The organism is Microcoleus sp. B4-D4 (assembly GCF_036705185.1).
Classification (GTDB): domain Bacteria; phylum Cyanobacteriota; class Cyanobacteriia; order Cyanobacteriales; family Microcoleaceae; genus Microcoleus.
The window spans coordinates 1-115,343 of record NZ_JAUBTX010000009.1 but is presented as its reverse complement, the minus strand read 5'-3'; the positions used below and the strand labels follow the sequence as shown (position 1 = coordinate 115,343).

99 protein-coding genes (1 of these 99 running past the window's edge) are annotated in these 115,343 nt (G+C 45.6%); 63 read left to right on the top strand and 36 right to left on the bottom strand.

The annotated features are described in order from the left end of the window. Positions 1–1,559, bottom strand: the 5' portion of a protein-coding gene (dnaG, locus tag QUB13_RS10705) for a DNA primase (RefSeq protein WP_194066857.1). The gene continues 442 nt to the left of window position 1, outside the view; the window shows 1,559 of its 2,001 coding nt (coding positions 1–1,559); it begins with the start codon at positions 1,557–1,559; its stop codon lies off the left edge, out of view. 230 nt (positions 1,560–1,789) lie between these two features. On the opposite strand from dnaG, the gene QUB13_RS10700 reads away from it, so the two are divergent. From QUB13_RS10700 to QUB13_RS10690, 3 genes are all read left to right on the top strand, one after another. Then, complete coding sequence (locus QUB13_RS10700) at positions 1,790–2,725, top strand: NAD-dependent epimerase/dehydratase family protein (protein WP_333380479.1); 936 nt, start codon at positions 1,790–1,792, stop codon at positions 2,723–2,725. Between the two features lie 150 nt (positions 2,726–2,875). Then, positions 2,876–3,826, top strand: coding sequence for an Rpn family recombination-promoting nuclease/putative transposase (locus tag QUB13_RS10695; RefSeq protein WP_333380477.1), 951 nt, complete (start codon positions 2,876–2,878; stop codon positions 3,824–3,826). Between the two features lie 75 nt (positions 3,827–3,901). Next, positions 3,902–5,995 (top strand): tetratricopeptide repeat protein, encoded by a 2,094-nt coding sequence (locus QUB13_RS10690; RefSeq protein ID WP_333380474.1) that lies wholly within the window; start codon positions 3,902–3,904, stop codon positions 5,993–5,995. Positions 5,996–6,171: 176 nt separating this feature from the next. Here QUB13_RS10690 and QUB13_RS10685 read toward each other — a convergent pair whose 3' ends face one another. Then, complete coding sequence (locus QUB13_RS10685; RefSeq protein ID WP_333380472.1) at positions 6,172–6,909, bottom strand: hypothetical protein; 738 nt, start codon at positions 6,907–6,909, stop codon at positions 6,172–6,174. Further along, a complete protein-coding gene (locus QUB13_RS10680; RefSeq protein WP_333380470.1) occupies positions 6,906–7,232 on the bottom strand; it encodes an MgPME-cyclase complex family protein in 327 nt (108 codons plus the stop codon). Before QUB13_RS10680 ends, QUB13_RS10685 begins: the two co-directional genes overlap by 4 nt. 330 nt (positions 7,233–7,562) lie before the next feature. Here QUB13_RS10680 and cas10 point away from each other — a divergent pair, with 330 nt between their 5' ends. The 15 genes from cas10 (at position 7,563) to QUB13_RS10605 (ending at position 21,189) form a co-directional block, all read left to right on the top strand. Continuing rightward, entirely contained in the window at positions 7,563–9,971 is a 2,409-nt protein-coding gene (cas10, locus tag QUB13_RS10675) for a type III-B CRISPR-associated protein Cas10/Cmr2 (protein WP_333380468.1), read from the top strand. Then, on the top strand, positions 9,968–10,693 hold the full coding sequence (locus tag QUB13_RS10670; RefSeq protein ID WP_333380466.1) for an RAMP superfamily CRISPR-associated protein: 726 nt from the start codon (positions 9,968–9,970) through the stop codon (positions 10,691–10,693). Before cas10 ends, QUB13_RS10670 begins: the two co-directional genes overlap by 4 nt. After that, positions 10,680–11,927, top strand: coding sequence for a type III-D CRISPR-associated RAMP protein Csx10 (gene csx10, locus QUB13_RS10665; protein WP_333380465.1), 1,248 nt, complete (start codon positions 10,680–10,682; stop codon positions 11,925–11,927). The genes QUB13_RS10670 and csx10 overlap by 14 nt, the downstream gene beginning before the upstream one ends. After that, positions 11,924–12,343 carry a hypothetical protein gene (locus tag QUB13_RS10660; protein WP_333380464.1) on the top strand — a complete coding sequence of 140 codons (420 nt, stop codon included), beginning with the start codon at positions 11,924–11,926 and terminating at the stop codon, positions 12,341–12,343. Before csx10 ends, QUB13_RS10660 begins: the two co-directional genes overlap by 4 nt. Positions 12,344–12,377: 34 nt before the next feature. After that, on the top strand, positions 12,378–13,514 hold the full coding sequence (locus QUB13_RS10655; protein WP_333380463.1) for a putative CRISPR-associated protein: 1,137 nt from the start codon (positions 12,378–12,380) through the stop codon (positions 13,512–13,514). Then, positions 13,495–14,373, top strand: a complete 879-nt coding sequence (gene csx7, locus QUB13_RS10650; protein ID WP_333380462.1) for a type III CRISPR-associated RAMP protein Csx7 — start codon at positions 13,495–13,497, stop codon at positions 14,371–14,373. The genes QUB13_RS10655 and csx7 overlap by 20 nt, the downstream gene beginning before the upstream one ends. Positions 14,374–14,401: 28 nt before the next feature. Then, positions 14,402–15,022 carry a hypothetical protein gene (locus QUB13_RS10645; RefSeq protein ID WP_333380460.1) on the top strand — a complete coding sequence of 207 codons (621 nt, stop codon included), beginning with the start codon at positions 14,402–14,404 and terminating at the stop codon, positions 15,020–15,022. 31 nt (positions 15,023–15,053) lie between these two features. Further along, positions 15,054–16,013, top strand: a complete 960-nt coding sequence (locus QUB13_RS10640; protein WP_333380459.1) for an RAMP superfamily CRISPR-associated protein — start codon at positions 15,054–15,056, stop codon at positions 16,011–16,013. Further along, positions 16,010–16,486 carry a hypothetical protein gene (locus tag QUB13_RS10635; protein ID WP_333380458.1) on the top strand — a complete coding sequence of 159 codons (477 nt, stop codon included), beginning with the start codon at positions 16,010–16,012 and terminating at the stop codon, positions 16,484–16,486. The genes QUB13_RS10640 and QUB13_RS10635 overlap by 4 nt, the downstream gene beginning before the upstream one ends. After that, positions 16,483–17,565, top strand: a complete 1,083-nt coding sequence (locus tag QUB13_RS10630) for an RAMP superfamily CRISPR-associated protein (protein WP_333380457.1) — start codon at positions 16,483–16,485, stop codon at positions 17,563–17,565. Before QUB13_RS10635 ends, QUB13_RS10630 begins: the two co-directional genes overlap by 4 nt. Positions 17,566–17,567: 2 nt before the next feature. Next, positions 17,568–18,203: a hypothetical protein gene (locus QUB13_RS10625; RefSeq protein WP_333380456.1), complete on the top strand. Its 636-nt coding sequence runs from the start codon at positions 17,568–17,570 to the stop codon at positions 18,201–18,203. A gap of 245 nt (positions 18,204–18,448) precedes the next feature. Continuing rightward, positions 18,449–18,889: a hypothetical protein gene (locus QUB13_RS10620; protein WP_333380455.1), complete on the top strand. Its 441-nt coding sequence runs from the start codon at positions 18,449–18,451 to the stop codon at positions 18,887–18,889. Between the two features lie 762 nt (positions 18,890–19,651). Then, entirely contained in the window at positions 19,652–19,786 is a 135-nt protein-coding gene (locus QUB13_RS10615; RefSeq protein WP_333380454.1) for a hypothetical protein, read from the top strand. 45 nt (positions 19,787–19,831) lie between these two features. After that, positions 19,832–21,037 carry a glycosyltransferase gene (locus QUB13_RS10610; RefSeq protein ID WP_333380453.1) on the top strand — a complete coding sequence of 402 codons (1,206 nt, stop codon included), beginning with the start codon at positions 19,832–19,834 and terminating at the stop codon, positions 21,035–21,037. Between the two features lie 26 nt (positions 21,038–21,063). Beyond that, the gene (locus QUB13_RS10605; protein WP_333380452.1) at positions 21,064–21,189 is read left to right on the top strand and encodes a hypothetical protein; all 126 of its coding nucleotides are present in this window, start codon (positions 21,064–21,066) and stop codon (positions 21,187–21,189) included. 62 nt (positions 21,190–21,251) lie between these two features. On the opposite strand, the gene QUB13_RS10600 is transcribed toward QUB13_RS10605, so the two are convergent. From QUB13_RS10600 to QUB13_RS10590, 3 genes are all read right to left on the bottom strand, one after another. Next, entirely contained in the window at positions 21,252–22,160 is a 909-nt protein-coding gene (locus QUB13_RS10600; protein ID WP_333380451.1) for an AAA family ATPase, read from the bottom strand. A gap of 570 nt (positions 22,161–22,730) precedes the next feature. Further along, positions 22,731–23,948: a bifunctional riboflavin kinase/FAD synthetase gene (locus tag QUB13_RS10595; protein WP_333380450.1), complete on the bottom strand. Its 1,218-nt coding sequence runs from the start codon at positions 23,946–23,948 to the stop codon at positions 22,731–22,733. 202 nt (positions 23,949–24,150) lie between these two features. After that, a complete protein-coding gene (locus tag QUB13_RS10590) occupies positions 24,151–25,038 on the bottom strand; it encodes an MBL fold metallo-hydrolase (RefSeq protein ID WP_333090488.1) in 888 nt (295 codons plus the stop codon). A gap of 279 nt (positions 25,039–25,317) precedes the next feature. On the opposite strand from QUB13_RS10590, the gene QUB13_RS10585 reads away from it, so the two are divergent. After that, positions 25,318–25,533 (top strand): hypothetical protein, encoded by a 216-nt coding sequence (locus QUB13_RS10585; protein ID WP_333380449.1) that lies wholly within the window; start codon positions 25,318–25,320, stop codon positions 25,531–25,533. A 773-nt stretch (positions 25,534–26,306) separates the two neighbouring features. Next, on the top strand, positions 26,307–27,248 hold the full coding sequence (locus tag QUB13_RS10580) for a hypothetical protein (protein ID WP_333380448.1): 942 nt from the start codon (positions 26,307–26,309) through the stop codon (positions 27,246–27,248). Here QUB13_RS10580 and QUB13_RS10575 read toward each other — a convergent pair. Continuing rightward, complete coding sequence (locus QUB13_RS10575) at positions 27,216–27,830, bottom strand: hypothetical protein (protein WP_333380447.1); 615 nt, start codon at positions 27,828–27,830, stop codon at positions 27,216–27,218. The genes QUB13_RS10580 and QUB13_RS10575 overlap by 33 nt on opposite strands. Positions 27,831–28,343: 513 nt before the next feature. On the opposite strand from QUB13_RS10575, the gene QUB13_RS10570 reads away from it, so the two are divergent. Both QUB13_RS10570 and QUB13_RS10565 read left to right on the top strand, forming a co-directional pair. After that, a complete protein-coding gene (locus QUB13_RS10570; protein WP_333380446.1) occupies positions 28,344–29,249 on the top strand; it encodes an alpha/beta fold hydrolase in 906 nt (301 codons plus the stop codon). Further along, a complete protein-coding gene (locus tag QUB13_RS10565; RefSeq protein WP_333380445.1) occupies positions 29,246–29,473 on the top strand; it encodes a hypothetical protein in 228 nt (75 codons plus the stop codon). The genes QUB13_RS10570 and QUB13_RS10565 overlap by 4 nt, the downstream gene beginning before the upstream one ends. 38 nt (positions 29,474–29,511) lie before the next feature. On the opposite strand, the gene QUB13_RS10560 is transcribed toward QUB13_RS10565, so the two are convergent. Beyond that, positions 29,512–30,039, bottom strand: a complete 528-nt coding sequence (locus QUB13_RS10560) for a DUF4330 domain-containing protein (RefSeq protein WP_333380444.1) — start codon at positions 30,037–30,039, stop codon at positions 29,512–29,514. Positions 30,040–30,359: 320 nt separating this feature from the next. Continuing rightward, positions 30,360–30,524, bottom strand: coding sequence for a hypothetical protein (locus QUB13_RS10555; RefSeq protein ID WP_333380443.1), 165 nt, complete (start codon positions 30,522–30,524; stop codon positions 30,360–30,362). Between the two features lie 33 nt (positions 30,525–30,557). On the opposite strand from QUB13_RS10555, the gene QUB13_RS10550 reads away from it, so the two are divergent. Beyond that, the gene (locus tag QUB13_RS10550; RefSeq protein ID WP_333090476.1) at positions 30,558–31,412 is read left to right on the top strand and encodes a M48 family metallopeptidase; all 855 of its coding nucleotides are present in this window, start codon (positions 30,558–30,560) and stop codon (positions 31,410–31,412) included. Between the two features lie 193 nt (positions 31,413–31,605). On the opposite strand, the gene QUB13_RS10545 is transcribed toward QUB13_RS10550, so the two are convergent. The 5 genes from QUB13_RS10545 to rfbF all read right to left on the bottom strand — a co-directional run bounded on the left by QUB13_RS10545 (position 31,606) and on the right by rfbF (position 36,693). Next, positions 31,606–32,373, bottom strand: a complete 768-nt coding sequence (locus tag QUB13_RS10545; RefSeq protein WP_194069461.1) for a metallophosphoesterase family protein — start codon at positions 32,371–32,373, stop codon at positions 31,606–31,608. Between the two features lie 454 nt (positions 32,374–32,827). Continuing rightward, positions 32,828–33,574, bottom strand: a complete 747-nt coding sequence (locus QUB13_RS10540; RefSeq protein ID WP_333380442.1) for a DUF1995 family protein — start codon at positions 33,572–33,574, stop codon at positions 32,828–32,830. A 149-nt stretch (positions 33,575–33,723) separates the two neighbouring features. Beyond that, positions 33,724–34,455, bottom strand: a complete 732-nt coding sequence (locus QUB13_RS10535) for a cyclase family protein (RefSeq protein ID WP_333380441.1) — start codon at positions 34,453–34,455, stop codon at positions 33,724–33,726. Positions 34,456–34,566: 111 nt separating this feature from the next. Continuing rightward, positions 34,567–35,652 (bottom strand): acyl-CoA dehydrogenase family protein, encoded by a 1,086-nt coding sequence (locus QUB13_RS10530; RefSeq protein ID WP_333380440.1) that lies wholly within the window; start codon positions 35,650–35,652, stop codon positions 34,567–34,569. Positions 35,653–35,916: 264 nt separating this feature from the next. Continuing rightward, positions 35,917–36,693 (bottom strand): glucose-1-phosphate cytidylyltransferase, encoded by a 777-nt coding sequence (gene rfbF, locus QUB13_RS10525; protein WP_333380439.1) that lies wholly within the window; start codon positions 36,691–36,693, stop codon positions 35,917–35,919. Between the two features lie 310 nt (positions 36,694–37,003). Here rfbF and QUB13_RS10520 point away from each other — a divergent pair, with 310 nt between their 5' ends. After that, entirely contained in the window at positions 37,004–37,543 is a 540-nt protein-coding gene (locus tag QUB13_RS10520) for an RNase A-like domain-containing protein (RefSeq protein ID WP_333380438.1), read from the top strand. Continuing rightward, positions 37,540–37,851, top strand: a complete 312-nt coding sequence (locus QUB13_RS10515) for a contact-dependent growth inhibition system immunity protein (protein ID WP_333380437.1) — start codon at positions 37,540–37,542, stop codon at positions 37,849–37,851. The genes QUB13_RS10520 and QUB13_RS10515 overlap by 4 nt, the downstream gene beginning before the upstream one ends. Before the next feature lie 99 nt (positions 37,852–37,950). Here the strand turns inward: QUB13_RS10515 and QUB13_RS10510 are convergent, their stop codons facing one another. Together QUB13_RS10510 and QUB13_RS10505 are read right to left on the bottom strand one after the other, a co-directional pair. Continuing rightward, positions 37,951–39,276: a GH39 family glycosyl hydrolase gene (locus QUB13_RS10510; protein WP_333380436.1), complete on the bottom strand. Its 1,326-nt coding sequence runs from the start codon at positions 39,274–39,276 to the stop codon at positions 37,951–37,953. Between the two features lie 213 nt (positions 39,277–39,489). Further along, positions 39,490–42,996 carry a glycosyltransferase gene (locus tag QUB13_RS10505; RefSeq protein ID WP_333380435.1) on the bottom strand — a complete coding sequence of 1,169 codons (3,507 nt, stop codon included), beginning with the start codon at positions 42,994–42,996 and terminating at the stop codon, positions 39,490–39,492. Positions 42,997–43,434: 438 nt separating this feature from the next. Between QUB13_RS10505 and QUB13_RS10500 the strand changes: the two genes are divergently transcribed. The 4 genes from QUB13_RS10500 to QUB13_RS10485 all read left to right on the top strand — a co-directional run bounded on the left by QUB13_RS10500 (position 43,435) and on the right by QUB13_RS10485 (position 55,105). After that, positions 43,435–45,753 carry a tetratricopeptide repeat protein gene (locus QUB13_RS10500; protein ID WP_333380434.1) on the top strand — a complete coding sequence of 773 codons (2,319 nt, stop codon included), beginning with the start codon at positions 43,435–43,437 and terminating at the stop codon, positions 45,751–45,753. A gap of 633 nt (positions 45,754–46,386) precedes the next feature. Next, on the top strand, positions 46,387–47,679 hold the full coding sequence (locus QUB13_RS10495; RefSeq protein ID WP_333380433.1) for a response regulator: 1,293 nt from the start codon (positions 46,387–46,389) through the stop codon (positions 47,677–47,679). A gap of 435 nt (positions 47,680–48,114) precedes the next feature. Next, on the top strand, positions 48,115–53,310 hold the full coding sequence (locus QUB13_RS10490) for a PAS domain S-box protein (RefSeq protein ID WP_333380432.1): 5,196 nt from the start codon (positions 48,115–48,117) through the stop codon (positions 53,308–53,310). Between the two features lie 421 nt (positions 53,311–53,731). Then, the gene (locus tag QUB13_RS10485) at positions 53,732–55,105 is read left to right on the top strand and encodes a lipid-A-disaccharide synthase-related protein (RefSeq protein WP_333380431.1); all 1,374 of its coding nucleotides are present in this window, start codon (positions 53,732–53,734) and stop codon (positions 55,103–55,105) included. 441 nt (positions 55,106–55,546) lie between these two features. On the opposite strand, the gene QUB13_RS10480 is transcribed toward QUB13_RS10485, so the two are convergent. After that, the gene (locus QUB13_RS10480) at positions 55,547–56,296 is read right to left on the bottom strand and encodes a 2-phosphosulfolactate phosphatase family protein (RefSeq protein WP_333380430.1); all 750 of its coding nucleotides are present in this window, start codon (positions 56,294–56,296) and stop codon (positions 55,547–55,549) included. 93 nt (positions 56,297–56,389) lie between these two features. Here QUB13_RS10480 and QUB13_RS10475 point away from each other — a divergent pair, with 93 nt between their 5' ends. After that, positions 56,390–57,283 carry an EI24 domain-containing protein gene (locus QUB13_RS10475; protein WP_333255610.1) on the top strand — a complete coding sequence of 298 codons (894 nt, stop codon included), beginning with the start codon at positions 56,390–56,392 and terminating at the stop codon, positions 57,281–57,283. Between the two features lie 3 nt (positions 57,284–57,286). Here QUB13_RS10475 and QUB13_RS10470 read toward each other — a convergent pair whose 3' ends face one another. After that, complete coding sequence (locus tag QUB13_RS10470; protein ID WP_333255612.1) at positions 57,287–57,541, bottom strand: hypothetical protein; 255 nt, start codon at positions 57,539–57,541, stop codon at positions 57,287–57,289. 475 nt (positions 57,542–58,016) lie between these two features. On the opposite strand from QUB13_RS10470, the gene QUB13_RS10465 reads away from it, so the two are divergent. Together QUB13_RS10465 and QUB13_RS10460 are read left to right on the top strand one after the other, a co-directional pair. Then, the gene (locus QUB13_RS10465; protein ID WP_190732936.1) at positions 58,017–58,748 is read left to right on the top strand and encodes a DUF7873 family protein; all 732 of its coding nucleotides are present in this window, start codon (positions 58,017–58,019) and stop codon (positions 58,746–58,748) included. Between the two features lie 525 nt (positions 58,749–59,273). Continuing rightward, complete coding sequence (locus tag QUB13_RS10460) at positions 59,274–60,191, top strand: serine/threonine-protein kinase (RefSeq protein ID WP_333380429.1); 918 nt, start codon at positions 59,274–59,276, stop codon at positions 60,189–60,191. Between the two features lie 39 nt (positions 60,192–60,230). Here QUB13_RS10460 and QUB13_RS10455 read toward each other — a convergent pair whose 3' ends face one another. The 3 genes from QUB13_RS10455 to QUB13_RS10445 form a co-directional block, all read right to left on the bottom strand. Continuing rightward, complete coding sequence (locus tag QUB13_RS10455) at positions 60,231–60,857, bottom strand: J domain-containing protein (RefSeq protein ID WP_333380428.1); 627 nt, start codon at positions 60,855–60,857, stop codon at positions 60,231–60,233. A gap of 130 nt (positions 60,858–60,987) precedes the next feature. Then, complete coding sequence (locus QUB13_RS10450) at positions 60,988–61,581, bottom strand: ATP-dependent Clp protease proteolytic subunit (protein ID WP_194069733.1); 594 nt, start codon at positions 61,579–61,581, stop codon at positions 60,988–60,990. Positions 61,582–61,790: 209 nt separating this feature from the next. Further along, a complete protein-coding gene (locus QUB13_RS10445) occupies positions 61,791–62,450 on the bottom strand; it encodes an ATP-dependent Clp protease proteolytic subunit (protein WP_333090456.1) in 660 nt (219 codons plus the stop codon). A gap of 71 nt (positions 62,451–62,521) precedes the next feature. Between QUB13_RS10445 and QUB13_RS10440 the strand changes: the two genes are divergently transcribed. The 19 genes from QUB13_RS10440 (at position 62,522) to QUB13_RS10350 (ending at position 84,863) form a co-directional block, all read left to right on the top strand. Further along, on the top strand, positions 62,522–63,757 hold the full coding sequence (locus QUB13_RS10440) for a vWA domain-containing protein (protein ID WP_333380427.1): 1,236 nt from the start codon (positions 62,522–62,524) through the stop codon (positions 63,755–63,757). Positions 63,758–63,899: 142 nt separating this feature from the next. Then, positions 63,900–64,466, top strand: coding sequence for a Uma2 family endonuclease (locus QUB13_RS10435; RefSeq protein ID WP_333380426.1), 567 nt, complete (start codon positions 63,900–63,902; stop codon positions 64,464–64,466). A 4-nt stretch (positions 64,467–64,470) separates the two neighbouring features. After that, positions 64,471–64,947, top strand: a complete 477-nt coding sequence (locus QUB13_RS10430) for a tetratricopeptide repeat protein (RefSeq protein WP_333380425.1) — start codon at positions 64,471–64,473, stop codon at positions 64,945–64,947. Positions 64,948–65,047: 100 nt separating this feature from the next. Beyond that, entirely contained in the window at positions 65,048–66,109 is a 1,062-nt protein-coding gene (thrB, locus tag QUB13_RS10425) for a homoserine kinase (protein WP_333380424.1), read from the top strand. A gap of 165 nt (positions 66,110–66,274) precedes the next feature. Further along, positions 66,275–69,715, top strand: coding sequence for an AAA domain-containing protein (locus QUB13_RS10420; RefSeq protein WP_333380423.1), 3,441 nt, complete (start codon positions 66,275–66,277; stop codon positions 69,713–69,715). Next, complete coding sequence (locus QUB13_RS10415) at positions 69,712–71,244, top strand: phospholipase D-like domain-containing protein (protein ID WP_333380422.1); 1,533 nt, start codon at positions 69,712–69,714, stop codon at positions 71,242–71,244. The genes QUB13_RS10420 and QUB13_RS10415 overlap by 4 nt, the downstream gene beginning before the upstream one ends. 284 nt (positions 71,245–71,528) lie before the next feature. Beyond that, entirely contained in the window at positions 71,529–72,602 is a 1,074-nt protein-coding gene (gene fbp / locus QUB13_RS10410; protein ID WP_333380530.1) for a class 1 fructose-bisphosphatase, read from the top strand. Between the two features lie 167 nt (positions 72,603–72,769). Further along, complete coding sequence (tal, locus tag QUB13_RS10405; protein ID WP_333380421.1) at positions 72,770–73,924, top strand: transaldolase; 1,155 nt, start codon at positions 72,770–72,772, stop codon at positions 73,922–73,924. 212 nt (positions 73,925–74,136) lie between these two features. Beyond that, positions 74,137–74,967 (top strand): hypothetical protein, encoded by an 831-nt coding sequence (locus QUB13_RS10400; protein ID WP_333380420.1) that lies wholly within the window; start codon positions 74,137–74,139, stop codon positions 74,965–74,967. A gap of 3 nt (positions 74,968–74,970) precedes the next feature. After that, a complete protein-coding gene (gene zwf / locus QUB13_RS10395) occupies positions 74,971–76,500 on the top strand; it encodes a glucose-6-phosphate dehydrogenase (RefSeq protein ID WP_333380419.1) in 1,530 nt (509 codons plus the stop codon). A gap of 216 nt (positions 76,501–76,716) precedes the next feature. Further along, the gene (gene opcA / locus QUB13_RS10390) at positions 76,717–78,081 is read left to right on the top strand and encodes a glucose-6-phosphate dehydrogenase assembly protein OpcA (RefSeq protein ID WP_333380418.1); all 1,365 of its coding nucleotides are present in this window, start codon (positions 76,717–76,719) and stop codon (positions 78,079–78,081) included. 599 nt (positions 78,082–78,680) lie between these two features. Then, on the top strand, positions 78,681–80,213 hold the full coding sequence (locus QUB13_RS10385) for a cobyrinate a,c-diamide synthase (protein ID WP_333380417.1): 1,533 nt from the start codon (positions 78,681–78,683) through the stop codon (positions 80,211–80,213). Positions 80,214–80,434: 221 nt separating this feature from the next. Further along, the gene (locus tag QUB13_RS10380) at positions 80,435–80,926 is read left to right on the top strand and encodes an ureidoglycolate lyase (RefSeq protein WP_333380416.1); all 492 of its coding nucleotides are present in this window, start codon (positions 80,435–80,437) and stop codon (positions 80,924–80,926) included. A gap of 94 nt (positions 80,927–81,020) precedes the next feature. Continuing rightward, positions 81,021–81,188, top strand: a complete 168-nt coding sequence (locus QUB13_RS10375) for a hypothetical protein (protein WP_333380415.1) — start codon at positions 81,021–81,023, stop codon at positions 81,186–81,188. A 632-nt stretch (positions 81,189–81,820) separates the two neighbouring features. Next, positions 81,821–82,129: a hypothetical protein gene (locus tag QUB13_RS10370; protein WP_333380414.1), complete on the top strand. Its 309-nt coding sequence runs from the start codon at positions 81,821–81,823 to the stop codon at positions 82,127–82,129. An 11-nt stretch (positions 82,130–82,140) separates the two neighbouring features. Beyond that, on the top strand, positions 82,141–82,593 hold the full coding sequence (locus tag QUB13_RS10365; RefSeq protein ID WP_333380413.1) for a hypothetical protein: 453 nt from the start codon (positions 82,141–82,143) through the stop codon (positions 82,591–82,593). A gap of 99 nt (positions 82,594–82,692) precedes the next feature. After that, positions 82,693–83,145, top strand: a complete 453-nt coding sequence (locus tag QUB13_RS10360; protein ID WP_333380412.1) for a KGK domain-containing protein — start codon at positions 82,693–82,695, stop codon at positions 83,143–83,145. Positions 83,146–83,212: 67 nt separating this feature from the next. Next, a complete protein-coding gene (locus tag QUB13_RS10355) occupies positions 83,213–83,389 on the top strand; it encodes a DUF4089 domain-containing protein (RefSeq protein WP_333380411.1) in 177 nt (58 codons plus the stop codon). A gap of 13 nt (positions 83,390–83,402) precedes the next feature. Next, positions 83,403–84,863: an AtzE family amidohydrolase gene (locus QUB13_RS10350; RefSeq protein WP_333380410.1), complete on the top strand. Its 1,461-nt coding sequence runs from the start codon at positions 83,403–83,405 to the stop codon at positions 84,861–84,863. A gap of 8 nt (positions 84,864–84,871) precedes the next feature. Here QUB13_RS10350 and rpsU read toward each other — a convergent pair whose 3' ends face one another. From rpsU to QUB13_RS10335, 3 genes are all read right to left on the bottom strand, one after another. After that, positions 84,872–85,066, bottom strand: coding sequence for a 30S ribosomal protein S21 (gene rpsU, locus QUB13_RS10345; protein WP_006632476.1), 195 nt, complete (start codon positions 85,064–85,066; stop codon positions 84,872–84,874). Between the two features lie 194 nt (positions 85,067–85,260). Beyond that, positions 85,261–86,377 (bottom strand): peptide chain release factor 2 gene (prfB, locus tag QUB13_RS10340; RefSeq protein ID WP_333380409.1). Its coding sequence is split into 2 segments (ribosomal slippage): positions 85,261–86,304 and positions 86,306–86,377, totalling 1,116 coding nucleotides; the frame shifts between segments, so codons are not numbered across the junction. Between the two features lie 118 nt (positions 86,378–86,495). Then, positions 86,496–88,079, bottom strand: a complete 1,584-nt coding sequence (locus QUB13_RS10335) for a tetratricopeptide repeat protein (protein WP_333380408.1) — start codon at positions 88,077–88,079, stop codon at positions 86,496–86,498. Between the two features lie 20 nt (positions 88,080–88,099). On the opposite strand from QUB13_RS10335, the gene QUB13_RS10330 reads away from it, so the two are divergent. Then, the gene (locus QUB13_RS10330; protein ID WP_333380407.1) at positions 88,100–88,258 is read left to right on the top strand and encodes a hypothetical protein; all 159 of its coding nucleotides are present in this window, start codon (positions 88,100–88,102) and stop codon (positions 88,256–88,258) included. Here QUB13_RS10330 and QUB13_RS10325 read toward each other — a convergent pair whose 3' ends face one another. Next, on the bottom strand, positions 88,259–88,987 hold the full coding sequence (locus QUB13_RS10325; protein ID WP_106333830.1) for a Bax inhibitor-1/YccA family protein: 729 nt from the start codon (positions 88,985–88,987) through the stop codon (positions 88,259–88,261). It abuts the gene before it with no gap. Between the two features lie 642 nt (positions 88,988–89,629). Here QUB13_RS10325 and QUB13_RS10320 point away from each other — a divergent pair. After that, positions 89,630–89,959: a PEP-CTERM sorting domain-containing protein gene (locus QUB13_RS10320; protein WP_333380406.1), complete on the top strand. Its 330-nt coding sequence runs from the start codon at positions 89,630–89,632 to the stop codon at positions 89,957–89,959. 380 nt (positions 89,960–90,339) lie between these two features. Here the strand turns inward: QUB13_RS10320 and bchD are convergent, their stop codons facing one another. Continuing rightward, positions 90,340–92,418, bottom strand: a complete 2,079-nt coding sequence (bchD, locus tag QUB13_RS10315; RefSeq protein ID WP_333380405.1) for a magnesium chelatase ATPase subunit D — start codon at positions 92,416–92,418, stop codon at positions 90,340–90,342. A 42-nt stretch (positions 92,419–92,460) separates the two neighbouring features. Then, a complete protein-coding gene (locus tag QUB13_RS10310) occupies positions 92,461–93,744 on the bottom strand; it encodes a sensor histidine kinase (protein WP_333380404.1) in 1,284 nt (427 codons plus the stop codon). A gap of 204 nt (positions 93,745–93,948) precedes the next feature. On the opposite strand from QUB13_RS10310, the gene QUB13_RS10305 reads away from it, so the two are divergent. Beyond that, a complete protein-coding gene (locus tag QUB13_RS10305; RefSeq protein WP_333380403.1) occupies positions 93,949–95,286 on the top strand; it encodes an ArsB/NhaD family transporter in 1,338 nt (445 codons plus the stop codon). 78 nt (positions 95,287–95,364) lie between these two features. After that, positions 95,365–95,526, top strand: a complete 162-nt coding sequence (locus QUB13_RS10300; protein ID WP_333380533.1) for a hypothetical protein — start codon at positions 95,365–95,367, stop codon at positions 95,524–95,526. 225 nt (positions 95,527–95,751) lie between these two features. Here QUB13_RS10300 and QUB13_RS10295 read toward each other — a convergent pair whose 3' ends face one another. The 6 genes from QUB13_RS10295 to QUB13_RS10270 form a co-directional block, all read right to left on the bottom strand. Continuing rightward, the gene (locus QUB13_RS10295) at positions 95,752–95,970 is read right to left on the bottom strand and encodes a hypothetical protein (protein ID WP_333380402.1); all 219 of its coding nucleotides are present in this window, start codon (positions 95,968–95,970) and stop codon (positions 95,752–95,754) included. Between the two features lie 238 nt (positions 95,971–96,208). Continuing rightward, positions 96,209–98,149 (bottom strand): S9 family peptidase, encoded by a 1,941-nt coding sequence (locus QUB13_RS10290; protein WP_333380401.1) that lies wholly within the window; start codon positions 98,147–98,149, stop codon positions 96,209–96,211. A gap of 372 nt (positions 98,150–98,521) precedes the next feature. Beyond that, positions 98,522–99,031 (bottom strand): tetratricopeptide repeat protein, encoded by a 510-nt coding sequence (locus tag QUB13_RS10285; RefSeq protein WP_333380400.1) that lies wholly within the window; start codon positions 99,029–99,031, stop codon positions 98,522–98,524. Between the two features lie 47 nt (positions 99,032–99,078). After that, positions 99,079–100,656 carry a DUF4335 domain-containing protein gene (locus QUB13_RS10280; protein WP_333380399.1) on the bottom strand — a complete coding sequence of 526 codons (1,578 nt, stop codon included), beginning with the start codon at positions 100,654–100,656 and terminating at the stop codon, positions 99,079–99,081. 94 nt (positions 100,657–100,750) lie between these two features. Further along, a complete protein-coding gene (locus tag QUB13_RS10275) occupies positions 100,751–101,356 on the bottom strand; it encodes a DUF3038 domain-containing protein (RefSeq protein WP_333380398.1) in 606 nt (201 codons plus the stop codon). A gap of 252 nt (positions 101,357–101,608) precedes the next feature. Next, positions 101,609–104,299 (bottom strand): endonuclease MutS2, encoded by a 2,691-nt coding sequence (locus QUB13_RS10270; RefSeq protein ID WP_333380528.1) that lies wholly within the window; start codon positions 104,297–104,299, stop codon positions 101,609–101,611. 54 nt (positions 104,300–104,353) lie between these two features. Here QUB13_RS10270 and QUB13_RS10265 point away from each other — a divergent pair, with 54 nt between their 5' ends. Next, positions 104,354–104,731, top strand: a complete 378-nt coding sequence (locus tag QUB13_RS10265) for a hypothetical protein (protein ID WP_333380397.1) — start codon at positions 104,354–104,356, stop codon at positions 104,729–104,731. Between the two features lie 310 nt (positions 104,732–105,041). Further along, complete coding sequence (locus QUB13_RS10260; protein WP_333380396.1) at positions 105,042–106,103, top strand: mannose-1-phosphate guanylyltransferase; 1,062 nt, start codon at positions 105,042–105,044, stop codon at positions 106,101–106,103. A 135-nt stretch (positions 106,104–106,238) separates the two neighbouring features. On the opposite strand, the gene QUB13_RS10255 is transcribed toward QUB13_RS10260, so the two are convergent. Next, the gene (locus QUB13_RS10255) at positions 106,239–106,823 is read right to left on the bottom strand and encodes a Uma2 family endonuclease (RefSeq protein ID WP_333380395.1); all 585 of its coding nucleotides are present in this window, start codon (positions 106,821–106,823) and stop codon (positions 106,239–106,241) included. Positions 106,824–107,154: 331 nt separating this feature from the next. Between QUB13_RS10255 and QUB13_RS10250 the strand changes: the two genes are divergently transcribed. The 4 genes from QUB13_RS10250 (at position 107,155) to QUB13_RS10235 (ending at position 111,184) form a co-directional block, all read left to right on the top strand. Next, positions 107,155–108,807 (top strand): ABC1 kinase family protein, encoded by a 1,653-nt coding sequence (locus tag QUB13_RS10250; RefSeq protein WP_333380394.1) that lies wholly within the window; start codon positions 107,155–107,157, stop codon positions 108,805–108,807. A 144-nt stretch (positions 108,808–108,951) separates the two neighbouring features. After that, positions 108,952–109,896, top strand: coding sequence for a UV DNA damage repair endonuclease UvsE (uvsE, locus tag QUB13_RS10245; protein WP_333380393.1), 945 nt, complete (start codon positions 108,952–108,954; stop codon positions 109,894–109,896). A gap of 80 nt (positions 109,897–109,976) precedes the next feature. Then, positions 109,977–110,648, top strand: a complete 672-nt coding sequence (locus QUB13_RS10240) for an SOS response-associated peptidase (protein ID WP_333380392.1) — start codon at positions 109,977–109,979, stop codon at positions 110,646–110,648. 149 nt (positions 110,649–110,797) lie between these two features. Further along, positions 110,798–111,184, top strand: coding sequence for a VOC family protein (locus tag QUB13_RS10235; RefSeq protein WP_333380391.1), 387 nt, complete (start codon positions 110,798–110,800; stop codon positions 111,182–111,184). A 213-nt stretch (positions 111,185–111,397) separates the two neighbouring features. On the opposite strand, the gene QUB13_RS10230 is transcribed toward QUB13_RS10235, so the two are convergent. Both QUB13_RS10230 and QUB13_RS10225 read right to left on the bottom strand, forming a co-directional pair. Next, positions 111,398–112,015, bottom strand: coding sequence for a CP12 domain-containing protein (locus tag QUB13_RS10230; RefSeq protein ID WP_194012391.1), 618 nt, complete (start codon positions 112,013–112,015; stop codon positions 111,398–111,400). A gap of 175 nt (positions 112,016–112,190) precedes the next feature. Continuing rightward, entirely contained in the window at positions 112,191–112,382 is a 192-nt protein-coding gene (locus QUB13_RS10225) for a hypothetical protein (protein ID WP_333380390.1), read from the bottom strand. Between the two features lie 153 nt (positions 112,383–112,535). Here QUB13_RS10225 and glpX point away from each other — a divergent pair, with 153 nt between their 5' ends. Further along, complete coding sequence (gene glpX / locus QUB13_RS10220; protein ID WP_333380389.1) at positions 112,536–113,573, top strand: class II fructose-bisphosphatase; 1,038 nt, start codon at positions 112,536–112,538, stop codon at positions 113,571–113,573. 159 nt (positions 113,574–113,732) lie between these two features. Further along, positions 113,733–115,025 carry a glutamyl-tRNA reductase gene (locus QUB13_RS10215; protein WP_333380388.1) on the top strand — a complete coding sequence of 431 codons (1,293 nt, stop codon included), beginning with the start codon at positions 113,733–113,735 and terminating at the stop codon, positions 115,023–115,025. Positions 115,026–115,343: the final 318 nt, after the last annotated feature.

The following is a 115,343-nucleotide window of genomic DNA, read 5'->3' as shown; positions in this document are numbered from 1 at the left end:
CGGTATTCGGGACAGTGCAAATAAATCTGCAATAATTGCGCTTCTGCTTCTTCTAACAGACTGCGGGCTGCTGCTGAAAAGCCTGGTTTTGAGCTTTGGTTTTGGTCGGTGGCGCGCTGCTTTTTATATTGTTTGTTCGGCCTCAGCTTGTTTCTAATCAATAGAGGCATTGTCAAAGATTCGTCTTGATTTTGCCGCTTTGCCCAATCGCTTACTACTTGATTGAGCAAGTTTTCGGTTAGCATTTTGGTGAGTCGAGAATCTCCTTTACTGAGGATTTCCGCGCCTTTTTGTAAATAATGCGTTAGCTGATTGTCGTCGGTAATATTGGTTAGTAATTTGATGATTTTCGAGGTAATTTGCTGGTAAGTATCTGCTTGTTTCAAGTCTCGATCTACTAGCATTTGTTGTAGTTGCCAGTCGAGCCATAATGGTGCATTTTCAAGCAATTCTCGATACTGTTGCGGGGAGTATGTTTTGAGGTATTCGTCGGCATCTTTGCCGTCGGGAATGTTGAGCACTCGCAGTTGTACTTCTCCTTGGTAGGCGAGTTTTTCTATTTCTCCAATGGCGCGCGCCGCTGCTTGATTTCCTGCTTTGTCTGCGTCGAAGTTGAGGATAATTTGTTTGGAGTCTGTGTACCGCAATAACTGCCGCACTTGGTTTAAACTCAGGGCGGTGCCGAGGGATGCTACGGCGTTGGAGATGCCTGCAGCGTGCAGTGCGATCGCATCAAAGTACCCTTCTACGACGATCGCGCGATCGGCTTTACTAATGGCTGTTTTGGCTGTATCTAGAGCATATAAAGTTTTGCCTTTGTCGAACAGTTCTGTTTCGGGAGAGTTGAGGTATTTCGGTTGTTCGTCGCCGAGAGCTCGGCCCCCGAAACCGATGACTCTGCCTTGGGTGTCGCGAATGGGAATCATGATGCGGTTGCGGAAGCGATCGTAATAGCCGCTACCGCCTGATTTGCGCGGTACAATTAATCCAGCTTGTTCTACTAATTGCGCTGGATAGTTTTTTTGTTCTACTAAATAACTGTAAAGTGCTTCCCAACCTTGGGGCGCATAACCTAGTTGAAATTGTTGGATAGTTTCTTCACTGAGTTGGCGATCGGATTTGAGATATGCTAAGGGTTCTTCTCCTTGAGTTTGCCGCAAGGCGTGTTCGTAAAAGTTGGCTGTTAGTGCTGAGATTTCATAGAGTTGTTCGCGCAGGGAAATTTGGCGCTGCAATTCTTGTCGGTGTTCTGGTTCGACTGTTTTGACTGGTACTTGATAATTTTTAGCTAGTTCTAATACGACTTCGCTGAAGGATCTTTTCTCTAATTCCATAAGAAATTTAAAGGCATTTCCTCCTGCGCCACAGCCGAAACAATAGTACATTTGTTTGGCTTGGTTGACGGTAAAACTGGGAGATTTTTCGTCGTGAAAGGGACATAATCCGACGAATTCTTTGCCGCGTTTTCGCAGAATGACGCGACCGGAAATAACGTCTACTATGTCGGCTCTTTGTTTGACTTCTTCGATGGTTTCTGGGTGCAGCCGGGGGATTTGCATAGAGCTTTTTTAGGGGGTTTGAAAGTATGTTTATTTCGGGCGATCGCACAATCGGAGTTAGTCGCAGGCGCAGAAACCGGATTTTTCGGGAAAATATAGAGGTGGCGGCCCGGATATTCGGTTTAAAAACCGGGTTTCTTTGGCTTTGATGCGATCGCGAACTGTTAGTAAAGCAAGATACTGATTTTATTGTAAAATATTTGAACTAACTGTAAGGAGCATCGGAAATAATGCGAATTTTGATGATGGGCGGTACTCGGTTTATTGGGGTTTATCTTACTAAGATTTTAGCAGCACAAGGGCATGAGGTGGTGTTGTTTAACCGGGGTAATAAGCCTGTGCCGGTTGCGGGCGTACAACAGATTTTGGGCGATCGCACCAATGTCGAACAATTGAAAGAAAAGTTATCGGCGCTTGAGTTTGATGCGGTTTTTGACAACAATGGTCGGGAACTGAGCGATACAAAGCCTTTAGCTGAGATATTTAAAGGGCGGGTGCAGCACTTTGTTTACATGAGCTCTGCGGGGGTTTATTTGAAGTCGGATCAAATGCCTCATGTGGAAGGGGACGCTACCGATCCCAAAAGCCGACATTTGGGTAAGTGCGAAACGGAAAATTACTTGGCCGAGTCCGGTTTGCCTTGGACTTCGATTCGCCCGACTTACATTTATGGACCTCAAAATTATAACGATTTGGAGGCTTGGTTTTTCGATCGCATTGCGCGCGATCGCCCGATTCCGATTCCGGGTAACGGTATGCACTTCACGCAGTTGGGGCACTGTCAGGATTTGGCGAGGGCGATGGCTGCGGTTTTGGGGAATGAAAGGGCGATCGGGCAAATTTACAACGTTTCGGGCGATCGATTTGTCACCTTTGACGGTTTAGCCCGCGCCTGCATTCAAGCCGCCGGCAAATCGCCCGATGCTATCAAAATTGTACACTACGATCCGAAACAATTTGACTTCGGTAAAAAGAAAGCCTTTCCGATGCGAGTGCAGCACTTTTTTGCCTCAGTTAATAAAGCTGTTACCGAGCTTAACTGGCAACCAGAATTTGACTTAGTTTCGGGATTGAAAGATTCTTTTCAGAATGATTATGTAGTTTCGGGAAGGGACAAAGCCGAGATAGATTTTTCGGTTGATGACGAGATTTTGAAAGCTGTTTAAAGTTAAGTTATAGTGGGAGCATCCCAATGCCCAAAAAAATCTAGAACCCCACCCTAACCCTCCCCTTAGTAAGGGGAGGGAACAATAAATATAGCAAAAGACTGTCACAATCAGGTTGGTCACTTACAAATATTTAGGGAGAAACATAACATGAGATTTATCAATCCAAAAATTGATTTTGCATTCAAGAAAATATTTGGCTCCGATCAGAGTACCGATATTCTGATTAGTTTCTTGAATGCCCTACTCTATGAAGGCAGATCCATCATTGAAAGCTTAGAAATCCTTGACCCTTATCTTGCCCCTCAAATAGCCGGAGTTAAAAATAGCTACTTAGATGTCAAAGCGCTACTTAACGATGGCACATTTGTGATTATCGAAATGCAAGTTTTGAAGGTGCAGGCATTTGGCAAGCGAGTTTTGTACAATGCAGCCAAAACTTATGCACTGCAACTAACAAGGGGAGAATTATACCAGCAATTGCGACCTGTTATTGCTTTGACTATCACAGATTTTGAAATGTTTAGCGGGCCTCAAGATGTAATTTCGCATTTTGTCTTCAAAGAAAGAACTCGCCTATCTGATTATCTACAAAATGACATGGAGTTAGTATTTGTAGAGTTGCCCAAATTTCAGAAGGAATTGGAGCAACTAGAAAATATTACGGACAAGTGGATTTACTTTATCAAAACCACTGGCACTTTGGATGAAGTACCTCAAACAATGGCCAAAGTTCCGCAAATTCAGAAAGCTTTTGAAATTGCCAACGAAGTTAGTTTGACACAGGATGAATTGAACACGTTACAGCAGCAAGAGTTTTTTGCTCAAGATCAGGAGAGTTCAGTGGCTGTTGGCCGGGAAGAAGGCAGACAAGAAGGCAGACAAGAAGGCAGACAAGAAGGCAGACAAGAAGGCAGACAAGAAGCACAAATAGAACTGATTACGCTTTCGCTGAATCGCCTTTTAGGTCAACTAAACCCCGATATTGAAAACCGCATTCAGCAGTTGTCGATTGACCAATTAGATGATTTAGTAACAGCCTTATGGGATTTCTCAAGCTTGGAAGATTTGACAACTTGGTTGGAAGCTAATTCTCAATAAGTTGATAACGCACCCTACCAGTTAAATAAAAGTAAGGTGCGTAGTTCACAGACTAAGAAATATTAGGTAAATTTCATGCTTGGAATCACACTCAGCACGCGCTACAGCATTATCCGTCACTTGGGAGGCGGCGGATTTGCTCAAACTTATTTAGCTGAAGATAAACAGCTACCAGGCAATCACCTCTGTGTCGTCAAGCAGCTTAAACCTCAAGCAACCGATCCGGAAACTCTACAGATAGCCCGACGTTTGTTCGATACTGAAGCACAGGTTTTGTACAAGTTGGGAAATCACGATCGCATTCCCCAACTTTTTGCTTATTTTGAAGAAAATCAAGAGTTTTATCTCGTTCAAGAATTTATCGAAGGTCACGATTTAAGTCAAGAAATTACGCCCGCTTCTCCGGGAAATGCCGGAGGGATGAAGGAAGATCGAGTTATTTGTATATTGGAGGAACTTCTCGAAATCTTAGATTTTGTACACCAGCAAAATGTGATTCACCGCGATGTAAATCCTCGCAATATCCTGCGCCGAGATCGAGATAATAAGTTAGTGTTAATCGACTTTGGAGCAGTCAAAGAAATCACTACTCAAATTACTAATCCTCAGCCGAAGAATAGCTTAAGTGTGAGCATCGGAACTCCCGGTTATATGCCCAGCGAACAAGCTCACGGCAACCCGAAACTCAGCAGCGATATTTATGCTGCAGGTGCGATCGCCATTCAATGCCTCACGGGCATAACTCCGCACCAAATGACCAAAGATCCGAATACAGAGGAAATTATTTGGCAAGATAAAGCATCGGTCAGTTCGGAATTTGCTAAGATTTTAGATAAGATGGTGCGGTACGATTTTCGGCAGCGCTATTCTAGTGCGGGCGAAACGCTGGAAGCTATTAAAGAATTGAAAAATTCTTTCAGCGGTACGGTGCCGGTATTGCCTCCGGTTGCTGCTGCGAAAAAGTCGCCTAAACCAGGTAAAAAACTATATTTAAAAATTGGGGCGATCGCCGGTGTGATTGGCATCATGATTCTCGCATCAATTTATGGTGTACATACTTTTAATTCTGCCAATGCAACTGATTTGTACAACCGAGGAAATACCCTTTACAATTTAAGCCGATTTGAAGAAGCTCTGGCAGCTTACGATCGAGCAATAACTCTCAGGTCAGACTACGCGGAAGTTTGGCAGGAAAAAGCTAAAACTTTATATGAATTGAAAAAATATCGGGAATCGCAGTTAGCTTACGATCGAGCAATAGAATTAAATCCGGAATATTTGGAAGCTTGGACGGGACGCGGTTATGCTTTGGATAAGTTGCAACAGTCTGAAGGGGCGATCGCATCTTTTGACAACGCTTTAAAAATCCAGCCCGACTATGCCGCAGCGTGGGAAGGAAAAGGCGATACTCTGTTAGATTCGCAGCGCTACGAAGAGGCGATCGCATCCTACGAAAAAGCCGTACAATTTCAGCCGAATTCGTACCGTGCGCGGTACAATATGGGGCAAGCTTACCAAAAATTAAAACAGTACGATCGCGCCGTAGAATCCTATCAACAAGCAGTTGAAATCAAATTTGACAATTCTGAAGCTTGGTACAATTTAGGCAATGTTTTTCTAGAATTGAACAAAAATCAAGAAGCTTTGGAAGCCTACGAAAAAGCCGTGCGGTTTCAGCCAAATTTTTATCAAGCCTGGTACAGTAAAGGCATCGCTTTGCTGAAAATGCGGAGGCATGAAGAAGCGGTAGAAGCTTACGAAAAAGCTGTCAAATTAAAACCTGATTCTTATCAAGCATGGTATAATTTAGGCTGGTCGTACCATGAATTGCGTCGGTACGAACAAGCAATTGAGTGTTACAGCAAAGCCTTAGATTTGAATCCGAAAGAATTTCAAGCGTGGTACAATAGAGGCAATGCTCAGTACAATTTGCAGCGGTACGAAGATGCGATCGTCTCTTACAACGAAGCCGTCTATGTCAAGCCGGACTATTCGGAAGCTTGGTACAGCCGCGGCAATGCGCTGGTAGCGGTAAAAAGATACGGAGATGCGATCGCCTCCTATGACAAAGCAATTCGCTACAAACCGGATTATGGAGCCGCAATCGAAGCAAAAAAGCGGGCCGAAAGTCAGCTAGGAAACGATGGGCAACAGCTCAAACAACAATAATTAATTCTTAACTAAATTTGCTATTACTTCTTAGTCGGCGAAGGCGGACTTTGTGTAATAAAAAGCAATTTTAATCGCCGAATGATCGTGGTATTACTCTTAGTCTCGCGTTGCGCGGACTTTGTGCGACAAGAAGCGATTTCAATCGCCGAATAATAATGGACATAGGTGAACTTTCACCTAACAGCAGGACTAATTACCGTAACGCGGCGGCTGTCTACCAACATCGGCCAAAAACCTCGATCGCTCAATGCTTTTACCGCAGCAGTAGCGGCATTTTGATCCGTGGTATAAGCGACGAATAAAAAAGGACGCTGGCCGTAGGAAGCCAAGCCTACTTGCGTGCCCAATGCTTGCTTGACTTGGGTGGCTAATTCCGGTTGATTGAAGTAATCCACTAACACTGCATAACCGGGGCCTAGGGCTTGGGGATTGAACCCAATATTGCCAGTTTGAGGATTGGCGATTGCTTCAGAACCTGTTGCTGGTTCAGGGTTGTAGACGGGCAAATTTTGAGGAAGTGCCGCTGCGGGCGATCGTACTACATAAGCTTGCAATCCGACAACATCTTCGATATATTTAACCCAATCGCTAGCAATTTGGGAGTCGCGAAAGCCACCAACTCGCGTCACCGTATCGTTGATGTACCGACAAACTGTATTGTCAGTATTTCCGGGAAAAGAGCGTTTTGCTTTTTCTTGCTGTTCGGGTGTTCTGGTGACAATTAACAGTAGATATTCGTCGGACAGCGGCGGTTCGCAGCTCGACTGAGCTTTAACAGAACTAGATAAAATTGTCAAGGTCAAAAGAGCGATCGTCGTAGCAGAAAATAGGGGAAAAAAGACAAAAAAATTGTACAATTTCCCCGTTAATTTTCCTAGCTTCTCTGTAGATTTTTTTGCTAGTTGATTCATGCTGTCTGTAGCGATGCGAGGGCATCGGGAATATTGGCTGACGGTGCTTGAAACTCACCTGTCAGTACATATTCTAATCGGAGTTTCAACCAGGTAATGAAAACAGGATCGATGGAAATAATGGCTGCTGCAGGTTGAGGGCATTTTGCTTTAACTTCTTTCATTGTCGGATCTTCTAGAAAAGCTGGCTGTTTGACCAACCAGAAGTCTATTTGTTTTTCTTGTTCGTTGTAGTTACGAATTCTTTCTTTAAACACTTCATCAAGGGCTTCTTCTTCTAGCAAAAAGCGTTGGCTGGCTAAAACGTAGTAGTAGGTTTGCATTTTTGTCGGTTGTTAGGGGTTAGCAGTTAGCGGTTAATGTCGCCTCTACTGGCGATTTTTGCCTGGGCAGGGGCGGTTTGCCGAGTTGCGGCAGTTTGAGAGTTCTAAACTCTTGTGCCGTTTACTTTACCTTATTTGCTGTCATCTTGGGTAGGTGCAGAGCAAGTTGTGTCTGAAAAATGATTGGTGTGAGGGGTTGCGGGAGTTGAGGCGATTTTTTTTTCGGCGGTTGATTTTGTTTAAAATTTAGGTGACAATAGAAAGCTATATAGAATTGTACGTCGAATTATTGCCAATTATTGAGGCAATCTGGGGCTGTAACACCGGATTTTGAGTGGTTTGCATATGGAAAGTATTGCGATCGGTATTGCTTGGTGTCTGGCTTGGGGTGAGGGGCGCGAACCTCAATTCGATCCCAGCGTGTTGCAAGAAATGCGACGGGCTTTGAATTCTGGGGAGGAAGTGCCGCCACAGGTGAGGGAAATTGTCGATCGGGTGCGGGAACTTCTGGCTATTCCCGACAATATTTCCAGAGAAGAGTTTCCAGAAACAATTACCGATTTGCAAAATAAATACCCGAATTTGTGGAATCAGCCGGGAAAAATTGGTTTAGTGTACGGCGGTGTCACTAAGGTTAAGCAGTATGTATTTGAAGATGCAAAACTGCCAGACATTCGCGGTGCATCTGCACTACTCGATCGCATAAACTTAGTTGACTTGCCTGCTTTTTTTGAGAAACGTCCTGAATCTAACCGTTACAATATTCACTTTGCCAAAGTAAGAAAATGGCTGGATGAAAACTTTTCGGGCGAATCTAAGCTTTCAGAAGCTGTGATTCATGAACCTAAGCTTTCAGAAGCTTTGATTCATGAAATGATTGTCTATTCTACTGGCGGGAATATCTTAGCTTTCTGCCCAGCATTTTTTGTAAATGAGTTAACTGACGCCATTGAAAAACGCTATTCCTATGAAACCCTAACTGCTAATTCCTGCGCGGTTGGAGATACGTTTAAGCTTTTAGAAATTCGATTTGGCTTGCTGCGAGACCAGATAGAAGAAACTTTCTGGCTAGAGAAATACCGTCCAGAATATAAAAATTCCGTGGTTGAGGCTTATTTTGGCAAGCTGGATAAAGAGTCAAATCAACCTGTCGATTCATCTCATATTGAAGAGGCGTTTATAAATCGCAAGAGTTTTAATGAATTAACTACTAAATTAGCCGTGATGTTTAATCAGCGTCGCAGCGGGAATGACTTTGAAGGGAATGACGTTGAAAAGCGTCCCAGCCGTCGCTACCCGCCGATGTTGGAAACGCACCCTTATTTGCAAAGAGATCAGTCGGATCGGCGATCGGCTATCACTCGGGCTACCGACAATCCCGAAAATCCCAATCAAAAAGGTCTTCCGGGCAATCCTTGGTTTTCGGAGGTTTCTGCGCGCAAACGCAAAGCGGGCGATCGGGCTAAGAATGGAATAATCAAGAAAACTCATTGGTACACAGAATGGCATCCTGCTGTCATTGAAGGTTGGGTTGAGAAGTTTGAGGATTTCTTAAAAAAGCCTCCCGAAAAACTTAATAAATACTGGGGCGACAACAACCCTGAAGACGTTGAAATAGCTCAATCTTTAACTCAGCTTGGCAGTGTGAGTAATGGCTTTGTAGCCTACATCTATGCCGACGGTAATAACATGGGTGGCTATATTCAAAAAATTACCACTCCCCAAAAATATCAAGAATTTAGCGAAGATGTTGACAATGCTACTAGATATGCTGTTTTTCAAGCCTTAGCCGAGCATCTTCATCCTCGCCAACTTAAAGGAAATAACAAGTCAGAATCGACTCTTCCAGATGGCGCTTGGATTCATCCCTTTGAGATTATTACCATTGGTGGCGATGATATTATCTTGATTGTACCAGCAGATCGGGCATTGGCGATCGCCAAAACCATCGGAGAACAGTTTGAACAAATTTTGCTCAGACAAGTTCAGATACCCAATGTGGAAATCAAAGGTGACTATCAAACTCAGCCATCAGAAAAACCTATCGATCTCAGTAAGTGTCACCGCTACTTAAGTCAAAATGCAGGAACTACTAATTGTCAATTAAGTACATCTATCGGCGTGTTGATTGCCGACTATAAAACTCCGATTTACTATGCAAAAAAACTTTACGAACAATTGCTCAAATCAGCCAAAAAACGTGCTAAAGATTTAAAAAAACACGGATACTGTGGAGGTACAGTTGATTTTTTGGTAATGAAATCTGTAACTGCAATTTCATCTAGCATCGAGGACTTCCGCAAAGAAGCATTAACCAAAGATAGTCCTCAAAAGCTTAAACTGTACGCAGCACCTTACACTTTGCACGAAATTGGCGGATTGATTGAGTCTGTTAAAGCGCTGAAACAAGCTGATTTTCCCAAATCGCAACTCTACCAAATTCGCAGTTTCCTAGAACAAGGGAAAAACACAACAATTCTCAACTACCGCTATTTCCGAACCAGACTCAAAGATGGTAATTCAGAAATACTTAAAAAAGAGTTTGAAGAAGCTTGGTGCAAACCAAAAGATCCAGAAAATAATGGTAATCTAGCTCCCTGGATGTCTGTGATAGAGGAAAACAAACGAACCGTATATGAAACGATCTGGCGAGAAATTGTAGATATTTACGATTTCATTGAATTAGAAGATTCCCAATTAAGTTCAGAAATATCGGTAGAGGCGGAGGTTGAATCATGATTGTTCTCACGAATTTATCAAAGTCAATTGAGCCTTACACACTTACAGCAGTAATTGATACAGCTTTGTGTGTAGGCGCGGGCGGTTCCTCCGGTTCCCTTGCAGATAAACCAATTGTCCGCAATGCAGAAGGAAATCTGTTAATTCCTGGATCGCAAATCAAAGGTCGCCTCCGCCACGAATGCGAGAAAATTGCTAGAGGTTTGGGTTGGAAGATTTCCGAGTCTCCGAGTCCCGGAAACATGGTAATTCGCAGAAACAAAGAACCGAATATTTTTAGTCGCAGCGAATACGAAGTTTTAGGATATAATGAGACTTATCACTGTTTAATCAGTCAAATATTCGGCGATCCAGTCTTGCCGTCGCGGGTAATTTTTGAAGATTTGATTTGTACGGAAGACCCGGAAAATTTAGCTGAATTTATACGTCCGGGAGTGACAATGAATCGCCGCCGTCGCACCGCTGAAGAAAACAAACTTTACTTTTTAGAGACTTCTCCGCCGAATGTTTCACTGAAGTTTGAAGGTCAAATTCATCTGTTACCAAATTGTCCCAGTTATGCGAAACCTCTGATGTTGGCTGGTTTCAAGCACATTCACGCATTAGGTGGAAGTAAATCGGCAGGTTTGGGATGGCTGAGTTGGGAAACTTTACCGAATTTTGAAGTTACTGATGCAGATTGGGATTGTCTAGCGAAGGGAGGGGAAAATGCAGCGAATTGAACTGGAAATTAAGGTTTTGTCTCCTTTGGCGATCGCCCGTCAGAAAGCGGGAGGTTCGATTAGCGAAGCTGTAGACTATATTCCCGGTACGGTAATTCGGGGTGCTGTGGCTGCTAAAATCTTAAACGAATCCGGTCATCAATTCAGCGATTTGACCGAAAATGGCGGCGATTTTCAAGCTTTATTCTTGAGTGAAAATCCAGCAATTTTTCAAAATGCTTACCCAGCATTAGTAATTAATGGCAAGCTCATCGATAGAACGAGGCTTGAAGACAATGGAGTTTTACCCACTACCGCACTAAGTTCTAAAAATAAATCGGGTTTTACACCCAAAAATCATGGTGTTTTCGATACTTTAATCGATCGCTTTTGTGCCGAAGGTTACGGATATCCCTACGATCCGAATTGCCCGAAAAACGGAGGGAGAGTCGATGCGGCTGGCATTAGTTTTTACTGTAAATTCAAGAATAAGTACCACAGCCTAAGTGCTAACAAACGCCTGTTAACGAGAGTCGGCATCAATCGCCGCAGGGCTGCATCTGAAGAAGAAATACTTTATAGCGTTGAAGTTTTGAACGAATCTCAGGAGAAGAAACAGCAGCCTGTTTGCTATCGATGTGCAATTTTATTGGAGGACGATTTAGCAGAATCTTTGCGTAACTTCATTCAACTGCGAAATCAGAACTTCCGCTTGGGCGGTTCGACTTCCAGAGGATTAGGAAAAGTTGAAATTACCACCAAACAGCCTGTTAGTGCTAAAATAGATGTAGAGCAAAAAATCACTAACTTTACCAATTCCATACAAGACCGTTGGCAGAAATGGGAAATTTTTGGCGTTCCCTTAAAGGAGTTATCGGGCGATCGCACATATTTCACCCTCGACTTGCAATCTGACGCCATCCTCACCGAAAACTGGCGGCGCACCACTGTAATATCCGAAAAGATGTTGCAGCAATTTGCCAAAGTTGAAGATCCATCATTGAAACTGGAAACAGCTTACAGCAGTTACGATTATCTTTCCGGCTGGAATGCGGCTTGGGGATTGATGAAAGATGTAGAGTTAATAACCAACAAAGGCTCGGTTTATTTGTTCAGTACAAATCAACGGGAGATATGGGATAACGTGTTGGGAGATTTGGAAGTAAGGGGAGTGGGCGATCGAACTTGTGAAGGCTTCGGACAAATTCAAATTTGCAACCAGTTTCACCTTGTATTTCGGGAGAAGGCCGTATGAGCGAATCATTAGATCCACAAAAACAACTCAAAATTTTGCAAGGCATTCGCCGAGCTGAAGATAAGTTAGTGACTGACATTCAAACTGCCTTAGAAGATACAAGTTCTTACAATGACTTAGAAGAATCACAATTTCGTAATTTAGTAAGAGTTGCTGACACAACTGAAAGCACGCAAGTAATCAAAAACTTTTTGCTTTATCAAGTAGGTCGCGATAAAAAGTGGGGTAGAGGGCCAAACTCTTTAGCTCAAAAAATTATTCATGACATTGACAGAAATATCAAAACTACTGCTCAGGATATTGCCAGAAATGCCAAAGCCGAAGATTTTTTTAATCAGATTTGGATAGAGCTTACCCGTCGCTATTTAGGCTATGGCGCTCGCTATCTAGTGTACAAAAATAAAGGTCAATCTTAGTCATCTACTTGCAATTACTTAGGAGTACAAACTTATGGCTAGACTCGTAATTTCCACTGTTGGTACTAGCGTGTTAACTAACCAGATCGATCCAGAGATAGATGACAATTACTATAAAAGACTACAGCAAACAGCAAACTATACCGATAATGAAATCCAAGACGATCCAACAATTAAAGAAATTATTTCAGAATTGAAGGAAAGAGCAGAACAAGAACTGTCTAGTAATAATACTGATAAAATCCGAAAAGCTAGCGCAGAACTAAATGGTATTTATGGTTTGTACAATGAGCAAATAGAGCAGGGCATACCAGATATGCACTTATTAGTTACTACTGATACTGCACAAGGTAGAGTTTCGGCTGAAGTAGTTGAGTCTTTTTTAAAGAGCAAGGGATTAACTAATATAAGTACCCATGCTCAGCCGGGACTTTCTACTGCTAGCAGCGATATTTTTGTCGAAGGGATGGCAAAATTGATTCCTTCGATGCAAGAAATTATCAAAGACTGTAAAAATAGCCGCTACACAATTTGCTTTAATCTTGTCGGTGGATTCAAGGCTCTGCAAGGCTATTTCAATACAATCGGAATGTTTTATGCTGATGAAATTATTTACGTATTCGAGGGATCGAATCAACTAATCAAAATTCCCAAGCTGCCTGTAAAGGTTGATGTGTCAGAGATTGAACCCTATAAAGTTCAACTAGCAATGATGGAGGTGGGGGAAATACGTACATCTTGGGAAGAAGCTAAAAAAGTTCCTCAAGAATGGATCTTAGTTGATGGACAAGAAATGACTCTATCAGCATGGGGTGAGCTACTTTGGGAGCAATGTAAAAAAGAACTGCTTTCAAAAGAAAAACCGCTTCAATTTCCCAAGTTAGAATATCATCAGAGTTTTCTGGATGATTATGAAGCTAAACCAGCTCATGAAAAAATCATCCTGCAAGAATATCTAGCGAGGGCAGCTTGTCTGCTAAAAAATCATAGAGATGGTATCAGCGCTATGAGGCAAGATGGTATATTTCGGCTGCGACGCTATGTGGGCCAGCATCAAGATATTGACCATTTCGATCTACCCAAAGGTAGGCGTGTAAGTTGTATTGCTAGAGAAGGCACTCTATATTTACGCCACTACGGAGAGCATGATTATGTCAACAATAACCCCTAAGCCCTTTATGTTTGACACTTTCAAAAACCGACTAGAAATCACAGGAAAGCTGACAACAATCACAGCACTCCGCATTAGTGCCGGACGTTCCACCGAACCAATTGGCTCCGATTTACCCGTAATCAAAGATGCTTTGGGTCAACCTTTGATTCCCGGATCAAGTTTTAAAGGTGCGCTACGATCGCGCTTAGAGAGCTTCCTCCGAGGTATCGACCCAAATCTAGCCGAAGATCCGGCTAACTACACAAGTTCAACTAGAAACAATCAAGTCAAAGATTTAAAAGTAAAATACAAAAATGATGACTTGAATTTAACACAAGAACTGCTCGACCTAACAGACGATATTGGCAGTTTATTTGGCACTCCCTGGATAGCCAGCAAATTTCAAGTCCGCGATTTAACCGTACAACCCGATGCGTGGTTCGGACAATATCAAGAACGAGATGGAGTAGCCATTGACAGAGACACCGAAACCGCCGCCGACGGGAAGCTTTACGACTTTCAAGTTGTCCCCGCAGGTACTCCCTTTGATTTTAAAGCGGTTGTCGAAAATGCTAAACCTTGCGAATTGGGCTTGTTAACGATAGGTTTGCACCAATTCGAGACAGAACAAATTCCGCTGGGCGGCGGGCGATCGCGCGGCTTAGGAGTTGTTAAACTAGAAATTGATAAAATGCGCTGGGTTGATGTCGAAGATCATCCCGAATTCTTGTTGGAATACTTAAAAAAGTTAGTGATGGGAGATGAAACTGCTTATGAGGATGCAGCCGACTATAAAGATGAGTGGGTGCAAAAGTTGATAGAACATCTGAACAATAACATTTCTAAATCATCTCCAAATCAAATAGCTCAAGGCTAAAACCTAATATCGCACACAGGAGGTCAATATGGGTTTCAGTAATTACAAAGATATCGGTGAAGTTCTCCAAGAATTTCAGGTGACTTATACCCAAGCTAATTTTATCAGAGAAACTGAGTTTAGTATCCCTGACTATTTTCGGGAAGACTTAGAATTTATGATGCGGGAAGCAGTTGTGGACAATTCAGAGTTTGCTGTGTGCGAAAACTTGATATATCCAGTTCTCAAAGAAGTTTGGAAACGTTATCATAGTAAGTTTGTTTTATGGAGCCATAAATCTCTTACCTACGACCAAAATCTGTCCGGTTTTCCTGAATATATTTTAGCTCAACGCTCTCCTTTAGGAAAATTCGTTTTTGAAAAACCTTATTTTCTGTTGGTTGAGGCTAAACAAGACAAATTTGATGAAGGGTGGGCGCAATGCCTAGCTGAAATGATTGCAGCACAGCGACTGAATGATGAATTACATATCGTTATTTTAGGTATTGTTTCCAATGGCAAAAACTGGGAATTTGGCCAGCTAGAAGGGCAGCTATTTACCAAAAACATCAATTTTTACAGCCTTCAGGAGTTAGATAAACTTTTTGCTGCTGTCAATTATGTATTTCAACAGTGCGAATCGCAGCTAAATACTTTAGTAGCTGCTTAAATTTTACAACTTTTTTCAATTTAATTAAACTATGCACAAACGATTTGTCAACCACTGTACCATTGACTTAACTCTCATTCCCGACGGGCCAATTTTGATAAAATCCGGCAAAGAAGGGGCAGATCCAACTAAACCGGATATGGAGTTTGTCGAGACTTACCACGAAGGAGGAAAGTCAATTTATCTACCGGGAAGTTCCCTAAAAGGTGCTATTCGTGCTCATGCTGAGAGAATTGTCAGAACAATAGGTAGAGATAGCAATCCTAATAATCCAGACATTCTCTGGGCTAACGATCCGCTGAGTGACAACTACGATTACTTAAAGAAAAAATCATCCAGCGATATTTACAAATTATCTTCTTTTACAGACCAACTATTTGGTAATACTTCAATTGCTAGCAGACTGAGAATCCAAGATGCTTACCCAGTTGATAAAAAACAAGTCAAAATTCAAGAACGTAATGGAGTAGCGATCGATCGCGTTTTTGGTTCCGTAGCCGTGGGCCCGTTTAACTATCAAGTCTGCACAGCCGGAGAATTTCGCACTAAAATACATCTCAAAAACTTTTCATTAGCACAATTAGGTTTAATTGGCTTAGTTTTGCGAGACTTAAATGATGGCTGGTTTGGGATCGGTTTTGCTAAATCTCGCGGTTTGGGGACGGTGACAGTCAAGTATAACGAAGCCGCTGTTCAATATCCAGGTTGTAAATTAGATGAAAACAATCACCAAATTCAACAAATAGTAAAGCCAGGTCACTGGGGACACGCTTTCTTGCTGGGTGCGGGAGAGTTTTTAGAGGCTGATGAAGCCGAAAAATATGGCTTTTCCAAACCCGATCGCGAACAAACTCCTATGGCTGCAGAACCGATGGATTTAGGTTTTGGAGTGCAGCTAAAATGGCAAGGCGACGGTGAGACTGGTGTACCGAATTTATTTAAATGTGCAGTTTGTGCTTGGAGTAAGCTTTTAACAGGTGCCGCAGCATGAACAAAGGTTTTGTATACGTTCGATCGCGCTTATCATCAGATGAAGTCAAAAAGTTGCTAGAAAAGTTAGCAACTGAGGATAGTTACTATTTTGTGCGATCGCCCCACGCAGTCAGCGGCATTTGCATGAAATTACCCGATGAGTTTTTCCCCGGTTTTGAAGGGCAAATGTTTGATAGCGATCGAGAATTGCGCTGGAAAAAGCAGGGAAGTGCATATGAAGCGTTACTTTTAAGCAGCGTTGCAGCGGATTTAGAAGGATTTGAGGCGATTGGCAAAAATTGGGAATATTGCGATCGCGCTGCTTACTTTCACGACCTTAACGAACCAAAATTCCCTAAAACTTTTATGTATAAAGGAAAAAATGATGAAAAAATCGAGTCTAACGATATTAGCATAGGTCAGCGATACTTTCAAGACAAAAGAACTGCCACCGTTCAGTTTGTCGCCCTCACCGTCAGGAGTAAAAAATGACTAATAATCCCGTACCTAAACTCCGAGGTTCTACACCGCCGCCTCCAAGTAGCCCGGTTTCTAATAACTATGCTGGTGAAATGGGAGTACCTAAACCTTATGAATTAATTAGTTTTCCCAAGGAACGCCCGCCCAAAAAACCTCCGGCAGGACATCACAAATATTTGGGCGATCGCCTGCACGGAACTTTGTTTCTCACTTTGAAAGTTCAGACAACTTTGCACGTCTCTACAGGCGTAGTTGTCATGGGTAGCGACATAGGCAGTCGCGTGCCTTTAATCAAAACAATGGTTCAAAATATTGATCAAAAGTTATCAATTCAAGGTAGTTCTCTCAAAGGCTGCATCCGGTCAGCATACGAAGCCATTACTAACAGCACTTTAGCAGTAATTACATCAAGATACAGAGATAAAATTCCGCAAGAACGCTTGCCATGTAAAAATAAACAAGAACTCTGTCCGGCAAGTCAAGTATTCGGTGCCTTAGATTGGCAAGGGCTAATTGAATTCAGCGATGCTAAATGCGAAAATACGGGCTTTGCTACGGGATTTATGCCATCTTTATATCGTCCCCGTCCCGATCAAAGACGAGCATATTTTGACGCAAGAGGCAACGTAGCAGGGCGCAAGTTTTACTATCACACAATTCGGGCGATCGACAAAGGTCAAAATCAAGGAATTACTGTTCAGCAAGCGGCTAAAGAGTATACTTTCAAAACACAGATACAATTCAAAAACTTAACAGCAGCAGAGTTAGGAACGCTTTTGATTGTGTTGGGGCAAGATCCAAAGTATCCGATCGCCCTGAAGGTTGGCGGCGGGAAGCCGATCGGCATGGGAACAATGACTGTGGAGGTAACAGCAGCAAAAGTGTTGCAGAATAAGGGAGATTTGCGCGATCGCTATTCCTCCTACAAGCCTGCTGAATCTGACAGCATGACTGGCACAAAAATGCAACAGTTTATGCAGAAAAATATTCAAGCTGCTCATTCTAGTTTAGTGCAAGCAACTCAATTGCAAGAACTGGCTGAAGTGTTAAAATATCCGACCGATCGCGAACCGCCAACAGGAATGTATTAAAGATGTCAAATACTGAATTAGTGACAGAATCTTTGACCGAAAACCAGTGGGAAATTGCCCACGCGATCGCGCAAACTCTGGTCAAAGAACAAACCGATGTAAATGAATTGGGAAAGGCGATCGGCTATCTTCGTGCTTCAGTCAATGAGCCCAATGCGGGAACTAGATTTTTCAAATACTTAAAAACCTTAGTCAGTAATGGCAGACAAATCGGTCACAGCAAAAAAACATCTGACTATTACTGGAATATTGACGAAGCTTGCACCAAGTATCTTCAAAGCGAACAAACCAATCCTCAGAAGATGCTGGAAATTTTAGGTTGGTCAGCACGTCTGATGAGATATTACAGAGAAGCTGGGCCAATTGAGGAAATTTTTGCCCCAGTAGCCGAGTCAGCGCGGCAAGCGGAAATTGCTCAAGTTATGCAGTCTCAAGAGTTTGAAATTGGTCAAATCTTGGAAGCTACCGTTATTGCCGTAAAAGGAAATAAGGTAACTTATGAAATTCTGGGAACTATTAAGCTGACGGAAAAAGAGCCTAAAAAGGCACAATCTCTCTCTCAAGACCAAGTGGTTCAGGTTGAAATTTTAGACCTTAAGGAAGATGGCAGTCTTAGAAAAGTCAAATGCTGTGAATAAAAATATTGAGCGTTGCTGAAGGTCGGATGATTTTGGGTTAAGGGTCGTGTTTCCTGCTTACGCTATCACAGTTTTGGGAAACGAGGGGGTTGTCCCTGCGGATTTCATTCCCTCGCTTCAGCAATGCCAAATATCGATCGATATCCAGCTTGTTCTGACTGTAATATATAGTGTAATATGAAAAGTAAGGTTGAGAGTTTAATCTCAACCTTTTAAACTTTGATACTTTTTGGAGCGATCGACCTATGTATAGGCTCAAAGAACCGGATTTACCTGATAACAATAATCAGGTAGGCTCTACCAACATAACTTATGCACCTGTTAAGGCAATCAGTCAGACGTTTTTAGAAGACACACAAGACATGAAAAAAGATTCAGCAACGCCCGAATCTCACCTACCAGCAGATTCAGCCAAGTTAACTGTATCGGAAAGCTTGCCACCGGACGATCTCCATTTTCCTATACAAGGCGAAAAACCGGGTAAAAGTTTAAGCAAGCCTACCTCGAAGAACAAGTACATAAAATTTCGTGATTTACAGAAGCTCGCGGCAATAGTGACAATTTTAGCAGGCATCACCGGTGCTGCTAATCACTCTTTTCAACTTTGGCGAGATTACCACGCTTTCAAAAATTCCAGCGCCTCACCACCCGTACACGATATCAAGTTAGGATATCAAGTAAAGTAAGCTTCTTGCAAAAATTGATTTAAATCTTTGGAGATGAAGCATTTGCGCTTAGGTATAGGAGGATATCTAGAGTCTTTATACGTAAATGCTTCAACCTTCTAAAGATTCATGCAAGAAAATACAGATGGGTGAGGTAACGCTCACCCACAATTTTGCATTGTGCAATCAATAATATTTTTGACGTTTAAAATGTATGTTTTTATAATTTTTATAACAGTATTTAAAACCACGATTTTTTGGTAGCTGATACGCACTTGACTTTTGTATAAACTACGTATATTATCTAAGTTACTAGAGGCGACAAGTGTTCCTAAAACTTTTAGGATTTTATTTGATTACCCCGCAAGGGGATGGAAACACGCCTCTAGATTGACTGAACAGTTGCATAACTTATGTCAGTCGTTACGCCTTCCCCGCAAGGGGACTTTAATGAATCGATCGCTGGTATGAGGAAAATGTACTGACAGCCGATCGGCTCTATGACCAACTGTTACAAGAGCTTAGGGAAGAAGAGTTGATATCAGAATAAAGCATTTCTGTAAATTGGAAACTCCTCACCACCATAAGAATATGAAAGTGAACACAAGTTAAGATTAGATATGAGAACAAAGCCTTTTAGTGTATTACGAGAGCGGATGACACCAGAGCGAAGGGCAAAAAATGAAACGCGAGTTCAACTCGCTTTACTTCATCTTACTTTTTTGGAACAGCTAAAGTCATTGGGTTATACAGATGAGGATCTGAAAAAAGAACTCAGCAATTTTGATTCTGCTTTTTCTGACTTGGCTGGTGATTGAACAGTTGATTCAGTTTTCACCTCTTCCCCGCAAGGGGACTTTAATCGATCGCCCTCACCGCCCCGATCCCACCAAAAGCGATCGCCCCGCACATCCATAAAGCTAGACTAATCTAGAGCTTTATCACAAAAATTTCCCCCCCTTCATGAACATCGCCTATCTAGTCAACCAATACCCCAAAGTCAGCCACAGCTTTGTCCGCAGAGAACTCCTAGCCGTCGAAACTTGCGGCATCAAAGTCGGGCGTTACTCCATCAGATCCTGCGAGTCAGAACTCGTTGACAAGGGCGACAAAGAAGAGCAAGAATTGACCAAAGTTATCCTAGGAGTTGGCGTACAGGGGTTAGCGTGGGGTTTGCTCCGCACTGGCGCAACTAGACCAATTCGATTCCTCCAAGCTGTGCAGTTAATGTTCCAAGTTGGCTGGCACTCGGAACGCGGGATTTTGCTGCATCTAGCTTATTTAGCAGAAGCTTGCATTCTTTTAAATTGGTTTGCAGAATCCGGTACAGAACACGTTCACGCTCACTTCGGTACAAATTCCACAACAGTTGCCATGCTGTGCCGCGTGCTTGGCGGCCCGACTTACAGTTTCACCGTTCACGGCCCCGAAGAATTTGATAAAGCGACACTTCTTTCCTTAGACGAAAAAATTAAACGATCGACCTTTGTAGCCGCAGTTAGTTCCTTCGGCAAAAGTCAGCTTTTTCGGTGGTGCGATCGCACTTATTGGTCAAAAATCCACGTCATACACTGCGGAGTTGATGCAGCCTTTTTAGCTCACCCGCACGTCCCCATACCCGCAGCACCCCGCTTAGTTTGTGTCGGCAGGCTCAGCGAACAAAAAGGTCATTTGTTATTGCTAGAAGCCGCCAGCAAGCTAGCAGTTCAAGGCTTGGAGTTTAAATTGGTATTTGTCGGAGACGGGCCGCTGCGGGCTGAAATTGAACAGCAGATTGCACAACTCAATCTGCAAAACCATATAGAAATTACCGGCTGGGCCAGTGGCGATCGAGTTCAGCAAGAAATTTTAGCTTCCCGCGCAATGGTATTGCCAAGTTTTGCCGAAGGTTTACCCGTCGTAATTATGGAAGCCCTCGCTCTGAATCGGCCCGTAATTAGCACCTATGTTGCTGGCATCCCGGAACTCGTAGAACCCGGTGTTTGCGGTTGGTTAGTTCCTCCCGGTTCCGTAGAAACATTAGCTGTTGCCATGCGCGCGGCATTGGAAGCACCTTTAGAAAAGCTAGAAGAAATGGGGAAAATAGGGGCAGAACGGGTAGCTAAACAACACAATGTCGATTTAGAAGCCAAAAAATTAGTTGCACTATTTGAGAGTGCTATTGAGTGATTTAAAAAGGCAATTCGGACACGGCAATGCCGTTTCCCTACTCCAAAAGAATCAATCTTTCTCCCGATAAAACAAGCAACTCAGGACACGGCAATGCCGTTTCCCTACTCCAAAAGAATCACGAACTCCACTCGGATGTCACCATCGCCTGATTAATTGTAGGGACACGGCATTGCCGTGTCCTCACTGTGGATAATATTAATCCCAATGCTTTTTAAGGAATAGGAACAGATTTCAACAACTTATCAACAATCGCCTTAGCCTTCCTTCCGCCCGCCGGAATCAATCGGTGAGAAAGTACGTGCGGTGCCAAATCCTTCACATCATCCGGGGTAACATAATCCCGCCCGGAAATAAACGCCAAAGCCTGGGACGCCCGGTGTAAAGCTACCGCACCCCGGGGACTCACTCCCAGAGTAATCTCTTCATCCTCGCGGGTCGATCGCACCAAATCCACAATATACTGCTTCAAAGAGCCTTCTACCTTCACCGCAGCACACAAGCGGCGCAATTCCTGCACCTCAGATAAAGAAATACAAGGCTGCAAATCCTCAACTGCAAAAGTATCAGACAGCCGTTCCAACATTTGCAACTCTTCCAACGCTTCGGGATAGCCCAAAGTCAAAGACAAAGTAAACCGATCCATCTGCGCTTCCGGTAGCGGAAAAGTGCCTTGATATTCGATCGGGTTTTGAGTAGCAATCACAAAAAACGGTGCCGGAACACTCCGAGAAATTCCGTCTACTGTCACCTGCTTTTCTTCCATCACTTCCAGCAAAGCAGACTGAGTTCGCGGTGTCGCCCGGTTGATTTCATCAGCCAGCAAAACATTAGCAAAAACTGGCCCGGGCAAAAACTCAAACTCCCCGCTGCGGGGATTCCAAATATTAGTACCAGTGATATCTGTCGGTAACAAATCGGGAGTGCACTGAATCCGCTGAAACTTCCCATCGATCGATCGCGCCAAAGACTTCGCCAGCAGCGTTTTTCCTACACCAGGCACGTCTTCCAGCAGCGCGTGCCCGCCCGAAAGCACGGCTACCAGCACCAAGCGAATAGCATCCGCTTTTCCTACAATCGTCTTGCCTAGATTTTGTTTGAGCCGCTCAATGTGTTCTCTCATATCCCTGATTTTTAAGTAGAAGTCATTAGTTATTAGTCAGTAGTCAGTAGTCAGTAGTCAGTAGTCAGTAGTCAGTAGTCAGTAGTCATATCGTTTCCGCTTGCATCGGAATGATTTAACCTTATTAGTACGCAGAGTACACAGAGTCCGAGAATATATATCTGAATCATTCCGATGCTACCGGATTTGATATCAGTAGTCATTAGTCATTAGTCAGTAGTCCTTAGTCCTTAGTCCTTAGTCCTTAGTCCTTAGTCCTTAGTCCTTAGTCCTTAGACCGAAGGAACAAGGAAGAAGAAATACACAGCCAGCTTTTTAAGCGTTCCCCATTTTATGTTAATTACGTTGATTTACTTTGCTAATTGTTGATTTTTCATTGTTTTTGATTCCTAGTTCCTCTCAGCTAGGACTTCGTTTGTGTAGGCGCGATTTCAATCGCCCCAGTAAAACTGTACACAATGAATTCATGATTCGTCCGAGCTAGAAGCCCATCCCACAACAAAAAAAATGTGGGATGGGCTTCTAGCCCGTCCGAAATTTGGATTAACCAATATTTGTGCAATAGATATATTAACCATTAGCAGCTAAAACCTTTCTAGCAACATCGCAATCGGCTTGAATTTGAGTTTTGAGAGCATCCAGAGATGCGAATTTTTGTTCGGGTCGCAAAAACTCTACCAAACTTGCGCTCAAGGTTTTACCGTACAAATCCCCCGACCAATCTAACAAGTGAACTTCTACAGTGAGTTGTAAACCGTCTACCGTCGGGCGGCGGCCAATATTCATCACTCCATTTATGAATGATACATTTGACGATTTTTCGGCGATTAAAGATTGCGGATTTTCCCACTTATAGGAAGAATTTGGATCTTTGATATTTTCTACTCCATTTTTCACCGAGACTCGCACGGCGTACACGCCAAAACAAGGCAAAAATTTTTCTGGCGGCAGTTCGATATTAGCAGTAGGAAATCCGATCGTCCTGCCGAGTCGCTGTCCTCCAACCACAGTCCCGACTAAAGTGTAGGGTCTGCCCAGCAACTGATTGGCTTTTCTGAGGTCGCCGGATGCCAGACCTTCTCGGATGGCAGAACTGCTGATCCGATCGCCTTCATCGCAATTGTGCAGCGTTACCAGAGTCACATCAATACCGTAACCCGAGGCGATCGACTGCAAATCCACAGCCGTCCCCGCGCGTCCCCGCCCGAACCGAAAATCAACCCCCACGCTAATTCGACTCGCTTGCAGTTGTCGCACCAGAATTTTTTCGACAAACTCGTCAGCAGTCAAGGCCGCCAGTTCTCGATCGAACGGCAGCAGTACCAGTTGTTCAACACCCATTGCTGCGAGCAATTCTACCTTTTGGGCCAGAGGTGTCAGCAGTTTTCTGGGTTTACCTGTAAAAAATTCTTGCGGGTGCGGATCGAATGTCAGCACAGTGCTGTAAAGCCTATCGACCCCATCAGAATCGAGCCCAGAGAAGCTGTTACCCACAGCCTGACCGAGGGCGATCGAACCATTGAAATTAAGGCCGCTGTCGGCTGTATCGGGCGGTGCTGCTGAGTCGTTGTCCCAGCTTACCGGAGGTTTGCTTTCCAAATTTGCATCTTGGCCAGGGTTGGAGCGCGAGGATTGCGCCGACACCGAAACAGTCGCAGAATTTGATTTAGGCGATCGATTTAAAATTGGCTGCACGACTTGTCGGTGCCCTAGGTGCAAACCATCAAAGTTTCCCAAGGCAACGGCAGTTGGAGTCAGAGCAGCGGTACAGGAAGAAGTTAGCAACACGCTTTACATTTTGACATAATTAGCCCGCGTGCGATCGAAGCGTCGATTTGAGATTAAAGATTAAAGATTAAAGAATTGACTCTCGCGCTGCGAGAGTCTCGTAGCTCGTCTTTAGGTAAGTAAGGTCAGCCATAACTTTGAAATTTCCGACCTCAAGATTTCAGAACTTGCAGGCCAATCTCAAATCCCTCAGAGAAGCACTTTAGGCGCTTGCACCGACTTCTTCAGATATCTCACCCGGAGGCAGCAACTGTAACGACAAACCTTCCCGCGCCATCAAACTGTTCGGGAACCTTTGAGCCACCTGCTCTCCCACCTTGTCTAAAAACTCGTCATTGTGTAGCGGGTCGTGGTGAAAAATCACCAGCTTCTTGACATTAGCAGCCTTTGCCACCTTCACCGCTTCCTGCCAAGTCGAATGTCCCCAGCCAACCCTGCTAGACTTTTCCGCATAATACTCCTCATCAGTATAAGTAGCATCGTAGATCAGCACCTCAGCATCCCGAGCCAAATACAGCACATTTTCGTCTAAACGATCGGGAAAATGTTCGGTATCAGTCACGTAAGCCGCCGCATAGCCCCGCCAGTTCACCCGGTAGCCCATAGCTTCCCCCGGATGGTTCAACAAAGCAGTTTCCACCTTGATGTCTCCGATTTCCAGCGGTTTGCCCACTTCTATATCGTTAAATTTCAGGTCGGCCCCCATAATTTGCAGAGGCACGGGAAAATTGGGGTGAAGCATCTGGTCGTTTAGCCGCTGCTGGATCGTAGCCTTATTAGGAGCCACTGCCCCATAGATGTGAAAACAATTACCCTTAAGAAAAGCGGGGACAAAAAATGGGAATCCTTGAATGTGATCCCAGTGGGAGTGAGTAAAAAACATATGAGCTTCTACGGGCATCTGCGACAGGAGAGTTTGTCCCAAAACCCGCAATCCAGTACCGCCATCAAAAATTAGGCGGCTCTCACCCACTCGCATTTCTATACAGGGTGTGTTGCCCCCGTAACGTACTGTTTCGGCTCCGGGAGAGGCTATGCTACCTCTAACGCCCCAGAAGTGAACCGTGAATTGGTTTTGCATACTAGACATGGGTTTTCCTGCAAGATTACTCCGGCGAGCCATCGGTAAAATGTTTACATATTGGTAAGGGCTTTGCCGTCAAACCTCTGTTCTTTGACTGTCGAGTTTTGCACGATCGGTGTCAAGCATTTCGTTTGCCAGAGAATCTAAAACTGTTGAGCTTGACGACAGGATAAGAAATTACAACGTAGACTGATGAAGTCTCGATCGCAACTATTATTTTCTTTTCTTCACTAGCCTAACCCTTGCAGACACAATTTGAAGCAGAACTTGGGCCTGAGTCTGGTCTTGCAGTCTATATTTCTCCTGCTTCCGCCCTTGCCGGTACAAGCTGCTGCAGTCGGTTTTGGCGCTGCAGGTTTACGGGCTGGAACCACCGGAAGCGGCTTGGATGCTATCATTTCGGGTCGATCGACCGTAATATCGAGATATCTGGGTTGGTTGGCGATCGGGCGCGACGCTTCCTGCCCCATACTAGAATTACGGCTAATTTACCAGACTTGATTATTTCGGATTCTTATTCAAAAATCTTAGCAGTTTAGGAACGATCCTGCTATGGATTTTCCCACAATACTGTTGCAATTCTGGGGTTTCACCTGCGGCTGTCGATCCAAACGCTCAACCTGCGAACACAGCCCGATTGGACATCCGGGCACAGCGACGATTTCCCGGGCCCAGGCCCCAAAGGCTAAATTTGCGTCGCGTATTTTTTGGGGGACTGCTTGTCGGCCCGCGGCGCGGTGCGATCGCCCGCACTGTCTCAAAAGTGAGTCAGAAATATTCGCTGTTGACCTGTATTCGTACTTTTTTTAACAATCTGCAATTGCTGGATTTTTTGTAATGATGGCTGGGAATTCAGCGCAGTTGAGGTGTTCACCACGACGGGTTTTAATTTCCGATGATATCATAAAGGAGACCAAGATTGCATCAATATTCGATAGATCAGTTGACCCCACATTTCAAACGGAGCGACACCGACCGACGCAGATAATTGATACCATTTTTCCAAAATCCTGCAAAGCCGTAGCTGTAGGGTGCGTCGCAGGAGAACAATTCCTCGGATTTCATGCCAGATATCTCGTGCGACGCACCTTACACATTAGGTGGGCCAAACACACTCAAATATTCTCTTGTAGCAAGCTTTTTTCTAAATGGTATGAATATAGTCTGCGATGCAGAGTGCAACTCAAGTCTAGTATCAGAGTATTGTTTGCCTAGCATTTAAATCAGTGCTAAAAACGCCGGGATAACTTGAAGTTATTTATCCAAAAGTCACTATGAATCAAGTTAAAAAAACTACAACCAAGCTGAATAGATCGCCAGTGCAAATATCCGATCGCACTTGGCAACTCAGTAAGCTCCCCCCCCTCGACCTGTCTGAGGATATCACTGATGCGCGAGGTTTGAGAGAGCTCAGTCTGGACGATCGCTCTAGAGGATTCCCAGAGACTGCCCAAACAAGATATTTCCGGGCTGAGGCCAAGACTGATCGGGCCCGATCGCCTGTGGGTTCTATCGGCTTTGTCAAGTGGTTGCTAGATCGTTTGACTCGATCGAAAGGTTGGCTGACAGTTATCACCCTGGCAGCAATTTGGGCGTTGTGGAACAGTCAGTTACTGTTTTCGACAGGGTTCGGAATCGCAGCCATGATGCTGGTTTACCGAGGAGAGTCGCGGGAGTGGCAATTGCTGCGATCGCAAGTCGAGCAATTTTGGGATAGCCCGAACCGTCGGTTTATTTTAGCAGCGGGCACCGGCGGCATTGCTACCTTGGGCGCTTACATGAGTTTGGCGATTTGGGCGGACTCAAGCAGCCACTGGATGGCTGCGAGCCTGATTTTGCAAAACTTTGGCACGATCGCCATTGCAGGGCTGCTGCTGCGACAAGCGCTGAGTATGGGAGCCTCAAAAGATGAAGCCACGGTCGATCGCATCCTGGCAGATTTGACCGATGCTGACCCCGTGAAGCGTTTGATTGCAGTGCGGCAAATGACCGATTTGGTAAATAACGGTGGGTTTGGCCATCGGAGTTTTGTCAAAAATCAGCCCGCCAAGCCAAGGAACAGGATAGCCTTAACCCGCGCTGCCGAGTGCTTTCGCCTGATGCTGAGTCAAGAACCGGAAGCTTTAGTCCGCAATGCCCTTCTCGAAGGTTTGCAGACTTGGGATGATACCTATGGCACCAGTTCAAAATCCAAAAATAAAGTCATCGACTATTAGCTGACCGTCAAAAGCATAAAAAGTAATTCGATGAATATTCGGAGCTTTGACACGCAGGGGAGTGCTAGGGGCGATCGGAGAATTAGAGCCTACCAGATTCGGTGCAGGCATTTCATCCTGAACAATTGGGTGTCCGTCAATGTCGCAAGCCGATAAAACAGTTCGCCGCGAACTGGTGACAAGTCCTGACACGCTGCGAACAGGATGCTTGAAAGTTACTTCTATCAATCCGCTTTTTGGCGCTCCCATTAGCACTGTTCTCCCAAAACTGGTGAAAAATGCTGGGTTTGAAGGTTGGATGGCTACAGTATTGCTAAAAGTCACCCCCCAATGTGCAAACTGGTGTTCTACTACTTCAAAGCATTTCAAATCTTCTAAAGCTAGGCGGACGATCGCCGGTACCGTGGCGCGCGATCGCACGTCTGGCCCAGCGCCCGATCGTTCGGGAATGGCGACTAAAGACTTTTTGCCGTTTAAATCCATGCTTCGACAGGCTGTATCAAATTCTGCAAACCCGTCCGATCGAAGACTCTGTGCGTCAACCATAAAACCCTCGCGATCCCGTTTCCTGAGCAGTTGCATTTTTAGTAAATCTCCCTGAAATTGGTTGTTTCTGGTGTTTGGGAATTGATAGTGGCGAGGCGGGAAATTGCCAAACCTGCAACGCCGGAATCGAAAACCGATCGCCTCTAACAAGGACTTTCAACCTCAAAATCGACTGCTCCGCAAAATATGGTAATTAATTATTCGTGATTGGCTCACGGCAGCAAACCAGCGGTCGGTTTAAAAGCGAAATCGAATACTCCTGCTTTCGAGCTTGGCGAACCGACTCGGTGCTTTTGAGGGGTCTTACCCATCATTTTGCTATTATCTCCGATCGACGGTAGGCAAGCAAGGGTGAAGATAACTACAGGGCAAAAGTCCCCAAAATCGCAAAACTTAGTTGCTGTCCGTAGTTTCAGGCTTGATTTGTACTAAAATAGATTGAAATCAATACTTAATCTTTACAAAAACTCCGCTAGCTTTGCAACTTTTTTAAATTGAGGCCCGGCTGCGGAGGAAAATCTAAAATCTAATAGCGATTGAGGTTTACTTATGCTTATGCCCCTCGGCTTCGGTCAGCGATCGATAGTTACTTCTCTCGGCAGAATGGTATACTACACTGCTGAAAAAATGCCTTGGCTCGAATTGTCTGCCCCGGCATCTGAAAACAAACCGAATTTGGTATTTTTCCACGGTTTTGGGGGCGGGTCTAGTGCCTACGAATGGTCGAAAGTTTATCCGGCTTTTGCAGCGGAATATCGAATTTTAGCACCGGATTTAATCGGTTGGGGGCGATCGGAACATCCGCCGAGAAATTATCAAGTCGAAGATTATATCACAACTTTGATTGAATTTCTGGAAAAAACTTGCGACAGTCCGACGGATGCGATCGCTTCTTCGCTGACAGGGGCGATCGCGATTCGAGCGGCGATCGCCCGCCCGGATCTGTTCAAATCGCTTATTTTGACAACACCAAGCGGTTTGTCGGACTTCGGACAGGATTACGGCAGCAGTTTCTTCGCTAAGCTAGTCAACACACCAATTTTAGACCGTTTGCTCTACAGTACGGGCATCGCCACAGACGGCGGGATTCGCAGCTTCTTAGAACAGCGCCAATTTGCCGATTCGCGCCGCGTCTACCAAGAAATTGTCGATGCTTACCTCGAATCTGCCTTAGAACCAAATGCAGAATATGCCGCCCTGTCTTTTGTGCGGGGAGATTTGTGCTTTGATTTGTCGCTGTACATCACTCAGCTAACAACCCCGACTGCGATTATTTGGGGAGAAAAATCGCAGTTTACCAGCCCGGATATCGGCCAGCGATTGGCCAATCTCAACCCCGAAGCAATCAAAGTTTTTCAATCTTTGGAAAATGTGGGTTTGACTCCGCAGTTGGAAATTCCGGCTGTGACTGTTGGCTTAATTCGACAATATTTAAGGGTGCTTTCTCAAGGGTGAAGAAGGAAGGGGGAAGAAGGAAGAAGCAAGAAGGAAGTTCGGCAACGAGCAATGTACGGGATGTAACGGATGTAACGGATGTAACGGATGTAACGGATGTAAGTCCGTCGGAAGAAGGAAGAAGGAAGAAGGAAGAAGGAAGAAGGAAGGGGGAAAAAGGAAGGGGGAAGAAGGAATATGAATTCCCTCTTCCCCCTTCCCGATTAGCAATGACTGCTGACTAATGACCAATGACTAATGACCAATGACTAATGACTAATGACTATTCTTTGACTCGCACGTCGATGACGCTGGCATTGAAAATGTATTTTTTGCCTTCAAGTTCTAGGGTGGTGCCAATTTTAACCTTCGTATTTCCTAAAACCGGGCCGTTGTCAGTAATTTGACCTTTTCCTTCTAGGGTAAACATCATATTTCTGCTGAAGGATTCTTCTTCTCGGGGATCGGGGAGAGCTTTGAGGGTACCGTTGGGCTGGGGAACTGCGAGGGTTCTGGTGATAGTTTTGACGGATTTGATCGTAATCTGACCGGCGGGCTGGTTGCGGATAACTACGTTGATTTTATCGCCAGCTTTGAACAAATCTGGGAAGTTCGTGCCTTTGAGTCCGATCGCAATTGCATCAATCTCTACAGATTTAACACTAGCGCCGCCGACTTGGGCGACGGAACCGCCCGATGTGCCGGGAAAAAAGAAGATGCCGACTGCAACTAGCAGCACAATCATTGCGGCACATACGTCTAGAATGCTGAGTTTGCCGAACAGCCGGCCTTGAGAATCTAAAATTTTCATAAATCGCCTATAAACGGACAGCGACAGGAGTATCTGTACAAGCCAAAAGATATTACCACAACGATCGCCCAAAATCCGCAGGACTTACAGAGTCGGTGAGGGGTGATGGGGTGATGGGGAAGAGGGGGAGAGTGGGGAGATGGGGAGAGTGGTTAAAATTTGGCAACAAGTTAAAATAGCAACTAAACAGCGTTCTATTTCGTCTGCCGATTTAGTGACTTTTTGAATTTTTCCTAAAAAAAAAAGAATACCGGGCGGTTGAAACCGCCAGAAAGTCAAACAAAACCTGCCGACGCCGGTTGAAGAACGGACGGATGAAATTACATTATTTTATGCAGTCTCTTAGAGAGGGACTTTGTTGTTGTAGATCCGCTTTCAACCGCCGTCTGATCTCCATCTTCCATCTTTTCACCCTGAGCGAAGCCGTTATAGCCATCTTCCATCTTCCATCTTCCATCTTCCATCTTCCATCTTCCATCTTCCATCTTCCTTCTTCCTTCCTTTAACACTTATCAATTATGTTCAAAAGTTTTTGGTTGACTTGCCGGCATACTTGTGGCCGGGGAATTTATCTGTTTCTGTCGCTGATTGTGACTGCGGGTATCTGGGTGGTTTCCCCGGAACCAACACAGGCGTTTTCTTTGCCGGAACTGATTTTTCGGGGGATTCAAGTTATTCAACTGTCGAATATGTCCGATCGCCAGGAGGTGACTGTTGGCGGACAAATCAATCAGCAGTTGGCGGGGGGAGAAGTAAAAATTTACCGAGATCGCGCTGCTACAGCATATATCAACCGCATCGGTCAGCGGCTGGCAGAGCAAAGCACTCGCCCTAATATTCCTTATACTTTTCAGGTGATTGATGACGACAATATTAATGCTTTTGCGACTATGGGCGGTTTTGTTTATGTGAATAAGGGTTTGATGGCGGCGGCGGATAATGAAGCGGAATTAGCCAGTGTTATGGCCCACGAAATCGGGCATATTAGTGCTCGCCACTCGATTAAACAAATGCGTCAAATGGCGATCGCCTCTGGTGTAGCTTCGGCGACTGGGCTCGATCGCTCTGCGGCGGTGCAGATTGGCGTGGAGTTGGCTTTGCGCCGCCCCCACAGCCGCCAAGCTGAGTACGAGGCGGATCAGTTGGGATTGGAAACTATGGGGCGAGCGGGCTACGCTCAATCTGGGATGGTTGATTTTATGAAAAAGTTGCTCAATCAGTCTTCTCCACCGAGTATTTTGAGCACTCACCCGGCTACGAGCGATCGGATTGCTGCCATCAATGGGGCGATCGATCCGGATCTGGCTAGCGGTGAAGGTTTGAATAATGCGGCTTACAAGCTGGAAATTGACCGACTGTTGCGATCTTCCTAGCAATTCTCTAATTGTCAAAGGCGAACTCTTCTCTTTTCTTTTCTTTTCTTTTCTTTTCTTCTCTTTTCTTACTTAGCGATCTTTGCGTCTTCGCGGTTCGTTAAAAAACAAATCTATTTGGTAGAGTGCGTTAGAAACAAGTGAATTTCGATTTTGTCGATCGGACTCAAACTAACGCACCCTACAACTTAATTTAACCCTGCTGCTGAACAACAGGGTTAATCTGACTTTTCGGGAATGTAATCTGCGGCTTCAATTGTCGGACAACTTCGTCAAACGGCACAATTCGGACTTGATTGTTAAACACATTTACTTGATAAACTCTGCGGTAGTTGAGGTCAAATCCAGTCAGCCAGCCGCTTTTGGGATGATAAGCACCCGTGTCAATATCCAACCACCCTTGGCCCCTGACTAATTCTCCAGGCCTCACACCCTCAAAGGTAAAGGTGATCGTGTGACCGGTAATAATTAATTTGTTGGGAAAATACGGTTTCGATATCGTGTGAAATTCTTTGCGAATCCAGCACAGTTGTTCGCTAGACTGTTCGTTAATTGGCATAGCCGGATGCACGCCGGCGTGTACCAGCCAGATATCGCCTAAGTCAATGTACGTAGGGAGCGATCGCAGCCAATCTAAGTGTTTGTACGGCATCATCCCTGTCTCTTTGTAGCTGGCGACTGTCGCCTCCCCGCCACTGTACATCCAAAATTGCCACGCCCGCATATCCACCTGCGGCCCCGACAAAGCCTCCAGCATTAGTTGTTCGTGGTTTCCCAGCAGAGTTTGGTAGGGGCTGTGCTGCACAAAATCTAATACCTGAGCGCTTTTGGGCCCGCGATCGATTAAATCTCCCAAAAAATAAACGCGATCCTTCAAGCTCGGGGCAAGTGCCTCTAGCAAGAGCATTAAGCCGTCGTAATGCCCGTGTACGTCCCCGATAACAATGCGTCGGTACTCCACTGTGTTTATCCGCTTCCCTGACTCAAAACCCCAATTACTTGCTTATACCATCTGATTTTGATGCTATTTCCTTCATTCTTTAGGGAGGAGGGGTCTCACCCATTATAGTCCTTGCGATCGAGATTCAGTAATTTTCCCTAATATCTGTTTGCCTTGCTACAGATAGCAAAACTGGCAAGCTTTTCATTGCGTTTCTGCAACTGTTATTACTGAGTCAATCTATTTTAGATACTTCGACTTCGCTCAGTACGAGTTTTAGATTTTAGATACTTCGACTTCGCTCAGTACGAGTTTTAGATTTTAGATTTTAGATTTACTCGACAGTTATTTGTCGATCGATTGACTCGAAAATAACTCACTTCTGTAGGGTGCGTCAGTCAAGACCTATCTATATAAATCAAAAATAATCCTAGCTGACGCACCCTACAATACCACGATCGAGCGTTAACAAATCTCACTGAGTCAAAGCTCTGAGAAAAGTCTGAAGTTCTGCCAAAAAACTTTTCTTTTTTAGCGGTTTAACAGGTGCGTTGGAATTTGGATCGACGGTTCCCAAAGCTTTGTTTAAAATCCGCTCTAAATCGTCTCCGACGGGTTTTTGGGCGGTTTCAGAAATTAGTTCGTATTCGTCATTTGTTTCCAGCCAAACTTGCCAGGGTTGCGGGTAACAGCGGAATAAAGCCGCATTGTCTAGGGGCCTGATGTAGTAGGAGGATTCGATTTTGTTGAGGAATCGATCGCGCAATTGGCGGGCTGCATAGCCTATACCTATAGTAGCAACATCTTCGAGTCGCGGGTTGAGTATAATTACCGGACGCCCCCCCGTCGCTAAGTAGAGTTTTTCGACTTGCGCCACTTCTACCGCCGCCGGATTCACTAACAAAAACAGTTCGTCTTCCGGTGCTATTTTCTCTTCAATAGGGGTGCGGCTGCTACCCAAATCAGTCACTTTAAACAGTGTTTCTCCCCAGTCGCGACGGGCGAGGGCCGCCGCACCGGTATCGGGAAAAAAGACTTTGACTCCAGAGTGAATTTCCTCAAATTCTGGGAGAAATTGTTGGGCGATAGACTGTGCTTGCAGTGCTATTTCGGGAAATACTAATTCGACTTGCAGGAGATTTTTGCCGTCCGAGAGGGCGGCGGCTGTTGCAATGCGCGATTGGGCGATCGCCTCGTTGAGATCCTTTGGCAGTTCTGTCATCAATCTTAATTATTTTTACTCGACTTCTCTCACTTTAATTTTACCGCAATAAGCTAATCAACACTAACATTTTATATCAAACAATCATGCAACCATGAGTGAGGTGCGCTTCAGACCAGCCCCAACAAACACTTTAAATGTGCAAGCGTTTAAGCTACAAAAGCTAACACTGACACGGGTGAGCCTGAGCCTCCCAACAAACGTAATATTCCGATAACCAAAGTGATATCAGTAGCAGGTAACAAGTGGAGATTTGCTAGATTTTCCAGCACTATTCGCTGCTTTCCCAATACCATTTTGTTAACCGCAAAACTTTCATCTTGTCCTGGATCTACTCCGTGGGTATCGGTTCCTATTCCAGCGACTGAGCGTTCTTCCAGCAAAAATTGAGTTGCTGCTTTGCCAAATCCGGGAAAGTGGCAAATTCCGCCTGCATCTGGATTGAAAAATGCTTGCTTGTTATCCCATTTTTCTTGCCACCCAGTATACAATAAAACGATCTTTCCCGGTTCTATAAGTTTGTGCTGTTGTTCCCAATTTAATATATCACTTACAGTTAAAGTGTAGTCTGGATTGGCAACAGTTGCCTCGCGGATGTCGATCGCAATTGCGGGCGAAACTAGCGACTGTGGCGCATAACTATCAACACTCGCGCCTGCTGGATCGAAGCTGTTGGGTGCGTTGATGTGAGTGCCGCTGTGTTCTCCTATTGAAAATTTTCTCAGGAAATAGCCGTGTTTTTCTATTTGAGATACGGTTTCAAATGCGATCGCCGGATCTCCGGGCCAGATGGGAATATTTGGATGAATTGCATGGGTTAAGTCGATAATTTGCCTGTAGGCGATCGTTTTTAAATTGTTTGAGTTAAAGTTGTTTGTCATCGGCAAAAATGAAGAATTTCGGCGGTTGAAAGCGCTCCTTGTCAAGCACAAATGAATCGGCAGTTGAAACCGCTCCTTGTCAAGCGAAGTCCACTTCTAGCGGACTAAAAGCTAGCTGACAATTCGATCGAGCGCAGCTTCCATCACGTCCTTGGTTTGCCCGGAAACAGTATACACCAAAGCTTCTCGATAAACTCTCCCGGCGGGGTGCTGGATACCGTTAGCCGCACCGCCGGAAACTACAACTGCTGCGTGCCCGCAACGCACCGCTAAGTCAATGGCTGCGGCTCGGAGCGCTAATTGTTCTGCTTTTGAGCTATGTTGAGATTGTCGGAAATTCTGTTTTAGCCGATCGAGCTTTTGCTCCAATTTTTGGCAAGCCGTCGCTATCACAGGCGAATCTTTAGCAGTCGCCACTGTTGCAATTACATCCAATCCCGATCGAATACAGCCAAAAGTAGCCGGCACAGAATTCAGGATATTTTTGCTGTCGTTTTCGGCTATCCACCCGACAGGTTTAACCGAAATTATTTCCGATTCATGCAGCAACCAATTATCGAGAGTTGCTGTCACAGTATTAGTCGAGTTCATGGCGATTAACTGCATGATTTCGCTGACAGCTATTTTACCATATTCACGATCGATATTGGCAAAAGGTAGCACACCAAAAACCGCGCGATTGTCTGGAAGTAGCGCAGCCACAATAAACTTTTGAAACAAGCCAAAACCTGTAATCCAAGGAATATTCCCCGACAGTAAATAGCCATCCTTTGTGGGAGTTGCGGTGACTGCCGGTTTGCCCGTTAGCGAAGCCCTCGAAGAGGATCGCCTTAAATGCGAAAACCCAACACCTAAGCGTAACCCTTTTTGGGCGACGATCGCGCCCAAGTATCTACTTTTTAGCATTTCATTGTCGCTGCTGGCAATCATCGCAGTTGCGCTGTGGTGCTGAGTTTGCAGGAAAGACAAAGCGCCGGAATATCGAGCCGTCAATTCCTGATATTGGTAAAAAAGCTCCGGTGGAATGTCCGCGCCGCCCCATTTTTGCGGAACTCGCAACGCTAAGAGCGATCGACTTTCCAACCCAGCAACTGCTATTTTCAGCGCTTCCGAGTCGCCGTCGATAACTTCGGCGCGGGGTACAACACACTCTTTGAGATAACTTTTTGTGCTGTGGAGAATTTCTTCAAAATCCATTTTTCATGATTGTTTTAAAATTGGCCTTACTATTATTTCAGAAAGCCCCACAACTAATACAAAATCTGAGCCACCCCTTTTATGATTCGGCGGTTGAAACCGCCAGAAAGTCAAACGATGTCGGCGCCGACTGGTTCATAAAGGGGAGCCCAAACCCGGATTTGGTATATAGGGGTTCTCAAGCGTGGTGAGCTATGCCCTATGCCCTATGCCCTATGCCCTATGCCCACGAGAGCACCTCATCTTTCTGAGAAATTCTATAACTTATTTCCACACTTTCCAAGGAGCCTTCCCTTCATCCCAAAGTTCGTTTAAATACTTGTATTCTCGGTAAGTATCCATTGCAAAGAAAAAGCCCTCGTGACGGTAAGCCATCAACTGTCCCTCTGCCGCCAAACGCTGCATCGGCTCCTGTTCTAAAACACAATCATCCCCATCCAAATACTCAAATACCCGGCGGTTAAACACAATATATCCAACACTAATCCAGCCGTCTATTTGAGGTTTTTCAGTAAATTCTACTACGCGGCTATCGCTGTCTACATCCAAAATTCCAAAGCGCGAAATCGGGCGAAATGTAGTCACAGTTGCTAGCTTACCGTGAGACTTGTGAAACTCCATCAATTTATCAATATTGACATCAGCAACTCCATCACCATATGTCACCATGAAATTCTCGTCATCGATATATTTTTCGATCCGTTTCACCCGTCCTCCCGTCAAGCTTTCTGCGCCAGTGTCAGCCAGCGTTACATTAAAATCTTGTTCGTGATGTTCCTCATGATAGGTAATGCTATTTTTGCGTCCCAGACAGACAGTAAAGTCATTGTTCATAGCTTCATAATTGAGGAAATATTCCTTAATCATGTTCCCGCGATAGCCCAAGCACACAATGAAGTTTTGGAAGCCATAGTAGGCATAGATTTTCATGATGTGCCAAATAATCGGACGCCCGCCGACATCAACTAAAGGTTTTGGACGAAATTCTGTTTCTTCTCTGAGACGAGTACCGAGGCCGCCAGCGAGGATAACTACTTGCATTTTTCCACCTTTTGAAAGCTCATCAATTAATGTATCATCAATTATTTGTATTTTTTCTAAATAATTATTAACATTTTTTCGCGGTTAGTGAAGCTTTGTGAAGCGCAGAAATCATCCCCTATGCTCAATAATTCTAGGGTAAGTACCGCTAACCTTAAATTTATGAATAATCGCCATCGCAGTAATTCTAGGGCGATGCACCGCGCACCGTATATTAAAATGCTGCGCGCAATTCTTAACTAACTAATGGTAAAATATGAAGTAGAAAAAAAATAGTATATAACTCTGCAAATGAACATAATAAACAGCAATGAGAACTCAATTTGATCGTCTCAAACAGTTTTTAGGTATCCTAGGCGCGATCGCCTCAATAACAATCTTATTCCAATCGGCAATACCTGATGTTTACGCCACGGTTATTGGGTCGGAAATTTCCAGCATACCACAAACCACTCTAGCTTTTGTGCCTAGCATACCGGGCGGCGGATTGGATGTTCACGAAGCCGCAGGAGGACATACTTTAGAAAGACACGTTGGCAAAACAGAAGCACAACTAGCACAGCGACTCGCAAGCGAAACGAGAATTTCTGCCGCATCTTCCTTTACTGACCGTTCCGTCGCCGAAGCGGCCATTGCGGAAGCAATGAACAGAAACCAAAGTGCGATCGACTCCTGGGTTAAAAGTCGAGGAAATCGTTATACGATCGACTATAACGCCAACAGAATAATTGGCATTACTTTGCGTCGCCGCGCATCGAAAGCAACTTCAGCATCTCGCCTGAAAATCGTCCTCCAGCGCAGTGCCAAATTACCTCCCGGATACTTTATTCTCACAGCTTATCCCGAATGATCAATCAATTTCCTAATTTAACCCAATTTTTCAGTTCCTACTTTCACCAAGACTGGCCGCTAGAAGCTGACACTCCCAGCGATGTAGTGAACAACTACCTGAGCAGCGAACCTGCCGAAAGTGTTGAAGCCGCATCGCAAGAACTCAGAAAACTGCTAGAAATGCCGATCGCCCCAGCCGACTTAGAAACATTCATCCTCGATGAATTAGGCTGTTACTATGACCCACAATCGGAAAATCAAACAGTCAGAGAATGGCTGGAATCCGTGCAAAAATCTTTGACGAATCCACATAATTCGGCGGTTTAAACCGCCGAATTATACTCGTTCCCGGCTCTGCCTGGGAACGCATATCTGGAGGCTCTGCCGACCTTTTCGTTTAACTGTCTGGCGGTTTCAACCGCCATATTACCTAATCGTCAACACATAACCTTCATGAACCTTGAAATTAGAAATAACATAATTAAAGTTATTTCCCCCAACCGCAACAGTGTCTTCTTTGACAGTAATAAGTTTTGGCACAGCGCCTTCTAGATTGTTGGGAATTTTCTCTAATTTCAGAGTAATCTTTTGATTTTTTTCAATACCTAATTGCCGCAAATTTGCCAGCGTCAAGGTAACGGTTGTGGCCGAGGAATAATTGCGATCGAAATAACCTAAAAGTACCTGTGCTTTACCTTCAGGAGTTGACTTGCTGGCTAAAGCGACAAGGCGATCGTTATCCGATCGGCTCAGGACCCGCGAATTCACTCCGTCAGCATAAGCTTTGTATGTCCACCAAGCGGCTCTAGGCTCAAAAGTATTAGGCGTAACCATCCCGCTCAGCGTATTGTTGAAGCAATTGCTAACTTTTTGAACTCCGGTTGTATCCCAACAAGCCCTACAAGCACCATCAGCTTTTGCATACTCCAAGTTATACAAATAACCTAAAATTTCCCCCGGCTGATATTGAGCTAATTCCCCAACAATTTCGTTAACGTAAATTTTTTGCAATTTCAGTTCCCTGTAAAAAGGACTTTGTTGAAAATTGCGTTTGGCATCGATTACGTGGTCGTCCACAAATAAAATTATCGTATCGTTGAGTTCGTGCCAAGCTAGGAAATTTACTTCTAGTTTGTTGGCTTTGCAGTAATCCAAAAAGGCGGCGAGGTATTCTTTGTTGTAAGTGCTAATGCTCGGCCCGCCAATCACGGCTGTTGGCCCCAATTCTTCCCGCAAAATTTTGTAAGCTCTTTTGTAGGTTTCAAAGAATTGTTCTCTGCTACCATTCCAAAATGGATTTTTTAAATCGGGTTCATTCCATACATCCCAAATAATTTTTTTGCCTTTATTTTGCTGGGCTAACTGTCGGATGAATGCTTCCCACGCGGGGTAGTTTTGATAGGGCCACCCATTGGGATTGCTACCGTAGCCCCAGAGGTCGCTAACTAATAGTTGAAACTCGGCTCCGCTGGCAATTACTCGATCGTAAATGTCTAGTCTTCCCGCGCGCCACAGCTTCGGCTGCAAGGGTTTGATTAAGTTGTCTGGGGGCTTGCTGGGGTCGATGCCGTGCAAAATGCCGCTCATGGACGTTATACCGACGGCTGGTTGTCCAAAATCTACTGTGATGTTCGATCGCATTTGGGCGATCGCTCTTTGCTGCCCAAAATAGGCGATTAACAGCATAGTTACCACCGCCAAGCAAATTGGCAGCAGCTTGTTAATAGGTTTGAACTTGAAGGTGAATTGCATATTGTATTTGCTGGCGAAGTGAACAACAGGAAGCAATGACAAACCTTAGTAAGTTTGTAGTGAGGACTTCAGTCCTTCCTAAAAGATTTTAGATAAGAAAGACTTGCATTTTTTACCACAAGCCAAGAAAGAATGCAAGTTATTACTACCAACTAACAAGGACTTGCATTCTTTAATGCGAACCATTTTTTAGACATGGTAACGCACAAAGTCTTAACGAACAGACAAGGCAACTTCAAAACCCTGGATTGATGCTATCAATTCTTGCCAAGCTTCAGAATCAACTAGCGAGTAAGTATCGAGTTTAACACCCTTTTCTGAAGATAAGACCACAAAATTTGTAATCCAACTCAAAATAGTTTCCGTTGTAAACAGCGGCGTGCATTTCCATGATAACTGCAACTTCTCCACCATCCCGGACATATCTCCGCGATCGAAAGCTTGCCATGCCTGCCATACTAAATAATAGTAATTTAGCATACTGTCAACTTGCTGAATCTGCTTTTGGACTTTTGGAGCGAGCGCAAATTTATCTCGATTGCTGCTAGCAGATAAGACTTCTGCGATAACTTCTGCGTATTCCACAAGCATCCGTTCTTCCTTGAACATTTCTGCAGCCCGCAGTTTGCAAGCTTGTCCTGCAAGCCTCCGCAATTCGGGGTTTTGTGCCCAGAGTTCTATCGTTTCTGCTAACTCTCGCGCTGTCTGTTTCGGGTCAATTTTGGGATCGGCGATTAACTTTCCGGTGTCTCCCAACTCTTCGGGAATACCGCTGACTGCTGTAGCAATTACGGGCAGTTCTTTCGCCATTGCTTCCATAATTGCGAGCGGCATTCCTTCGGATTCGGAAGATAAAATAAAGATGTCGCTGGCGTCCAACCAATCGGCAATATCCCACCGCTGTCCTAAGAATTTAACTTGTTCGGTGACTCCTAATTCGCTAACAGTTGCTGTCAATTCCGGCTCCATATTGTCGTGAGTGGTAGAACCGGGGCCGGCCCACACAAAGTATAGCTGCGGCCAAATTGGCAGATTTTTCAGTTGGGCGATCGCCTGCAATTGATACTGATATCCTTTAATTGGAGTCAGTCTCGCCGCCGTGAAACAAACCACAGCTTCTTCGGGGATGCCTTGTTCTCGGCGCAAGCGCTGGCGGTTGGAAAGATTGGGCGGTTCAAAATAACTGTCCGGCCTGCCGTAATAAATAACTTTTCCCTGTTCCAGAGGTGTTTTAAACAAACTCTTGAACAAGTTTAAATTTTCGTGGGAAACAGCGATTACGGATTTGGCTAAATCGTACTGATAGGCGACTGCATCGAAATAGGGAACTTGATCGCCACGGTTGAAATGTTGATAAGTGCGATCGATATAACCGAGAGTAATTACATAAGGTATGTTTTGCTTGATCGCCACTTGTTTCGCAGCAAAATTTGCGATCGGCCAGCCATCGCTAAAGATAATTAAATCCGGTTGAGCTTCTGCATAAATTCTTTCAGCATCCGCACAATTGTAAGCAATTCGCAAAAACTCCTTCATCGTGTCGAACTCCAGCCAAATATGCTCGATACCTAGCTGCTGCTGTTCGGTAATTAAAGGATTAGAAGTTTTAGTTTGTACGCTAGTAACTCGGTAGCCGTCGGCTGCTAATTTGCAAAGCAGCGAGTGGTTGAATTGCGCTAAACCGCCGATTCCGTGGTCTTCTGCGTACAGGAGTACGTGCCTTCCCAATTGACGGGAACTTGAACTAGGGGCTGATTTAAATTGATAGGTATTGTTGACAGCCTCTACAACTATCTCTTGCCATTCTGGTAAATTGGTCAAGGCATAAGCATCAAAACTATTGCTGTATTCTTCCGAAGAAACTCTAAAAGTTTCCAACCATTTGAAAACAGTTTCCGAGCCAGTAAAAGGAGTATAGTACAGCGATTTTTGCAGACACTCGACCATCTCTGCCAAATATCCGTCGCGGTACATCCGCCACGCTATCCACACTAAACATTTGTAACGTTCTGCCTTTTTTAATTTGCGAATGCGATCGGGCAAATCGGGTCTGGCGAAAAATTGCTCCATCACAATTTCCATACTTTTCATCACTTTTTGCCCGCCGGACATCAAATTTTTATCGTGCTGGCGGTAGCAGGTTAATACCTCTTTCAACCAAGCACATTTGCAGCCTTTTAAAGTCAAACGCAAAGCAAAATCTAAATCTTCGGTTGGCGGAAAGCGAGGGTCAAAACCGCCCAGACGTTCCCACCACTCGCGTCGCAGCATCATCGCGCTGGGACGCACGCTTTTGTAAAGAACAAAGGTTTCTAAATCTAAGTTGGGCGAGTCTTCCCAAGGGACGGATGCGTAGATATCTTTTCCGGTTTCATCAACCATCAACCAGCCGTTTTGTACCATCCCTAAAGAGGGGTCAGCTTCAAAACAAGCAATTTGTTTTGCAAGTTTTTCTGGCAGAAAAAAGTCGTCAGCATCCAGAAAAGCTAAAAATTCGCCTCTGGCAATCTCGCAAGCGCGATTCCGAGCTATTGCTGCTCCTTGATTTTCCTGATAGACGTACTGAATTACATCGCGGTAAGCATCTAAAACTTGGCGAGTGTTGTCTGTAGAACCGTCGTCTACGACTATGATTTCCCAGTCTTGGTAAGTTTGATCGATCGCGCTTTCTAAGGCATTCACAATGTAGCGTTCGCAGTTGTATGCCGGGATAATGACGCTGACTCTGGGTGTTTTTGAGGAAAGTATGCTAGCCATTAACTTTTTCCAGTTCGATAAATTTCTTAATATTTCAAAGTCGATTGTACGTCGGTAAACTAGGGCAATAGAAGCCAGACGTTGGAGCCAATTTGTGACTGTTTTTTTTGCTGGATAGGGACTGTAGCGGAGAGATTTTTGAAAAAAATCAACCGCCTCAACTGGATAGTTACTATAGTACAATTGCCACGCCATCCAAGTCAATGCTTCGTAGAAAGCCGGATTTTCTAATTCGCGGATGTGCTGCGGTAAATCGGGGTTGGCGAAAAATTGCTGTTTTAAGGTAATAAAAAGATTTGCTTGTTTCAGGGCTTTTTTGATTGATACATTTTTGTCGTGCTGGCGGTAGGATACTGTGATTTGAGGGAGCCAAGCTGCTTCGCAACCCAGCACTGCTAAACGCAGCACTAAATCTGAATCGTCTACTGAATCAAACTCTGAGTTAAACCCGCCGGCAATTTCCAGCCACTGGCGCGAAAACATCATGGCGCTGGGAAGTACGGGCATTTGTACTATCCAAGTTTCTAAGTTTAATTTGGGGAAATACAGCCAAGGTGTGATGTCGGAAATTGCATCGCCTTGCTCGTTAACTAAACGCCAGCCACTGTTGACAATTCCTAATGATGGTGAGGAGCGAAACAGTGCTATTTGTGCGGCTAATTTATCGGGTAAAAAGAAGTCATCTTGATCTAAAAATGCTATAAATTCGCCTTTTGCTTCCTGAATTCCTCGGTTGCGGGCGGCTGCTACTCCTCGATTTTCTTGATATACATAGCGAATTTTGTCCAGATAAGGCTGCAATACCTGATGTGTCTCATCTGTGGAACCGTCGTCTACAACGATAATTTCCAAATTTGTAAAAGTTTGCCCGATCGCGCTTTCTACTGCTTGCGCGATGTAGCGATCGCCATTATATGCTGGTATAATTACGCTGACTAGCGGTGTTTGATTAACTGTTGACATTATTTGATTCGCTTTTAAGTATAAGGAAAAAGTCATTGGTCATTAGTCATTGGTCATTGGTCATTAGTCATTGGTCATTAGCGCGAACGTCCCCGCTCGCGAACTTTATTAGTCATTGGTGATTAGTCATTGGTGATTAGTTATTGGTTATTGGTCATCAGGAAGAGGCAAGCAGGAAGAAAAATACATCACAATATCGATCGCGATCCGTATTTGGCGTTTGATTAAGTGGATTTACTTAACTGGTTGCTATTTTAGTGTAATCTAAATTGGTTTTTCTTCTACTTTTGTGCAAATTCACTTAAAGTTCGATCGCACAAATGCCCAGCAGGCGCTCCGGTATTTACAGTAAAGCAGATGTCTGTGCACAATCTGGAAATTAGACAGGTTTTGCTCTACAATCATACAGGTCATTATTACTCAACAGGAACGCGGTAAGTGAATTCAGAAACAGCAGCGCTTGATTTGCAACAACAGGCAGAAATATATTTAGCTTTTGGGAAGTTGGAGGAGGCGATCGCACTTTGCCACCAAATTCTCGCATCGCACCCCGATTCTGCCGAGACTTGCAAAACCCTAGGGAAGGCGCTGCAAGCTCAGGGCAATCTAGAAGACGCAAAGTATTGGTATAAAGTTGCGATCGCCCACAAACCCGATTTTGCCGAAGCTTTTGCTAACCTCGGCACGCTCAGCGCTAGTTTGCAACAGTGGCAAGAGGCGATCGCCTTTTACCAAAAAGCTATCTCCCTGCAACCCGGATGTGCAGGATTTTACCGCAATTTGAGCCGCATATTTACCCAACTCGGTCAACCAGAAAAAGCAGCAGACTGCTCCTATCAAGCACTCATGGTGGAACCGATAGAAACAGCCTCAGAATATCTAGATTTAGGTAATATTTTATTGGCGCAAAATAAAATTCAAAAAGCCATAATTTGTTATCGTCGCACCATTTATTTAAACCCTAGTTTTTGCGAAGCTTACTGCCAATTAGCCGAAGCAGCCACCGAGCTAAAACATTGGGATGAAGCTATTTTAAGCTACCATCAAGCTATTAAAATTCAACCAGATATTTCGGAATTTCATTACAAACTCGGAAGAGTTTTTCAAGAGAAACAACTCTGGAACGAAGCCGAAAAAGCCTATCGCGAAAGTATTGAATTGAATCCGAATTCATTTTGGTGTTATTTTAATTTAGGCGCAGTTTTGCTAGAGCTAGAGCAATGGCAAGAAGCTTTAATTGTCTACCGCACGGCTGTTGAAATTAACCCTGATTTTTCCTGGTCTTACTACAGCATCGGCGAAGCTTGCGGCAAATTAGAAAAATGGTCGGAATCCGCCGCAGCCTACCAGCAGGCTGTTGACTTAGATCCGAATTGTTCTGGCTTTTTTCACAAGTTGGGAGAGGCGCTTTTTCAACTCGAAAAATGGTCGGAAGCTGCCACAGCCTACGAAAGCGCGATCGCCCTTAATTCCGATTTTTTTTGGTCTCATTATAACTTAGCTTTGACTTTAGTTAAACTCCAGGATTGGTTGGCTGCAACCTTCGCCTACCAGCGGGCGATCGAACTCAATCCAGATTTTTTTTGGACTTACCACAATTTAGGAGAAACGCTGTTGAAAACCCAGCAGTGGAAAGCAGCCGCTACCGCTTATGAGCGTGCCATTGAACTCAACCCAAATTTTGCTTGGTCTTATTACAATCTAGGCGATGCTTTGACTGAAATGCACGACTGGAATAAGGCTGTTTCCGCTTACCTTTGCGCCTTACAAATCGAGCCTTCTCTCCCAAAAATTTACGCCAAGTTAGCCGCCGCTTTGAGCGAAAGAACTCCAGCAAATTTAGACTCCGCAACCAGCTACTATCACCACGAATTGCAACCGCTGCACTCTCCAGAATTTTACTGCGAAACCGCCCAAAAGTTTGTTGATGGCGATCGGCTTGACGCAGCGATTGTTTTGTACTTGATGGCATTAGAAATTCGGCCGGAAGATGCAGCAATATCTGCAAAATTAGCGCAAATATTGGATCAAAAACATCAAAGTGGCGATCGCAGTCTATTATTAGAGTTGGAAATTGACGATATTCGCGATCGCTACATTGCCCGAGTCGTCAAAAATCAGACTTTTGCAGAAGTCGGCGGCTTGTGGGGAACCGTCAACGAAAAAGTATCTGTAGCAAGCAAATACGGTGCAGTTTCTCTAACAATGATTGATGTCACCCCCACATCACAAGAAATTTGGCAAGATTTTCGCGATCGCATGGCAAGTTTAAATATTGCTAATTATAATTGTATCAGTCGAGATATAACTCAGATTCAGCCCGCAGAAATTGGCGAACCTTACGGTGTAGTCCACTGTGCAGGAGTTTTGTACCATCACCCCCACCCTTTGCAAATTTTAATGAGCTTGCGTCAAATAACAGGGCAGTATTTAATCTTAACTTCAGCTATTACCCAAGAAGTTATAGAAAACGAGCGGGGGCGCTACGAAATTCCAGCTTCTGGGGTAATCTTCATTCCCGCTTTGAGCGAAGCAGAACGCTCTATATTAGCAGCTTACTGGCAGCAATACACCTACGGCACACCAATTCTTGGAGTAATTGAGAAAGCAGTTTTTGACATCAACGACTTTGGGCCGTGGTGGTGGTTGCCTACAGCTTCTGCTTTAGAATCTATGTGCAAAGTAGCTGGATTTAAGGTTTTAAATAAAGGATTGACTTGGTACAATAACGCTTTGACTCTGCTGCTGGAGGTTTGAAGATTGGTAAACGAAGACTCACAGTAATTGCACAAAGCAAACGGCTAAAAAACTGGTTTATGAGCGAATTATTCGTTTTATTTATCCAATCTTCTTACTAAGAAATTGTTTTTATATGAGTAAAAGTTAAGTTTAGCCACCCCAAGATGGTGAGGAATTTCTTAATTACTGAAAACATTCCTAAAAACTTAATTCTTCCTGCTTTCCTGTTCCTTTTATTTTTTTCTTGTTCCTTCTTCCTTCTTCCGACGGACATCGGACTTACATCGGACTTACATCCGTTACATCCGTTACATCCCGTACATTGCTCGTTGCCGAACTTCCTTCTTCCTTCTTCCTGATGACTAATGCCTGATCGCTCACCACAACAAAAACGGATCGCGCGTGCGATCCAATCTTATTGTTTTCAATCCATCGGACACGAGATTACCAATAACGAATAACCAATAACGAATAACGAATAACCAATAACGAATAACGAATAACCAATAACCAATAACCAATAACCAATAACCAATAACCAATAACCAATAACGAATAACCAATAACCAATAACCAATAACCAATAACCAATAACCAATAACCAATAACCAATAACCAATAACCAATAACTTTATAGTGAGGAAATAATCAATGAATAATCACCCACCAGAGATAAAATTAGGAAACATTTTAGTAGTAGACGATACGCCAGAAAACCTGCGCCTGTTGTCTACGATGTTGACTCATCGGGGGTACGCGCCCCGCTGCGTGATTAACGGGCAAATGGCTCTCAGAGCCTGCAATTCCAATCCTCCAGATTTGATTTTGCTCGACATCATGATGCCGGAAATGAACGGCTACGAAGTCTGTCAGCACCTGAAATCCGAAGAAAAAACTCGGGAAATTCCCGTAATTTTTATCAGTGCTAAAGATGAAGTATTCGACAAAGTAAACGCTTTTGCTGTGGGAGCAGTTGACTACATTAGCAAGCCGTTTCAGTTTGAAGAAGTGCTCGCACGCATCGAAAGTCATCTCACCTTGCGGAATTTACAAAAACAGCTAATACAACAAAATGTGCTGCTTCAAGAAGAAATCAGCAGCCGCTTGGAAGTCGAAAAAAATCTTTACGAAAAAAATCAAATTTTACAAGAAGAAATCAGCCACCGCCTCGCCGTTGAAAAAGCTCTACAAGAGCAAAATTTGTTGCTTCAAAAAGAGATTGCAAACCGCCAGCGCGCCGAATCTGCTCTATTAAAATCAAACCAAGAATTGGCGCGCTCAAATGCGGAACTAGAACAATTTGCTTATGTGGCTTCTCACGACTTGCAAGCGCCTTTAGGAACCATTGCTAGCTACGCTCAACTTTTAGAAAAGCGCTACAAAGACCAACTCGATGACCAAGCTAGTAAGTTTATCGGCAATATTGTTCAGGGCTGCACGAGAATGCAAACCTTAATTGACGATTTGCTGGAATATTCGCGAGTTGGCCGGAGTCAGAAACCTTTTGAACCGACAGATTGCGATCGCGCACTCCAGCAAGCAATCGCAAACCTGCAAGGGGCGATTCGCGACACTCAAGCAGTTGTTAGTTACAGCGAATTACCAACGGTAATGGGGGATTTTTCTCAGCTAGTACAGCTTTTTCAAAATTTAGTTAGCAATGCGATTAAATATCGCCACGATGCACCGCCTGCGGTTCATATTACTGCTAGTCAACAAGATGAAAATTGGTTATTTTCGGTCTCGGACAATGGAATTGGGATTGCTGTGAAGCATCAAGAACGCATCTTTCAAATTTTCCAGCGCTTGCACACTCAAAGAGAATACTCTGGTACAGGTATTGGTTTAGCAATTTGTCAAAAGATTGTGCAGCGTCACGGCGGATGTATTTGGGTGGAGTCTGAACCTAGTCAAGGTTCAAATTTTCATTTTACTATTGCTTAATCGAGACATGATGCAGGTATTTATGTGAAACTTAGAAGGCAGGCTAAACTTAATTGATTCCGCTATTTTAAGGCAAAAACTAGAATGTATAAGTTAAATTTTAGGTTGAGATTAAAAATGTTTTGCGTTGACAGCGGAGTAATTTTGTGATATGATTATAAATCTTCAAGACGTTTTTGTAGCGATCGCTTACAGCACAATCTCACACCGCCCAAAAACAGATACAAGCGCCAGACTTAAGTTGTGGAACGCCCCAACATTGAGATTCAAGTTCAAGTTCGCGGATTCATCTGCTGCAAGTAAATCTAAAATCTTCAATGCTCCAATCGAAAATCGACTGACTGCTAATGTATCTGTAGGTGGAATTCAATAACTGCCCTGGCAATAAAAGATCAAATCCAAGTTAGCTTGACAAATTTTTGATTAATAAATATTATGAAAGCAGTTTTTAACTTAGCTGTGCCTCCTACCTCCTTTAAAGTTTTGTTGGTAGAAGACAACTCTCAGGAAGCTGAGCTTATTGAAGATTTGCTGTCAGGAATGAGCGGCCGGCAGCAGATATTGCTGACGAAAGTAGAGCGTCTCAGCGAAGCGCTGCAGCGATTGAGTCAAGAAAGTTTTGACATAATTTTATTAGACCTTTCACTGCCTGACAGTCTGGGAATCGAGACGGTGGCTCGGGTGCAAGAGTACGCGGTAAATGTGCCGATCGTCGTTTTGACTGCCCAAAACGACGAAGAGCTTGCCCTGCGGTTAATTTCGGCGGGCGTACAGGATTATTTAGTCAAAAGAAAAATCGATGGCGAACTGTTAATTCGATCGCTCCGTTACGCCATAGAACGGCAGAACAGTCAAGATGCTTTGCGAAAAAGCGAAGAAAAATATCGCTCGGTGGTGGAAAATTCTTTGATCGGAATTGCTATTATCGCTCCAATTCTTGACCCCGCAATGGGTGAAAATTGCAATTGGATAGAAGTTAACGATGCGCTGTGCAATTTGCTGGGCTACGAGCGCGAAGAACTTTTGCAAAAAAACTGGATCGAGTTGACTCATCCAGATGATTTAAGCACTAACATAGAACAATTATCTCAGATTTTAGCAGGTACGAGCGACGGTTACATCTGTGATAAAAGATGGTTCAAAAAAGACGGCGACCTAGTTCACACGCGAATTTCGCTGCGCTGCATCCGCGGCCGAGATGGCTCGATCGACCGGATGATTAAAGTAGTGTTGGACGTGAGCGATCGCTACCGCTATGAAGCCAAATTGAAAGCGTCAGAAGAATTTTTAAACCATACCATAAATGCTACGCCAGACCCGATTTTTGTCAAAGACGAGCAGCACCGCTGGATTATATTAAATGATGCTTTTTGTCAGTTGCTCGGCAAATCGCGACAAGAACTGATCGGCAAATCAGACTATGATTTTTTTCCCAAATCAGAAGCGGATGTTTTTTGGCTCAAAGATGAAGAAGTATTGATTAGGGAAATTTGTGTGGAAAATGAAGAAAATTTCACAGACACCGCAGGCCAAGAACGCATCATTTCTACAAAAAAAAGTATTTTCAAAAGAGCCGACGGCAGTAAAGTAATAGTTGGTACAATTAGAGATTTTACCGAATACAGACGGCAGCAAATAGCATTGGAACAAAGCGAATTTCGATTTCAAAAACTGGTAGCTAACCTGCCGGGAGTAATTTATCAATTCCGAAGGTCAGTAACAGGAGAAATGTCTTTCCCCTACGTCTCTTCAGGTAGTCGCGAACTATACGAATTAGAGGCAGAAGTAATAGAGCAAAATGCAGAAATAATTTTCTCCGGTTTTCATCCACAGGATCGCTTGGATTTAGAAACATCTATAGCAGTTTCAGCCGCTACGCTGGAACCTTGGCAGCAGCAGTGGCGGCAGATTATGCCATCAGGAAAAGTTAAGTGGCTGCAAGGAGCCGCGAGACCGGAAAGGCTCAATAATGAGAGCAAATCTAGGAGCGAAGGCGATATTCTATGGGACGGTTTAGTGATCGATATTACTGAGTTAAAGCAGGCACAAACAGAGCGCGATCGCTTTTTTACGATTTCCTTAGACTTGCTTTGCATTATCGGTTTCGACGGCTATTTTAAACGTTTAAACCCTGCTTGGTCAACGGCACTGGGCTACAGCAATGCTGAACTTTTTGCCAAGCCGATGCTAGAATTTGTTCATCCCGACGATCGAAAAGCCACCGCAGCCGAAGGAGCCAAACTAATCGCCGGTACGCCCAGTATCTGCTTTGAAAACCGCTATATCTGCAAAGACGGTGCTTACAAATACCTGCTGTGGACGGCATCGCCATTTAGCGAAGAAGGTTTAATCTACTCAGTCGGTCACGACATTACTTCTCGCAAACAAGCTGAGTCAGAACTTCAGCGGCAAGCAGTAGCTATGGGCGCTGCTTATGACGGTATTGCTATTTTTAACGATCGCAAAGAATGTATTTATTCAAACGATGCTTATCTGAAAATGTACGGCTTGACTAGCGCTAGCGAACTGCACGGAAAGACATGGGAACTACTCTACAGCCCCGCAGAAATTCAATATCTTGAATGTGAAGTAATGCCGAATTTCCTAGAAAAAGGGTACTGCAATATAGAAGCGACTGGTCAGCGCCACGACGGTACTAAGTTCCCTCAAGAATTGTCGCTGACAATGCTTGCAGGCGGCGAAATAATTTCAATCGTCCGCGATATTACTAATAGAAAACAGGTAGAATCTGCACTCCGATCGAGCCAGCGCCGCTATCAAACTTTGGCAGAAGCATCGCCAGTTTGCATATTTCACAGCGATGCGTTTGGCAATTGCCTTTATGTGAATCAGCGGTGGAGCAAAATCACGGGATTAAACGCAGAATTGGCAGCAGAAACTGGCTGGATGAATGCCATTCATCCCGATGATGCGGAACGGGTGAAAAATGAATGGTATCGAGCAATTATTGACAAAATTCCTTTTAAATCAGAATACCGCTTTCAGCATCCAGACGGTCGTGTAGTTTGGGCGATCGGTCAGGCGATCGCAGAAATCGGAGAACAGCAGGACATTAAAGGCTATATCGGCACTATTACAGATATTACCGATCGCAAACAAGCCGAATTAAACCTGCTGCGGGTGACTCAAGCCGTAGAAAGCACCAGCGACGCGATCTGCATTGCTGACTTGAGAGGGCGATCGATCTATCACAATCAAGCCTTTGTTCGGCGGTACGGCTACACAGCAGAAGAATTGAACGCAGCAGGCGGAGCAACAGCAATATACTCCCAAAATCAAGTGTTGCTAGAGATGTTTAAAACGATCCGTAAAGGCAAATCTTGGCAAGGCGAAGTCAAAATCAAAACTAAAAGCAACGAACCACTGACAACTTTATTTCGCGCCGACTGTATTAAAGATGAAACTGGCAATTTAATCGGGTTAGTGGGAGTAATTACCGACATCACTGAACGCAAAAAAGCCGAGATGGCGCTGCTGCAACAATTAAGGCGAGAAAGGCTGGTAGTTGCCATGCTCGATCGCATTCGCTCCTCCCTCAATTTAGAAGAAATTCTCACCGCTGCTGTCGAACAAGTGCGACAATTCTTGCAAACAGACCGCACAGTTATTTACCGTTTTAATCCCGACTGGAGCGGTTGTGTCGTTGTGGAGTCCGTGGCAAACAATAGAATTTCACTGCAAAATTTTAACAATATTGACGGCTGTTTTAAAGAGAGATTTGTTGAGGTTTATCAGCAAGGCTATATTAGATCGATGGAAGATATTTACCGAGAAAATTTGACAGAATGCCATATGAAATTTCTCGAAGGATTTGAAGTAAAAGCTAACTTAATAGTACCGATTTTACAAGCACGAGAAAGCATTTCCCATAGCCAACCCACCGCTGAAAATAAGCTTTGGGGACTGCTGATCGCCCAGGATTGCAGCGGCCCCCGTTCCTGGGATTCCTCAGAAATAGAAGCGCTGCGACAACTGTGCGTGCAATTGGCGATCGCGATCCAGCAATCGACACTATTTCAACAAGCACAAACCGAAATTGCCGATCGCAAACAAGCAGAAGCCGCCCTCCAACAAGCAGCATTAGCCGCAGAAACCGCCAACCGCGCCAAAAGCGAATTTCTCGCTAACATGAGCCACGAACTCCGCACGCCTTTAAACGGAGTTTTAGGTTACGCTCAAATCCTCAAAACCGACAAAGACTTAAGCTCAGATCACCAAGAAAGTCTCACCAACATTCAACAGTGCGGCGAACACTTGCTGATGTTAATCGACGATGTTTTAGATCTTTCCAAAATAGAAGCTAGAAAAATGAAACTCTACCCAGAAGAGTTAAATTTTCTAAATTTTACAAAAAATATTGCCGATCTGTTTCAGATGCGGGCATCTCAAAAAGCAATTTTATTCAATTACGAACAAGTATCTCCTCTGCCTAGCTGCGTCAGTATCGACAGAAAAAGATTGCGTCAAATTTTGATCAACTTACTCAGCAATGCCGTAAAATTTACTAACAGCGGCGGAGTAACTTTAAAAGTCGGCTATGTCGGCACAGAAGCTTGGAATAGAGGCAGAGAAGAAAATTACGATTTCTCGATTTTGAGTTCGGAACTGAAAGAAAATTATCTGCGTTTCGCCCATAATGCGATTGCAGCCCAACACGCTTTAAAAATTCGCTTTCAAATAGAGGATACCGGGACTGGAATAGAGCAAGATAAATTAGAAGAAATATTTTTGCCATTCCACCAAGTAGGAGGAAATACCTTTGTTGAAGGCACGGGTTTAGGACTCTCAATCAGCCAGAAATTAGCGAAACTGATGGGCAGCGAAATTCGCGTCAACAGCATTTTGGGAAAAGGCAGCACTTTCTGGCTGGATGTAGAATTGCCCGCAGCCAAACGGTACTTGGAGGTGTCTCCTTTGCGTGACAAACACTGGCTTGTCGGTTTTGTCGGTAACAAACGGAAAGTGCTAATTCTGGAAGAAAATCAACTAAATCGCGATTTGTTGTGCAGGCTGCTGGGGCGTTTGGGGTTTGAAATTGCAGAGGCCGGGAACGCTCAAGAATGCCTCTACAAAGCAGTTGAATTTCACCCGGATCTGATTTTAATGGACTTGCGGATGCCTGTAATGGATGGCTTAGAAACTGCAAGCAGACTGCGGCAGTTGCCGGAATTAAAAGATGTGATATTAATCGCTATGTCAGCTAGCGTTTTCGAGTCTGTGCAGCAAGAGATCATCCTCTCCCGGTGCGATGGTTTTCTTCCCAAGCCGATCGAAGCAAATCACTTTTTGGAACAGTTGCGCGTTCATTTGGGACTAGAATGGATTTACGAAGCATCTTCGGGAAACAAAAAGCGCAAAACTTCCAGTTTGTCACCAGTATCTGATTTTCCTGTTTATTCTGCTCTGTTAGCTGCTGCTTCTGAGTCGGTAGCAAAACTTTTGAAACTCGCAGCTATGGGCGATATTGAAGATTTTTTTCAGGAAACGGCTAATCTGGAAATTCTGGAACCAAGATTAGTGCCGTTTGTCACGAACTTACGCCAACTTGCTAAGGGATTTCAGCTCAAACAAATTCGGAGGATTTTAAAGCAGTATATCGAGGGGCAGTAGCTCGTCGGTTTTTCGGGTTTGGGGATTTAAATCGTTACCAAGCAAAGGATGTCCGCGCCAAATCAAATCAATTCTGGTTGCACTCATACATGATGTTAACTGTTAACTGTTCACAGTGAATTTACTATTCCGATGAAGAGAGGATTTGATGTCAAATCAAAAATCAAGATATTTAAGCATGGTTTGGTATCTAATAGTATCGGCTCAATTACCTGACATAAAATGTGTTTGTAGTGAGGAAGAAAGTCCTCAACATAAATTTTGAGTCGCGCCGGATCTGGGTCAACTTTACGGTGTTTTATGCTATTTAAAATAAGAGTTTTCTGGTAAAATAACCTGTAAAGTAGCCTTTCATCGCTAGACTGAAGTCGCAGGGGTTTTAGGCTATTTGTTGACAGTAGAGTTTTTGAGAGAGTTGGGATTGAAATTACTTTGCCTCAGTAACGGCCACGGAGAAGACGCGATCGCCCTTCGCATCTTGCGGGAACTGCAACAGCACCCGCACCCCCCAGAATTAGCCGTGTTTCCGCTAGTGGGCGAAGGGCAAGCTTTCGCTCAACTAGAAAACGCCCGCATCATCGGCCCGGTGCAGCGAATGCCTTCGGGCGGATTTATCTACATGGATGGAAGGGAATTTTTGCGGGATGTCAAAGGCGGCCTGCTGCAGTTGACCGTAGCTCAGTTTAAAGCGATCCGCGCTTGGGTGCGATCGCAAACACAGTCGGGCAATCAAGACGCGGTGATCTTAGCCTGCGGCGATATCGTACCGCTGCTGTTTGCTTGGCTCGCTGGCGCGCCCTATGCTTTTGTCGGTACCGCCAAGTCCGACTATTATTTGCGGGACGAAAACGGGCCTCTGGCTCGCAAATCCGGCTTTTTTGCTTGGATTTCGTCGCCGCGATCGGTTTATTTCCTTTGGGAGCGCTGGTTGATGACGAGAAACCGCTGTCGCGCCGTTTTTGTCCGGGATGCGCTAACCGCCGAGACTTTAGAAAAGCTGGGAATTTCCGCCTACAATCTTGGCAATCCCATGATGGACGGACTCGAACCGGAAAACCCAGCCAGTTTTTACGGCCCTGATGCAGAGTTTCGGGAAAAGGAGCGATCGCTCGTCATCACCTTACTCCCCGGCTCTAGAGCGCCGGAAGCCTATGCTAATTGGCAGCTAATAGTAGAGGCTGCAGGCGGAATTTTGTCCTTGTTTGCCGATCGTAAACTGTTATTTTTCGGAGCCATTTCTCCCGAGTTAAACTTAGAAGCTTTGCGACCTATTTTAGAATTTTTCGGCTGGCGACAAGACGGCGAAACAAAAACGCAGCGGCGAGAAGGAAGTATTTTGCGGCCTCCCGTTTCTAGCCCTCAAGAAATTCGGCAAGAATTTCCTAATTTGCTATTGCCCTTGACCTTTGTGCAGAGAAACGCCACGATGATTTTAACTCAGCAAAGTTTTAACGATTGTTTGTACGAAGCCGATGTAGCAATAGCAATGGCCGGAACCGCTACAGAACAATTTGTCGGTTTAGGAAAACCCGCGATCGCCATTCCCGGAAACGGCCCGCAATTTACCCCCGCCTTTGCAGAAGCCCAAAGTCGCCTGTTAGGCCCGTCATTAATTTTAGTCAAACATCCCGCCGAAGTTGCCGGCGCAGTACAGTCTTTGTTCCGCGATCCCGACAGATTGCAGTTAATCGCTGAAAATGGCTTGCGCCGCATGGGAGAACCCGGTGCCGCCGCCAGAATTGCCGAGTGTTTAATTCAGCGGTTCGGTAATTCTAAATTGCCTCCAATACATTAGGGCATTGGCCAAACAGGGCATTGGCCAAACAGGGCATTGGCCAAACAGGGCATTGGCCAAACAGGGCATTGGCCAAACAGGGCATACCTTACCACGCTTGAAAACCGCTATATGTTGCTACGGAATATCTTTAATTCTACTTTCTATAAAAACAATCTTGTTCGCTAACTACTAATACTAAATCCACGTATCCGACCCATTTTTGTTATTGTTCGCGAACAATAACAAAAATGGGATAATAAACCCGAATTTAGTATAACTTCCGTTATTCGAGCCTTGGGAATTCAAGTCCTTGGTTTGTAGTGCGGACTTTAGTTCGCACTACAAACCAATTTTAGCGTCGTTTTTCAAGTAGGATTCTATAAGAGCACACCTACTAAAACTGCAATCGCAAAAAAATTAATTCCTAATTTTTTGCCAAGATGGAAACCTGAAATTAGCCTAAGAAATTTTAAAATCAGACTTCACCAAAACACCAGGTTCTCGCTGCATGGGAAGCACATCTAAAGTATCCAATTGCGCGCAATATTTTAAATCTTCAATCACGCCCATACGCAATAGGCGCTGGCCGTGACTGGCTTTTTCCAGCAATTCGTGCAGCCGATCTTCCCACTGCAAATAAAGAGCGATCGCCCCAAATACTTCATCGTTACCAGCAAAATCGATCGCCGGAATACCGCTTTCTGCTAGCAGGCTTTGGGCGATCGCACCAGCACAAACCGTATCTTCCAACGAATAACTCCCTTCCCAACCAGAACCCACAATCCAAATAGTTTCCGGCTGTTTATTCAACAAAAACTGCACCACAGATTTGCGGTTAATCAAAGCCGCCGTTAACACAGTTGCTGCAGCTTGCACTCTCTCCAAAGCCCGAGTACCGTTAGTTGTGCTGATAAAAATTCGCTTCTCAGTCACCTTTTCTGGCGTGCAGTCGAGGGGGGAATTCCCCATGTCAAATCCGTCAACTTTGCCGCCGCCGCGCTCTCCGGCGCGAATCCTCTTATCTGCAGGCCATTTTTCGCTCTCGGCCATTAGCTTATCTAAGTCGCTGAAAACTTGGACAGCTTCCGCCCCATTATTCAGGGCCGTTGCCATTGTCGTAGTCGCCCGCAGCACATCAACTGCGATCGCGCAAGCCGGCATTTTGTCGGTTGGCGTAAGTTCCGGGGTATGGTAAATAAAAAGCTTCACTTTTGGGGCTACCTGCAATAAATCCTCATCATTAATAATAATAATGGAAAGTGGATAATAGAAAATAGAGTCAAGTCCTCAAAAGCAGAAAATATGTCTAAACAGCTCAATTCAAACCCCGCCCACGCCGCCATTACCGCACCAATTGGACTCCTGGCAGGTTTCACCTATCCTTTGCGAGCTTTCACGCTGATTTTGCAAACTCCCAAGCTGTGGACTTATGTATTAGTTCCCGTGGTGCTAAATTTTATAATTGGTATTGGTCTTTATTTAAGCTTGCTATTTCCCAGTTTGGCAGGCATAGACGTTTTAGTTGCAGATTTGTCCGTCCGATTTAATGATTTAATTGCGAGTTTTCCAGCTTGGCTGAGCTTTCTTGGCGTGTTAACAGTCGCTTTCGGCTGGCTGCTGCGCGTCCTCCTAGTGTCAGGACTTTTGCTGATAATTGGATTTTTGTTAGTGCAGTTTGGCGTGATTTTAGGTTCGCCCTGGTACGGCAAACTTTCCGAACAATTGGAACTGCTGCGGAACGGTCAATTGCCCGCAGAAGCCCCAATGAATTTGGCGAGTATTTTTCGGGATATTCAATTGGCAATCGGCTTTGAACTGCGAAAACTACAAATTTTGTTCAGCATCGGTATACCGCTGCTGCTGCTGAATTTTATCCCTGGCGCAGGATCTATTCTGAGCAGTTTGGGTGGCGTTGCTTTAGGCGCGACTATTGTCTCTTTGGACTTTTTAAATGCACCTTTGGAGCGGCGGAAGCTGCCTTTTCAGGAGAAGTTTGAGCTAATTCGGGCGAGTTTGCCGGCGAGCGGGAGTTTTGGTTTAGTGTGTTTGGGTTTGGTGAGCATTCCGCTGTTGAATCTGTTGGCGATTCCGCTGTGCGTGACGGCGGGGACTTTGTTTTTTTGCGATCGCATTTGGCCGGCCCGCTTTGCCCCAGAAGAAACTCATAGCGATGGAGAAACTAACATTACAAATTAAAAACTAGGGAGATGCTTCTTCCTTCGGCTGAGTCTGGGAGTTAAGACCCAAAAACGGGCTTAACAACAGCCAGCTAATGAAGAAAAAGGATGCTGTAAATAGCTGGACAATATCTATCGCCGACAAATATCCGTCAGATAATAGTGCAATAGTTCTATCTGTCAGCCCGAATATCCAAGAGAGAATCCCAAACAGCCAAATGCCTTTTTGGAGCATGGGCAAAAATGCTGAAACTTCGGAGTTTTGCTGCTTGTTCATTGATTTAGCCCTTGTTTGCGAAAAGTCTGATTAACCGGGGCACCCCAAGGGCTTAAGGATTTTTGGTGTCTCCTCGGATTCCCTTTGTTATCTATATGTTAAGAAATGTTTCCCGATATGACAACGCGCCCTGGGAGGGATTTCCGCATCTATCTCAAGAGGTAGTTGGAGCGCTGACAAACAGTTATATTTGCTACACTTTGGCAGCGACGCTAGAGATTTTGCCGATTTTTTGAGAGATAAATTGCTGGGCACGGTAGCAGTGGGCTCTCTTGGCACCGCGCCTACAAAAAAAATCTTGTAATTTATATTGAAGTATGCAATACTACAAGTTGAGCAAGTCTGGTTAAAGAACGATCGTGAGGTTTGTACTGAGGAGGGAGAGTTATCCAAGCCCTAAAAGCCACAGGACAAACAATTTGATTATCAAAATCAACCGGACTTGATGTGAGTTCAGCGTCAATAACATCAAACAATGGCACGCTTAAATCAGATTATCGCGATCGAAAAAGGCATCAAAAGCCGCTCGGTCCAAGAACTGGCAGAAGCTCAAAAAGCACTTCAGAAGCCCGCTGTGCTTTCTGGAATATCGCGCACTTACCGTCCCAAAGACGAAGAAGGCGAACAACTGCCGCCCGAGTCCAAAAAAGTTGAAGTCAAAGCCGAAGAGATTATCCGCAAAACGACTGAAGTTTTGACCAAACTCTTCGACGTAACCGCAACCAAAGATTGGACAAATTGTAGCGCCCGCGCGGACGTGACTGTAGACGGAAACGTGCTTTTGAGCCAAGTTCCCGTCAGCTATTTGCTATTCATTGAAAAGCAGTTAGCAGATTTGCAAGCATTCATCAAAAAACTTCCCGTCTTAGATGCTTCCGAGACTTGGAACTTCGATGCTTCGGCAGACTGCTGGGCAACAGAACCGGTGCAAACTCTCAAGACTTTTAAAACTCCGCGCAATCACGTTAAAGCTGAAGCTACCGAACACCATCCGGCTCAAGTCGATGTTTATTACGAAGATATTACGATCGGCTATTGGCGGACTGTAAAATTTTCTGGAGCTTTGCCAGCACGGCGGATCAATGAGTTGCTGCAAAGGGTGGAAATATTGCAGCAAGCTGTTATGTTCGCCCGCGAAGAAGCTAACAATTCTGAAGTTGAGGAACAGAGAGTGGGAGAGCGAATTTTTCAGTTTATTTTTCGCTAATTGCTTGCTTTTTTGATAGTTATGGTTTAAGATATAAACAGAGTACAAGTTCAATCTAAAACTTCAACTTAAACCGTACAAATGTGACAGTACAGGTTCGACTCCTGTCCCTTATACCCAAAATAGGGGGGTAGCCCAATTGGCAGAGGCAGCATTGCGTACAAATTCAACAGCAAGTTATTACTCGAAACTCAGCATTCTCCGCCGATCGCTAAAACGAATGTCAGGAAAATCACATCATCGAGGTTGCTGGCTCATATCCAGCCCCCTCTACCAAACGCAGGGGGGTAGCTCAATCGGTAGAGCGCGATGCTATTAATCTTAAATCCTTGACTTAAATGTGATAGTGTGCCCAAATGGGCGGTAAATAGAAACCCAGTAGTAAGGTCAGAACTGCTGGGTTTTATGCTAATTTATCAATCAAAGTGATACGACTTCCCAAAAAAGAATGCAAAAGCAAACTCTAAACCGATACAGCGTCAGTCATTTCCAATCTAAAATATAAAATCTAAAATCTAAAATGGCATGATTTACTGCATCAACCCTCAATGCGAACAACGCGAAAATCCTGCTGCTGCTCAAAACTGTCAAGCTTGCGGCACGGCTTTATTAATTGCCGATCGCTATCGTATCCTTAAACCAGTGCGATCGCCCAATCCCGCCCGCCCCACAGACATCTTAGAAGTTGAAGATTTGGGAACAGGCGAAAACGAATGGGGCACAGTAAAAATTTTTAAAGTGTTCAAACACAGCCACAATCCCGATTTACTTCGCTTCTTCCAGCAAGAAGCGCGAGTGTTAATTTGGCTGGGGGGAAAAGCCAGAGTTCCCCAAGTCGAACCCGATGGTTATTTCCAAATTAAACTCGCCAAAAATTCCCAGAAATTGTGTTGTTTGGCGATGGAAAAAATAGACGGAATAAACTTGACAGAATTCTTAACTAAAAACCAACAGGTTTCTCAAACACTCGCCGTTAATTGGCTGCAACAATTGCTCCATATTTTGCAAAAAATCCACAAATATCATCTCGTACATCGGGATATTAAGCCATCCAACCTGATGCTAGAACCCGATGGGAAATTGAGATTAATTGACTTCGGCTGCGCCACCGAAGCAGGCACAGATACCGCACCCATCGGTTCTGCTGGGTACTCCGCGCCCGAACAAATTGCCGGAAAACTAGAAGTGCGATCGGACTTTTTTGCCCTAGGGCGTACTTTTGTACATTTATTAACAGGTTTAAACCCGATCGACTTTCCCGTCAATCAAAAAACTGGTAAAATCAATTGGAAAAACCAGGCCGTAGATGTTGACCAGTCCTTCCTAGACTCGATCGACGAATTGATGGAACCGCTACCAGAAAACCGACCGGAAAATACCCAAGCTATTTTAGAAAAACTCAAAAATATAGAGTTTTTGATGACCTCCACAGAACCAAAGTAATAATTCCCGATTCCCGATTCCCGGTTCCCGATTCCCCAATCAATAAATCTGTTCCAACTTGCGAAAATCTCGCTCAACTTCCGCCCACAAAGCCCGATTGTGAGGGTCAGTTTTTACAGCTTTTTTCAAATAAATTCTCGCCTTATCAACCTGCTTTTCCCCGATCAAATGCCTTCCCCAGCGCTGATAGGCGATCGCCTGCCACTGTCGCACTTCCCGATCTTCGGGCACCCGCTGCGCCAAACCTTCAATCAGGGCGATCGCCCGCGGGAACCTCTGATATTTCAGCAACTGCTGCAACTGAAAATAAGCATCTTGCTTTAACTTTTGTTCCGCCGCCGACAGATCCGGGCTATCTGGAGTCGGTTGCTGTTTCCGAGTCACCTTAACTGTCTGCGATCGATCTTTCACCGCTGCAGCGGGCGGTGTCGAAGTAGGCGGTACTGTTGAACTAGCAGTTGTTGACTCCGCAACATCGGCGGGGGCTATATTTACCAGGAACTTATAAGCCTCAGTAATAGCAATAAACTTATTCTTAGCCTGTTCGTTTCCCGGATTCACATCCGGGTGATACTGTCTGGCTAACTTTCGATAAGAACTCTTAACTTGCGATAAACTCGCACCAGATCTGAGTCCTAACTGTCGGTAATAATCTGCAATATCCATTTAGCATGAATCAAGTTTTATAATACCATTAAATATGGCAGAATCCTTAAATGTAAAGATTCTGCCATATTTTACTGCTAACTAGGTCGTAATGCGAGGTTTCCCCGCACTACTGAATCGAAAAAACAACTTACGGACGATCTTCGACTACTCTGTCAATCAAGCCGTATTCCTTGGCTTCCTCAGCGGACATGAAATAGTCGCGATCCATGTCTTTCTCGATTTTCTCGATCGGCTGTCCGGTATTTTTAGCATAAATACCGTTGAGTTGGTGGCGCAAGCGCAGAATCTCCTTCGCCTCAATCTGAATGTCCGTTGCTTGTCCCCGCGTGCCCCCAGAAGGTTGGTGAATCATAATCCGCGAGTGAGGCAAAGCCAACCGTTTCCCCTTCGTACCCGCAGCCAGCAGGAAAGAACCCATCGAAGCAGCCAAGCCCACACAAATCGTCACCACGTCCGATTTAATGTGCTGCATGGTATCAAAAATAGCCATGCCTGCCGACACCATCCCGCCGGGGGAATTGATGTACAAAATGATATCCTTACCCGAATCTTCCGAATCCAGATACAGCATCACGGCGATGATTTGATTGGCAATTTCATCGTCAATATCTTTACCTAAGAAAATAATCCGTTCCCGGTAAAGACGATCGTAGATATTAATCCACTGAGTATCATAACCACCAGGCATTTTGTAGGGGACTTTTGGCACACCTATAGGCATAATTCGGAACTCCTTTTAGTTGGTAATTGGTAATCGGGGATTTGGAATGGATTATTTGTTATTAGTTACTTGTTGTTAGTTACTTGTTATTAGTTACTTGTTATTAGTTACTTTCGAGTTTTTGGTGATAACAACCAATAACCAATAACCAATAACCAATAACCAATAACTAATAACCAATAACTAATAACCAATAACTAATAACCAAATTAGATGACTCCAGCCGGCAGTGGTTTAGCCAATTCTTCCGAACTTTCTAGAACGCGATCGATCAAACCGTATTCTTTAGCTTCCTGGGGCGTCATGTACAGCAACCTATCCATATCTTTAGTAATCTTTTCGATCGGTTGGCCAGTACAGCTTGCAAAAATATCGAGCATCGTCGCCTTATTTGCCAGCACTTCCTTCGCCCGAATTTGAATGTCGCTGGCTTGACCCCGCGTGTAAGCCTTGGGTTGGTGCAACACGATCGAAGCGTGCGGCAAACTAGCCCGAAAGCCCTTTGTACCGGCCGCTAGCAGCATCGCAGCCATGCCCATTGCCGAACCGAGGCAAATAGTGTGCACGGGCGGCTTAATGTACCTGATCGTGTCGCAGATAGCGAAGGCTTCGGTTTCAAAGCCGACGGGTTCCCCGCTGTAACCAGAAGTGCCTGTTGAGTTGATATAGATTTTGATCGGCTTATCCGGGTCTTCGTACTGCAAGAACAACAGTTCAGCAATAATCAGTTCTGTTACCGCAGGCACCAGAGGCATACCGAGATAAACGATCCGCTCCTTCAGCAACAGGGATGGCAAATCGGGTGGTGGCGTCCGAGAGTTGCCTTCCCCGTAGTATTGCGATTGCACAGCTTTAATTGGTGTGTTCATAAACCGAAATGTTGCCTGAACTGATGGAGCTATTCTTAAAGAAATAGTAACGCAATCTTTAGGTATCCCGCATGAAAGTTAGTTTGCTCCCGGTCTTAAACGACCCCAACCTTGACGCGATCGCGCCCTCAACCCAGCGCCAGCTAGCGATTTCAGTGTCTGCGACGGCAAGTTCGATCGACTCCAGCGTACCCTTAAATCTGTGCCTGATTCTCGACCACAGCGGCTCGATGGGCGGACGGCCCTTGGAAACCGTCAAACAAGCCGCCGGACAGTTGCTCGACAGGTTGAAGCCCGGGGATCGCTTTTGTGCGGTGGCTTTCGATCACAAAGCCAAAGTCCTCGTCCCCAACCAAGTTGTGGAAGACTCGGCTAGCATTAAACGCCAAATTGAGAGATTGCGACCGGCGGGCGGCACAGCAATTGATGAGGGCATTAAGTTAGGTATTGAAGAGTTGGGGAAAGGCAAAAAAGAAGCTATATCTCAGGCATTTCTACTTACTGACGGCGAAAACGAACACGGCGACGACAGCCGCTGTTTGAAGCTGGCAAAACTGGCAGCGGAGTACAACATGACTTTAAGTTCTCTGGGCTTTGGCGATAACTGGAATCAGGATATTTTGGAAAAGATTGCTGATGCTGGCGGCGGTGCTCTGGCTCACATTCAGCGGCCCGAAGATGCGGTTGATGAGTTTGGAAAATTATTTACTCGCATCCAAGGTGTAGGTTTGACTAATGCTTATTTGCTATTTTCGCTGATGCCAAAAGTGCGGTTAGCCGAACTTAAACCGATCGCCCAAGTTGCTCCTGATACGATCGAATTACCGGTACAGCAAGAGGGCGATCGCTTTATGGTGCGCCTGGGAGATTTAATGAAGGATGTAGAGCGAGTAGTTTTGGCTAATATTTATATTGGACAGTTACCTGAAGGCAAACAGGCGATCGGGCAATTACAAATTCGCTACGACGATCCGACTGTCGGTGAAGGTTTGCTTTCCGATCCCGTTGCAGTTTCTGCTAATGTCCTAAAAGTTTATCAACCGGCACTTAACCCGATGGTGCAGCAGCATATTTTAGCTTTGGCTAAGTACCGCCAAACTCAACTCGCCGAAACTAGATTACAACAGGGCGATCGCGCGGGTGCCGCCACGATGCTACAAACGGCGGCTAAAACTGCTCTGCAAATGGGCGATAAAAGTGCGGCCACAGTGCTGCAAACTTCTGCTACTCGCTTGCAGTCTGGTGAAGATTTGAGTGAGGCCGATCGCAAGAAAACTCGGATTGCTTCTAAAACTGTTCTTAAGTAGTGTAATGTGCGGTTAATTGCGATCGACCCCATAGTTTGTAGTAAGGACTTTAGTCCTAATTGACTAAAAGTCGCAGAGAGGACTGAAGTCCTTACTACGAACCGGTTTATAATGTTTGTACCACCTATTATAGAGTGCTTGTATGAGCCAGACAACATCTGATAAAGTACGCTGGACTACCGCTGATTTGGAACTATTGCCCGATAACGGCGATCGTTACGAACTTATTGATGGAGAGTTATTTGTGACTAGAGCACCGCATTGGGGGCATCAAGAAGCTTGTGGTAACTTTTACCTAGAGTTGAAAACCTGGTCGCGATCGACTGGTTTGGGAAGAGCCGCCATCAATCCAGGTCTGATTTTCACTGATGCCGATAACGTCATCCCCGATGTAGTTTGGGCTAGCAACGAACGCTTGGCTATCTTGCTAGACGAAGCCGGACATTTAACCGCCGCCCCCGAGTTAGTTGTTGAAGTATTATCTGCTGGTACAGACAATGAAAGACGGGATAGAGATTTGAAAGTCAGACTTTATTCAGTGCGGGGAGTACAGGAATACTGGATTGCGAATTGGCGGTTGCAACAAATTGAGGTTTATCGCAGGGAACAAGCAAGTTTAAGGCTTGTTGCTACACTGTTGAGGAATGATGAATTGACATCGCCTTTGTTACCCGGTTTTAGTTGTTCTGTCGCTCAGATTTTTGCTTAAAATTATGAAATACTTTTACAGGGCGATCGCCCTTTGGGGATTTGTGACAGTTTTTGGTGGCATATCTCCTGCCATTTCTATCAAACCCTCACCAATACTAATCGTTCAAAATACAGCAGAAGACCTATTCAACAGCGGTTTAGCCAAATCAGAAGCGGGAGACATCCCAGGGGCGATCGCAGATTACACCGCAGCCATTCGCCTCAATCCCAACTACGCCCAAGCCTACAACAAACGCGGCATCATTCACGGCCGCAACCTCAAAGACTATCCAGCAGCAAAAGCCGACTTCGATCGCGCAATTGAAATCAACCCCAACTACGGCGACGCCTACTACAACCGCGCCCGAGTCCGCGAGTTCTTAGAAGACAAACCGGGGGCGATCGGCGATTATCAAAAAGCCGCCGATATTTATCAAAAATCCGGCAATACCAACGATTATCAAGATGCTATCAAACATCTTAAAATACTGCAAAGATAGAGTTCTTCCAAAAACATAGTATAGTATTATTCCATCTGCGTTCATCCGCGCTCATCCGCCTTCATCTGCGGTTAAACACTCCAAATCCATTACTCAAAAAATGTCCGTAACTTCCACTATCACCGTTACCGTACCCGCCACAACCGCCAACCTAGGCCCAGGATTCGACTGCATCGGCGCTGCTTTAAGCCTCTACAACCGCTTCCAATTCTCCCGACTCGAACCCTCAGCAACCGAGAAACTAAAAATTACAGTTACGGGCCAAGAAGCCGCAAAAGTCAAGACAGACGAAAGCAATCTGGCTTATCAAGCTTTTCTCAAGTTATACGATCGCCTCGAACAATCGCCGCCGCCTGTAGCGATACATATAGATATGCAAGTGCCGCTGGCTAGAGGCTTGGGAAGTTCCGCTACAGCTATTGTCGGCGGGTTAGTCGGTGCAAATGAATTAGCCGATGCGCCTTTGAGTCAGGTGGAAGTGATGCAGTTGGCGATCGAACTTGAAGGACATCCCGACAACGTTGTCCCCGCTTTACTAGGAGGATGTCGCCTCGCTGCTAGCAATGCACCCCCCCAACCCCCCCTTAGTAAGGGGGGGCTAAGAGAAGAATTCCCCCTCGGTGAAGCGGGGCTAAGAGAACAATCACCCTTAGATGCGGAAATTCTACCATCACCCCCCCTTAGCAAGGGGGGGCAGGGGGGGGGTTCCTGGGAGATTTGCGATATTCCCTGGCATCCGAATATTGTGCCGGTGGTCGCCATCCCCGATTTTGAACTTTCTACAGCCGAAGCGCGCCGAGTTTTGCCCGCAGATTACAGCAGGGCTGACGCGATTTTTAATGCCGCACACCTCGGTTTGCTGTTGCGGGCTTTGGAAACGGGCAATGAAAACTGGCTGCAGTGCGCCCTCCAAGACAAAATTCACCAGCCTTACCGGCAATCTCTGATTAAGGGATATGAAGCGGTGCAACAAGCTGCCCTGAATGCAGGGGCCTGTGGAATGGTAATTAGCGGTGCGGGGCCGACGCTTTTGGCTTTAACAGATGCTACTAATGCTGGTGCGGTTGTGAGGGAAATGGCGGCTGCTTGGATGGAATTTGGGGTGAAGGCTGATGTAAGGGCGATCGACCTCGATACTCAAGGTGCACAAGTCTCCGTTTAATTAGTGGTAAGGTGCGTACCCGAGAGGGCAAACGCATCTTAAAAATTTGCCATCATCTAAAAATATTAAGACTACCTATGATTGACAGTCTATAAACCGCTGAAAAGCCTGTTTCATGGGATCTGTGTTACAAAAAGAACAGAAATCTTTTATGGGTAGCAAGTTATGCCACTTCGCTTGATCAACGATCGCTATGCTATATCCCCCAACCCGCGATCGGGTGGAATGGCAGATGTTTACCGCGCAAGAGATTACGATCGGGAAGAACGGCTGGTTGCAGTAAAAGAATTCAAACACGGGCAGATTGAAGCAGATATTCTAGCCGAGTCTTTCAGACGTGAAACCCAAGCCCTCGAAGAGTTAAAGCATCCTGGAATCATGGAACTTCTAGATTCTGGTAAGGATGAAACTACGGGTAACTATTTTCTTGTCTTGGAGTGGATGGACAAGGATTTGGCAACTCTTCTGAAAGAATCTCCTCCCGACGGTTGGGACTCATTTTGGAAAGCGGTAGCGTTACCAATGTTGGAGGCTCTGGCTTTTTCTCATAGTCGCAGAATAATACATCGGGATATCAAGCCCAGCAACATTTTAGTGGGGAGTGACGGTAAACTCAAACTTGCTGACTTTGGCATATCCAAGCTTAAGGGCTATTTGCAACCAAGCATTACTCTCAAAGACTTTGTATCGCGTACATTCACTCCGCCAGAAACCGACGATGGTTCCTATACCTACACCCGCGATATTTTCAGTTTTGGTGTATTGGTTTTGAAATGTCTGACCAATATTGAACTCACAGAACATAATGATATCCCCAGCGCACTGAAAGCGTTTAATGCACCACCTGAAATCCTTGAAATAATCGAGCGTGCTGTTTCCCTCGACCCCGCAGAACGTCAACCTAATGCAGAGGTACTGCTAGCTGAACTTAATGCTATTCAAGGGAAGCGATCGCAAATACCGACAGGCAAGAAACGCGATTGCTACCTGAAACTTACTCATACGGCTTTGAAAAATCTTGGGACTGTACTTGATGCGCCTCAAGATGAAATTCAAAAGATTCTCCTAGAGGATTTGAATAGTGGATGTGGAATCTCACCTTTAAAGAAATCCAATGCAGCCAATCCGGCTGACGAATCCTCTGAAGGTCATTACTCTATTTTTGGGTTTTCCTACAGGTACCATGTAGCAGTTGATCGAGATCGCCTAGTCATTATCAACGCCCAGGATTTTTCTAGTGCAATACTAGAACAGAATCGAGAACGTGCGTGGCTTCCCCCCTACGAATTCAAATTTGGTAATCCTCTGGTTAGATGGGAAGCAGAGGAAGTTATTAGGGAACTTCAACTGGCAGTAGGAGAACTTGAGGCAAACCTGCGACAGACAAGAGCAGAAGAAGAAAAACAACGCTTATTCCGAGTTTGGTGGGATATTCTCAGAGCCAAGACAGATTGGGAAAAAAACCGAGAGAAACCGATTAAATACACAAGCGTTACTCGTGAGGGAAACCGCGTTATCTTTGAACTATCAGAACTTCCAGAAAATGACATAGCTGGACAACCCCGCCATGTGACAAACTCAAAAGGATTTAGCATCTTGGGGGGAGATGTTGAGCAGGTCATCAGTGACAGATTGACTCTTTATGTTAAATATGGAGAACCAGACCAACTCCCACATTTGGGTGAGCTACGCTTTGATACCCGTGCGGCTGAAGTTGCCTTAAATCGACAAAAAACTGCCCTCGATGCCGTTCGATTTGACTGTGCAGTACGCTTAGACCTTCGCCATTTACTCGTCAATCCTGAAGAAGTCCGTACTCCTAAACTAGATGTGGATGTCCAGTTTGTTCAACCTCTCAATGAATCACAGCAGGAAGTTGTTAAAGCTGCACTCGCAACAGAAGATTTTCTAATTGTCCAAGGTCCACCAGGTACAGGAAAGACAACATTTATTACAGAAGTTGTTCTGCAAACTCTTAAAGCTAATCCTGATGCTCGAATTTTGCTCAGTTCACAAACTCATGTTGCGCTAGATAACGCCCTAGAACGGATTCAAGCTAAAAATCCTAACTTGAAGTTGGTGCGACTTGGCAACCATGAAAGGGTATCAGAGAATGTTCACTCACTCTTACTCGAAGAACAGATGGAACAGTGGCGAGATGGTGCGATCGCCAAGGGGCAAAAGTTTATTGCTGATTGGTCAGCACAGCGAGGTATGTCTCACAAGGACAGTGAAATGGCAACAATGTTTCAAGAATTGGGGACTCTAGTCGCAAAGAACGAAGGCTTGAGAACAGAGATTGCTATTTGGAAACAGGACTTAGACGAAATTTTAGCTATCAATTACGACCCAGAAAACCCAGAATCATTAGCAAAAGCTCACATACCCAAGGAGAGGTTAGAGGAAGTCCAAAGTATTGAAGCTGAAATTGTCAGTCTGCGTCAGCAGTCAAAAGAAGCGCGTGATGAGCAGAAGAAAACTGCAAAACGTCTAGAACAATTAAGTAGAATTGATACAGAAGAACTTTTGGGCTTATCGTCGGAAGATATAGGTGGTTATATCAGCATACTAATTGAGAAAAACAATCCAGATGTAAAAATGCTTCAACAATTGCTGAGTATCCAGACGGAGTGGTTCGATCGGTTTGGTCGAAATGAGAAATTCAATGCACCTCTAATTAAGCGATCGCAAGTAGTAGCCGGAACCTGTATCGGAATTCCTAGAGATATTCAAGACATAGAATTTGACCTGTGCATTGTTGATGAGGCTTCAAAAGCTACGGCGACAGAAGTATTAGTTCCAATGGCGCGATCGCATCGCTGGATACTCGTTGGCGACCCTAAACAACTCCCACCATTTCGAGATGAAGCCAGTAGAGATTCTGACTTTTTGGAAAAATACGAACTCACTCAGGATGATATTCGAGAAACCTTATTCGACCGACTGCTTAGAACACTCCCAGATGGGTGTCGCAAGATGTTAACAATCCAACATAGGATGGTAGCACCAATCGGCAATCTGGTCAGTGAGTGCTTCTATGATGGTCAGCTAAAAAGTGCCAGGACTGACTTAGATCGGCACCTTCGCACTGTTTTACCACAACCTGTGACTTGGTTAACAACAACGAAACTTCCGAATAGTAGCGAACAGTCTGCCAATTCTAGCTTTCACAACATTTGTGAGGTCAATGTCATAGTTCTGCTTCTCGAACAGCTAAACCAGACGGCAGTAAAGGCGCAGAAAAAATACAGTGTCGCTGTTTTGACTGGGTATGCAGCACAGCTCAAAATACTTAATCGTAACCTTGACTCAGAAGTAAACAATTGGCAAGCATTAACAGTTGAGTGTAATACAGTGGATGCCTTCCAAGGACGCGAAGCCGATATTGCAGTGTACTCTGTGACTCGTTCTAACAAAGAAGGTAAAGTGGGTTTCCTACGCGATGCAGAACGACTGAATGTGGCTTTATCCAGAGGTAAAGTTGGCTTAGTAATCGTGGGAGATCACCACTTCTGTCGAAACTCAAGTGACAACCCATTACACCGAGTTTTGGATTACGTTGAACGTCACCCTGAAAATTGCGCCCTAAAGGAGGCTAAATTATGAGTTCAGAAGAATCAGCTTCTCTTACTCCAGAAGAACTACGTCGCTACGACAATCGTACAGGCTTTGACCTGGTTAGTTGTAGAGAAGTCGGTTTGCCTGTTTATAAAATCACGGTTCAAGTTCTAACCCAACTCCGTAAACCGATTCCCCCCATAGAAGAATATGTCTTGAAAGCTATTAACGTTGGTCTATCCTCTGAAGAGGATATTGGTGGGTTTCTCGGTCTCGAACCGCCTATCATCAGGGATTCCATGATCAATTTAAGAATGAGTGAGGATATTGACCTCATAGCCCCTGATGACTCTCTGATGCAAGTTTGGAAGTTGACTAAGAAAGGTGAAGGAACGCTCCGCGATGCCAAAATTATTGTTCCAGAAGAGCGAACATTTGATATCAACTTTGATGGGCTTTTACGATATCCTCGCTATTACGGGCAATTGGAGTCACGTTTGCTCAAGCCAAAAGACTTGCGCAACAAGGATATTATAGAAATTGAACCCTTTCCGAAAAAACCTCCAGAATTGTCCGACCTCAAACTCAAAGATGTGGACGCAATTATTCGTCAGATTGAGGGGGAAAGCAAAGCCAAAGTCAAGCAATATCGAGACTTGCTAGCCTTGAAAGCTATTGAGCGCAGGCAGAGGTTTTTTCAACCTGCCTTAATACTAATCTATAAGGCAAAGGACAGTGATGATGTTCAGGTTGCCTTTGCTATCGATGCTGTCCTTTCTAATGAACATGAAGCTGCATTTGCTCGTGCTAAGGGGGTCAAGAAACTTCGCTTACTAGAGGCATTGAGGGAAAGCGCACCCCAAAAGTTAGCCGCAGAAGTTTTAGGGCATGAATTTGTTGCTCAAGCTCCTTTACAACAAGTTGAGGCTCTTAAGGAAGAAGTTTCTGCTGCTCAAGCTCAGATAGAAGCACAAATAGAAATAACTCGAAACACTCTCGAACGAACTGAAGATAAGGAAGAAAAACTCCTTCTTGAGCAACAACTTCAAGAGGCACAACAACAAATAGAGAAACTCCAAGTCAAACTAGATTCTCTCTTAGCGGCGGTTCCTATGCGTTGGCTAGAGATGTACGAACACCGCCCACTCCTAGAACAGGCTCTTCAAGATAGCCAAGAACGTTTGATGATTATCTCTCCTTGGATTCGGGCCAGTTCTGTGGATAAACGATTTATTCAACAGTTTGAAAATCTTCTCAAACGGGGAGTACAAGTTTTCATTGGGTACGGTTTGGGAGAGAACGATGATAAAAAGTACCAACCTGACATCCAAGCTGAGAAGAATATTCAAAAATTAGCGAGTCAGTATAAAGATAATTTCCGGCTCAAACGCCTTGGAGATACCCATGCAAAAATCCTCATCTCCGATCTGAAATTTGCTGTAACAACAAGTTTCAACTGGCTTTCTTTCAAGGGCGATCGCGATCGCACGTTCCGGGATGAGCGGGGGACGCTGGTCTCTGACCCCCAGAAAATCGATGAACTGTTCGATAGCTATAGGTCGCGATTTAAAGATTGAATGGTATCGCTTCCACAAAGTTAAAACCTTCTTCCCTCGGACTTCCTCTGCGGTTCCTCAAAAAATTTAGTGATTTTGGATACAATTCCCGACTCAACAGTCGATCGAACTCCTCAATTTTCGATGGGGATCTAAAATTCACCTAAAGTTCGACGCCCTTTCGCAAAACCCTCCCTAAGATAGAAGTTAGGGGACGATCGGTCTAATAGCCGATTCAGGAGCAAGTGTCAAGCACTCCATCGAACCCAAATCCAGAGCCGCAAGACAGGGAGGTTATCGAAATCATGGTACAAGCGCCGACAGGAGAAACCCGCCTGGGCCCGATCGATCAGGTGCAAGCCTTAGACCGCGATTGCACGACTCTATCTCGTCACGTACTCCAGCAACTCCACAGCTTTTCAGCAGATGCTCAGGATCTCAGCGCGCTGATGAATCGCATCGGGCTCGCTGCCAAGCTGATCGCGAGGCGGCTCAGCAGAGCCGGATTAATGGAAGATGCTTTAGGGTTTACAGGGGCTGTGAACGTGCAGGGAGAATCCGTCAAAAAGATGGATATCTATGCCAATGAAGTGTTTATCTCGGTATTCCAGCAAAGCGGACTGGTCTGCCGCTTGGCTTCGGAGGAAATGGAAAAACCCTATTACATTCCCGAAAATTGTCCGATCGGGCGCTACAGTCTGCTCTACGACCCCATAGACGGTTCTTCCAATCTTGACACCAATCTCAATGTCGGTTCCATATTCAGCATCCGCAAGCAAGAGGGAGATGATGCAGACGGATCGGCCTCAGACTTGCTGCAACACGGACACAAACAAATCGCCGCGGGCTACGTGCTCTACGGCCCGAGTACCATGCTGGTTTATTCGATCGGGCAAGGCGTTCATTCCTTTACCCTCGATCCCAGTTTGGGCGAGTTTATTCTAGCAACCGAAAACATTCAGGTGCCAGACAGCGGCCCGATTTACAGCGTTAATGAAGGTAACTTCTGGCAGTGGGAGGAATCTTTGAGGGACTACATTCGCTACGTACACCGCAGCGAAGGCTACACCGCCCGGTACGGCGGGGCTTTGGTGGGAGATTTCCACCGGATTTTATTTCAAGGCGGCGTGTTTTTGTACCCCGGAACGGTCAAACAACCGGAGGGCAAATTGCGTTTGCTCTACGAATCGGCTCCTTTGGCGTTTTTGATGGAGCAAGCCGGCGGGCGTGCCAGTACGGGCATTCAAGACATCTTAGACGTAGTGCCGACCAAACTGCACGAGCGATCGCCCTTGATAATCGGCAGTAAAGAAAATGTAGCGATGGTGGAGTCTTTTATTCAAGATCGATCGCGCAATCCTAGAACAGTCCAAGAGTGAAGGACGTTCGGCAACGGATTGTGTAACGGAGGTAACCGATGTAACGCCGGGAAGGAAGCAAGAATGTTTTAATTCCCAGTTGCCAATTCTCAATTTCCAATTGCCAATTCTCAATTTCCAATTTCTAATTCCCAATTATCAAATATCAAATTGTAGGAGTTACAGTAATGACGGAAACAACAACGAATCACCTGTTAGAAATCAAAGACATTGGCCAAAGTATCTGGATGGACAATTTGACTCGCGATCTGATCGAGTCCGGCGAACTCAAACAGATGATTGAAAGTCGGGGACTGCGCGGGATTACATCTAATCCGGCGATTTTCGAGAAAGCGATCGCGGGTAATGTGATTTACGACGCGGATATCGAAGCGGGCATCCGGGCGGGCAAATCTGTCATGGAGATTTACGAATCTCTGGTGTTTGAAGATATCCGCAACGCTTGCGACATCTTTGCCCCGGTTTACGCAGAGTCGAAGGGTTTGGACGGTTACATCAGTATCGAAGTGCCTCCGACGATCGCCAACGATACAGAAAGCACGATTAGCGAAGCCATGCGCTATTACAAAGCCCTCGGCAAACAAAACGTGATGATTAAGATTCCCGGAACCGCTGAAGGGTTGCCGGCAGTCGAGCGAGTCATCAGCGAAGGAATTAACGTTAACGTGACTTTGCTGTTCTCGGTTGACAGCTACGTCGAAACCTTCTGGGCTTACATTCGCGGTTTGGAAGCGCGGGCGGCTAAAGGTTTGGATGTCAGCAATGTTGCTTCGGTTGCGAGTTTCTTCTTGAGCCGGATCGACATCAATATCGACGGCAAGATTGACGAGAAACTTAAAAATGTCACAGATATTTCCACAAAAGCTAAACTGGAAGCGGTGAAGGGGAAAGTTGCGATCGCCAACGCCAAAGTAGCTTACCAGAAGTATAAAGAGATCGTAGCGAGCGATCGCTGGCAAGCTTTAGCAGCCAAAGGAGCGAAAGTGCAGCGCTTGCTGTGGGCTTCCACCAGCACCAAAAATCCCAACTACAGCGATGTCATGTACGTCGATGAACTGATCGGCCCAGACACCGTTAACACTTTGCCGCCGAACACCGTTGAAGCTTGTTTCGACCACTGCGATGTCGCACCCCGGATTGAGAACAATGTTGCAGAAGCTTACACCCTGATCGAAAGTCTCAAAGATCCCGACATCGACATCAACTTGGACAAAGTGATGGCAGACTTGCTCTTGGAGGGGATTGAGAAATTCGTCAGCCCGTTCCAATCCCTAATGGATTCCTTGGAAGAGAAAGTGCAGAAGCTCGCACCCGTCGCTTAGGCAGATATCTGTATCCTGAAAGGCAGAAGCATTGAGGAGTCGGAATAGATAATTGTTTTGGTTCCTAAATGCTGATTTTTAAATCCTCTCTAGGAATTTTGTGTCCAATTGGACACAAAATTCCTAGAAAAAAAAATCTAGTCTGTCCTCTAGCAGGAATCTCGCCAGAACTCCAAATCGAATTCTCCATCTCCCACCGCTGAGGCACTACTATGCAGATTACCAATACTCTAATAGAGAGCGAGTATGCCACCGCCCAACTTGATGTCGCTGAACAAAGGAGGCTTCAAGAACTCGAATCAATTGTGGAACATGGACTTCAGACATTTTACGAAGTCGGAAAAGCCCTTGATGAGATTCGCGAACAAAAACTGTACCGGGAAACCCATAAAAGTTTTGAGGCTTATTGCCAACAGAAGTGGGGTATAGCAAGGCGGACAGCTTATCGATTTATTGACGCCGCCAAAGTAATGGATAATTTGTGTCCAATTGGACACAAAATTCCTACAAAGGAAAATCAAGTCCGTCCTTTAGCAGGACTTCCGCCAGAGCTACAACTCGAAATTTGGCAAGAGGCGTTGGAGTCATCGCCCAATGGTATGCCTACTGGTGCAGCAGTTCAGCGCTTGGTTGAACAGCGATTTCCATCACTAGGAAGTGGGAGAACTCATAAAGATGGTGATTCAGAGATAGAGAAATTGCGATCGGACAATCAGCGCCTTAGAGAGCAAATCCGAGAGCAAAACAGAGAGAGGGATCGCCGTGCTGCATCTGTGGCGTTGGAATTGGAGCAACTTCGAGCCGAAAACAGGCAGTTGAAAGCTGAACTGCGGCAGCGGGATAAAGATTGGGAAATCCGTCTGGCCGTTGAGAGAATAAAAATTAGAGAGGAAGTTAGGGCTGAACTCAGGGAGGAAATCAGGGCTGAAATCAAAGCCGAATATGAAGGGCAAATTAATTCCCTCACTCAGCAACTAGCGGAAATGACAAAAAACTATCAAGCTGTATTAGCCAGACTCACAGCTTTAGAAGGAGCAAAATAAAAAATGGTAACGCTACTTGAAAACCCGCTGCGGGTCGGTTTGCGAAAGGAACGGGTGCCGGAACCACAAATTCTGGTCATCTTCGGAGCTTCTGGGGATCTCACCCAGCGCAAACTGGTACCAGCAATTTATCAGATGAAGCGCGATCGGCGTTTGCCACCGGAAACTACCGTCGTAGGTGTGGCCCGCCGCCCTTGGAGTCACGATTACTTCCGAGAGCAAATGCGCGAGGGCATCGAAGAATTTGGCGGCGGTATTGCCAATGAGGAATCGTGGCAAGATTTCGCTAAAGGTTTGTACTACTGTCCGGGTGACATTGACAACCCCGAAAGCTATCAAAAACTCAAAACTTTCTTAGCCGAACTCGACGAAGAAAGGAGAACCCGCGGCAATCACATATTTTATCTGTCAGTTTCCCCGAATTTTTTCCCAGAAGCAATTAGGCAACTGGGCGCGGCTCAAATGCTGGTTGACCCAGTAAAACACCGCTTGGTAATTGAAAAACCCTTCGGCCGCGACTTGAGTTCGGCAAAAGCTCTCAACCGAGTCGTGCAGCAGGTTTGCCAAGAACAGCAAGTTTACCGGATCGACCACTATTTGGGTAAAGAAACTGTTCAGAATTTAATGGTGTTCCGGTTTGCTAACGCGATTTTTGAACCCCTGTGGAACCGACAATTTGTCGATCACGTACAAATTACAGTTGCAGAAACAGTAGGCGTAGAAGACCGGGCCGGTTACTACGAATCCTCTGGGGCTCTGCGGGATATGCTGCAAAACCACTTGATGCAGATTTTCTGTCTGACGGCGATGGAACCGCCGAACTCGCTCGACGCTGACAGCATCCGCACCGAAAAGATGAAAGTTCTGCAAGCAACTCGCTTGGCAGATTTGAATAATTTGGACTTCTCAGCGATTCGGGGTCAATATTCCGCAGGTTGGATGAAGGGCAAACAGGTGCCGGGGTATCACGATGAACCGGGGGTTGCAGCCAACTCGACGACGCCAACTTTTGTGGCGATGAAATTTATGATTGATAACTGGCGCTGGCAGGGAGTGCCTTTTTACCTGCGAACCGGCAAACGGTTGCCGAAAAAAGTTAGCGAAATTGCGATTCAGTTCCGCGAAGTGCCGCTGTTAATTTTTCAGTCCGCAGCCCAACAAACAACTCCTAACGTTTTGACGATGCGGGTGCATCCGAATGAAGGAATTTCGCTGAGGTTTGAGGCGAAAATGCCGGGGCCGGATTTGCGGACGCGGACAGTGGATATGGATTTCAGTTACGGTTCTTCCTTTGGCGTGACATCTTCGGATGCTTACGATCGCCTGTTAATTGATTGTATGCTGGGCGACCAAACTTTGTTTACCCGTTCTGATGAAGTGGAAGAAGCTTGGCGGGTGGTAACGCCGGCGTTGATGGCTTGGGAATCGTCCAACGACCAAGATTTGGTTCCTAAATACGAAGCGGGTACTTGGGAACCGACGGAAGCAGAACTGCTAATTAACAGAGATGGCCGCAAATGGCGCAGACTTTAAGAGTCAGTTGTCAGTTGGCAGTTGGCAGTTGGCAGTTGGCAGTTGGCAGTTGGCAGTAGTCAACAGTTAACAGTTAACAGTTAACAGTTAACACTCAACAGCTAACAATTCCCTAATGACCAATTCTCTAATGACCAATTCCCTAATGACCAATTCCCTAATGACTAATGACTAATAACTAAGGACTAATAACTAAAAACAAAGGAGAGAAGATTTATGACGATGACACCGATGAAAGCTCCACCTCTGGTTTCGCTGCAAAGTCCTAAAGATGTGTCGATCGACCAAATAGAGGCCGAATTGAGTCAAATTTGGGAAAGTTACAGAGACTCTGGTTCAAAGGGCGATGTTCCGATCGCTAGTAGGGCAACAACTTTTACCTTTATAGTCTACGAACCGGAAGAAACTCAGCAGTTATTGGCGGATCTGGGGTTTTATGACGGGCCAGTGGACGGTATTACTGGGCCGATGACGGCATCTAGCATCAGGGCGGCTCAAAAAGCTTACGGGCTGCCGAGAACAGGCAAAGGTAACGCTGAATTGCTGGCGACTTTGCGGGAAGAAGTGGCTCGCAAAAATTCAAAAGGCGAGGAGATGGGATCTAGTGGTTTGGGTTCCGGGGGTTCGGGCGTGGCTGATGCGATTGTGGCTGCCAATCCGTGCCGGATTATTGCTCTGTGCCCGACGGCGGGGGAAGATACGGGGGTGCAGGCTCAAGTGGCTGCTTACTGTCCGGTGCACAAGCGCGGGAGCGGCAATCTGATCTGCTGCGAGTATATTACGCTCAGGGGTACGGAAGCTGCTTTGGAACGGGTGAGCGGCATAGTGACGGCGCTGACTATCCCTGATTTGCCGACGCTGCTGTGGTGGAAGGCGAATCCCGATGCCGATCGAGGTTTGTTCCAGCGGCTGGCGGCAGTTAGCAGTTCTGTGATTGTTGACTCTAGCAGCTTTGCCGAGTGTGAAGCCGAATTGCTGTTGATGCAAAGCCTGATCGAAGAGGGAATTCCGATCGCGGATCTCAATTGGCGTCGGCTGGCCGCGTGGCAGGAGTTGGCTGCTGAGGCTTTTGACGCCCCGGAACGTCGCGCGGCGATTCGGGAGATCGATCGGGTGACGATCGATTACGAACAGGACAATTCTACTCAAGCGCTGATGTATTTGGGCTGGCTGGCGAGTCGGCTTCAGTGGCGTCCGGTTGCTTTCAAACAGGAAGAGGGCGATTACCACATCAAGCGAATTAAATTTGCGGGGCCGGACGAACGGGTTATCGAAGCCGAATTGGCTGCTATTCCTACTGCTGATTCGGGCGATGTCGCGGGCGATTTGATTGCTCTGCGTTTGAATTCTACAAACGAAAATGCTGACTGCGGTACGGTTCTGTGTTCGGAAGATGGTGGCTGTATGCGGATGGAAACCAAGGGTGGCGCTCAAACCGATCGGTTTAACCAGGTGACTCCTCTGTTCGATCAGGTGACAGAACAGTTGCTGGGCCAGCACTTGCAGAGTTGGGGCCGAGATGTGCTTTACGAAGAAAGTTTGGCAGTGACGGCCGGGATGCTGAAGTTGTCAAGAAGTTAGTAGTTAGTAGTCAGTAGTCAGTAGTCAGTAGTCAGTAGTTATTAGTCAGCAGTCAGTAGTTGTACGTAGCGACAAATCCCAAAGTCGTTAGTTGCCATCGCTCTTTCGGATATTTGGGGGAAATGTATATTTGGCTGTGGGGTAATTGGTAATTGGGAAAAAGGTAATTGGCGATCGATTCGGGACTCATTACCTATTACCAAACATTAGATTAACCGATCACCAAAAGTTCAGGAGAGCCGTTGCTATCTAATGACTGTTGACTGTTGACTGTTGACTGTTGACTGTTGACTGTTGACTGTTGACTGTTGACTGTTGACTGTTGACTGTTGACTGATGACTGATGACTGGATTTTACAATTGGGATGTTACCGGATTTGATATGACTGCTGACTAATGACTAATAACTAATAACCACTAACCAATAACCACTAACCAATAACCAATAACCACTAACCACTAACCAATAACCACTAACCAATAACCACTAACCACTAACCAATAACCAATAACCACTAACCAATAACCAATAACCAATAACCAATAACTAATAACCAATAACTAATAACCAATAACTAATAACCAATAACTAATAACTAATGACTTTAGTAATTGCTGGCGAACGCAGCGGTGCGGGAAAGACTACTGTAACGATCGCACTTTTAGCTTATTTAATCCGCCGCGGCTTGAACGTGCAATCTTTTAAGGTAGGCCCGGACTACATCGATCCGATGTTTCATGCTTTTGTCACCGGTCGCCCCTGTCGGAATTTAGACCCGGTATTAACGTCTGAATCTTATGTAAAACAGTGTTTTGAGCGTCATATTCAAGATGTCGATTATGCCTTAGTTGAAGGGGTAATGGGGCTATTTGATGGAGTTTCTCAGAAGAAGGAAGAAAGAAGTTCGGCAACGGATTTTGTAGCGGATGTAGCGGATGGCTTGAAGGTGGGGAAAGAAGAATTAGATTATTCTGTTGCTTTTGCTTCTACGGCTCATGTTGCTTGTTTGCTGAATTTGCCGGTATTGTTTGTGATAGATTGCAGCCGGCTTTCTGGTTCTGTGGCTGCGATCGCCCACGGTTTTCGTTCTTTTAACCCAAATCTTAATTTCGCTGGTTTGGTGTTGAATCGGGTGGCTAGCGATCGACATTTGGAACTGCTTACTGATGCTCTAAAACCGCTCAATTTACCTATCTTGGGCGTTTTGCGTAGGGATGAGGCTGTTACTATTCCCGATCGACATTTGGGCCTGATTCCTGCTGAGGAGTTGCCGAATCTTCATGCTGCGATCGATAAGTTGGCCGATTTGGCTGCTGTTAGTTTTGACTGGGATCAACTTTTGCCTTTGTTGGCTGCGACTCGAAATGAGGGGGGTGAGGGGTCTGAGCAACTTTCGGGCAGATACAGTCTCCCTTCGGGAATTATAACTCAAAAAGATGATGTTGTCAACTCTTTGGGAAAACAATTTGGGGTGAGGATTGCAGTTGCGCGCGATCGGGCTTTTAATTTTTACTATCAGGACAATCTTGATTTGTTGGAAGAGTTGGGTGCAGAGTTAGTATTTTGGAGCCCGCTTGATGATGCTGTTTTTCCTGACAATGTGCAAGGGTTGTATTTGGGCGGCGGTTTTCCCGAAGTTTTTGCTGAGAAATTGAGCAATAATGTTTTAATTCGGGATGCTGTCAGAAGTGCGATTTTTTCGGGAATGCCGACTTATGCGGAGTGCGGCGGTTTGATGTACTTGTGCGATTCTATTGTAGGCTTCGATGGCAATTCTTGGCAAGGGGTGGGTGTTTTGAAAACTGCTGCTGAGATGGGAAAGCGTTTGACGCTGGGATACCGGGAGGCTGTGGCGGTGAGGGATAGTTTGGTGTTAAATGCTTTTGATGCGGTTTGGGGTCATGAGTTTCATCGATCGCATTTAACTGTTGAACCGACTAATCCAGTTTATCACAGTTGGAGGTACGGGAAGCGGGGGGAAGTTGAGGCGGTTGCTGAAGGTTGGGGGGTTTGTCAGGTGCACGCTTCTTATTTGCATTTGCATTGGGGTGCTCGCCCTGATATTCCGGCTCGTTTTTTGCAGCAGTGTGCTGAGTTTGATTGTAAGGGTGTTTTGGGCGATCGGACTTAATTAATATTTTTTTTGACGAACCGCGAAGACGCTAAGGGCGCTAAGGAAGAGGGGAGAGCATTCTGCTGATGCGTTATTGTAATGGTATTTTAGACGATCGAGAAAGCTAATTAGATTTTTTTTATTTTATTAACCGCAGAGGACGCTGAGGGCACAGAGAAGAGAGAGGGTTGCTGTATTAGAATGTTTTTGATGAATGCTGGGAGGGGCTGTTGGGATTTATGAGTGTATTGATTTCGACTAGGCGGTTATTGGCGCAATGGGTGACACCGGAAAATTTTCGGAGTTACGGTCAAGTTATTTTTGCGAGTGTTGATGGTAAGTCTTTTGATGCTGAGGATGCTCAATTAAGTTTGCAAAACGGTATTCCTAAATTTTACATTATGCGGTTGTACGAGAACGATCGCAAGTTTGGTAAAATTACTCGGCACGTTGAATGTACTCAGTGTTTGGGTTCTCTGGATGGGAAGAGTTGGTTGATGGCTGTTGCGCCTCCTGGAAATAGCGATAAACCGAGTTTGGAGGATATTGTTGCTTTTCGGATTCCTGGCAGTTGTTTTATTAAGTTAGAGGTGGGAACTTGGCACGCTGGGCCTTATGTTGAGGCGGATTTTGTGGATTTTTACAATCTTGAGTTGAGAGATACTAATGTGGTTGACCATTTCAGCTTTGATTTTGTGAAGCATTACAATCTGGAGTTTGAGATTGTCTGAATAAACTCACATATTGGATTTAATAAATGACGGTCGTACTTACTAGGAACCAGTAGGTAAATAGGCTATTTTTGAATAAAAGTAGAACAGAGTTATGCGCCAATGTCGTTTGTTTGGTGCGGGCGATCGCCAAATGGTAATATTGCGATCGATGATGATGTCGTGTCTAGTAGATTGTGGGAGTTCTGATGGGTTGGTAGTGCGGACGACTGTCCGTTCTCTTGTCGCGCACGGTCGTCCGCACTACCAACCTTTTTTGTGACGGTAATCGACCGATTTTATCTGATACAAGGCTGGACTGTGGCCCCTCATCTCGGAACTTAGTTAACGCGAAATTAACATTCAAAGCAATTTAGTTGTTCCTCTATTTGTAAAGTAGCATAACTTTAGTTATTAGGATAATCTTTGTGCTTTGAATTTGATACAAATTTTGCAAATATTGCGATATTTTTTATAGTTAATTTTTTGATTAATGTCACTTTACAATGTCGTAATATCACCGATTCTAAGCGCCGACAGTGAGGCAGGTTAAGGAGTTGTAGCAACATGACTTTGACGCAAGTTTGGGATGCCACGGCGCGCAATATCCGTGGTACACTTTGGCAAATGCTAATATATTGGATATCGCTCACAGGATGGTTGATATTTTTAAAATAACGGAAATGTATGAACTAAAATCTTGTTTGAGCATAGTAAATTTTATGGTAGTAAACTTTTATAAATTTCCGAGGAAATCTACGAAATTAATGTGGAAAAATCTGCTTACTTATACGAGGGCATCAGGATGTGTGCGGGAGTTCGGTATGTAATTTTGGGCAAGTTGCTGGCGGAAACAGTATCAGCTAAAATTTCTTTTCATGATATTTGACAAATTACATTAGAAACTGTTAAATTATGACTCTAGGTGCTATTCCCGATGAAAGTCCGAGAAATTTGGTAGAACAACTGCTGCTGCAAGATGCTAAGGCTGGTAATTGCATAGTGATTCATTGCGGTACAGATAGATTATTGGGAGATGCGCCGAGACTGATTGCTGTTTATGGCGGGAATGCTGAAGACTGGGATAAAATGACAAGTATTGAGGCTTTTGAAATTAATGGAGCTTCCGTACAAGTCCATTGGTTTCGGAACAGTCAGACTCTTCAAGATGTGGAGTTTAAGTTCAAGCGACAGTATCCCAAAACAGCCCCTAAAAATCTGTAGGTAATCAAGTTATGAAAATTCGTTGTATTGCTAAGACTGGTGAATCTCTTCCTGAAGAATATATAGATCCGCCACGCGGTTACACTAGAAAGGTTGAGTTACCGCTAACTATAGGCAAGGAATATGTTGTTTATGCTATCCGAGAATGGAAAGGGACTATTTGGTACTACATCTGCAATGATAATTATAGCTATTATCCCATCCATAATCCGGCGCCGATGTTTGAAGTGGTTGACAGCAGAATTTCTAAGTATTGGCGGTTTGAACTTTCGCCCAATGGCTTGTTAATGATAGCTTTTGAGCAGTGGTTTACTGACCCTTATTTTTATGATAAGCTAACGGATCAGGAAGAGGCGGAGGTTGAGATTTTTGATAAGGTTAAGGAATTGATGGATGCTGAGGATTTTGCTTTGCCTCCGCTGGATGTTGCAGTTGAGAAGTTGCGGCAAACTGTCAGTGTTTGAGTGGGAAAAGTGCGAGAGTCACTTTATTTTGTTAACCAGCTTGACTCAGATAGCTTGAAATGGTATCAAATAGGAATCAGCAGAATTTGGTGAAATAAAATGAACGAAAAAGATGAAATCAAGAGAAGTTATGAGATACTAGACGGCGAGGATGATGTTTTGTTATTGGGTAAAGCTACTTTTACGGTGCGCCGATTGAAAGAGCTAGCGGCTAGCCAGTTTAGGAAGATACTTGATATTAGGATTAAGGATGGCCTGGTTGATTTTTCTGACATGATGAGAGAGCTACAGATTAATGAAGAAACGCAAATTATGGGAGGGAATATAAACTGGAAAACCTCTCAACAAGGAATCGATTGTCAACTTCTCAAAATTGGTTCTAAAGGTTGGCAAAAAGGAAAGATTCAAATAGAAATTAATGGAGGTTTAGAATTTTCTGGGAAAACGCAGACATCTATAAAGTTTTTCCCAGATGAACCACCAAAGCAAAAATCGCCTTTAGATGATATCAGACAATCCGAGGAATACAAAAAACTGAGCAATAACAACTGACTGCCCGATCGCCATTACAATACAATAGTCGATCGCACACCGCTACACTTCTCAGGAAAAATAAAATATGGTAAATATAGAAGAATATGTCGATCGCACGGCTGAACTGATAAACTTACCCTTAGACCCGGAACATCGTCCAGGCGTTGTGGTAAACTTCGAGAGAATAGCTGCGATCGCCAGACTCGTTACCGAATTTCCGCTGCCCCACGAAATGGAAGCTGCACCAGTATTTCAACCTTGATTTTTAACCGCAGATGAACGCAGATGAACGTAAATTTTTAGCACAAGCGGATGCAGTCGCCACAGCATCGGCGGTTAAAAGTGGTAAAATTACAGCGACAGCGGTTGTGACTGCGGCATTAGAACGAATTGCCGATCGAGATAACGTCCTCAATTGCTTTACTGCAATCACCGCCTCAAGCGCACTCGCAGCAGCCGAAAATATAGATAATTCGATCGCAAATAACGAAAATCCAGGCCCTTTAGCAGGCGTTCCCTTCGCTGTCAAAAACCTGTTCGACATCAGCGGAATTACTACCCTAGCCGGGTCAAAAATCAACGCTGACAATCCTCCGGCTACCCAGGACGCGGCGGTGGTCGCCCGACTCAAACAAGCCGGTGCAATCCTCGTGGGTACGCTCAACATGGACGAGTACGCCTACGGTTTCGTCACGGAAAACAGCCACTACGGGCCGACTCGCAATCCCCGCGATACTGCGCGCATCGCCGGCGGTTCCAGCGGCGGTTCCGCAGCAGCAGTCGCCGCCGGTTTTGTACCCATCACTCTCGGTTCTGATACTAACGGTTCCATCCGCGTACCGGCTGCTTTGTGCGGTGTCTTTGGGTTTAAGCCTACTTACGGTCGTTTGTCGAGGGCTGGGGCTTGTTTATTTTCGAGTAGTTTGGATTGTGTGGGGCCGTTTGGGCGATCGATCCGAGACATCGCGCTGCTGTACGATGTCCTGCAAGGCCCTGATTCTCGCGACCCAGTTTGCACTCAACGCCCGCCAGAACTTTGTTCGCCGCAGTTAAATCAAGGCATCGAAGGATTGCGAATTGCTGTTGCTGACGGGTATTTCGCCACAGGGGCCGAACCGGAAGCAATGGAGGCTGTAGAAATAGTTGCTAAAGCCTTGACAAATGTTTTAAATTGTGGTATAAGCACAGAAAAAACAACAAACCCCCCAAAAATAGGGGGGCTTGCAACTGTCAGCATACCGGAATCCGATCGCGCCAGGGCTGCGGCATTTATCATTACCGCCTGCGAGGGGGGAAACTTGCATTTAGACAATTTGCGATCGCGCCCTCAAGACTTCGATCCTGCCACGCGCGATCGCTTTTTAGCGGGAACCCTGATCCCTGCGACTTGGTACTTGCAAGCCCAAAGATTCAGACAGTGGTACCGCGATCGAATTCGCGAAATATTCCAACAAACAGACATCATCCTCGCACCCGCCACCCCGATAGCTGCCCCTGAAATTGGCGTCGAGAAAATGGTAATAGCCGGACAAGAAATCTTAGTGCGTCCCAATCTCGGACTGTTCACCCAACCCCTATCATTTATTGGCTTGCCCGTTCTTTGCGTGCCCGTACAGCGGCCCGGCGCTTTGCCCTTGGGGGTACAAATTATTGGTGCTCCCTACAGCGAAGCGGTGATTCTCCGAGTCGCTGCGGTACTAGAATCGCAAGGCATTATATCTGCCGAATCAATTTAGTGCTATTTCTAGGGTTTGTTGTTGCGGTGGAAGCGTCTCTTAGTGCGTCTGGCAATAGCTTTGCGCTTCTGCTTTTCGAGGGGGGTTTCAAAGTGGCGGTGTTTTCTCATGTCGGGAAAAATTCCCGCTTTGGAAACTTGTCGCTTAAACCGTCGTAGGGCTGACTCAATCCCTTCATTTTCGCCTATTACAACTTGGGTCATTATTTCTCCTTAGTGTTTGTTAGATCGAGTTTTATCATATCAAGGTTTTTGACCGCGCGACCTGTTGAAGGTCGGGCGATCGACCAAAACCCCAAAATTATACCAGAAAATTGGTTCGTAGTGAGGACTTCAGTCCTTCTTTTTTGCGGACTGAAGTCCTAATTGACTACTGTCAACTGACTACTGACTACTGACTACTGACTACTGACCAACTGATTTTCCTGCCGCAGGTAAGCTTGAATAAACGGCTCTAATTCGCCGTTCATCACATCTTCGATGGCAGTTGTTTCCACCCCAGTACGCAAATCCTTGACCATTTGGTATGGGTGAAAAACATAATTGCGAATTTGGTTGCCCCAAGCCGCCTCCACCATATCGCCGCGAATCTCGGCAATTTCCGAAGCCCGCTGTTCCTTAGCAATCACCAACAGCCTAGCCTTGAGTAATGCCAAAGCTTTTTCCTTATTTTGCAACTGACTGCGTTCTTCTGTACAGCGGACGGCCAAACCGGTAGGAAGGTGAACGATACGGACTGCGGTTTCTACCTTGTTAACATTTTGCCCGCCCTTGCCGCCCGCGCGGGAAGTCGTGATTTCCAAATCTTTTTCTGGAATGTCCAACTTGACGGATCGATCGAGTACCGGCATCACTTCCACGCCCGCAAAACTGGTTTGACGCTTGTCGTTAGCATTAAAAGGCGAAATTCTGACCAAGCGGTGAGTGCCTTTTTCCGATCGCATATAACCGTAAGCGTAGCGGCCGACAATTTCCAAAGAAGCAGATTTAACACCTGCTTCCTCTCCCTCGGAAATTTCCATTAAATGTACTTTGTAACCTTGACTTTCCCCCCAGCGGGTGTACATCCGCAGCAGCATTTCGGCCCAATCTTGAGCATCTGTGCCGCCCGCCCCGGCGTTAATTGTCAAAACAGCGCCGCCTTCGTCGTAGGGGCCCGATAGTAATTGTTGCAGTTCCCACAGGTCGAGTTCGCGGGTTAATTGAGCAAGACTCGATGAGGCTTCTTGGAACAAAGACTCGTCGGCTTCTAACTCCAGCAGTTCTAAAATAGCTCTAGCGTCTTCTAGGCTAGTCTGCCAGCCGCGGTATTGGTCTAAATGAGATTTGAAGTTGTTGAGTTCTTGGAGGGTTTCTTGGGCTTTATCCTGGTCGTCCCAAAATGCTGGTTGGGCACAGATTTGCTCTAAATCTTGAATTTTGGCTGTGAGTGCGGGGATGTCAAAGATAGTCCTGGGTTGTACCCAGTCGATCGGACAATGTTTCGATATCGTGCTTGATGTCTAGAACTTCCACTGTGAGTTTTCCTAGTTGTGGGGTGTTATATTAATTTTAGCTTGCTGCTGACTTGTTGTTGCACAAATACTAAGAACGTTTTTTAACCGCAGATGAACGCGGATGAACGCAGATGTTTCTAAATATACTGCGAACCTGTGGAATTGAAGGCTTTACCGCATTCGTGAGCGCATACGTCCAACCTTTTGGAACATGAAAAACTTTTTGTGAGGTCTTCGCGAAACCAATCACAGGCGATCGCCTCTTTCACTGATTTAGTTCTGAGAGAATTAAATCCATTGCCGTACTTTTCAATTAAAGCCAGCATTTGGGGTCTGTAAGTGTCGTTATAAACAGCGTATTTAGTATGGCTTACCCAACAACAAGGCCAGAGTTCCGCTTCAAAACTGATAAAAATCTCTTTGGTGGCTTGAGTTTGGCAGCTAATTTCTACATTCCGGTAGTAATTATTTAGGCTGCCAAATGTTTCTACAGCTTTGATAAATTGGTCTCCCTGTGGATTTTTATATTGTTCCAATGATGGGGGTTGGAGTTCTTCGCTGGCTGGCTGTGGTGGGATAGGCTGATTTTGAGCTACTGCTTGAGAGGTTTCGATAGCTATAGCTTGATACCAAGCATAATTTGCTTTTTCTGGTTGCCCCAACTGCGTTAAAACTCTAGCTAAATTGCGATAAGCTCCGGCAAAATTGGGTTTAAGCTCGATCGCCTTTTGGTAATAAGCACTAGCTGGCTGCCACTGTTTCTGTTGAGCGTAAAGACTGCCGACATTAGCATAAACTTCGGGAAAATTAGGCTGAATTTTCAGTGCGTTTGTATAGCAGTCGGCTGCTGCTTGCATCTTCCCCATAGCTTGGAAAGCATTTCCTAAAGTTTTACAGGCTGCTGCAAAGTTAGGTTGGATTTTTAGGGCTTGTTGGCAGGCTGCGATCGCCTCTGAGAGCTGTCCTTGTTTCAAACAGTCCTCCGCTTGTCGGTGCAACCCAACAGCCGTCTGTGTTTGATTTGGAGGGGCTGACGCATTAGTTGTTGCTGGTTGGTTCGGGCGATCGCTCTTAGCATCTACCTGAGAGTTTTCTGCCTTCTGAAGCGGTTGATTTGCGGACTCTTTGTCATAAATTTCTTTTGCTACAAAACGAGAGGTAGCTTTCGGTACAAACTCGACAAACCCTAATTCTTGGGCTAAATCCCTGGCTGCTTCTACTTGGTGCTGGTTGTGTTCAAATATCAAGTAGTGCCATACAGCTTTTCCGCCCGCTTGGATAAAAGCCTTAACCGACTGCATTATCCTGTCCCAGTTGGTATTTTGGCGGTAAATGCTGTTAGTATCAGCCAATCCGTCGATGCTAAAAATTACGCGATCGTTTTCTCCTGTCATCGCCTGTGCCAGGGCTTGCCACCAGTCGGGGTTGCGCCCGCTACCGTTGGTGTACAGGCAGATTTTAGGAACTCCCATCCGGTGCAAATATTCGATCGCCCCAATTGTAGTATTGCTAGTCATAGCATCGCCGTAGTTGCCACACATATAGATCAAATCCAACTGAGAGCAAAACTCTTGTGGGAAAATTCTCTCAATATCCTCCATCTTTAATTCCGCCCCCGGCAAAATCGGGTTGTCGGTGCGCGGACATTGGGGACAAGCGGCATTGCACCGGGAAGTAATTTCTAGGCTGACTATCCTGATATCTTCATATTTTAAGTACATAACTGTTATTAAATTGAGTTGTGATTAATTTTGAAATCGCGATCGACAGAATTAGTCGAATCAATCTCAACTATAAAATCTCAAATCGACCGATCGCTCTCTTGGTTGTAAATCTTAATCAAAAACCGCAGCCGGAAGTCGATCGGGCTGCGGTTGTTTTTAAGCTAAACTTGCGTTGATTAATCGCGGCTGTTGAGAGCAATCATCAGGCGCAGAATGAAGATGAACAAGTTGATGTAGGTCAAGTACATCGACAAAGCTGCGGGCAAATACTGGTCGTCGCGGTAGCTGCGGGGTAGTATGTAAAAGTCTACAATCGCAGCGCCAGCAAAGATAAACACGCCGATGCCGGAAATGCCAATTTCTAACCAGGTTGGGGTGTAGACTCCAAATAGAGAGAGTAGAAATTGACCGCCAACGACGACTAACAAAGCAATGACACCTAAACTGATGGTTTTGGTGATGGCCATGCCGTCTTCTTCCGACAAGTTAGAACCAATTTGGCGGGCGGCGATGAAGGTAATGCCACATCCGAGGGCTGCAAAACCGATGCCAGCAATGCCGACTCCTTCGTTTCTGAGTGCTACAGACACCAATCCGCTGAGGGTGTAGCCGGTAAGCAGGCTGTAGGTTACCAGGAGGGGTAAGGCGGTACTATTGTTACCTTTTTCGGCGACACCGCGAACGACAAAGAACAGAATTAATTGTAGGACGATCGCGGCGATGAATGTGGGAAAAAAGATTCCCGGATAGTTGCGAATGACTCCGAGGCCGCCGTAAGCGCCGACAGCAGTTAATACAAGTCCGCCACCGACGAAGGGGAGGGCGTTGGAGATGACGTTGGGGCCTACCAGTGCGTGGTTTTTGGCCTCGCGCATGGCTTCGCGGAAGTTGCTGGTGTTACTCACGAGGATTTACCTAATGTTGGCTGAGAGTTGATATCTTGGGACTTGCGCGCGGCAAAAGAAACCGGGTATGCACGAAAATACGCGGGTTTGAACCTGTAGTTATGGTGAAAAAGCCGGTTTCTCACGCGGCGCGCAAGTCTTGTATTTCTATTCTGACAGCTTTACCCTGTGTTTGCAAAACCTGGTCGAGTTTAAAGATTTGATAAAGAACCGGGGTGAAATCACCCTCAAGTAGGAAACTATTGTTTATAATCGACTGCGTACATGGTGTGCAGTCTCGCTGCGCCGGAATTAGCACAGTCTAATTAGGATTGTCTGACGCCACAGAGATATTCTTTAACTTAATTAACAGGTTGATGTCAAGGTCGATCGAATCGCAGATAGCACAGGTGAATAAATTTGGGATTTTAGATTTGCGATTTACGATTGAAAGCTTTATGCTAAAGGGAGGGGGCACAGTTGATTTGAGGTTTTTGATGGCCGGCAAGAGTTGAAACTAGGGAGAGAGAATCTCCACAATTTAAAATCTCAAACCTGAAATCGGTTCGGTTAGTTGCACCTGGTAGCTCAGACAGGGAATTTCAAGAAAATTAATGAATAAATTTAGTTCGTACCGACCAAATTCTCAACAGGTAATGTCTAATGCTCACCTTTTTTGCTCGTAAATTATTGTCACCCGCAGCCGGAATTCTTTTGACTGCTACTGCGGTGATTTCCTTTGGCCAAGCTGCTTTTGCAGGTAATGTCGGAGACATTTCTGTCGCTGCTGCATCGCAGGGTTCAGAATATTGGCTGCTGGCTCAGGTTGGTCAACCCCCCCAAGGTACCACTTCTCCGAGTCCGAACCCGGTAAAGGTCAACCGGGAACCCGGGCCTGTGAAAATTCCCGAACCTTCGACGGTGGTAGGGTTGGGTTTAGTGGCGGGTTCGCTGGCGGTGACTCGCCGGAGAGCGAGAGTCGGACGATTTTAGATTTTAGATTTTAGATTTTAGATTTTAGATTGGGAAATTGACGGATTGAAGGATTGGGAGATCGATTTTAGATCAATACGGTTAACTTAAGACTATCCAGGCGGTAAAAAATCATGAAAAATAAATACTGCGATTGCTTCGTTCCTCGCAATGACCATCTTAAGTGAACCGTATTGGATTTTAGATTGGAGGTTGAGGGATTGAGGGATTGGGAGATTGCCCTCGTGTTGCGATCGAACTGCTATACAATCAGTGGCGGTGATATCGTGTCTGCTCGATTTGCTGCAATCAGATGGGATAGCAGCATGGGACAGAAGTTTTCTGGCGCTGCGGACTGAAGTCCGCACTACAAACGGTTTTTTATTGTCTGTTTCAGCATTTTAGCCGATCGCATCCCTCAAAGCATTTTTAGTCATAGCTGCGATCGACTGTTCAGTAGCTTTCGGCAAATGATAGTATTTCCCGCCAGAAGTCTTGGCCAACTCCTTCGCAAAACCAGTCGAAATAAACTTACTCTCCGTATCAATCACCAGCAACTGCATTCCCAGGCCGCGAATTTTGGCAGCAATTTCCAACAATTCCTTTTTAATATCCGGCTTTTCGCCATCTAAAATCGGTTCGCCCAAAGAACGAGCCAAAGGAATATTACCGCGTCCGTCGGTAATGGCGACAATCGCAACTTGACCAATATCTCCAGACTGGCGCGCATTGACTCCGACGCGCACCGCTTGCGTCAAACCGTGGGCGAGGGGCGAACCACCGCCGCAGGGCAGCCGTTCCAAACGCTTGCGGGCCAAGGCTATCGAGCGAGTAGGCGGCAGCAATACTTCTGCTTGTTCTCCGCGAAACGGAATCAGCGCCACTTGGTCGCGGCTTTGATAAGCTTCGGTGAGTAGCTGCATGACAGCACCTTTGGCCGACTGCATCCGGTTGAGGGCCATCGAACCCGAAGCATCCACGACAAATACCACTAGAGCCCCAGCTTTTCTGGCCAAGCGCTTCGCCCGAATGTCTCCCTGTTCCACAAATACGCGCTTCTCTCGATTTGGACTCTCGCGGGCGGTGGTTTCCTGGTCAGAATTCCTGTCGCGGCGGGCTTTTTGGTAGGGTGCGGCGGCTCTGAGAGTCGCATCAACGGCGATGCGGCGGACGGGGCCTTTGGGCAATACTGGCTTGACGTAACGACCTCTATCTTCCGAGAAAATGGTGCTTCTGCTGCCGGATTTGCCTTGGCGGTTGGCGTTTTGCGCGAAGAACAGCACGTCGGGGTCGAGAATTACGCCTTCGGGGTCAAAGAGAAATTCTTCGGGAATGTTGGTTTCTTCTTGTTCTTCGGGAGGTTGGTCTTCTTTGTCTTCTTCTTCCTCTTCTTCTTCTTGTTCTTGTTCCGATTGTTCTGGGGGTGGCGGTGGCGGTGGCGGTGGCGGTGGGTTTTCGTCTGGGGGAGTTTGGACGATGGTGGCGCGGGGTACGATGACGAGTTCTACGGCGCGGCGCAAATCTTCGGCGTTAACTTCTGTGCGTCCTTCGATGGCGGCGGCGGCTTTGGCGACGCGACAGGCGAAGATTTCGGCGCGGTGTCCTTGGACTCCGCCGCGCAGGGCTTCTTCTACTAAGTAGGCAATTTGTTCGCGGCTGATGGTGACATCTTTGAGCCATTCTCTGGCGAGGATGATTTGGGTTTTGAGGTTGTCGGTGTCTTCGGTGTATTGGTTGAGAAATTCTTGGGGGGAACTGGAGTAGGATAGGGCTTGTTCTACTGCGTATACTCTTTCTTCTAGTTCGAGTGCTGCGTCGGCGGAAAGTACGATCGCGATGCGATCGAGCAAATGTTCTCTGAGCGACCCTTCTTCGGGGTTGTAGGTAGCAATGAATAGAGGTTTGCAGGGGTGTTGGAAGCTGATGCCTTCGCGTTCTATTTGGTTGCGACCTTCGGTTAATACTGTTAGCAATTGGTTGGAAATGTTGTCATCTAGCAGGTTAATTTCGTCTACGTAAAGTACGCCTCGATTTGCTTGGGCTAGGAGTCCGGGTTGAAATACGGTTTTGCCAAATTTTACTGATTGTTCGACATCGACGGAACCTAAAAGTCGGTCTTCGGTGACACCCAAAGGAATTTGAATGAAGGGTGCGGGAATAATTTCTGTATTTGGGGAATTAGTATTTGTGGTGTGGGCATCTTGCCCGTTTTCTTCTAATATAAAAGATGTCTGTTCTGCAATGTTTTCATCGGGTTCGGCGTTGCAAAAAGAGTCTTTAACAATTTCAATTGGTGGCAGTAGGGAATGCAGGGCGCGGGCCATTACTGATTTTGCGGTACCGCGGCGACCGGCGATCGCAACTCCTCCCAATCCGGGATCTACTGCTGCTAAAAGCAGGGCTAATTTGATTGCTGCTTGCCCGACTACGGCGGTGAGGGGAAAGGCGGTTGTGGAAAAGCTAAGGTTGGCTGCGGGCATAGGATTTTCTGATGTTCGGAACTAAAATTTTGAACTTAATTTTTAGCTTACTGCTTGAAGTATTTTAACTTCTAAAGGGAGAATTACGGTAAAAGTTGAGCCGACTCCGATTTCTGATACTACCTCTATTTGACCTTGCAAAAGCGTGACTAGCCGCGATACTATGGCTAATCCCAGGCCGGTGCTGTCGGGGGGATACTGCTGTTTGCGGGCTTCTCCTGCTTGAAAAAAGGGGTCAAAGATGCGGTTGGTATCTTCGGGGGCGATGCCGATACCTGTATCTGTAATGGCGATCGTCCAATTTGCTTCTCCAGCGCGGCTGCAACTTAATTCAATGCTACCAGATTCTGTATAGCGAATGGCATTACTCAGAAGGTTGGTGACAATTTGTTGCAGCCGCTGTCCGTCGGCGACTACTTGTTTGGGGGCGCAGTCGCTGGTAACAGCAAGCTTTAGTCCTTTAGCATCAGCAATTGGCTGCATCATTTCTACTACGGTGTTAATTAGAGATTGTACATTAGTTTGCCGCAGGTTAAGTTTAATTTTGCCGGCATCGGCGCGAGCAAGTTCTAGGGCGTCGTTAATCAGGCGCAGCAACTGTCTGCCGTTACGCAATACTCGCTCGATGTGTTCGATGCCGGGGAGGGTGTCTTTGATTTCTGTTTGTGCCCTTCCTTTTCGCAAAAATAGCTCTGAATAACCGATGATTGAGTTGAGAGGTGTTTTGAGTTCGTGAGCTAAATAGGAGAGGTTTTCTTGGTTGACGCTGACGAGGCGATTGAGTTCTTGATTTGTGAGTTGTAACTGACTTTGGATTTGTTGGAGTTCCCGAAGCTTCTGAGCGACGTAGCTATTGAAACACTGGGCAATTGCTTCGTCTATTACGGCATCGATGAGGCGAAAAGCTTTAAATACTTCGGCAGTGGTTCCTGCTAGCAATTCTGTTTCTAATTCTGAGAATATTACTTGACGCAATAAATGGTATTCCCTGGCTACTTCTGCGGAGTCGTAGCCTTGTTCGGCTCTAAGAAGTCCGTGATCTAAACTGGCTTCAATTATTACCTTTATGTCGCTGTTGCGATATTGGGAAAGCAATGCGGCCATCGCCCCCAACAAATGGGGTATGTGATTTTCGATCGCTGAGTGCGGTAAGGTGTCAGCACTTTCAATGTTCCGATCCTGACGTACTGCTTCAATCCAGCTTTTGAGGATCGTATCGGTTTTGTCGGCGAGCATTTGGCTGTAGTCCATGATGTCTGCGTGGGGGTTGAATTTGGCAGATGTTGCCCATGCTTCATTGTAGTTGAGCGATCGCCCGATCGCCATACCAAACTTCGGGCGATCGCAACCCTGCCAAAAGAATTAGTTTTGAGGTGATTTTTTCCCCGTGCTGCTCTCTCCATGACTAGATTCCAGCTTGTTTCTGCCAAAAGTCACACTTAAACCTCTTGACAAAATAGCCTAAAAGTAGTAAGTTCGCTGACAACCAGAGGTTTTAATTTTTAAGCTTTAGTTTTGTCAGGGGACTAAATGGAAAACGTGCAAGCTGCGATCGCTGTGGCAACATTTATCGGTGTAGTTTTCTTAATAATTACAGAATGGATACACCTGACAGTTGCGGCATTTTTGGGAGCGCTGATACTGGTTTTTACCCATGTGATGACGTTAAATAACGCGATCGAATATATCGGTCGCAGTCACGGAACCCTGGGTTTATTTTTCGGAGTCATGGTCATGGTGAGAGCCTTTGAACCGACCAAAGTATTCGATTATTTGGCAACTAAAATGGTGTTGTTGGCGAAAGGCAAAGGCAAAAATCTCTTGCTGGGAATTGTCGCAATTACGACACCTATTTGTGCAGTTTTGCCCAATGCCACAACAGTCATGCTGCTAGCGCCATTAATTCCGCCAATAGCTCAAGAAATCGGCGTAGATTTTGTACCATTACTAATTTTAATGGTATTTGTAGCTAACAGTTCGGGATTGCTGACAATCGTGGGAGACCCGGCGACATTCATTGTCGGCGATGCTATCAACATGAGCTTTGCAGATTACCTAACTCAATTAAGTTTGGGCGGGGCGATATCAGTAGCAGCTTTAGTAGCTATATTACCTTGGCTGTTTCCCGAAATTTGGCGAAAAAAATTAGACAATTTGGATAATTTGCCACTGCCAACAATCAATCACCCGCGAATTTTAGCAATGGGTGGCTTAATCACAGCTTTCGTGCTGGTATTTTTTGTAGTAGGAGAGTCTCTACCCATACCAATTTCACCGGCAGCGGTTGCTTTGTTGGGGGCTGGTTTGGCAATGCTTTTAGCTCACCACTCCCAAATTGATTCAGTTAACAATATTTTGCGGGATTTAGATTGGAGCACGCTGTTATTTTTTATGTCATTCTTTGTGCTGATTGGCGGTTTAGAAAAAACCGGAATCATCGGCAGTATGTCAGGATTTTTAGCAGTTGTTTTAGGTAAAAACATTTTTCTGGGTTCTTTAGCTTTGTTATTTTTTGTGGGTTTGATGTCGAGCGTGGTGCCAAACATTCCGCTAGTGGTGGCGATGGTGCCGCTGTTAAAACAGTATGTGGTGAATGTCGGCCTCGCACCGACAGAAGTGCTGAATCCCGATTTTGCAGGGCAGTTTCCAGTTGCAGTGCTGCCGCTGTTTTATGCGATGATGTACGGGGCAAATTTAGGCGGAAACGGCACTTTGATAGGAGCTTCTTCTAATGTAGTGGCGGCGGGAATTTCGGAGCAGTACGGACAGCGGATTTCTTTTCAAACTTTTCTGCGTTACGGGCTTCCGGTGATGGCGGTACAATTGCTGGTGGCTGCTGTTTATGTAACTATTCGGTTTTTGATTTGAAGAAGTCATTAGTCATTGGTTATTGGTTAGTGGTTATTGGTTATTGGTTGTTAGTTATTGGTGATTGGTGATTGGTGATTGGTGATTGGTTATTGGTTATTTGTCAACAGTCAACAGCCAACAATCAACAGCCAACAGCCAACAATCAACAGCCAACAATCAACAGTCAACAATCAACAGTCAACAGTCAACAGTCAACATTCAACAGTCAACAATCATGAGGAGTCCAACCAGAATTGATATCAGGTATCTTGCGTGTCCAATACTGGTTTTGGGAGTTGCTATTAATTAATGTTCGCACGCTCAAATGCTGAAAATCACCAACTGATAGGCTCCAGCAGGTAAGGCGCACCCTAGATAATAGTAGTAATACTCAATCCGGCTTCAATACTTCCTTTATTTCTTAATTCCTTAATCTCTTAAAGAGGGACAAGAAGCTGAGTTTTATGAAGGTGTTGTCAGTGCTTATCTGAGCGCAGACAGTTCATTAACTAATTTTATCCTACCCCGATATACAGAGCGCAGGATGCGATCGATCGAGCATTTCTCTTCCTCCGTCAAACTCTCGTCAAAAATAGCGGCCATCAAACCGTAGCGATCGGCTAAAGTAATGTAGCCATTATAATTCACTTCGGCGAACAGCTCGCCCAAAGCAGATGGAATCAGGTTGACAGGAGTTTGCATAGAGATTGACTCTCCACTTGACGCTAGGGCGATCGCACTTTATCTGCAGTCACAGAGGGCGATCGCACTTTCATAGTTTCTATGTAAATCTCCTTAAAATCAGTGACACCAAACAGCCAAAACTTGTGACAGCAACCAACATAATTTGTGAACTAAATCACATTCAATATGTGCAAATTATGCCGTCCTTTGCAGTTGCGTTAAAGCGCCAACAAAATAACTGCAAACTTAACTTTTTCTAAAGATTGTAAATCGGCACTTCTTCCACCGGTTCAGCCAACTCAAACTTAAACACCCGGGAATAGAAATAAAACTCCCCATCAAGAGTTCTCTTGATATTTTCAGCGCGGCGAAAACCGTGCTGTTCCCCCTCATAGGTAACGTAAGCAACCGGCAAACCTTTAGCTTTCAATATCTCTACCATCATTTCCGCTTGATTCGGCGGAACAACCTTATCTTCCAATCCTTGAAAAAAGATTACCGGACAAGATAAACGTTCAGCAGAATGAATCGGAGAACGTTCTACATACAAATCTTTGCGTTCTGGATAAGGCCCAATTAATCCATCAAGATAGCGCGCCTCAAACTTGTGAGTATCAGTAGCCAAAGCCTCCAAATCGCTAACTCCATAATAGCTAGCACCAGCCTTAAACACATCCCGGAAGGTCAGAGCGCACAGAGTCGTGTACCCCCCTGCACTGCCACCGGCGATCGCCATTCTCTCGCCATCAACCAAATTTTTTGCAGCTAAATATTTAGCACCATTAGCGCAATCATCAACATCAACAATTCCCCAACTATTTTGCAATCTTCTTCTGTATTCTCTCCCGTAACCAGTGCTACCGCCGTAATTAACATCAAGCACAGCAAAACCGCGACTCGTCCAATATTGAATTCTCAAATTCATACCGCTAGAAGTAGCAGCAGTTGGGCCGCCGTGACTTTTGACAACCAGTGGCGGTTTTTCACCCGCAGGTGCAGCAAAATCTTGATTTTTCGGGGGATAGAAAAAGCCGAAAGCAGTCAAACCGTTTTCCGTGGGAAACTCTAGCATTTCCGGTACAGAAAGATAACCAGAATCGATACTTAAATCGCTCGATTTTCGCAAAATTTCCCGTTCGCCACTTGCTAAATTTAATTTAACAATAGCAGTAGATTCAGTAGGCGAACCCGCCAGAAAAACCACAGTTTCTCCCTGCGCTTTCACCGACGAAATATCAGTATAAGGTAGCTCAATTATTGTTAGCTGCTTTGTCGTCAAATCGAGACTGGCTAAATGCCACTTACCTTGCTGAGTGTAGGTACAAATAATTTTGCTTTTGGAAACCATCGCATAGGTAGACATTCCAAAAACCCACTGAGGAAGACCGAATTCAGCCGCCATTTCACACAGAGGTTCGACTTCTGGCTTTTCTTGCAAGCTGAGATTAACAGTTCTATAAAAATTCCACCAGTTCGACTTGTCAGAAACAAAATACAAAACTCCATCGGGCGACCATTCCGGTTGAAAAATCGACTCGTCAGCGCCACCAGCTACTAAATATTTTTCGCCTAAAGAACCGCCACTCTTAATTTCTGCTACCCACAATTCTGTCCCATCCCACGGCATATTTGGATGGTTCCAAGAAATCCAGGAAAGTCGAGAACCATCGGGACTCAAACGAGGAGAAGCATAAAAATCGTTACCTTGAGTTAAGATTTGAATATCTTCGCCGTTATCTAAATTAATGCTAACAATAGTGTTGACAGATTCCCCCTCACCGGCACCGTCTTCGCGCACGCAAATCAAGCGATTTCTTTGCCGGTCAACAATCATATCTGCGTAGCAATTCTTAGCAGCAGGTGTGAGAGGTTCTGGTTGAGAATCTAATGCTTGACAATAAATACGTTGGTCGGCAAAATGAGAGAAATACACCACACCGCCGGCTACTGCAAACGAACCGCCGCCGTATTCGTGAACGCGAGTGCGAACGTTGAAAGGTTGGGGCGTTACATCAGTTATTTTACCGTCTGGAGTGCGCCGCACAATGACACTTCTACCCGCTTCCGACGGTCGTCCTTCTACCCAGTAAATATCCGATTCGTCCATAGCAATTTGTCCGAGTCCGACAGTTCCCGAAACAATTAAATCTGAGGTGATGGGAGATTTCCAAGAGCCGTAAGGCGATGTGGTATTCATAAAGTAGAGACAGTTGTGTTTTGAGAACGAAAAAATTAATATAGCAGTTTTAAATCTGATGAAATAGAGGACGCGGTAATGCTGTTTTTCTACCCGACTCTGTACTTCAGTCAACTCAAAACCGCTATCTTGGTATTTTACCAGAAATAATTGGTTTAAAGCCTCTCCTTTTTAAGGATAAATTAAAAGAAGACTGTTCGTTAGGGGCATTTTCTTCCTTCCAGTTAGAGGTTGCTCTCATCTGTTTGCTGTCAATCAAACAAAATATTTTTGAGAAAGCATACACAACTGCGATCGCCCGGAATAATCAATTAGGTGCGAAAATAAAAATGGTAAATTGGGGCTTGCTGTGCGGCACCCACCGCAGATGAGTTACTTTGTTATGTTTTTGATCACTCGTTCGAGTGAATTTGCTTCTTGAGTTTTGCCTTGCTTTTTCAATAAATCTCTGGCTTTTTTAAATGATTCTACTGCATCTGATATTTTATCTTGTGCGTAGAGGACTTGCCCAAACATATAATGAAATTCTGGGACATTCGGTTTGAGACGAATTGCGGTTTGAAAATTGGGAACTGCTTCTTCTAGTTTGTTTTGATTGGCTAGAAGGCTACCTAAGTTGGCGTAAGCTTCGGCTAAATTAGGGTCGATTTGAATTGCTCTGCGAAAGGCGGCTTCTGCACCTTCTCTATCTTGTTTTGCAGCCAAACTTAAGCCTTGCTGAAAATATTCGTTGGCTCCTGTATTTTGAACTAAGATATTTTTTACAGGTGATTCTGCCCGCACTGGCAAAGAAATGTTTGCAGCACAAACTAAAGCTACTGTCAACAGGCTGGTGCTGGCCGTCACACCTAAAAATCGATTTTTTTTGTATCCGCTTAACATTGGCAATCAACCTTATTTTTCAAGCTATAAAATGTTGGTTAGAGAGTTTAATCAGTCTCTTCTAAAAATGTTTGTACTCGACCGCTAGGTCTCAAAACTACTCGGATTTTCGGGATTTTTCCGTTGGAAACGGGAGAAACAAAGGGCTCGCCGACTAAGGGCATATTAACTTGTTCGATATTATCGGATGCTGCTTTTCCCATCGGCACAATAGTTTTAATTGACCCGTTTTCGTCTATCTGCAAGCTGTATTCCAAAGTTTGTTCCATTCCTTCGGTCGGCTTCCAGCGTTCTTCAAAGTAAGTTCTAGCTTCTGAAACTTGAGGAATTGTATCAAATAAAGTGCGATTTTTTTTGCTCGCTGCTGCTTGATTGTTGTCTGCGGACTCGGCTTGGGGTTGGGTGTCCTCAAGGGGTGGGAGTTCGGTACTGGCGGGGGGGAGAATTGGCTTGGGGAGGGGGGGGAAGGGTTGCAGGGGGGGCACGGGAATTCTGGAAGCGGACAGGGAGGGCGGAAGGGGGGGCGGTACGGCGGGAGCTAGTCTGGGGGGTATGGGGGGGAGTTGGTAGGGTACTGTTGCGGGTATTTTGGCGACGGAATTTGGCTGTTCTGGGGGGGCGGGAATTGTGATGATTTGCCCTTGGGGGAGGGCTGGGGGGGTCTGTGAGGTTGCAGGTGCGCTGCTGTTGGGGGGAAATAGTAGGGCGGGCTGCTGGATGGGGCTGGGTTTGTTGGTGGTTGGTGTTGGGGCGGGGGCGATGGGGGGCAAGCTGGGGCTGGGGGTGACGGCGGTGTTGATGGGCGGGGGCGGTAGGGGGGGTAAGCCTGGTGTTGGGGATGCGGTGGGGGATGTGGTGGGGCCGGGAATTGGGCTGGGAGATGCGCCGGCAGCTAGCTGGGGCTGTCGTGAATTGGCGATCGATTGGGGATTGGCGGGGGCTGAGGCGGTTTGTGAGGTGGTGGGGGGTCGATCGAGCATTTTGATAATTCCTGTCGTCAGGCCGGCGCTAGCGACCAGCAGGGCGGCCACTTTGAGTCCGGCTGCTGAGGGTGATCGTCCGCGCTGGCGGTTGAGGTTGGGGAGGGCGATGGCTTCGGCGGCGCAGTCATCTAATGCTGTGGCTAAGTCAAACAGTTGCAGGGTGCTTAGGTGTACTGCAGGCCCGGATTCTGCGGGGGTTAAAGTGCCTAAAAATAAGTTGTGGGCGAGCAAGCCGCGGGGTTCTAGGCGGGGCGGAACTGGCAGGTAGGAAGTGTTTGGGGCGATGGTTCCGGGTTCGGATGTGTTGGTTGGTCGATCGAATGTAACGACATGGCGCGCGACTTCTGGCGAGTCTGGATCGCTTGCGGTCAGGCTTGTTTGGGAGTTGAGGTTGCTTTCCCAATCGCGGGATTCGCCTAGCAAGTTTTGGACGTAGTTGCTGACTGCTTCGTGGAGGGTTTCGAGTTGAGCGCGATCGCCCCTGAGAGTAACGTGTTCGGTATCTGGTAGTCTGGGGTCGTCGAGCCGCAACTCGAAATTTAAAGATTTAAATACGGGTTTGCCGGCCCAGCGAGATAGAGGCGAACTTTTGGCTGTTATTTCCAGCGTGCAAGTAGGGGGCGTGTACCGTTTGCGAATCATAGCTGAAAGGCTGTTGGCTGTTGACTGTTGACTGTTGACTGTTGGCTGTTGACTGTTGACTGTTGACTGCTGACTGTTGGCTGTTGACTGTTGTTTAATTCTTAGCGCGGTCTAACAGAGCTAGCCAGAGCCGTCTGTGACCGCCGGGACTGCTGTAAAATAGCAAATCTATCAGGAGTTTGAGGGCTAGGTTGGTTAGTTCTTTTGCCGATAGGTTTTCTGCATCTTCCATGCGATCGGCATAGGTGTTGCTGAACCTGTCTATATAATCTCCTAGCAAAGCGACTGTATGAGGTTCGCGGTTTTGCTCTGCCATTTGTTCGAGCAAAGCCACAGCGCGTCGGATTAAAGCTTGGTGCTGTTTTGCTAAATGACAGCCGATCAAAACGAGCGATCGAGCTTCTTCCACATCTAGTTTTTTGCGCCCTCCCTGACCTTTCCGCAGCGGGTTAGATTGGCGCAGCCGCCACAATGCCACGCGATCGGCTACCATTGGCTCTAAATTCAGTTCGGCTGCTACTTTGAGCATCGCGTCTGAACCAATTTGTGCGAGTGCTTCTAGGGCTAACAGCACTAAATCCAGTTGGGCTTTAATGTTGTCCAACTGGGTAGGTTCTGGTGCTTTTTGGGTCAATTCTTCCCAGTTGGGAGATGAACCTGTTTGGTTTGTGGGAGCGGAGGGCTTTACGGTGGAGCGCATGGCTTGGGCACGGGAAATAAGACTGGTTGAGGCTGAATATCCTAACAGTATGCGGTGTTGACGGATTTGCGGCCGCCGGACAACGGCATAATCTGTTAGTTTTTCTCCATAGCTCGTTGGTTTGATTCCGGCAATCCTAACTGCAGGACGGATTTGCTAGTCGAAAGTTGCGGTTGCAAGTTCGATCGAGCGCAACCCCAAAAACCCATAAATTTTCACCCCCAACCATCCTAGGCCGCAAAGTGACCGAAATCAATGTAAATAAGCGATCGTCACGCCTCCACCTCCTTCTTTTTGACTAGCGAGCTCGAAGCGGGAAACCTGCGGGTGAGTAGCGAGGAATTCGTGCACCCCGCGCCGTAACTGTCCCGTACCTTTACCGTGAATTATCCACAAAACTCCGTATTCCACGGCCTTGGAAAGTGCTCTGTCGATGTCGATTTCCGCGTCTGAGACTCTCGCACCCCGGAGGTCGATCGAATTATTAGCAGTGCGAATAGCAATTTCGGGATTGGGTTTTGCAGGTTCCGCCGCTGCTTGCTTGGCTTTAGCCGTAGCGATTGCTTGGGCTTGGGCTGCTACCTTGGCTAATTGAGCTTTAGTTTCCGGTTTTTGACCGTCGAGGGATTCAATTTCTCCCAGTTTCACAGTCATTTTCATAATCCCAAACCGGACGCTCAATTCTTCGTTAGCATCGGGGCCGCTGAGGACTTCGGCGGTTTGGCCGAGGCTGGGTATGCGGATGCGATCGCCCGCTTTTGGCATAAAACCCGGTTTTGGTTTCGCCGGTTGTTGCCGAGATGGCAGATGTTTTTGGGAAATTTGATTTAAGGTATCTGTCGCCAATTGGGCATTTTGAGCCGTTTTATCGCCCGATTGCAAGCGCCGGATGATTTGAGCAATTTCTGATTTTGCCGTGCCTATTGCCTCGTTTACTGCCACTTCCTGAGCAATTTTTAAGTCTCGCTCCCGCTCTTGCAAAGCTGCTGCTTTTTGAGAAACTTCTTTGTGCAGTTTTTCGGTTTGGTGCAGCAGTTGAGTTGCTTCTCTGGCCTTGGTTTCCTGTTTGCGGCGCTGTGCTTCGAGTCCCGCAATCACTTGATTGACATCGGCAGAAGCTCCGCCGACATAGGTTTGAGCTTCATCGACTATGGATGCTAGCAAACCGAGTCTTTTGGCAATGGTGAGGGCGTTTGAACGTCCGGGAATTCCCCACAGCAAGCGATAGGTTGGCTGCATGGAATTGTCGTCAAATTCTACTGAGGCATTTTCAAAGCGGGAGTCTTGATATTTGAGGGCTTTGAGTTCGCCAAAGTGGGTGGTTGCAACTGTTAATAGGGAATGTTGGGCGAGATATTGCAATAGGGCGATCGCCAATGCACTGCCTTCTGAGGGGTCTGTCCCCGCTCCTACTTCGTCTAGCAAAACTAAAGATTTGGGAATTGGGAATTGGGAATTGGGAATTGGGAATTGGGAATTGGGAATTGGGAATTGGGCATCTTGCCCTGAGCGAAGTCGAAGGGTGGGCATCGGGAATTGGGCATCGGGCATTGGGAATTGGGAATTTTCTTCTCCTTCTTCTTCTCCTGCACTTTCCCCCTGCGATTTATTAGTCAAAACTTCTAAAATGCGGCTGATGCGGCGGATGTGGCCGGAGAAAGTAGACAAACTTTGCTGCAAGGATTGTTCGTCACCTATATCGGCAAGAATGTTGTCGAACCAAGGCAATTCTACGGGTTCGCGGGCGGCGACAAACATTCCGGCTTTTGCCATTAAAGCTGCTAATCCCAAGGTTTTGAGGGTGACTGTTTTGCCGCCGGTGTTGGGGCCGGTGATGGCGACGACGCGGATTTGGGGCCCGATGGTTAAATCGACTGGGACGACTGGAAAGCCTTGTTCGTATTGTTGCTGCCAAACTAATAAAGGATGGCGCAATTGGCGCAGGGTAATTTGCGATCGCAAATTGGGAATTAACGATCGACTATTTTCTGCTGTTTCTTCCTCTAAATTTTCCTCATCTAATTGGTCGGGATTTTTTGGTGTTAATTCTGGTTCTCCGAATTCGATAAATTTAGGAGGATTTGCCTGTAGCCAAAAACTGTAACGGGCTTTGGTGGCAGCTAAATCTAAAGTTGTCACTACCACCAACAATCTATCTAAATCTGGTTTTACTGCTGCGACTTGCTCGGTGAGGGCGCGGAGAACTGCTTCTTCTTCGGCTTGTTCTTGCCGGAGCAACTGCCGCATTTGGTTGTTGAGATTGACTGTGTTGTGGGGTTCTACATACAGTGTTGCGCCACTGGCTGAGGAGTCGTGAACGATGCCGGGGATGGCATCTTTTTGGGGAGCTTTGACGGGAATGACAAAGCGCGAGCTTCTTTGGGTAATTACTTGTTCTTGGACGGCGTTGGATTGTCGCTGCAAAATGCCTTGGAGTATTTGATAAATGCGATCGCGCAACTGTCGCATTTGAACTCGAATTCCTGCTAATTTAGGAGTGGCTCGATCGGCTACTCTAGCGCGATCGTCTATACACCGATGAATTTCTTGCTCGATTTCGGGATAAGTCCGCAATTGGGAAGCCAATTCTTTGAGTATCGGCACATCCGTTGCAGAGTCAACGATTCGGCGCAATTGCCTCGCCCCCGCGAGGGTGGTAGCAATTGCCAGCAATTCTTCGCCGCCGAGTAAACCTTGCAGTTCGGCTCGCTGCAGGGCACTGCCGATGTCTTGGATTCCTTCAAAACTCAAAGCACCGCCAGGACGGCTTTCTAACTGATAAGCTTCTTCAGTTTGCGCCTTGAGTTCGGCTGTCTGAGCTTGAGTTTCGGGGATTTGGAGGTCGAGGGCGGCGGCGACGCCGAGTTTGGTAGCCGCGAAGGTAGCCAAGTGCTGACACAGGCGCGGCCATTCTAATAGTTCTAGTGTTTCGGCTTGAATCAAAGTTGAGATGGTGTTGGTAATTGGCATTCCCAGGCGCTGACCGAGAAGGTGAATTTGACGGCAGTATTTTTTTATTTTAAAGTTTTTTATGGTTTCCGCGTGCAACTTAAGAAAGTATCTGCGATCGCCCTCGGTCGATTTTTCATTTTCGATTTACTCCACAGAGGAAGAGAGGTTGAACTAGGCTTTAAAATTTTGATCTTTCCACGGCGGTGGTCGCGATCGGCATCCGTTTTTAGTCTCGGCGCTCAATTATACCATTTTTCAAATTTTATGCTGCGTTATCTGGGAAATATTTATGTACGCTCCGCACCTTACTATCCTCTTTTAAATCCCGAACAGATTAAAGCAAAACTCGTATTTGTAGCGGCACTTTATCAAGTTGGTATAACATCGCGCAGCTATCGGGGTGAATCGCCACATACAATCTAGATGCAGGACAGCTTAGGGTGTTAGGGAGAAAACAAACACTCGAATTCAATTGATTGTGCGCTCTGGATATGGCTTTTTTGACTGTAACAATTTTTGAGAGCGCTGATTTGCTTGGTTTTGAGAGCGGCAAAATCGATCGCGCGGTTAAGCACAAGAGAGGCAATGCGGGTTGAAAAATGTGGGCAATCACAAGGTTGATAGCGAAAGAGTCAACACTCAACACTCAACAGTCAATCTTTCTCAGTAATTCTTTACAAACAGCCTTTGGATATCAAGGCAAAATAGATGTGAACTGTTTAAACTTTAAATAATGAGTAGAACCTTAATTCCTGTGATTCTAGCCGGCGGTAAAGGCGAACGTTTTTGGCCGCTGAGTCGCAAACAGCGGCCCAAGCAGTTTTTGAGTCTCGACGGTAGCGGTAAGAGTTTGCTGCAGACTACTGCGGAAAGACTTTTGGAATTAGGTAACGGTTGGGAGGATTTGTGGGTGGTAACGTCGGAAATGTTGGCCGACGGGGTGCGGGAACAGTTGCCGCTTTTACCTCAAGAGAATTTGCTGGCGGAACCCCAGGGCCGGGATACTGCGCCGGCGGTGGCTTGGACTGCTATAGAAACTGCGAAGCGTTACGGTGAGGATGCGGTTGTTGGTTTTTTCCCGGCGGATCACTGGATTGGGGAACCGCAGGAGTTTGTCAAGACTTTGGAGGCGGCGGCGGATTTGGCGAGAAATCAGGATGCGATCGCCACTTTGGGTGTCAAACCGAGTTATGCTTCTACTGGCTACGGCTACATCGAACAAGGCGAGGAAATTGGCAGTTTTGGCGGTTTTCCGGCGTACCGGGTGGCGAGATTTACGGAAAAGCCCGATCGCGCAACTGCTGAAGAATTTGTCGCCAGCGGCAAGTTTAGTTGGAACGGCGGAATTTTTGTATTTCGAGTCGGTACAGTCTTGACAGAATTGCGAAATCATGTACCGGAAATGATGGCAGCTTTGGAAACGAAAGGTGCCGCTGCTTACTCGGAATTACCGAAAATTAGCATTGATTACGCGCTGATGGAGAAGACGCAAAAAGCCTGTGTTTTGCCCGTAGGCTTTAGTTGGGACGATTTGGGTGATTGGAATGCGATCGGGCGTTTGCTGCAAGGAGACAAGCCAAATGTCGAGTTAGCCAAACACGTCGGAATTGATACCAAGGAAAGCATTTTCTATGCAGCGGATGACAATGAAGTGATTGTCACCATTGGTTTAGAAGATGTGGTAGTTGTCAGAGATGGGAATGTGACTTTGATTGTAAAAAAGGACAGGACGCAGGAGATTAAACAGGTGATTAAAGTGTTGGGAGAAGATGATAAATTGAAAGATTTGTTGTAAAGGGCGGCACCGCAATAAAAAAACAGGTTCGTAGTCAGGAATTCAGTTTTTTCTTACTCAATAAAGCCAGAAAGACTAAAGTCTTTACTACGAACCTAGGAAATTTTAGTGACGCAACTCGCATCTGTCAACTATTTACATAATTTCTGCTAAATCCAACACAAAACCAGGCAGTACATCTTCCCCCGACACAGTAGCAGGATTTTGGAGAATTTCCACATCTTGACCGGGGCGATAAATTTCTACCCGCCGATTTTGCCTGTCAATTAACCAACCCAATCTCGCACCGTTATCTATATATTCTTGCATTTTCTCTTGCAGCTTTTTCAACGAATCAGTCTTCGAGCGCAACTCGACCACAAAATCTGGACACAAAGGAGCAAAACTGTCTTTTTGTTCCGGTGTTAAAGCATCCCAGCGTTCTTTTTTGACCCAAGAGGCATCAGGAGAGCGATCGGCCCCATTGGGAAGTTTAAAGCCTCCAGAAGAGTCGAAGGCAACTCCTAAATTATTTTGCCTGCTCCAGGCTCGAAGTTGATAGGATAAATCGATATTGCGCTTGCTAGTTTCACTGCCTGTCGGTGGCATAATAATTAATTCCCCTGATGCTGTACGTTCAAATTGATAATCGCGGTTGTGCTGACAAAGCTCAAAAAATTGTTCGTCAGTTAAATTGATGGATAATTCGATCGAGGTTGCAGGAGATTGGATGGCAATCATGTTTTTTATAGATGTGAAACACATTGACAATTTGGCTGGTAATAACTTACTTATTCAAGTTTTTGACACAACTTTTAAACTCAATAAATTTAATCATAAAAATATCATGTCTGCTTTAACTGTATATTAACATGAGGATTAATGCTACGGCCAAAAACCGATCGCCCTCCCCCACACCCCAAAGTAGGCGCAGCGCAGCTATCCCTCTTCAGAAATTGCGCCCCCGAACCGCTATTCCCGCCAATTTATTCCTCAAGACAATGGTCAGCTTGGTTAACAGCGCTATCCTAGTAGTTATATTGCTACCAAAGTCGATCGACCAGGAGGCCCCTTGTTCAGCCTAGTTCAAAACACTTCTCGCAAAGGAGAAATCCTAGAGGTCGTCTTCCGCAACGGTTGGGACTACATGAAAAGCCTCCTAACCGGCCGCAAAACCGACGCACCCAGTCTCCCAACTCCCGCTGTTCTCCGCAACATCCTGGTAGAATTAGGCCCAGTTTTTGTCAAATTGGGACAATTGCTGAGTACCCGTCCCGACCTTTTGCCGGCCGCCTACATCGAAACCCTCTCCACCCTACAAGCGGAAGTACCGCCCGTACCTTGGTCGGAAGTAGAATTTATCGTCCGCAAAGAACTCAAACAATCTCTCGAAGATACCTTCGCCAAATTTAACACTCAAGCCATCGCCGCAGGTTCGATCGCCCAAACCCACAAAGCTACCTTAAAAGACGGCCGCGAAGTCGCCCTGAAAGTTCAGCGCCCCGGTATCGATATTGTCATCGAACAAGACATCGCCGTACTCCGAGGTTTGGCCGAACTTGTGATGCTCACAGAATTCGGTCAACAATACGATATTGTCGCCCTAGCCGAAGAATTTGCGATCGCCCTGCGTGCAGAACTAGACTTCATTCAAGAAGCCAGCTACACCGACGAACTGCGCCGCAATTTATCTAAAAGTAAATGGTTCGACCCAAAACAAGTTGTTCTACCAGAAATCAACTGGGAGTTGACCACCAAAAAACTCTTAGTAATGGAATGGCTGAACGGAGTACCGATTTTGTTAGGCGATTTGCAAGGAATTGGCCACAAAGGAGATATAAATGCCGAACGCGAAGAAATTACAACACTACTTTGTCGCGTTTTCTTCCAGCAGTTATACATCGACGGATTCTTTCACGCAGACCCGCATCCCGGCAATTTATTTTATCTCAAAGACGGTCGGATTGCCCTGCTAGACTGCGGCATGGTCGGCAGATTAGATCCGCGCACCCAGCAGAATTTGACAGAAATGTTGCTGGCAATTGTCGATTTAGACGCTCAGCGATGCGCTCAATTAACATTAGAAATGGCAGAATTTGCTCAGCCTAAAAGTTTAGCTATTCTCGAAAACGATTTGGCTCGAATGCTGCGAAAGTATTATAATGTTAGCTTGTCGCAAATGAACTTATCGGAAATATTTTATGAAGTGCTGGAAATTACCAGAAACAATAAAATTAGGCTGCCAAGTAATCTCGGTTTGTACGCAAAAACTCTAGCTAATTTGGAAGGGTTGGCACGTTCTTTTAATCCAAGATTCAATATTGTAGAGCAGGTAAAACCGCTGATGACCGATATGTTTCGGCGTCAGTTATTGGGAGATGACCCGGTGCAAGCTCTGCTGAGAACTGCCCTGGATCTGAAAAGCTTGTCTTTGCAATCTCCGCGACAGGTGGAAGTGCTTTTAGAGCGGGTGACTTCGGAAACTTTGAAGTGGAACTTGAGCATAAAAGAACTCGATCCGTTGCGCCGAACTTTGGGTGATTCTGCGAACCGACTTTCTTTTAGTATTGTCGTGGGTTCGCTGATTGTAGGGGCGGCAATTATTTCTTCTAACGCGCAAACTGCTCAATTATCTTTTCTGAGCAATGGTTTGTTTGGGGCGGCTAGTTTTTTGGGCTTTTGGTTAATTATTAGCATTTTGCGTTCTGGTCGTTTGCGGAGTTGATTGTTAAGGGGAGATGGGGGGAATTAGGAGATATAGCAATTTTTTCGGGAGACGCGAGTAGTCCCTCCCAACTTCCGAACTAAGGACTGAAGTCCTTACTACAAACCTATTTAGCATAAAAGTCAAGTCAGGGATTATGGAGAAATGAGCGAGATTAACCAAGTATTGGGAAAGGACAAATTACCGGAATTGGGGTTAGTCTGCATTACAACATCCGATGCTGTTCGCTTTCGCACTGTCACGCGGAAGCGACTTTTACAGCTTGCCGAAAGTGAACAAGAAAAAGTGTTGCGCGAGCTTTATGCAGATAACTTAAAACGGCTTGACAAAGCGATTGATTTCTGCTGTGCAAATAACATTAAATTGTATCGCATGACTTCTGCACTTTTCCCTTTTGCAGATACAGATTTGGGGGAAGCAGTGCTGCACTCAATGGCTGAGGAATTGCGGAATACGGGCGATCGCGCAATTTCCCTCAATATCCGTTTGGTACTCCACCCGGATCAATTTGTTGTCCTCAGTTCCGACAAGCCTGATGTCGTTGCAAACAGCATTAAAATTCTGGCAACTCATGCTTTAATCTTAGATATGTTGCAACAACCCCGATCGCCCTACGCACTGATGAACATTCACGGCGGTAAGGGCGATCGCACTTCGCAACTCACATCAGTCATCCGCGACTTACCCGAATCTATTCGATCGCGCTTAACCTTTGAAAATGATGAATACGCCTACAGTTCCTCAGAACTTTTAGAAGTTTGTCTCGATACCGCAGTCCCGATGGTTTTTGACGCGCACCACCACGTCATTCACGAACATTTAGCAAGTTACGACGATCCCAGCGTTGCCGAAATGCTCGCAGCCGCCCGCACTACTTGGTCAGTTCCTGAATTACAATTAGTCCACATATCCAACGGAAAAGAATTTTTTGCAGATCCGCGCCACAGCGATTTAATTACAGAAATGCCAGAGTGTTATTATCAAGCTCCTTGGATTGAAGTAGAAGCTAAATTCAAAGAATTAGCTATTGAAAAGTTGCGCGCTGAATGGCTGGGGGCGAAGATTCCAGAATGCAGCAAAATCGCGTAGCGACTCGGAGAAACTGACATTTCTATCGGGTTTAAACCCAGCAAAAATCGAAAAAACCGCGTTAATACCAAATATAAATTATGTGCGGACGATTCACTTTAAATACTTCAGCTCAAATCATCGGCGAATTCTTCAAACTGTCCGAAGTTCCCGACATCAAACCGCGATACAATATCGCCCCAACTCAATCAATTGCGACTGTCACAGTTGAACCAGAACAAATGCAGCGACAGCTTCAATTTATGCGCTGGGGCTTGATTCCAAGTTGGGCAAAAGACATGAAAATCGGCAGTAAAATGATTAACGCGCGATCGGAAACTGTAGCCGAAAAACCTGCTTTTCGCAGCGCCATCAAGCACCGGCGATGTTTGATAGTCGCTGATGGTTTCTACGAATGGCTGCCACAGGGAAAACACAAACAGCCTTACTATTTTCAAATGGCGGAGGGCGAACCTTTTGCTTTTGCCGGTTTGTGGGAAAATTGGGAATCTCCAGAAGGAGAAAAGATTGTATCTTGTACTATAATTACTACCGCTGCTAACGAAACTGTGCAGCCGGTGCACGATCGAATGCCAGTGATTCTCCCCGACAGCGATTGGGAACAGTGGCTAGATCCTTCTGTTAAAAATGCTCAGGAAGTTTTGCCCCTGTTAAAGCCCTATGCTTCCGAAGCCATGAAAGCAAAGGCGGTAAGTGCGATCGTCAACAGTCCAAGTAGAGACAGTCCCGAATGTATTAGCGATCGGCAATAAATAATTGCAGCGGACAAAACCGAGATAGTTTGAGTTATGATCTCAAATGATGTTTGAGCTGTACCTTGGGTTTTCTAAGGATCAGTTTAACTCAGTTGTTATTTGCTCAAACATTTTTTTATCTTAACATCAGTTAGAAGACAAAAAATATGATCGGATACGTTACGCTCGGTACCAACGATATTGAAACTGCAGCAAAGTTTTATGATGCTTTGCTTGCTGAAATTGGCGCTCGACGATTTATGGAATTCGACGGATTTATCGCATGGAGCGTTTCTCCCGAGCTACCAGCACTTGCTATTACAAAACCATTTGATGGTAACAGAGCAACTGTTGGCAATGGAGTAATGATAGCTCTTCAAGTTGACAGTCCAGAAAAAGTCAACTTAGTTTATAACAAAGCGATCGAACTGGGGGCTAAGGATGAAGGAGCTGCGGGGCCAAGAGGCGTGTTGCCGGGGTTTTATGCGGGATATTTTCGCGATCTTGATGGGAACAAGCTGAACGTGTTTTGTATGATGGGGTCAAACACTTAAGATTTTTATTTTTCGTGAGGCTCTCAGGAAAAAAGCTATTTCCGATCGTTAGCTATTAGTTATCAATCCATAAATAAGAGTTGATAACTAATAACTAATAACTATAGCCATCCTAAATCATTTGTGCATTTCTTACTCTCTCCACTTGATAAGGGGAGGGTTGGGTGGGGTCAAAAATTTACGACTCCTGCAAGGATTGCTATAATAACTAAATTAACTGTCGTACATTCGCGCTTCGGCAGCTTCGGGATTTTCCTCGCAATACTCGTCAAAAGCCGTTTTGTCAAGCTTCATCGATCGCTGGTGAGAAGCCTCAGCCTGCATTTCCTCTACAATGTCCCATGCTACCGCGCACTCTCTAGAAGTAGCGCCTTTTTGGGAACAGACTGTTCTAGCATCCGCGATCGCCCTTTCGATTTCTTCCTCAAATAAAACACTTTTCGGCTTATCAACAAAATCGCTTTTTGTCAAGATATCTGTTACCGAAATAATGCCAAGCAGCTTATCCTTAATCACCGGAGCTCGGCGGATGCGAGTATTGGCGAACAACCTCGCCACGTATTCTACACCCAAGTCTGGATTCACCGTAATGCACGGTTTGGTCATAATCTCAAAAACGCGGACTTTTTGCGGGTCTACTCCGTAGGCTGTTACTTTGTAAACAATATCGGTTTCCGTAACAATACCGTAGGAGTCTTGTTCGTGGCGGCGTTCCACAATTAGCGCGCGCAGGCAAAGTTCGTTCATCGTTGCCACTGCTTCAGCTACCGTGGCCGAACCCCGAATGGTAACAACTTCTGTTGTCATAATATCTTGGGCTTTCATCATCATTTTTAATTGCTCCCCGGTTATAAAGTCTAGTTAGTCCCGATTTTAGGTCGAAAATTTGATTTCCTATCACCATCATAAAACTTCAAGACTGAGGCAACTGTTACGATAAATCAAGGATGGCGAAGAAAGAAGGAAGTTCGGCAACGGATTGTGTAACGGATGTAACGGATGAATGTTAAAGGAAGAAGGATGATGTTGAGGCTTGAGGGAAGAAGGAAAATTGTCCCCACTCTCCCCATCTCCCACTCTCCCCATCTCCCACTCTCCCCATCTCCCACTCTCCCACTCTCCCCATTTCCCCATCTCCCCATCTCCCCATCTCCCACTCTCCCACTCTCCCCATTTCCCCATCTCCCCATCTCCCCATCTCCCCCATCTCCCCTCCGGGTCTGAAAGAAGCAAAAGTTAACACAAACAAAGCAAGTGCTTACGCTCGCAGAGATCCCCGCCTCTGATAAACTTGATGGCTGGGAGTGCAAAAGAGCACAGGCAAGCATCAGAAGTTGGGAGAATAAAGTTTGTGGACAATGTAATCGGTTTAGAGATTATCGAAGTAGTCGAGCAGGCAGCCATCGCTTCCGCTCGCTTGATGGGCAAAGGCGAAAAAGATGAAGCCGACAGAGTGGCTGTAGAAGCCATGCGCGAGCGCATGAACAAAATTCATATGCGCGGCCGCATCGTGATCGGTGAAGGGGAACGCGACGACGCACCCATGCTTTACATTGGCGAACAAGTAGGTATTTGTACTCGCGAAGATGCTAAAGATGTCTGCAACATTGATGAATTGATCGAAATTGACATCGCTGTTGACCCCTGCGAAGGAACTAACCTAGTTGCTTACGGTCAAAACGGTTCGATGGCAGTTTTGGCAATCTCTGAAAAAGGTGGTTTGTTTGCTGCACCGGATTTCTACATGAATAAATTGGCTGCTCCTGCGGCTGCTAAGAATCATGTAGATATTCGCAAAACGCCAACCGAAAATCTCAAAATTATCTCTGATTGCCTCGGCCGCAGTATTGAAGATTTGGTGGTGGTGGTGATGGATCGCCCCCGGCACAAAGATTTAATTAATGAAATTCGGCAAGCGGGTTCAAGAGTTCGACTGATCAGCGACGGCGACGTTTCGGCAGCGATTTCTTGCGCGTTTTCTGGTTCCAACATCCACGCGCTGATGGGTATTGGCGCAGCACCCGAAGGTGTGATTTCTGCAGCAGCAATGCGCTGCTTGGGCGGTCACTTCCAAGGGCAGTTAATTTACGATCCGGCTGTTGTCAAAACTGGTTTGATCGGTGAAAGCAAAGAGAGCAATCTCGCCCGCCTTAAAGACATGGGCATCACAGATCCAGACAAGATTTACAATGCTGAAGAGTTGGCATCTGGAGAAACTGTTCTGTTTGCAGCTTGCGGAATTACTCCCGGAACGCTGATGGATGGAGTTCGCTTCTTTGGCGGCGGCGCTCGCACTGAAAGTTTGGTAATTTCTTCTCAGTCGAAAACTGCTCGGTTTGTGGATACTATCCATATGTTTGACCAGCCGAAATCTCTGCAATTGAAGTAGTCATTAGTTAAAGGTTAAGAGTTAACAGTTAATTTTGAAATGTTAATTTTTCACCGCTAACCGTTGACAGTCACCGGTGATTATAAATTAGCGATAAACTAAGAATTAATCACAGGTGACTGTTGATAACTAAGAAATAAATAGTGACAAATCACAGATATGAATATTGCCGTCATAGGTCTCAGCCACAAAACAGCCCCGGTTGAAGTTCGCGAAAAACTGAGCATTCCAGAACAGAAGATTGAAGCGGCGATCGCCCAATTGCGCGGCTACCCCCACATTCAAGAAGTTGCCATCCTCAGCACTTGCAACCGCTTAGAAATTTATATTGTTACCAGCGAGTCTGAGCCTGGTGTGCGAGAGGTGATTCAGTTTCTTTCCGAATGCAGCAAAGTTCCCTTGCTGTCTTTGCGCCCTCACCTGTTTATTTTGCTGCACGAAGATGCGGTGATGCACTTGATGCGAGTTGCTTCGGGCCTCGATAGTTTGGTGCTGGGAGAAGGACAAATTTTGGCTCAGGTGAAACAAACTCACAAACTCGCCCAGCAGTACAAAGGTGTGGGCAGAATTTTAGAGCGTTTGTTCAAGCAAGCTCTCACAGCAGGGAAGCGAGTTCGCACCGAAACTAGCATCGGTACGGGTGCGGTGTCGATCAGTTCGGCGGCAGCAGAATTGGCTCAATTGAAAGGTCAGCATTTAGCTAGCAGCCGCATTGCGATTATCGGTGCTGGTAAAATGTCGCGGCTTTTGGTGCAGCATTTGCTCTCGAAAGGGGCTAGCCATATTGCGATCGTCAATCGATCCGTGCGGGGCGGCCAGGAGTTAGCAAATAACTTTAAAGATGCCCAATTGCACTTGTATCTGCTGTCGGAAATGATGCAGGTAATTGCAGATTCTGATTTGGTTTTTACCTGTACGGCTGCTACAGATCCGCTGTTAAATAAAGCTAAATTAGAAGCTGTTTTAATCGTGAACCGCCCTTTGATGTTGGTGGACATTTCAGTGCCGCGCAACGTTGATTCGGACGCGAAGGAAATCGCTCATGTCAAGTCGTTTAATGTGGACGATTTGAAAGCAGTGGTAGCTCAAAATCACGAAAGCCGCCGCAAAATGGCAATGGAAGCTCAGGGTTTGCTGGAACAGGAAGTAGAGGCTTTTGATGTCTGGTGGCGCAGTCTGGAAACTGTTCCTACTATTAGCTGTTTGCGGGATAAGATAGAATTGATTCGGGAACAAGAGTTAGAAAAAGCTTTGTCGCGTCTGGGCTCTGAATTTTCGGAGAAACATCAAGATGTGATTGAATCTTTAACAAGGGGGATTGTGAATAAAATTTTGCACGATCCGATGGTACAGTTGCGCGCTCAGCAAGATATTGAGGCACGCAGGCAAGCGATGCAGACTTTGCAAACGCTGTTTAATTTGGATGTGGATGTCAATCAGCAGTACAGCTAGTTGACAGTTGACAGTTGATAGTTGACAGTTGGCAGTTGGCAGTTGGCAGTTGGCAGTTGGCAGTTGGCAGTTGGCAGTTGACAGTTGTCATTAGTCATTGATGATGTTTTGCATCAGCTTTTAATGTAATTAGGACTTACCCATTTGGTCACCAACGGGGTTTCTTAACTCGAATTTAGGGACTTGTTACCAGGCAGAGCCTGGTAACGCAGATTAGGAGGCTCTGCCTCCATTTTTGGATGAGGCAGAGCCTAGGCTGTGTACTTTGTTCGTTTTTATGGTAAAGTATTTCATACAATAATAGTGTAAAAAAAGAGT

What these genes read in the sequence shown, in the direction of transcription:
- QUB13_RS10470 (WP_333255612.1), bottom strand. Translation starts at nt 57,541, where the DNA reads ATGAACAAGCAGCAAAACTCCGAAGTTTCAGCATTTTTGCCCATGCTC.
- QUB13_RS10520 (WP_333380438.1), top strand. Translation starts at nt 37,004, where the DNA reads ATGAGAACTCAATTTGATCGTCTCAAACAGTTTTTAGGTATCCTAGGC.
- QUB13_RS10445 (WP_333090456.1), bottom strand. Translation starts at nt 62,450, where the DNA reads ATGAACACACCAATTAAAGCTGTGCAATCGCAATACTACGGGGAAGGC.
- csx10 (WP_333380465.1), top strand. Translation starts at nt 10,680, where the DNA reads ATGCAGCGAATTGAACTGGAAATTAAGGTTTTGTCTCCTTTGGCGATC.
- QUB13_RS10680 (WP_333380470.1), bottom strand. Translation starts at nt 7,232, where the DNA reads ATGCAAACCTACTACTACGTTTTAGCCAGCCAACGCTTTTTGCTAGAA.
- QUB13_RS10380 (WP_333380416.1), top strand. Translation starts at nt 80,435, where the DNA reads ATGAGTGTATTGATTTCGACTAGGCGGTTATTGGCGCAATGGGTGACA.
- QUB13_RS10435 (WP_333380426.1), top strand. Translation starts at nt 63,900, where the DNA reads ATGAGCCAGACAACATCTGATAAAGTACGCTGGACTACCGCTGATTTG.
- QUB13_RS10295 (WP_333380402.1), bottom strand. Translation starts at nt 95,970, where the DNA reads ATGCAAACTCCTGTCAACCTGATTCCATCTGCTTTGGGCGAGCTGTTC.
- QUB13_RS10320 (WP_333380406.1), top strand. Translation starts at nt 89,630, where the DNA reads ATGCTCACCTTTTTTGCTCGTAAATTATTGTCACCCGCAGCCGGAATT.
- QUB13_RS10275 (WP_333380398.1), bottom strand. Translation starts at nt 101,356, where the DNA reads ATGCGCTCCACCGTAAAGCCCTCCGCTCCCACAAACCAAACAGGTTCA.
- QUB13_RS10350 (WP_333380410.1), top strand. Translation starts at nt 83,403, where the DNA reads ATGAACGCAGATGAACGTAAATTTTTAGCACAAGCGGATGCAGTCGCC.
- QUB13_RS10505 (WP_333380435.1), bottom strand. Translation starts at nt 42,996, where the DNA reads ATGTCAACAGTTAATCAAACACCGCTAGTCAGCGTAATTATACCAGCA.
- QUB13_RS10310 (WP_333380404.1), bottom strand. Translation starts at nt 93,744, where the DNA reads ATGGCGATCGGGCGATCGCTCAACTACAATGAAGCATGGGCAACATCT.
- QUB13_RS10385 (WP_333380417.1), top strand. Translation starts at nt 78,681, where the DNA reads ATGACTTTAGTAATTGCTGGCGAACGCAGCGGTGCGGGAAAGACTACT.
- QUB13_RS10420 (WP_333380423.1), top strand. Translation starts at nt 66,275, where the DNA reads ATGCCACTTCGCTTGATCAACGATCGCTATGCTATATCCCCCAACCCG.
- QUB13_RS10360 (WP_333380412.1), top strand. Translation starts at nt 82,693, where the DNA reads ATGAACGAAAAAGATGAAATCAAGAGAAGTTATGAGATACTAGACGGC.
- QUB13_RS10530 (WP_333380440.1), bottom strand. Translation starts at nt 35,652, where the DNA reads ATGGATTTTGAAGAAATTCTCCACAGCACAAAAAGTTATCTCAAAGAG.
- QUB13_RS10640 (WP_333380459.1), top strand. Translation starts at nt 15,054, where the DNA reads ATGCACAAACGATTTGTCAACCACTGTACCATTGACTTAACTCTCATT.
- QUB13_RS10575 (WP_333380447.1), bottom strand. Translation starts at nt 27,830, where the DNA reads ATGCAACTGCTCAGGAAACGGGATCGCGAGGGTTTTATGGTTGACGCA.
- QUB13_RS10225 (WP_333380390.1), bottom strand. Translation starts at nt 112,382, where the DNA reads ATGGGGAGATGGGGAGATGGGGAAATGGGGAGAGTGGGAGAGTGGGAG.
- QUB13_RS10240 (WP_333380392.1), top strand. Translation starts at nt 109,977, where the DNA reads ATGTGCGGACGATTCACTTTAAATACTTCAGCTCAAATCATCGGCGAA.
- uvsE (WP_333380393.1), top strand. Translation starts at nt 108,952, where the DNA reads ATGAGCGAGATTAACCAAGTATTGGGAAAGGACAAATTACCGGAATTG.
- QUB13_RS10655 (WP_333380463.1), top strand. Translation starts at nt 12,378, where the DNA reads ATGGCTAGACTCGTAATTTCCACTGTTGGTACTAGCGTGTTAACTAAC.
- QUB13_RS10255 (WP_333380395.1), bottom strand. Translation starts at nt 106,823, where the DNA reads ATGATTGCCATCCAATCTCCTGCAACCTCGATCGAATTATCCATCAAT.
- QUB13_RS10305 (WP_333380403.1), top strand. Translation starts at nt 93,949, where the DNA reads ATGGAAAACGTGCAAGCTGCGATCGCTGTGGCAACATTTATCGGTGTA.
- QUB13_RS10460 (WP_333380429.1), top strand. Translation starts at nt 59,274, where the DNA reads ATGATTTACTGCATCAACCCTCAATGCGAACAACGCGAAAATCCTGCT.
- rfbF (WP_333380439.1), bottom strand. Translation starts at nt 36,693, where the DNA reads ATGCAAGTAGTTATCCTCGCTGGCGGCCTCGGTACTCGTCTCAGAGAA.
- QUB13_RS10635 (WP_333380458.1), top strand. Translation starts at nt 16,010, where the DNA reads ATGAACAAAGGTTTTGTATACGTTCGATCGCGCTTATCATCAGATGAA.
- QUB13_RS10290 (WP_333380401.1), bottom strand. Translation starts at nt 98,149, where the DNA reads ATGAATACCACATCGCCTTACGGCTCTTGGAAATCTCCCATCACCTCA.
- zwf (WP_333380419.1), top strand. Translation starts at nt 74,971, where the DNA reads ATGGTAACGCTACTTGAAAACCCGCTGCGGGTCGGTTTGCGAAAGGAA.
- QUB13_RS10515 (WP_333380437.1), top strand. Translation starts at nt 37,540, where the DNA reads ATGATCAATCAATTTCCTAATTTAACCCAATTTTTCAGTTCCTACTTT.
- QUB13_RS10605 (WP_333380452.1), top strand. Translation starts at nt 21,064, where the DNA reads ATGCCGTTTCCCTACTCCAAAAGAATCAATCTTTCTCCCGATAAAACA.
- thrB (WP_333380424.1), top strand. Translation starts at nt 65,048, where the DNA reads ATGTCCGTAACTTCCACTATCACCGTTACCGTACCCGCCACAACCGCC.
- QUB13_RS10700 (WP_333380479.1), top strand. Translation starts at nt 1,790, where the DNA reads ATGCGAATTTTGATGATGGGCGGTACTCGGTTTATTGGGGTTTATCTT.
- QUB13_RS10535 (WP_333380441.1), bottom strand. Translation starts at nt 34,455, where the DNA reads ATGACAAACAACTTTAACTCAAACAATTTAAAAACGATCGCCTACAGG.
- QUB13_RS10510 (WP_333380436.1), bottom strand. Translation starts at nt 39,276, where the DNA reads ATGCAATTCACCTTCAAGTTCAAACCTATTAACAAGCTGCTGCCAATT.
- QUB13_RS10645 (WP_333380460.1), top strand. Translation starts at nt 14,402, where the DNA reads ATGGGTTTCAGTAATTACAAAGATATCGGTGAAGTTCTCCAAGAATTT.
- QUB13_RS10685 (WP_333380472.1), bottom strand. Translation starts at nt 6,909, where the DNA reads ATGAATCAACTAGCAAAAAAATCTACAGAGAAGCTAGGAAAATTAACG.
- QUB13_RS10370 (WP_333380414.1), top strand. Translation starts at nt 81,821, where the DNA reads ATGACTCTAGGTGCTATTCCCGATGAAAGTCCGAGAAATTTGGTAGAA.
- QUB13_RS10260 (WP_333380396.1), top strand. Translation starts at nt 105,042, where the DNA reads ATGAGTAGAACCTTAATTCCTGTGATTCTAGCCGGCGGTAAAGGCGAA.
- QUB13_RS10490 (WP_333380432.1), top strand. Translation starts at nt 48,115, where the DNA reads ATGAAAGCAGTTTTTAACTTAGCTGTGCCTCCTACCTCCTTTAAAGTT.
- QUB13_RS10230 (WP_194012391.1), bottom strand. Translation starts at nt 112,015, where the DNA reads ATGATGATGAAAGCCCAAGATATTATGACAACAGAAGTTGTTACCATT.
- QUB13_RS10670 (WP_333380466.1), top strand. Translation starts at nt 9,968, where the DNA reads ATGATTGTTCTCACGAATTTATCAAAGTCAATTGAGCCTTACACACTT.
- QUB13_RS10440 (WP_333380427.1), top strand. Translation starts at nt 62,522, where the DNA reads ATGAAAGTTAGTTTGCTCCCGGTCTTAAACGACCCCAACCTTGACGCG.
- QUB13_RS10555 (WP_333380443.1), bottom strand. Translation starts at nt 30,524, where the DNA reads ATGGAAGATGGAAGATGGAAGATGGAAGATGGAAGATGGAAGATGGAA.
- QUB13_RS10630 (WP_333380457.1), top strand. Translation starts at nt 16,483, where the DNA reads ATGACTAATAATCCCGTACCTAAACTCCGAGGTTCTACACCGCCGCCT.
- QUB13_RS10495 (WP_333380433.1), top strand. Translation starts at nt 46,387, where the DNA reads ATGAATAATCACCCACCAGAGATAAAATTAGGAAACATTTTAGTAGTA.
- QUB13_RS10455 (WP_333380428.1), bottom strand. Translation starts at nt 60,857, where the DNA reads ATGGATATTGCAGATTATTACCGACAGTTAGGACTCAGATCTGGTGCG.
- QUB13_RS10285 (WP_333380400.1), bottom strand. Translation starts at nt 99,031, where the DNA reads ATGTTAAGCGGATACAAAAAAAATCGATTTTTAGGTGTGACGGCCAGC.
- QUB13_RS10400 (WP_333380420.1), top strand. Translation starts at nt 74,137, where the DNA reads ATGCAGATTACCAATACTCTAATAGAGAGCGAGTATGCCACCGCCCAA.
- QUB13_RS10450 (WP_194069733.1), bottom strand. Translation starts at nt 61,581, where the DNA reads ATGCCTATAGGTGTGCCAAAAGTCCCCTACAAAATGCCTGGTGGTTAT.
- QUB13_RS10690 (WP_333380474.1), top strand. Translation starts at nt 3,902, where the DNA reads ATGCTTGGAATCACACTCAGCACGCGCTACAGCATTATCCGTCACTTG.
- QUB13_RS10660 (WP_333380464.1), top strand. Translation starts at nt 11,924, where the DNA reads ATGAGCGAATCATTAGATCCACAAAAACAACTCAAAATTTTGCAAGGC.
- QUB13_RS10540 (WP_333380442.1), bottom strand. Translation starts at nt 33,574, where the DNA reads ATGACAGAACTGCCAAAGGATCTCAACGAGGCGATCGCCCAATCGCGC.
- QUB13_RS10215 (WP_333380388.1), top strand. Translation starts at nt 113,733, where the DNA reads ATGAATATTGCCGTCATAGGTCTCAGCCACAAAACAGCCCCGGTTGAA.
- QUB13_RS10560 (WP_333380444.1), bottom strand. Translation starts at nt 30,039, where the DNA reads ATGAAAATTTTAGATTCTCAAGGCCGGCTGTTCGGCAAACTCAGCATT.
- QUB13_RS10280 (WP_333380399.1), bottom strand. Translation starts at nt 100,656, where the DNA reads ATGATTCGCAAACGGTACACGCCCCCTACTTGCACGCTGGAAATAACA.
- QUB13_RS10355 (WP_333380411.1), top strand. Translation starts at nt 83,213, where the DNA reads ATGGTAAATATAGAAGAATATGTCGATCGCACGGCTGAACTGATAAAC.
- QUB13_RS10590 (WP_333090488.1), bottom strand. Translation starts at nt 25,038, where the DNA reads ATGTCTAGTATGCAAAACCAATTCACGGTTCACTTCTGGGGCGTTAGA.
- QUB13_RS10465 (WP_190732936.1), top strand. Translation starts at nt 58,017, where the DNA reads ATGGCACGCTTAAATCAGATTATCGCGATCGAAAAAGGCATCAAAAGC.
- QUB13_RS10430 (WP_333380425.1), top strand. Translation starts at nt 64,471, where the DNA reads ATGAAATACTTTTACAGGGCGATCGCCCTTTGGGGATTTGTGACAGTT.
- opcA (WP_333380418.1), top strand. Translation starts at nt 76,717, where the DNA reads ATGACGATGACACCGATGAAAGCTCCACCTCTGGTTTCGCTGCAAAGT.
- QUB13_RS10580 (WP_333380448.1), top strand. Translation starts at nt 26,307, where the DNA reads ATGAATCAAGTTAAAAAAACTACAACCAAGCTGAATAGATCGCCAGTG.
- QUB13_RS10570 (WP_333380446.1), top strand. Translation starts at nt 28,344, where the DNA reads ATGCTTATGCCCCTCGGCTTCGGTCAGCGATCGATAGTTACTTCTCTC.
- QUB13_RS10610 (WP_333380453.1), top strand. Translation starts at nt 19,832, where the DNA reads ATGAACATCGCCTATCTAGTCAACCAATACCCCAAAGTCAGCCACAGC.
- QUB13_RS10625 (WP_333380456.1), top strand. Translation starts at nt 17,568, where the DNA reads ATGTCAAATACTGAATTAGTGACAGAATCTTTGACCGAAAACCAGTGG.
- QUB13_RS10365 (WP_333380413.1), top strand. Translation starts at nt 82,141, where the DNA reads ATGAAAATTCGTTGTATTGCTAAGACTGGTGAATCTCTTCCTGAAGAA.
- tal (WP_333380421.1), top strand. Translation starts at nt 72,770, where the DNA reads ATGACGGAAACAACAACGAATCACCTGTTAGAAATCAAAGACATTGGC.
- QUB13_RS10335 (WP_333380408.1), bottom strand. Translation starts at nt 88,079, where the DNA reads ATGTACTTAAAATATGAAGATATCAGGATAGTCAGCCTAGAAATTACT.
- QUB13_RS10600 (WP_333380451.1), bottom strand. Translation starts at nt 22,160, where the DNA reads ATGAGAGAACACATTGAGCGGCTCAAACAAAATCTAGGCAAGACGATT.
- fbp (WP_333380530.1), top strand. Translation starts at nt 71,529, where the DNA reads ATGGTACAAGCGCCGACAGGAGAAACCCGCCTGGGCCCGATCGATCAG.
- QUB13_RS10235 (WP_333380391.1), top strand. Translation starts at nt 110,798, where the DNA reads ATGATCGGATACGTTACGCTCGGTACCAACGATATTGAAACTGCAGCA.
- bchD (WP_333380405.1), bottom strand. Translation starts at nt 92,418, where the DNA reads ATGCCCGCAGCCAACCTTAGCTTTTCCACAACCGCCTTTCCCCTCACC.
- QUB13_RS10550 (WP_333090476.1), top strand. Translation starts at nt 30,558, where the DNA reads ATGTTCAAAAGTTTTTGGTTGACTTGCCGGCATACTTGTGGCCGGGGA.
- rpsU (WP_006632476.1), bottom strand. Translation starts at nt 85,066, where the DNA reads ATGACCCAAGTTGTAATAGGCGAAAATGAAGGGATTGAGTCAGCCCTA.
- QUB13_RS10475 (WP_333255610.1), top strand. Translation starts at nt 56,390, where the DNA reads ATGTCTAAACAGCTCAATTCAAACCCCGCCCACGCCGCCATTACCGCA.
- QUB13_RS10620 (WP_333380455.1), top strand. Translation starts at nt 18,449, where the DNA reads ATGTATAGGCTCAAAGAACCGGATTTACCTGATAACAATAATCAGGTA.
- QUB13_RS10375 (WP_333380415.1), top strand. Translation starts at nt 81,021, where the DNA reads ATGCGCCAATGTCGTTTGTTTGGTGCGGGCGATCGCCAAATGGTAATA.
- QUB13_RS10695 (WP_333380477.1), top strand. Translation starts at nt 2,876, where the DNA reads ATGAGATTTATCAATCCAAAAATTGATTTTGCATTCAAGAAAATATTT.
- QUB13_RS10415 (WP_333380422.1), top strand. Translation starts at nt 69,712, where the DNA reads ATGAGTTCAGAAGAATCAGCTTCTCTTACTCCAGAAGAACTACGTCGC.
- csx7 (WP_333380462.1), top strand. Translation starts at nt 13,495, where the DNA reads ATGTCAACAATAACCCCTAAGCCCTTTATGTTTGACACTTTCAAAAAC.